This is a genomic window from Ectothiorhodospira lacustris, from assembly GCF_022227845.1.
Lineage (GTDB): Bacteria > Pseudomonadota > Gammaproteobacteria > Ectothiorhodospirales > Ectothiorhodospiraceae > Ectothiorhodospira > Ectothiorhodospira lacustris.
Genome location: NZ_JAJNQN010000017.1, coordinates 1 through 93,750, shown reverse-complemented (window position 1 = coordinate 93,750; position 93,750 = coordinate 1). Strand labels below are relative to the sequence as shown.

General features: G+C 63.1%; 86 protein-coding genes, 3 tRNA genes, 1 other RNA gene, 4 pseudogenes and 1 riboswitch. Of the genes and pseudogenes, 24 read left to right on the top strand and 70 right to left on the bottom strand.

Features of this window, described 5'->3' with window-relative positions:
- Positions 1–864, top strand: an 864-nt coding sequence (locus tag LQ956_RS12510; protein ID WP_255722488.1) for an integron integrase, incomplete at its 5' end; no start/stop codon positions are given.
- Positions 865–1,111: 247 nt separating this feature from the next.
- Here the strand turns inward: LQ956_RS12510 and LQ956_RS12505 are convergent.
- Entirely contained in the window at positions 1,112–1,330 is a 219-nt protein-coding gene (locus LQ956_RS12505) for a helix-turn-helix domain-containing protein (RefSeq protein WP_238630099.1), read from the bottom strand.
- Between the two features lie 21 nt (positions 1,331–1,351).
- Here LQ956_RS12505 and tnpA point away from each other — a divergent pair.
- A pseudogene (gene tnpA, locus LQ956_RS12500) lies at positions 1,352–1,761 on the top strand (IS200/IS605 family transposase).
- A 68-nt stretch (positions 1,762–1,829) separates the two neighbouring features.
- On the opposite strand, the gene LQ956_RS12495 reads toward tnpA, so the two are convergent.
- The 8 genes and pseudogenes from LQ956_RS12495 to queA all read right to left on the bottom strand — a co-directional run bounded on the left by LQ956_RS12495 (position 1,830) and on the right by queA (position 8,364).
- Positions 1,830–2,075, bottom strand: a complete 246-nt coding sequence (locus LQ956_RS12495; RefSeq protein WP_238630098.1) for a DUF2442 domain-containing protein — start codon at positions 2,073–2,075, stop codon at positions 1,830–1,832.
- Positions 2,056–2,292, bottom strand: coding sequence for a DUF4160 domain-containing protein (locus LQ956_RS12490; RefSeq protein ID WP_238630097.1), 237 nt, complete (start codon positions 2,290–2,292; stop codon positions 2,056–2,058). Before LQ956_RS12490 ends, LQ956_RS12495 begins: the two co-directional genes overlap by 20 nt.
- Positions 2,293–2,693: 401 nt before the next feature.
- Positions 2,694–2,894: pseudogene (locus tag LQ956_RS12485) on the bottom strand (Txe/YoeB family addiction module toxin); the annotation flags it as partial.
- 64 nt (positions 2,895–2,958) lie between these two features.
- Complete coding sequence (gene secF / locus LQ956_RS12480; protein ID WP_238621209.1) at positions 2,959–3,897, bottom strand: protein translocase subunit SecF; 939 nt, start codon at positions 3,895–3,897, stop codon at positions 2,959–2,961.
- A gap of 13 nt (positions 3,898–3,910) precedes the next feature.
- Positions 3,911–5,773 (bottom strand): protein translocase subunit SecD, encoded by a 1,863-nt coding sequence (secD, locus tag LQ956_RS12475; protein WP_238630096.1) that lies wholly within the window; start codon positions 5,771–5,773, stop codon positions 3,911–3,913.
- Positions 5,774–5,810: 37 nt separating this feature from the next.
- A complete protein-coding gene (yajC, locus tag LQ956_RS12470) occupies positions 5,811–6,140 on the bottom strand; it encodes a preprotein translocase subunit YajC (protein WP_238621211.1) in 330 nt (109 codons plus the stop codon).
- Positions 6,141–6,201: 61 nt separating this feature from the next.
- A complete protein-coding gene (gene tgt, locus LQ956_RS12465) occupies positions 6,202–7,317 on the bottom strand; it encodes a tRNA guanosine(34) transglycosylase Tgt (RefSeq protein ID WP_238621212.1) in 1,116 nt (371 codons plus the stop codon).
- Positions 7,318–7,320: 3 nt separating this feature from the next.
- Positions 7,321–8,364: a tRNA preQ1(34) S-adenosylmethionine ribosyltransferase-isomerase QueA gene (gene queA / locus LQ956_RS12460; protein ID WP_238621213.1), complete on the bottom strand. Its 1,044-nt coding sequence runs from the start codon at positions 8,362–8,364 to the stop codon at positions 7,321–7,323.
- A gap of 124 nt (positions 8,365–8,488) precedes the next feature.
- Between queA and LQ956_RS12455 the strand changes: the two genes are divergently transcribed.
- The 3 genes from LQ956_RS12455 (at position 8,489) to LQ956_RS12445 (ending at position 10,940) form a co-directional block, all read left to right on the top strand.
- Positions 8,489–8,575, top strand: a tRNA-Leu gene (locus LQ956_RS12455).
- A gap of 150 nt (positions 8,576–8,725) precedes the next feature.
- Positions 8,726–10,564 carry a DEAD/DEAH box helicase gene (locus LQ956_RS12450; RefSeq protein WP_238621214.1) on the top strand — a complete coding sequence of 613 codons (1,839 nt, stop codon included), beginning with the start codon at positions 8,726–8,728 and terminating at the stop codon, positions 10,562–10,564.
- A 184-nt stretch (positions 10,565–10,748) separates the two neighbouring features.
- The gene (locus tag LQ956_RS12445) at positions 10,749–10,940 is read left to right on the top strand and encodes a PA3496 family putative envelope integrity protein (RefSeq protein ID WP_238621215.1); all 192 of its coding nucleotides are present in this window, start codon (positions 10,749–10,751) and stop codon (positions 10,938–10,940) included.
- 25 nt (positions 10,941–10,965) lie between these two features.
- On the opposite strand, the gene LQ956_RS12440 is transcribed toward LQ956_RS12445, so the two are convergent.
- From LQ956_RS12440 to smc, 5 genes are read right to left on the bottom strand one after another with little or no spacing between them, the layout of a single operon-like run.
- Positions 10,966–11,817 carry an OmpA/MotB family protein gene (locus LQ956_RS12440; protein ID WP_238630095.1) on the bottom strand — a complete coding sequence of 284 codons (852 nt, stop codon included), beginning with the start codon at positions 11,815–11,817 and terminating at the stop codon, positions 10,966–10,968.
- Positions 11,774–12,598: a motility protein A gene (locus LQ956_RS12435; protein WP_238621217.1), complete on the bottom strand. Its 825-nt coding sequence runs from the start codon at positions 12,596–12,598 to the stop codon at positions 11,774–11,776. The genes LQ956_RS12440 and LQ956_RS12435 overlap by 44 nt, the downstream gene beginning before the upstream one ends.
- Before the next feature lie 43 nt (positions 12,599–12,641).
- Positions 12,642–14,678, bottom strand: coding sequence for an NAD-dependent DNA ligase LigA (gene ligA / locus LQ956_RS12430; RefSeq protein ID WP_238621218.1), 2,037 nt, complete (start codon positions 14,676–14,678; stop codon positions 12,642–12,644).
- A gap of 17 nt (positions 14,679–14,695) precedes the next feature.
- Positions 14,696–15,658: a cell division protein ZipA gene (gene zipA / locus LQ956_RS12425; RefSeq protein WP_238630094.1), complete on the bottom strand. Its 963-nt coding sequence runs from the start codon at positions 15,656–15,658 to the stop codon at positions 14,696–14,698.
- A 25-nt stretch (positions 15,659–15,683) separates the two neighbouring features.
- Positions 15,684–19,193: a chromosome segregation protein SMC gene (gene smc, locus LQ956_RS12420; protein WP_238630093.1), complete on the bottom strand. Its 3,510-nt coding sequence runs from the start codon at positions 19,191–19,193 to the stop codon at positions 15,684–15,686.
- 104 nt (positions 19,194–19,297) lie between these two features.
- Between smc and queF the strand changes: the two genes are divergently transcribed.
- On the top strand, positions 19,298–19,687 hold the full coding sequence (queF, locus tag LQ956_RS12415) for a preQ(1) synthase (protein ID WP_238621221.1): 390 nt from the start codon (positions 19,298–19,300) through the stop codon (positions 19,685–19,687).
- A 294-nt stretch (positions 19,688–19,981) separates the two neighbouring features.
- On the opposite strand, the gene LQ956_RS12410 is transcribed toward queF, so the two are convergent.
- A complete protein-coding gene (locus LQ956_RS12410; protein WP_238621222.1) occupies positions 19,982–20,269 on the bottom strand; it encodes a sll1863 family stress response protein in 288 nt (95 codons plus the stop codon).
- An 89-nt stretch (positions 20,270–20,358) separates the two neighbouring features.
- The gene (locus LQ956_RS12405; RefSeq protein WP_238621223.1) at positions 20,359–22,146 is read right to left on the bottom strand and encodes an ABCB family ABC transporter ATP-binding protein/permease; all 1,788 of its coding nucleotides are present in this window, start codon (positions 22,144–22,146) and stop codon (positions 20,359–20,361) included.
- A gap of 153 nt (positions 22,147–22,299) precedes the next feature.
- Between LQ956_RS12405 and pckA the strand changes: the two genes are divergently transcribed.
- Positions 22,300–23,883 carry a phosphoenolpyruvate carboxykinase (ATP) gene (pckA, locus tag LQ956_RS12400; protein WP_238630092.1) on the top strand — a complete coding sequence of 528 codons (1,584 nt, stop codon included), beginning with the start codon at positions 22,300–22,302 and terminating at the stop codon, positions 23,881–23,883.
- Positions 23,884–24,069: 186 nt separating this feature from the next.
- On the opposite strand, the gene LQ956_RS12395 is transcribed toward pckA, so the two are convergent.
- The 17 genes and pseudogenes from LQ956_RS12395 to LQ956_RS12315 all read right to left on the bottom strand — a co-directional run bounded on the left by LQ956_RS12395 (position 24,070) and on the right by LQ956_RS12315 (position 40,619).
- Positions 24,070–25,239 carry a pyridoxal phosphate-dependent aminotransferase gene (locus LQ956_RS12395; RefSeq protein ID WP_238630091.1) on the bottom strand — a complete coding sequence of 390 codons (1,170 nt, stop codon included), beginning with the start codon at positions 25,237–25,239 and terminating at the stop codon, positions 24,070–24,072.
- 7 nt (positions 25,240–25,246) lie between these two features.
- Positions 25,247–26,743: a lysine--tRNA ligase gene (gene lysS / locus LQ956_RS12390; RefSeq protein ID WP_238621226.1), complete on the bottom strand. Its 1,497-nt coding sequence runs from the start codon at positions 26,741–26,743 to the stop codon at positions 25,247–25,249.
- A 47-nt stretch (positions 26,744–26,790) separates the two neighbouring features.
- Positions 26,791–27,889 (bottom strand): peptide chain release factor 2 gene (gene prfB / locus LQ956_RS12385; RefSeq protein WP_238621227.1). Its coding sequence is split into 2 segments (ribosomal slippage): positions 26,791–27,813 and positions 27,815–27,889, totalling 1,098 coding nucleotides; the frame shifts between segments, so codons are not numbered across the junction.
- A gap of 154 nt (positions 27,890–28,043) precedes the next feature.
- Positions 28,044–28,958 carry a flagellar hook-associated protein FlgL gene (gene flgL / locus LQ956_RS12380; protein ID WP_238630090.1) on the bottom strand — a complete coding sequence of 305 codons (915 nt, stop codon included), beginning with the start codon at positions 28,956–28,958 and terminating at the stop codon, positions 28,044–28,046.
- Positions 28,959–28,960: 2 nt separating this feature from the next.
- Positions 28,961–30,598 (bottom strand): flagellar hook-associated protein FlgK, encoded by a 1,638-nt coding sequence (flgK, locus tag LQ956_RS12375; protein ID WP_238630089.1) that lies wholly within the window; start codon positions 30,596–30,598, stop codon positions 28,961–28,963.
- A 67-nt stretch (positions 30,599–30,665) separates the two neighbouring features.
- A complete protein-coding gene (gene flgJ, locus LQ956_RS12370) occupies positions 30,666–31,679 on the bottom strand; it encodes a flagellar assembly peptidoglycan hydrolase FlgJ (protein ID WP_238630088.1) in 1,014 nt (337 codons plus the stop codon).
- 24 nt (positions 31,680–31,703) lie between these two features.
- A complete protein-coding gene (locus tag LQ956_RS12365) occupies positions 31,704–32,831 on the bottom strand; it encodes a flagellar basal body P-ring protein FlgI (protein WP_238621231.1) in 1,128 nt (375 codons plus the stop codon).
- Positions 32,832–32,844: 13 nt separating this feature from the next.
- Complete coding sequence (flgH, locus tag LQ956_RS12360; RefSeq protein ID WP_255722487.1) at positions 32,845–33,567, bottom strand: flagellar basal body L-ring protein FlgH; 723 nt, start codon at positions 33,565–33,567, stop codon at positions 32,845–32,847.
- A gap of 34 nt (positions 33,568–33,601) precedes the next feature.
- On the bottom strand, positions 33,602–34,390 hold the full coding sequence (gene flgG / locus LQ956_RS12355) for a flagellar basal-body rod protein FlgG (RefSeq protein WP_238621232.1): 789 nt from the start codon (positions 34,388–34,390) through the stop codon (positions 33,602–33,604).
- A 33-nt stretch (positions 34,391–34,423) separates the two neighbouring features.
- Entirely contained in the window at positions 34,424–35,164 is a 741-nt protein-coding gene (locus LQ956_RS12350; RefSeq protein ID WP_238630087.1) for a flagellar basal body rod protein FlgF, read from the bottom strand.
- Between the two features lie 15 nt (positions 35,165–35,179).
- Positions 35,180–36,466: a flagellar hook protein FlgE gene (locus tag LQ956_RS15120; protein ID WP_430733420.1), complete on the bottom strand. Its 1,287-nt coding sequence runs from the start codon at positions 36,464–36,466 to the stop codon at positions 35,180–35,182.
- Positions 36,446–36,931 (bottom strand): annotated as a pseudogene (locus LQ956_RS12340) (flagellar hook-basal body complex protein); the annotation flags it as partial. The gene LQ956_RS15120 and the pseudogene LQ956_RS12340, both read right to left, overlap by 21 nt.
- Before the next feature lie 42 nt (positions 36,932–36,973).
- Positions 36,974–37,651 (bottom strand): flagellar hook assembly protein FlgD, encoded by a 678-nt coding sequence (locus LQ956_RS12335; protein ID WP_238630086.1) that lies wholly within the window; start codon positions 37,649–37,651, stop codon positions 36,974–36,976.
- Between the two features lie 12 nt (positions 37,652–37,663).
- Positions 37,664–38,083 (bottom strand): flagellar basal body rod protein FlgC, encoded by a 420-nt coding sequence (flgC, locus tag LQ956_RS12330; protein WP_238621236.1) that lies wholly within the window; start codon positions 38,081–38,083, stop codon positions 37,664–37,666.
- Positions 38,084–38,099: 16 nt separating this feature from the next.
- Complete coding sequence (gene flgB, locus LQ956_RS12325) at positions 38,100–38,498, bottom strand: flagellar basal body rod protein FlgB (RefSeq protein WP_238621237.1); 399 nt, start codon at positions 38,496–38,498, stop codon at positions 38,100–38,102.
- Between the two features lie 185 nt (positions 38,499–38,683).
- On the bottom strand, positions 38,684–39,514 hold the full coding sequence (locus LQ956_RS12320) for a CheR family methyltransferase (protein WP_238621238.1): 831 nt from the start codon (positions 39,512–39,514) through the stop codon (positions 38,684–38,686).
- A 172-nt stretch (positions 39,515–39,686) separates the two neighbouring features.
- Entirely contained in the window at positions 39,687–40,619 is a 933-nt protein-coding gene (locus LQ956_RS12315) for a chemotaxis protein (protein WP_238621239.1), read from the bottom strand.
- A 313-nt stretch (positions 40,620–40,932) separates the two neighbouring features.
- On the opposite strand from LQ956_RS12315, the gene flgA reads away from it, so the two are divergent.
- The 4 genes from flgA (at position 40,933) to LQ956_RS12295 (ending at position 43,375) form a co-directional block, all read left to right on the top strand.
- A complete protein-coding gene (flgA, locus tag LQ956_RS12310; protein ID WP_255722486.1) occupies positions 40,933–41,550 on the top strand; it encodes a flagellar basal body P-ring formation chaperone FlgA in 618 nt (205 codons plus the stop codon).
- 101 nt (positions 41,551–41,651) lie between these two features.
- The gene (gene flgM / locus LQ956_RS12305) at positions 41,652–41,963 is read left to right on the top strand and encodes a flagellar biosynthesis anti-sigma factor FlgM (protein ID WP_238630084.1); all 312 of its coding nucleotides are present in this window, start codon (positions 41,652–41,654) and stop codon (positions 41,961–41,963) included.
- 2 nt (positions 41,964–41,965) lie between these two features.
- On the top strand, positions 41,966–42,451 hold the full coding sequence (locus LQ956_RS12300) for a flagella synthesis protein FlgN (protein ID WP_238622579.1): 486 nt from the start codon (positions 41,966–41,968) through the stop codon (positions 42,449–42,451).
- 141 nt (positions 42,452–42,592) lie between these two features.
- Positions 42,593–43,375, top strand: coding sequence for a flagellar brake protein (locus LQ956_RS12295; RefSeq protein WP_238622580.1), 783 nt, complete (start codon positions 42,593–42,595; stop codon positions 43,373–43,375).
- A 281-nt stretch (positions 43,376–43,656) separates the two neighbouring features.
- Here LQ956_RS12295 and pufB (LQ956_RS12290) read toward each other — a convergent pair whose 3' ends face one another.
- The 7 genes from pufB (LQ956_RS12290) to LQ956_RS12260 all read right to left on the bottom strand — a co-directional run bounded on the left by pufB (LQ956_RS12290) (position 43,657) and on the right by LQ956_RS12260 (position 48,417).
- The gene (gene pufB, locus LQ956_RS12290; RefSeq protein ID WP_238622581.1) at positions 43,657–43,797 is read right to left on the bottom strand and encodes a light-harvesting antenna LH1, beta subunit; all 141 of its coding nucleotides are present in this window, start codon (positions 43,795–43,797) and stop codon (positions 43,657–43,659) included.
- Positions 43,798–43,812: 15 nt separating this feature from the next.
- Positions 43,813–44,013: a light-harvesting antenna LH1, alpha subunit gene (gene pufA / locus LQ956_RS12285; RefSeq protein ID WP_238622582.1), complete on the bottom strand. Its 201-nt coding sequence runs from the start codon at positions 44,011–44,013 to the stop codon at positions 43,813–43,815.
- A 742-nt stretch (positions 44,014–44,755) separates the two neighbouring features.
- Positions 44,756–44,962, bottom strand: coding sequence for a light-harvesting antenna LH1, alpha subunit (pufA, locus tag LQ956_RS12280; RefSeq protein ID WP_238622583.1), 207 nt, complete (start codon positions 44,960–44,962; stop codon positions 44,756–44,758).
- Between the two features lie 77 nt (positions 44,963–45,039).
- Positions 45,040–45,189 carry a light-harvesting antenna LH1, beta subunit gene (pufB, locus tag LQ956_RS12275; protein ID WP_008931732.1) on the bottom strand — a complete coding sequence of 50 codons (150 nt, stop codon included), beginning with the start codon at positions 45,187–45,189 and terminating at the stop codon, positions 45,040–45,042.
- Positions 45,190–45,440: 251 nt separating this feature from the next.
- Entirely contained in the window at positions 45,441–46,883 is a 1,443-nt protein-coding gene (locus LQ956_RS12270; protein WP_238622584.1) for a BCD family MFS transporter, read from the bottom strand.
- Positions 46,884–46,929: 46 nt separating this feature from the next.
- A complete protein-coding gene (gene bchL / locus LQ956_RS12265; RefSeq protein ID WP_238622599.1) occupies positions 46,930–47,796 on the bottom strand; it encodes a ferredoxin:protochlorophyllide reductase (ATP-dependent) iron-sulfur ATP-binding protein in 867 nt (288 codons plus the stop codon).
- Positions 47,797–47,973: 177 nt separating this feature from the next.
- Positions 47,974–48,417, bottom strand: coding sequence for a zinc-ribbon domain-containing protein (locus LQ956_RS12260; protein WP_238622585.1), 444 nt, complete (start codon positions 48,415–48,417; stop codon positions 47,974–47,976).
- Positions 48,418–48,617: 200 nt separating this feature from the next.
- Here LQ956_RS12260 and LQ956_RS12255 point away from each other — a divergent pair, with 200 nt between their 5' ends.
- Complete coding sequence (locus LQ956_RS12255; protein WP_238622586.1) at positions 48,618–51,224, top strand: PEP/pyruvate-binding domain-containing protein; 2,607 nt, start codon at positions 48,618–48,620, stop codon at positions 51,222–51,224.
- A gap of 82 nt (positions 51,225–51,306) precedes the next feature.
- On the opposite strand, the gene gdhA is transcribed toward LQ956_RS12255, so the two are convergent.
- From gdhA to LQ956_RS12175, 16 genes are all read right to left on the bottom strand, one after another.
- Positions 51,307–52,656: an NADP-specific glutamate dehydrogenase gene (gene gdhA, locus LQ956_RS12250; protein ID WP_238622587.1), complete on the bottom strand. Its 1,350-nt coding sequence runs from the start codon at positions 52,654–52,656 to the stop codon at positions 51,307–51,309.
- Between the two features lie 123 nt (positions 52,657–52,779).
- A complete protein-coding gene (gene rnk, locus LQ956_RS12245) occupies positions 52,780–53,193 on the bottom strand; it encodes a nucleoside diphosphate kinase regulator (protein ID WP_238622588.1) in 414 nt (137 codons plus the stop codon).
- 78 nt (positions 53,194–53,271) lie between these two features.
- Complete coding sequence (locus LQ956_RS12240) at positions 53,272–56,208, bottom strand: diguanylate cyclase (protein ID WP_238622589.1); 2,937 nt, start codon at positions 56,206–56,208, stop codon at positions 53,272–53,274.
- A 416-nt stretch (positions 56,209–56,624) separates the two neighbouring features.
- Positions 56,625–56,700: transfer RNA gene (locus LQ956_RS12235), tRNA-Glu, on the bottom strand.
- An 83-nt stretch (positions 56,701–56,783) separates the two neighbouring features.
- Positions 56,784–56,981, bottom strand: a complete 198-nt coding sequence (locus tag LQ956_RS12230) for a hypothetical protein (protein WP_238622590.1) — start codon at positions 56,979–56,981, stop codon at positions 56,784–56,786.
- Between the two features lie 32 nt (positions 56,982–57,013).
- Positions 57,014–57,089, bottom strand: a tRNA-Ala gene (locus tag LQ956_RS12225).
- A gap of 95 nt (positions 57,090–57,184) precedes the next feature.
- Positions 57,185–58,591 carry a glutamate--tRNA ligase gene (gene gltX / locus LQ956_RS12220; protein ID WP_238630083.1) on the bottom strand — a complete coding sequence of 469 codons (1,407 nt, stop codon included), beginning with the start codon at positions 58,589–58,591 and terminating at the stop codon, positions 57,185–57,187.
- A gap of 90 nt (positions 58,592–58,681) precedes the next feature.
- Positions 58,682–59,413 carry an adenosylcobinamide-GDP ribazoletransferase gene (locus LQ956_RS12215; RefSeq protein ID WP_238622592.1) on the bottom strand — a complete coding sequence of 244 codons (732 nt, stop codon included), beginning with the start codon at positions 59,411–59,413 and terminating at the stop codon, positions 58,682–58,684.
- Positions 59,410–60,015, bottom strand: coding sequence for a histidine phosphatase family protein (locus LQ956_RS12210; protein WP_238622600.1), 606 nt, complete (start codon positions 60,013–60,015; stop codon positions 59,410–59,412). The genes LQ956_RS12215 and LQ956_RS12210 overlap by 4 nt, the downstream gene beginning before the upstream one ends.
- Before the next feature lie 32 nt (positions 60,016–60,047).
- Positions 60,048–61,109 carry a nicotinate-nucleotide--dimethylbenzimidazole phosphoribosyltransferase gene (gene cobT, locus LQ956_RS12205; protein ID WP_238622593.1) on the bottom strand — a complete coding sequence of 354 codons (1,062 nt, stop codon included), beginning with the start codon at positions 61,107–61,109 and terminating at the stop codon, positions 60,048–60,050.
- On the bottom strand, positions 61,106–61,630 hold the full coding sequence (gene cobU, locus LQ956_RS12200; protein WP_238630082.1) for a bifunctional adenosylcobinamide kinase/adenosylcobinamide-phosphate guanylyltransferase: 525 nt from the start codon (positions 61,628–61,630) through the stop codon (positions 61,106–61,108). The genes cobT and cobU overlap by 4 nt, the downstream gene beginning before the upstream one ends.
- A 58-nt stretch (positions 61,631–61,688) precedes the next feature.
- Entirely contained in the window at positions 61,689–63,128 is a 1,440-nt protein-coding gene (locus tag LQ956_RS12195; RefSeq protein WP_255722495.1) for a cobyric acid synthase, read from the bottom strand.
- Between the two features lie 14 nt (positions 63,129–63,142).
- The gene (gene cobD, locus LQ956_RS12190; RefSeq protein WP_238622601.1) at positions 63,143–64,159 is read right to left on the bottom strand and encodes a threonine-phosphate decarboxylase CobD; all 1,017 of its coding nucleotides are present in this window, start codon (positions 64,157–64,159) and stop codon (positions 63,143–63,145) included.
- Positions 64,160–64,164: 5 nt separating this feature from the next.
- Positions 64,165–65,085 (bottom strand): adenosylcobinamide-phosphate synthase CbiB, encoded by a 921-nt coding sequence (gene cbiB, locus LQ956_RS12185; RefSeq protein WP_238622596.1) that lies wholly within the window; start codon positions 65,083–65,085, stop codon positions 64,165–64,167.
- Positions 65,079–66,380 (bottom strand): cobyrinic acid a,c-diamide synthase CobB, encoded by a 1,302-nt coding sequence (locus LQ956_RS12180; RefSeq protein WP_238630081.1) that lies wholly within the window; start codon positions 66,378–66,380, stop codon positions 65,079–65,081. Before LQ956_RS12180 ends, cbiB begins: the two co-directional genes overlap by 7 nt.
- 24 nt (positions 66,381–66,404) lie before the next feature.
- On the bottom strand, positions 66,405–68,225 hold the full coding sequence (locus LQ956_RS12175) for a TonB-dependent receptor domain-containing protein (protein WP_238630080.1): 1,821 nt from the start codon (positions 68,223–68,225) through the stop codon (positions 66,405–66,407).
- Positions 68,226–68,391: 166 nt separating this feature from the next.
- Positions 68,392–68,652, bottom strand: a riboswitch (cobalamin riboswitch).
- 130 nt (positions 68,653–68,782) lie between these two features.
- Here LQ956_RS12175 and LQ956_RS12170 point away from each other — a divergent pair.
- The 5 genes from LQ956_RS12170 to LQ956_RS12150 all read left to right on the top strand — a co-directional run bounded on the left by LQ956_RS12170 (position 68,783) and on the right by LQ956_RS12150 (position 75,913).
- Positions 68,783–69,712 carry a cobalamin-binding protein gene (locus tag LQ956_RS12170; RefSeq protein WP_238630079.1) on the top strand — a complete coding sequence of 310 codons (930 nt, stop codon included), beginning with the start codon at positions 68,783–68,785 and terminating at the stop codon, positions 69,710–69,712.
- A complete protein-coding gene (locus LQ956_RS12165) occupies positions 69,709–70,677 on the top strand; it encodes a FecCD family ABC transporter permease (RefSeq protein ID WP_238621845.1) in 969 nt (322 codons plus the stop codon). Before LQ956_RS12170 ends, LQ956_RS12165 begins: the two co-directional genes overlap by 4 nt.
- 1 nt (position 70,678) lies before the next feature.
- The gene (locus LQ956_RS12160) at positions 70,679–71,482 is read left to right on the top strand and encodes an ABC transporter ATP-binding protein (protein WP_238630078.1); all 804 of its coding nucleotides are present in this window, start codon (positions 70,679–70,681) and stop codon (positions 71,480–71,482) included.
- A 90-nt stretch (positions 71,483–71,572) separates the two neighbouring features.
- Positions 71,573–72,820: an efflux RND transporter periplasmic adaptor subunit gene (locus LQ956_RS12155; RefSeq protein ID WP_238630077.1), complete on the top strand. Its 1,248-nt coding sequence runs from the start codon at positions 71,573–71,575 to the stop codon at positions 72,818–72,820.
- Between the two features lie 3 nt (positions 72,821–72,823).
- The gene (locus tag LQ956_RS12150) at positions 72,824–75,913 is read left to right on the top strand and encodes an efflux RND transporter permease subunit (protein ID WP_238621849.1); all 3,090 of its coding nucleotides are present in this window, start codon (positions 72,824–72,826) and stop codon (positions 75,911–75,913) included.
- 138 nt (positions 75,914–76,051) lie between these two features.
- On the opposite strand, the gene LQ956_RS12145 is transcribed toward LQ956_RS12150, so the two are convergent.
- Genes LQ956_RS12145 through glyA form a run of 11 tightly spaced genes read right to left on the bottom strand, consistent with a single transcriptional unit; the run spans position 76,052 to position 84,267 of the window.
- A complete protein-coding gene (locus tag LQ956_RS12145) occupies positions 76,052–76,663 on the bottom strand; it encodes a retropepsin-like aspartic protease family protein (RefSeq protein ID WP_238621850.1) in 612 nt (203 codons plus the stop codon).
- A 35-nt stretch (positions 76,664–76,698) separates the two neighbouring features.
- Positions 76,699–77,199 (bottom strand): phosphatidylglycerophosphatase A family protein, encoded by a 501-nt coding sequence (locus tag LQ956_RS12140; protein WP_238621851.1) that lies wholly within the window; start codon positions 77,197–77,199, stop codon positions 76,699–76,701.
- On the bottom strand, positions 77,196–78,167 hold the full coding sequence (gene thiL, locus LQ956_RS12135) for a thiamine-phosphate kinase (RefSeq protein WP_238630076.1): 972 nt from the start codon (positions 78,165–78,167) through the stop codon (positions 77,196–77,198). Before thiL ends, LQ956_RS12140 begins: the two co-directional genes overlap by 4 nt.
- Positions 78,168–78,176: 9 nt before the next feature.
- A complete protein-coding gene (gene nusB, locus LQ956_RS12130; RefSeq protein ID WP_238621853.1) occupies positions 78,177–78,620 on the bottom strand; it encodes a transcription antitermination factor NusB in 444 nt (147 codons plus the stop codon).
- Positions 78,617–79,099: a 6,7-dimethyl-8-ribityllumazine synthase gene (gene ribH / locus LQ956_RS12125; RefSeq protein ID WP_238621854.1), complete on the bottom strand. Its 483-nt coding sequence runs from the start codon at positions 79,097–79,099 to the stop codon at positions 78,617–78,619. Before ribH ends, nusB begins: the two co-directional genes overlap by 4 nt.
- Before the next feature lie 18 nt (positions 79,100–79,117).
- A complete protein-coding gene (gene ribBA, locus LQ956_RS12120; RefSeq protein WP_238621855.1) occupies positions 79,118–80,233 on the bottom strand; it encodes a bifunctional 3,4-dihydroxy-2-butanone-4-phosphate synthase/GTP cyclohydrolase II in 1,116 nt (371 codons plus the stop codon).
- A 44-nt stretch (positions 80,234–80,277) separates the two neighbouring features.
- On the bottom strand, positions 80,278–80,613 hold the full coding sequence (locus LQ956_RS12115; protein ID WP_238621856.1) for a DUF3392 domain-containing protein: 336 nt from the start codon (positions 80,611–80,613) through the stop codon (positions 80,278–80,280).
- A 47-nt stretch (positions 80,614–80,660) separates the two neighbouring features.
- Positions 80,661–81,317 carry a riboflavin synthase gene (locus LQ956_RS12110; protein WP_238621857.1) on the bottom strand — a complete coding sequence of 219 codons (657 nt, stop codon included), beginning with the start codon at positions 81,315–81,317 and terminating at the stop codon, positions 80,661–80,663.
- Between the two features lie 21 nt (positions 81,318–81,338).
- The gene (gene ribD / locus LQ956_RS12105; protein ID WP_238621858.1) at positions 81,339–82,487 is read right to left on the bottom strand and encodes a bifunctional diaminohydroxyphosphoribosylaminopyrimidine deaminase/5-amino-6-(5-phosphoribosylamino)uracil reductase RibD; all 1,149 of its coding nucleotides are present in this window, start codon (positions 82,485–82,487) and stop codon (positions 81,339–81,341) included.
- Between the two features lie 10 nt (positions 82,488–82,497).
- The gene (nrdR, locus tag LQ956_RS12100; RefSeq protein ID WP_238621859.1) at positions 82,498–82,980 is read right to left on the bottom strand and encodes a transcriptional regulator NrdR; all 483 of its coding nucleotides are present in this window, start codon (positions 82,978–82,980) and stop codon (positions 82,498–82,500) included.
- Between the two features lie 33 nt (positions 82,981–83,013).
- A complete protein-coding gene (gene glyA, locus LQ956_RS12095; RefSeq protein WP_238630075.1) occupies positions 83,014–84,267 on the bottom strand; it encodes a serine hydroxymethyltransferase in 1,254 nt (417 codons plus the stop codon).
- 135 nt (positions 84,268–84,402) lie between these two features.
- Here glyA and LQ956_RS12090 point away from each other — a divergent pair, with 135 nt between their 5' ends.
- The 3 genes from LQ956_RS12090 to LQ956_RS12080 all read left to right on the top strand — a co-directional run bounded on the left by LQ956_RS12090 (position 84,403) and on the right by LQ956_RS12080 (position 88,956).
- The gene (locus LQ956_RS12090) at positions 84,403–85,374 is read left to right on the top strand and encodes a TAXI family TRAP transporter solute-binding subunit (protein ID WP_238621861.1); all 972 of its coding nucleotides are present in this window, start codon (positions 84,403–84,405) and stop codon (positions 85,372–85,374) included.
- Positions 85,375–85,529: 155 nt separating this feature from the next.
- Positions 85,530–88,301 carry a TRAP transporter permease gene (locus LQ956_RS12085; RefSeq protein ID WP_238621862.1) on the top strand — a complete coding sequence of 924 codons (2,772 nt, stop codon included), beginning with the start codon at positions 85,530–85,532 and terminating at the stop codon, positions 88,299–88,301.
- Positions 88,302–88,305: 4 nt separating this feature from the next.
- On the top strand, positions 88,306–88,956 hold the full coding sequence (locus LQ956_RS12080; protein WP_238630074.1) for a hypothetical protein: 651 nt from the start codon (positions 88,306–88,308) through the stop codon (positions 88,954–88,956).
- Here the strand turns inward: LQ956_RS12080 and LQ956_RS12075 are convergent.
- A complete protein-coding gene (locus LQ956_RS12075; RefSeq protein ID WP_238630073.1) occupies positions 88,840–89,394 on the bottom strand; it encodes a 3'-5' exonuclease family protein in 555 nt (184 codons plus the stop codon). The two genes, LQ956_RS12080 and LQ956_RS12075, sit on opposite strands and share 117 nt — an antisense overlap.
- A 195-nt stretch (positions 89,395–89,589) precedes the next feature.
- Between LQ956_RS12075 and LQ956_RS12070 the strand changes: the two genes are divergently transcribed.
- From LQ956_RS12070 to ssrA, 4 genes are all read left to right on the top strand, one after another.
- The gene (locus LQ956_RS12070; protein WP_238621865.1) at positions 89,590–90,354 is read left to right on the top strand and encodes a metallophosphoesterase; all 765 of its coding nucleotides are present in this window, start codon (positions 89,590–89,592) and stop codon (positions 90,352–90,354) included.
- Complete coding sequence (gene glcE, locus LQ956_RS12065; protein WP_238621866.1) at positions 90,329–91,399, top strand: glycolate oxidase subunit GlcE; 1,071 nt, start codon at positions 90,329–90,331, stop codon at positions 91,397–91,399. The genes LQ956_RS12070 and glcE overlap by 26 nt, the downstream gene beginning before the upstream one ends.
- A gap of 2 nt (positions 91,400–91,401) precedes the next feature.
- Entirely contained in the window at positions 91,402–92,625 is a 1,224-nt protein-coding gene (glcF, locus tag LQ956_RS12060; protein WP_238621867.1) for a glycolate oxidase subunit GlcF, read from the top strand.
- Positions 92,626–92,678: 53 nt separating this feature from the next.
- Positions 92,679–93,032: a transfer-messenger RNA gene (gene ssrA / locus LQ956_RS12055) on the top strand.
- Between the two features lie 123 nt (positions 93,033–93,155).
- Here the strand turns inward: ssrA and LQ956_RS12050 are convergent.
- Together LQ956_RS12050 and LQ956_RS12045 are read right to left on the bottom strand one after the other, a co-directional pair.
- A complete protein-coding gene (locus LQ956_RS12050; RefSeq protein WP_238630377.1) occupies positions 93,156–93,422 on the bottom strand; it encodes a transposase in 267 nt (88 codons plus the stop codon).
- 226 nt (positions 93,423–93,648) lie between these two features.
- A pseudogene (locus LQ956_RS12045) lies at positions 93,649–93,750 on the bottom strand (protease); the annotation flags it as partial.

The window sequence follows — 93,750 nt, the reverse complement described above, 5'->3', positions numbered from 1 at the left end:
AGATTCATCCACCATTGCGATGGTCAGGCACCTTCCAGTCTGGGGGCTGCGCAGGTGGCTGATTTCCTCCAGTATCTTGCGGTCACACGCAATGTCTCCATTAGTACTCAGAACCAAGCCTTGAACGCGCTGGTCTTCCTGTTCAGTAAGGTGCTTGAACAACCCCTTGGAGATATCGGCCCATTTTCCAGGGCGAAACGCCCCAGGCGATTGCCCACGGTGCTCTCCCGGGCAGAAGTGCGGCGCATGCTTGGCGAACTGGCGGGGGTTCCCTGGCTCGTCGCCTCTCTGCTCTACGGGACCGGTATGAGACTGATGGAATGCCTGCGGATTCGCGTACAGGACGTGGAATTTGACCGGGGATTGATCATGGTGAGATGCGGCAAAGGGAACAAGGACCGGATCGTGCCCTTGCCGGAATCGCTGGTTGGCCCGTTGACGGAGCACCTGGAAACCGTGCGTGCCCTGCATGCCAGGGATGTTGGGCAGGGACTGGGGGAAACCCTTTTGCCTGACGCACTGGCACGGAAGTATCCCAATGCCCCTCGTGAATGGCGTTGGCAGTTTGTCTTTCCCAGCGGTCGCCTTTCGGTAGATCCGCGTTCGGGGAAACCCCGCCGCCACCATCTGCACGAAACCGCTGTACAAAAGTCCGTCAAGGAGGCGGCTAGAAAGGCGGGCATTCACAAGAAGGCCAGTTGCCACACATTGAGGCACAGTTTCGCAACCCACCTGCTGGAGCAGGGGTACGACATCAGAACGGTGCAGGAACTGCTGGGGCACAGTGATGTGTCCACCACGCAGATTTACACCCATGTACTCAATCGCGGCGGTCTCGCCGTCAGAAGCCCCCTGGATGCCTGAAACACCCTTCGCCCCCCGCTGCCCGTCCAGCGGGAGCTTCCTTGGATAACCGCCCTCTCCTGCCCTACCCCATTCGGGCCGCACGGGTTCCCTGTACTCCATGTCCCTTTCCGCTGCATGGTCCTGGAGTCGAGGTTAGCCCATTTTGTGATCCATTGCCTGTTTCAGGTCAGGTTTGCCACGCCCCCCGAGCATTCCATTCAGGGTAGGCACGGACGGAGCAGGTTGCCGAGGATGAGGGTTTGCCTCACGGCCGTTCGTCCAGTTCCGCCCCTTCCTTCTTCACCGGCAGCATGACGCTGCGATCCACGCCCATTACCAAGGCCACGGCCGCCTCGTAACGTTCCTTCTGCAACGCCAACGCCTTGTTAAACACGAACCGGCACGAGCCAGCAAAACGGCGCATTTGCCGTTCCTGCTGGCCGTCGGGGCGTAGCTCAAACTTGAAGGCCTGGAGTTGTTGCATGCAGATAGCATAGTTTGGTCTATGAGCAAAGAAAACGATATTCGGCACGGTCGGCATTGCGTTTTCAAGATGCGCGTTCATTTGATCTTTGCGGCGAAATATCGCCGCAAAGTATTCGATGCCGACGCCATCAACCGGCTATGCACGATCTTCGCCAAGGTCTGCGCCGACTTCGAGGCACAACGGATCGAGATGGACGGCGAGGACGATCATGTGCATCTGCTGGTGGAATATCCGCCCAAGGTGGCCGTCTCGAACCTCGTGAACAGTCTCAAGGGCCTCTCCAGCCGTCTGCTTCGCAAGGCCCGGACATCGAGAAACGCTACTGAAAGGGCGTGCTATGGTCGCCGTCCTACTTCGCATCCTCCTGCGGCGGCGCGCCGATCTCCATCGTGCGCCAGTACATCGAGCAGCAGCAGACACCTCACTGAAACCCAAGGACGGCTACGCCGTCCCTATCCTTCCCCGCCCTGAACGGCGGGGCTTGTCGCGCACTGGGTCAATGCGCTCCAGCCAATAAACCTGTAACACTCAGGTCTTCATCAATATCTGGCCAATGGATTCCTTCTCCATCTCCTAGAAGCTCCCAGTTTTTCAACTGTTCTTCCGAAGCACTGGATAAGCGAGGAAACCAAACCAGTGGCACAGTGATTGTGCGGCCATCCACAAGCTCGACGACAAGTGCCACATCGGTGCATCTAACATTATGAGCTTGAGGGTGAAGCTCAACTGCCAAAGTACCCATTCCAGACCTCCAAAATAGTATCTCTGTTTTCAATAACCAATTGCTCGAGTTTCCTCAATTCCTTGGGTGAAAATCGGGTTGAGCCTGCAAGGGCAACTGGCTGTAACCAGAATTTTGCCAGCATTCGCTCCTGCTGAATATGTATATGAGCTGGCTCACCGCTCTCATTACTGTAGAAGAAGAAACGGTAAGGGCCAATTCGCAATACTGTTGGCATACTCTATGTTCACTCGTCAAAAGACTCTGTGTCTCGTTACAGCTAACACATAAGCGTTTATCCGCTGTGCGCAGCATGGCGGATAAAGGTCTGTTGGACGAAGCCACGTACTGCACATCTTTATAATGGGGATTGTATTTTTGGCGGCGGGCCAGGCAGGCCATGAGCGGCGCTTTGGCAGGTGTGGATTACCTGTGCGGGTTCCTTCAGCCACTGTGGAGCCATGCAGGGGGGTTCCTTGGCAAGTGTCTTCTGAATGAACATAGCCTGATTGTTGGCCCTGTTTCAATGTTTTGCCCGCACTCAGGCCCGGCCCTTCCGGGGGCCGTTGTCAGCGTGGTCCGTCACCCGCTATTTTTCAATCACTCAACATCGTCGTGCCTTGAGCGACTGGTTATGCATTATTCGTAGTGGCTCCAGAGGCGGAGGACCTTTACCACTTTCTCGTCTTCGAGCACTTGGTACGCCAGGCGATGCTGGATATTGAGGAGGCGTGAATAGGCACCAGCAAGGTCACCAATGAGCTTCTCAAACGGAGGCGGCTTGCGGAAGGGATCTTCTGCCATCAGTTCCAACAACTCCCGGGCCTTTGGCTTCACGCCAATGGTTTCGTGGGGATATGCCGGCCTTCCGAGGCATCCCCCACGGCAAACCCCGGCTATCGGCTCACGGCCGGTCGTCCAGTTCCGCCCCTTCCTTCTTCACCGGCAACATGACGCTGCGATCCACGCCCATCACCAGGGCCACGGCCGCCGCCACGTAGATGGATGAGTAGGTGCCCACCACGATGCCGATGATCAGGGCCAGGGCAAAGTTCTGGATCACGGCGCCGCCCAGCAGGTACAGCGCCAGCAGCACCAGCAGGGTGGTCACGCCGGTGATGATGGTACGGGCCAGGGTCTCGTTCACAGAGAGGTTCATCACCTGCTCCGCCCCCTGCTTGCGCAGCTTGCGGAAGTTCTCGCGGATGCGGTCATAGACCACGATGGTGTCGTTGAGTGAATAACCGATCACCGCCAGCACCGCCGCCAGCACGGAAAGATCGAACTCCAGCCAGAACAGGGAGAAGATCCCCAGGGTGATGATGACGTCGTGGACCAGGGCGGTCACCGCCCCCACCGAAAAACGCCATTCAAAGCGCAGGGCCACGTAGATCAGGATCCCGATGAGGGCGTAGATCATCGCCAGACCGCCCTGCTCCCGCAGCTCCTCGCCCACCTGGGGACCGACGAACTCCACCCGGCGCAGCTCCACGCCGGCCGGACCGCCGCCTCGCAACACGTCCAGGACCTCCTCGGACAGTTCGGCGGTATTTTCACCGTCACGGGGAGCGAGCCGAATCAACACGTCCCGGGAGGTGCCGAAATACTGCACGGTGGCCCGGCCGAAGCCGCCCGTCTCCAGCTGACTGCGGACTTGCTCCAACTCCACCACCTCTGGATACCCCACCTCGATAAGGGTACCGCCGGTGAAGTCGATGCCGAAGTTCAGGCCGCGAAATCCCAGCAGCAGCAGGGAACCGATGATGAGCACCAGTGAGACCACCAGGGCGATACGGCGCTGGCCCAGAAAATCGATATTGGCCTTGGCAAAGTTGAGCTTCATGGTCGTCCCCGGGTCAGATGGCCAGCGTCTTGAGGCGACGCTGACGTCCATAGGTCAGGTTGATGATGGCGCGCGTCACCACGATGGCCGTGAACATGGACACCAGGATGCCGATGGACAGGGTGATGGCGAAACCCTTGATGGGGCCGGTACCGAACATGAACAGCACCAGGGCCGCAATCAGGGTGGTGATGTTGGCATCGGCAATGGTGGAGAAGGCCCGGTCATAGCCGGCCTTGATTGCCGCCTGAGGCGAATTGCCGTTGCGCAACTCCTCCCGGATGCGCTCGAAGATGAGCACGTTGGCATCCACTGCCATCCCCACCGTGAGCACGATCCCGGCAATCCCCGGCAGGGTGAGCGTGGCCTGGAGCAGGGACAGGATGGCCACGATCAGGACCAGGTTCAGGGTCAGGGCCACGTTGGCCACCAGACCGAACACCCGGTAGTACAGGGCCATGAAGATCAGCACCAGGAAAAAACCGATGGCCACCGAGTTGAAGCCCCGCTCGATGTTGTCGCGCCCCAGACTCGGGCCGACGGTGCGTTCCTCGACGATGCTCATGGGCGCGGCCAGGGCACCGGCCCGCAGCAACAGGGCGAGGTTGCGGGCCTCCCGGGTGCTGTCCAGCCCGGTGATCTGGAAACGGCGACCCAGCTGCTCCTGGATGCGGGCGACGTTGATGACTTCTTCCGTGCGTGTGGTGCGCCGAACCAGCTCACCATCCTCCTCCACCGTCTCGGTGCTGGTCTCAATGAAGACCACACCCATCAAACGGCCCACATTCTCACCGGTAACCCGACTGAAGATGCGGGCGCCCTGGGCATCCAGGTTGATGAACACCGCCGGACTGCCGCTGTCCTGGGCGATGCCGGAAGAGGCGTCATTGATGAAGTCGCCGGTGAGCATCACCTGGCGCTGCAACAACACCGGGGTGCCGTCACGTTCGAAGTAGAGCCGGGAATTGGCCGGAGAACGCCCGGTTTCAGCCGCGGTGAAGGGGTCGCTGCTCTCGTCCACCAGGCGGAATTCCAGGGTGGCGGTGGCGCCCAGGATCTCCTTGGCCCGGGCGGTATCCTGCACGCCGGGTAGCTGGACCACGATGCGGTCCTCACCCTGCTGCTGGATCACCGGTTCGGCCACCCCCAGCTCGTCCACCCGGTTGCGCAGGGTGGTGATATTCTGCTGCAGGGCCAGGCGCCGCTGGGCCGCCAGATAGTCGGAGGTCACGGTGCCGCTGAGGCGGAACACCTCGCCGGACTGGGTGGTACGGAAATCCAGATCCCCCCGGTATTCCCGCCGCAATACCCGCAGGGCCTCGTCACGGCTGTCGGCATCGGCAAAACGCGCGTGCACGCCGTCGGCATCCCGCTCCACGCTCAGATAGCGGATGCGGGCATCCCGCAACTGGGTGCGGAATTCACCGGTGTAACGCTCATAGATGTTGTCGGCCACCGCATCCATATCCACTTCCATCAGGAAATGGACGCCGCCCCGCAGATCCAGCCCCAGGGACATGGGCCGGGCGTTGATGGCACGCAGCCAGCCGGGGGTGGCAGGGGCCAGGTTCAGCCCCACCACATGGTTCCCCGGCAGGGCCGTACGCAGGATATCCGCGGCCAGCAACTGGTCATCGGCGCTGCTGAAGCGCAGCATGAACTGAGCCCCGTCGAACTCCGTGGACTTGATTTCCACGCCCCGCCCTTCCAGCACGGCCTGGATCTGCAGCCGGGTGTCTGCATCCACCACGTCCGTGGTGGAGTTGGCCACCTGTACCACCGGATCCTCCGGATACAGGTTGGGGAGCGAATAAATCACGCCCACCAGCATGACGACCACGATCAGGACATACTTCCAGTAGGGGTATTGGTTCATGACGGGACCAGATGTGGACTAAAAGTGAAAGGCTGGATCAGATGTCCTTGATCGAACCCTTGGGCATTACGGTGGCCACGGCCTGACGCTGGACGTTGACCACGACACCTTCGGAGACTTCCACCTTGATGAAGTTTTCGGTCACCTGGGTGATCTTGCCCACCAGGCCGCCGTTGGTGACGATCTCGTCACCCTTGTTCAGGCCGTCCACCATGGACTTGTGTTCCTTGGCGCGCTTGCTCTGGGGACGGATGATGAGGAAATACATGATCGCAAAGAAGATCACGATCATGATCAGGAATTCGATGAAACCACCGCCGGCGGGCTGCCCGGTCTGGGCGTAGGCGTCGGAAATGAAGAAGCTCATGGGCGGGACTCCTTGAATTGAATGGATAATTGACACGGTTCAGGACGTTTTAAGGCCGACATTATGTCACAGACTGTGGGGTTTGCGCGCGCCGCTCATGGAAGGCGCAGGCCCAGTCCTCCAGGGTGCCGGCGGCAATGGCCTGACGCATCTCCCGCATCAGTGTCTGGTAGTAGTGCAGGTTATGGAGGGTGGCCAGACGGCTGGCCAGGATCTCGTTGCACTTGTCCAGGTGTTTCAGATAGGCCCGGGAATAGTGACGACAGGTATAGCAGTCACATTCCGGATCGATGGGCAGGGTGTCGTCCCGGAAACGGGCATTGCGAATCCGCATCACGCCCTGATGGGTATAGAGAAAGCCGTTGCGGGCATTGCGGGTGGGGATGACACAGTCGAACATGTCCACACCCCGACGCACCGCCTCGACGATATCCTCCGGCTTGCCCACCCCCATCAGATAGCGGGGCCGATCCACCGGCATCAGCGGGGTGAGCCCGTCCAGTACCCGGTTACGTTCCGCCTCCGGCTCACCCACCGATAGCCCGCCGATGGCATAGCCGTCAAAACCGATCTCCACCAGCCCTTCCAGGGAACGGCGCCGCAGTTGCGCGTACATGCCGCCCTGGACGATGCCGAACAGGGCCGACGGATTGTCGCCGTGGGCGATCCGGGAACGGGCCGCCCAGCGCAGGGACAATTCCATAGAATGGCGGGCCTGGTCCTCGGTGGCAGGATAGGGCGTGCACTCATCGAAGATCATGACGATGTCCGAACCCAGCGCCCGCTGGACTTCCATGGAGCGCTCGGGGGTGAGCAGGATCTTCGAGCCGTCCACCGGCGAGGCAAAACGCACCCCTTCTTCCGTGATCTTGCGCAGCTTGGCCAGGGAAAACACCTGGAACCCGCCGGAATCCGTCAGGATCGGCCGCTCCCAGTGCATGAAGTCGTGCAGGTCCCCGTGGGCCCGGATCACCTCGGTACCGGGCCGGAGCATGAGATGGAAGGTGTTGCCCAGGATGATCTGGGCACCCAGGCCCTCCAGCTCCTCCGGGGTCATGGCCTTAACCGTGCCGTAGGTGCCCACGGGCATGAAGGCCGGTGTATCCACCACGCCACGGTCGAAGATCAGGCGCCCGCGGCGCGCGGCCCCGTCCCGGGCCATCAATTCAAACTGCATGTATCAAAGTTCCGTTGGTTCGAGGGGCCGGCGGGTCATGAACATGGCGTCGCCGTAACTGAAAAACCGGTAACGCTCGCGCACCGCGTGCCGGTAGGCCGCGAGCACCTGATCCCGGCCGGCAAAGGCGCTCACCAGCATCAGCAGGGTGGATTCGGGCAGATGGAAATTGGTCACCAGGGCGTCCACCACCCGAAAATCGTAACCGGGCACGATAAACAAACGGGTATCTCCCTCGAACGGGGCCAGAGCGCCCCCCCTGGCGGCGCTCTCCAGACTGCGCACGCTGGTGGTGCCCACCGCCACCACTCGACCGCCTCGGGCCTTGCAGGCCGCCACCTGGTCACAGGTCCGCGCCGATACCTGCACCCATTCGGCGTGCATGACGTGCTCACGGATATCCTGCACCCGTACCGGCTGGAAAGTACCCGCCCCCACATGCAGGGTCACGGAAGCCGTTTCGACCCCTCGGGCGCGGATCCGTTCCAGCAGGGTTTCATCGAAATGCAGACCGGCCGTGGGTGCGGCCACGGCGCCGGGGCTGCGGGCAAACACGGTCTGGTAGCGCCGGCGATCGTCGCTGGTGTCGGGACGGTCGATATAAGGCGGCAACGGCATGTGGCCATGTCGCTCCAGCACCTCCAGCACGGGATCGGTGAAGCGCAGCCGGAACAGGTCACCTTCCCGGCCCAGCACCTGGGCTTCCGCCGCCTCTTCCAGCCACAGCCAGACCCCGGCTCCGGGAGATTTGCTGGCGCGCAGATGGGCCAGCACCTGATGCCGATCCTCCAGGCGCTCTACCAACACCTCCACCCGCCCGCCGGAGTCGCGTTTGCAGCCGTGCAGGCGCGCGGGGATGACGCGGGTGTCATTGAACACCAGCAGGTCGCCCGGCCGCAGCAGGTCCGGCAAATCCCGGACGCAGCGGTCCGCCAGGGTGCCGGAGGGACCATCCAGGCGCAGCAGCCGGGAAGCGCTCCGCTCCGGCAACGGCGCCTGGGCAATCAGCTCGGGAGGAAGATCGAAGGTGAAATCACTGACTTGCATGGCGCGCGATGGTATCAGGAACCGTGGAGAGGGGCCATCGACATGACGGGGACCCGATCGGTCAGCACCAAAATATTATTGGCGCTGACCATGCCTGGTCGTTATAATGCTCAATCCCCACCTTGCCGGGATGGCGGAACTGGTAGACGCGCCGGACTCAAAATCCGGTTCTGGAAACAGAGTGCGAGTTCGATTCTCGCTCCCGGCACCATGAAAAACCCAAAGGTCTGCGTGGCAGCACGGTGTCTGACAACAGGACGCCCATGTCACCTCCGGCCTTTCAAGCGGCCACCGCCACGAGGAGCGCGGATGTCCGCTTCATCACGACATCCATCCCTATCCGCGTTTCGCAGGTATCCCCTTGAATCAAGTACAGACCAATCCGGCCGATTTCCGTGCCCTGGGCCTCATTGAACCCGTTCTGACCGCCCTGAACGAGGCCGGTTACGAAGTCCCCACCCCCATCCAGGCCCAGAGCATCCCGCCGCTGATCGCCGGGCAGGACCTGTTGGGCCAGGCCCAGACCGGCACCGGCAAGACCGCGGCCTTCGCCCTGCCCCTGCTCTCCCGCCTGGACCTGAGCCGCAAGGACACCCAGATCCTGGTGCTGGCCCCCACCCGCGAGTTGGCCATCCAGGTGGCCGAGGCTTTCCAGACCTACGCCCGACATCTGCCTGACTTTCATGTCATGCCCATCTACGGCGGCCAGGCCTACAGCGTTCAGCTGCGCCAGCTGCGCCGGGGCGCCCAAGTGGTGGTAGGAACGCCGGGCCGGGTCATGGACCACATGCGCCGGGGCACCCTGAACGTGGAAGGACTGACCGCTCTGGTCCTGGACGAGGCCGACGAGATGTTGCGCATGGGCTTCATCGACGACGTAGAGTGGGTGCTGGAACAGACCCCGGAGAGCTGCCAGCTGGCCCTGTTCTCCGCCACCATGCCCGACGTGATCCGCCGCGTGGCGCGCAAGCATCTGAAGTCGCCCCAGGAAGTGCGTATCGCCGCCGCCACCACCACCGCCAACACCATTCGCCAGCGTTACTGGCGGGTCAGCGGTCTGCACAAGCTGGATGCCCTCACCCGCCTGCTGGAGCATGAGGACTTCGAGGCCATGCTGGTATTCGTGCGCACCAAGACCGAGACGGTGGAAATCGCCGAAAAGCTCACCGCCCGCGGCTATGCCGCCGAGGCCCTGAACGGGGACATCCCCCAGAAACTGCGGGAACGCACCGTGGACCGCCTCAAGCGGGCCCAGGTGGACATCGTGGTGGCCACGGACGTGGCTGCCCGGGGGCTTGACGTGGACCGTATCAGCCACGTGGTCAATTACGACATTCCCCATGATACCGAGTCCTACGTTCACCGTATCGGCCGTACCGGCCGTGCCGGTCGCAAGGGTGAAGCCATCCTGTTCGTGGCACCCCGGGAACAGCGCATGCTGCAGGCCATCGAACGGGCCACCCGTCAGCCCATCGAACCCATGCACATGCCCTCTGCCCGGGATGTGAACGAGCGTCGCATCGACCGTTTCAAGCAGACCATCACCGACACCCTGGTGGGTGAGGACCTGTCCTTCTTCCAGAACCTGGTGACCGAATACGTCCAGGAACACGATGCCGACCCCCAGGAAATCGCTGCCGCCCTGGCCCATATGGCCCAGGGTGATTCTCCCTTACTGCTGGATGAGCGATCAGCCCCCGCCGCGCCCCGTGCCATCGAACGCGAACGTGAGCAGGGCGGCCACAGAGATCGGGATGCCGCACCGCGTCGCGCCCCCAGGGGCGCCCGCGGCGGGGAAGACACCGGCATGCAGAGCTATCGGGTCAATGTGGGCCAAGTCCACGGCCTCAAGCCCGGCAACCTGGTAGGCGCCATCGCCAACGAGGCGGGACTGGACAACCAGCACATCGGCCGCATCAACATCGGGCCGGAGTGCTCCACCGTGGATCTGCCGGCCGACCTGCCCCGGGAACTGCTTCAGCACCTGAAACAGGTCTGGGTATGTGGACAGCGCCTGAACCTGGCACCGGCCGATGGCCGTGAAGAACTCGGCGGTTCCGGCGGCGGTTTCCGTGACCGTCGCGGCCCCGGCGGCCCCGGCGGCAAGCCGCCCCGCAGCGCCGGCCCGAGAAAGCCTGCCGGGCGCGCTGGCAAACCCGGCATGGACCGCCCCGGCAAGCCACGGCGCCGCGGCATGTAAACACCGCGTCCGGCCCTCGCCGAACTGACCAAAGCCCGGTTCCGCCTGATCAGCGGACCGGGCTTTTTTATTGTCCGCGCTCATCAATGAGGTTTGCGTTGCCGATAGAAAAAAACTTGTTGCAGTTTTCCACACAAGGTTTATAAGGCGACGTAAATCACAGCAACCGTGGAGACACGACAGCATGGCAAGGGCCCCCGAATCCCTTCTGGCGGATGATGAGGATGACAGCGTTGACTGGAAGGAATCCGACAGTTCCACGCGCCTTTCGGCGCGTCGCTCCCTGGAACTACTCCTGGAGCGCAGGGCCCTGAAGCGTCAGTTGGAGGATGCCTTCGACGAGAACGGCTCGGGTCTGAATGACCTGGACTGGTAGGCAGGATGTGCTGGAGGACGGTGTCTCATTCCTGCCCTGGGAATCCCTCCGGCGCCATCTGCAATACCAGGGAGACCCGGCGGTTCTGTGCCCGGCCCTGGAGGGTGTCGTTGTCCGAAACCGGCTTTGTGTCGGCAAATCCTGATGCCTGAAGGCGCTCAGGCGCCACACCTTCACTGATCAGATGACGTACCACCACCGTGGCCCGGGCCACGGACAGCTCCCAGTTGGAGGGGAAGCGCTCCGTGGCGATGGGCACGTTATCCGTATGTCCTTCCACGGTCACCCGTGCCACTTCAGGGCCGAAGATGGGGGCCAGACGGCTGAGCAGTGCCACGCCCTCCCCCAGCAACTCCGCCCGGCCACTGGCAAACAGGATGCCTTCGCGCATCCTAAGCTCCACCTGACCCGGCGTGGTCAGCACGTCCACATCCTCCAGGCCGCCGCTCTCGGCCAGGGACTCGGTCAGATCCCGGGCCAGCCGCTCGGCCTTGCCGGGGGATGGGGCCGGAGGGATGGCTTCCACAATCGGGGGGACGATGGTTTCCTGGCGGGGATAACCCAGTTCCACCGCCAGGGAGTCCACCAGTTTGAGCTGGCTGTCCGCATCCACGGTGGTATAGGCCAGCAGGATCACGAACAGCACCAGCACCAGGGTCAGCAGATCCACATAGATGAGCAGCCAAGCCTGGTCATCATCCCGATCCATCGCCGGTTCCCCATGGGAGCCCCGCGACCAGGGCGGTGGAAAATGCGGGGCGGCCTCCAGTTCATCCTGCAACAGCTGCTTGCGCAGATCCTGATCCTCGCTACCGCCGCATTCTCCGGCCGGATCAGCGGGAGCGGGGGGCACCGGCCTTTGGGGAGGCAGGGTCACGGTGTTCCTCCTTCATCCTCAAGTCGTCCTGATGATGCGCCATGAAGGACTTGAGGGTTTCCCGGATATAGGCCGGTGAACGTCCCTTGCGCATCAGCGTGACCCCTTCCAGCACCATGTTCATCAGGATGATGCGCTCTTCCGTGCGTCGCTCCAGCTTGATGGCAATGGGTTTGAAAACCAGATTGGCCAGAATCAGTCCGTAGAAAGTAGTGATGAGGGCAACCCCCAGATTCACCGCAATCACGGCAAAATCGTTGGTATCGGTGGCCAGCAGCATGTTGATCAGGCCGATCAAGGTGCCCAGCATACCGAAGGCGGGGGCATACATGGCCATGGTGCGGAAGATCTGGGCCTCGGCATGTTCCCGCCGGCGCAGCTGGCTCATGCGCCATTGCAACAGATCGTTGATGTCCTCCATGGGCGTGCCGTCAATGACGAGTTGCACCCCTGTGCGCAAAAACGGGTTACGAATCCCGTCGAGCCGGTTATCCACCGCCGCCAGCTTGCCGCTGAACCAGAGCCTGGACACCTCGACGATCTCTTCCATGTCCTCACGGAAGAAATAGCGCTCATTGCGCAGTACCAGCAGAAAGACGCGGAACACCCGCACCACTTCGTGAAGGGGATAGCTCAGCAGGGTGGCGGCAATGGTGCCGCCCACCACGATGCCCAGACCAGGCAGGTTGAGAAATACCCCCAGATCCTGAGAGGTAAACGCAATCACACTGGCCAGCAGCACCACACTGCCGACCATGCCCAGCAAGGTGGAAGGGTTCATGGCGGTCAGTGTAATGCGTGGGGCCGGTGAAAGGCCAGAAGGATCATGGAGCGGCCTCCAGGAGGGCCTTGAGCCCGGCCTCATCCAGGATCGGGACCCCGAGTTTGCGCGCCTTGTCCAGCTTGGACCCGGCGGCCTCCCCCGTAATCACGGCGGTGGTCTTGCGGGAGACACTGCCGGACACCTTGGCCCCCAGCGCCCGCAGACGATCGGCCGCCTCCTCCCGGGTAAAGGCCGTCAAACTGCCGGTCAGTACGTAGGTGTGGCCGACCAGGGGCTGGTCATCGGCATTGCGGGGCGCGTGTTCCTCCCAGTGCACCCCGGCCTCCCGCAATTGCCGGATCACTTCCCGGTTATGGGGCTGTCGGAAGAAGGTGGCCACATGGGCCGCCACCTTGGGTCCCACGTCCGGGACCTCCATCAGCGCCGCCTCGTCCGCCTGCATCAGGGCGTCGAGACCGCCGAAGTGGGCCGCCAGGGCCCGTGCCGTGGCTTCGCCGACCTCGCGGATACCCAGGGCGAAGATGAAGCGATCCAGGCTGGTGTGCCGGCTGCGTTCCAGGGCACGGACGAGATTGGCCGCGGATTTCTCTCCCATGCGTTCCAGGACCGCCAGGGCGGGTGCCTGCAGGCGGTAGAGATCGTCCACGTGCTCCACCAACCCTCGCTCCACCAACTGCTCGATAAGCCTGTCACCCAGCCCTTCGATGTCCATGGCCCGGCGCGAGGCAAAATGCCGGATGGCCTCCCGCCGCTGGGCGGCGCAGTACAGCCCCCCGGAGCAGCGGGATACGGCCTCCCCCTCGGGGCGCTCGATGGCCGAACCGCAGACCGGACACTGGTCGGGCATGAGTATGGGGTAGGCGGCCGCCGGTCGGTCCTGCAACACCACGGCCACCACCTCGGGGATCACGTCACCGGCCCGGCGGACAATGACCCGGTCACCGATGCGCACATCCTTGCGCTGGATTTCATCCATGTTGTGCAGGGTGGCATTACTGACGGTGACGCCGCCCACGAACACCGGTTCCAGGCGGGCCACCGGCGTGATCGCACCGGTACGCCCCACCTGGAATTCCACCTCCCGCAGCCAGGTCATCTGCTCCTGGGCGGGATACTTGTGGGCGATGGCCCAGCGGGGGGCACGGGAGACAAAGCCCAGGGCCCGCTGCAGGTAAAACCGGTTCACTTTGTACACCACGCCGTCGATCTCGTAGGGCAGCGTGTCCCGCAGCTCACCGATGCGACGGTAATAGGCCAGACAGCCCTCCCCGCCCGTGACCACGTCCCGTTCGGGACAGACCCGCAGACCCCAGTCTGCCAGACGATCCAGGGTATCCCCGTGATTGTCGGGCATCTCCCCGTCGTCCACATGACCGACACCATAGGCAAAGAAGCTCAGGGGACGCCGAGCAGTGATCTCCGGGTCCAGCTGGCGCAGACTGCCGGCGGCGGCATTACGGGGGTTGACGAAGACCTTTTCCCCCCGTTCCCGGGCATGGGCATTGAGGGCCTCGAAGCGGGCCTTCTCCATGTAGACCTCCCCGCGGACTTCCAGGCGCCGGGGATGATTACTGCCCTGCAGACGCAGGGGAATGGCGCGGAGGGTCCGGATGTTGGCGGTGACATCCTCGCCGGTGGTGCCGTCCCCTCGGGTCGCGCCGCGCACCAGCAGACCATCTTGATAAAGCAGGCTGACCGCCAGACCGTCCAGCTTGGGTTCAACGGCGTATTCCACCAGGCTGTCGTCTTCCAGTTCCAAGCGTTCCCGCACCCGGCGGTCGAACGCCAGCACATCAACCGCCTCGAAGGCATTGTCCAGGGACAGCATGGGGAGTAGATGGATCGCTTCGGGAAAGGCCTCCAGGCGGGTTCCACCCACCCGCTGGGTGGGTGAATCCGGAGTGACGAGCGCCGGATACTCCGCCTCCAGGGCGGACAGTTCCTGCATCAGTGCATCATAGGCCGCATCCGGTATTTCCGGATCATCAAGGACGTGATAGCGGTGATCGTGGCGAGCGATCAGGGCGCGCAGACTCTGCGCCCTGTCGCGGACGGTGTCGGGAATGGACGCGGACATGAGCAAGGATGGTCCCGTTATCTTCCCGTCGATCCCAGACCGGTGCGTAGCTGCCAGCGACGGATATCCTCGCGGATATGCTCACTGCCCTGGCGGGTCAGGGCACTGCGGGAGGCATCCAGCACCTGCCCCTTGAGGCGCTCCGCCAGTCCCTCGGCGCAGTGGTACATGGCATCGAAGCTCTCCACGGCGTCGCAAGGGCCGGGCAACTGCAGGAACAGGGTGACGCCCAGCGTGGTGAATTCATCCATGAACTCCGGGTCGAAAGTACCCGGGTTGAGCATGTTGGCCAGACTGAAGACCGGTATCTGGCGCCGGCCATCCGTCACCAGGTAGTGATAGATGTTCATCTCGCCGAACTCCATCCCCTCTGCGGTCAGGGCGGCCGCCAGGTCCACCCCTAGGAAACGATCCTCAACGCCCGCCACCACATGCAGGACCACCAGCTTTTCCCTTGGCTCCGCCGATGTCCCGGGGCGCTCGGCCGGTTCCGGCGCAGCGGGAACCGCAGGCTCCATGGCCTCCATGGGTTCCACAGGTTCGATCGCGGACCTTGCCGAGACCGCCGGCCCTGCCTTTGAGGTCTCCCGGGTCGGCCGGTTCGGGCCCGAAGCCCCGCCCAATCCGGGGATCTTCGGCAACCGCCCCAGCAGGCCGGTGCCGGGCTTCCCGGCAGCCCGCGTTGTTTTCGCCGGTCGGGATTGTGCGGAGGGCGCGGCCTTCCTCACGGTCATGGCCACGGGGCGGTCACGGACCTCGTCCGCCACCAGATCACTCAGACCGTCCAGATCATCCCCCATTCGCGGCGGGTCCTCGAGGCCGTCATCAGCCCGGATGTGCACATGCTCCAGCTCATCCGGCTCCAGGTTTTCCCTGGGCAGATCACGGCGACGCCTGGGCGCCCGCATGCGGCCGGCCAAGTAGATGCCGACAAGAATCATGATTCCCAGTATCAAAAGAATCCAGCGCAACGTATCCATCTCCCGGGTCCTTCTTGGTTGTGTCTCAGGTAGTGGCCATCTGGGCGGCTTCTTCCACGTCCACGGTCACCAGACGGGAGACCCCCGGTTCCCGCATGGTCACGCCCACCAGTTGATCGGCCAGTTCCATGGTTGTCTTGTTGTGGGTGATGAAGATGAACTGTACCCGTTCCGACATCTCCCGCACCAATGCGCAGAAACGCCCCACGTTGGCCTCGTCCAGGGGGGCGTCCACCTCGTCCAGCATACAGAACGGCGCCGGGTTCAGCTCGAAGATGGCGAACACCAGGGCCACGGCCGTGAGCGCCTTCTCGCCACCAGACATGAGGTGAATGGTGGACAGACGCTTGCCCGGTGGCCGGGCCATCACCGCAATGCCGGTAGAGAGCAGGTCATCGCCGGTCATCTCCAGGTGGGCCTGCCCGCCGCCGAACAAACGGGGAAACATCTCCTGCAGGCGCCCGTTCACCCGCTCAAAGGTATCGCGAAAACGGCTCCGGGTCTCCCGATCGATACGCTGGATGGCGCTTTCCAGGGTCTCCAGGGCCTGCGTCAAATCATTATACTGGGCGTCCAGATAGGTCTGTCGCTCGCTCTGGGCCTTGTATTCATCAATGGCCGCCAGGTTGATGGGGCCCAGGCGCGCAATGCGTTGCCCCAGGGCATCCGCCTGCGCCTGCCGGTCTGCCACCGTGGCCGCCGGGTCCATCGCCGCCAACAATGAGGCGAGGGTAAAACCGGCCTCCTCCAACTGTTCCAGTACCGTCTGCCTGCGAACCTTAATCTCCTGCCAAGCCATGCGCAATTGATCCAGACGGTCGCGCAGGGTGTCCGCTTCCCGCTCGGCCCCCAGGCGATGCTGATCCTTGTCGCGCATCTCCGCCTCCAGGGCCTGGACCCGGGCGCGGGCCGCGGCCAGGGCCTGCTCCACGTCCATGCGATCATCCACCAGGGTAACCAGGGTGTCTTCCAGCTCGCCGATGGGTGCCTCAGCATCATCCAGGGCAATCTGCAGGTATTCCAGACGGGCCTGTAACTGAGCGGACTGCCCCTGCAGGCGATCCAGGGCCTGCCGAGCGGCGTCCCGTGCGGCCCGCAGGGTCTGCAGCTTCAGGGCCATCTGGTGCACTGCCTCGCGGCGGGACCGGGCCTCGCCCCGGATCATGTCCAGGTCACGGCGCAGACCATCCCTGCCCCGCTCCAGGGAGTCCCGTTCCCGGGCCAGGGCCTCCATTCGCGTGACGGCCTCGTTGCGGCGGTGGGTGGCCTGCTGCAGGGCCTCATGCTCCTGCAGGCGCTGAGCCTGCACCTCGGTGATCTCGCCCTCCACCCGCTGCATGCGGGTCTCCACCTGCTCCAGGCGGGTGCGGCGGTTGCTGAGCTGTGCATCCAGTTCACTGGCAGCCCGGTGAGCCTGGTTCAATTCCACCTGGACCTGGTCCCGTCCGGCCTCCAGCTCGCGCAGGCCTTCACGGCCGTCCTCCAGGCCCTGCTGTCGGATCTCCAGTTCCTCCTGCAGGTCGTGCATCTCATCACGGAGCTGACGCAACTCCCGGTCTCGACCGATGAGGCCCGCATGTTCATCCCGATCCCGGGCCACCCGCAGCCAGCAACGGCCCAGCCAGATCCCATCCGGGGTGATCACGGATTCATGGGGTGCCAGGCGGGCACGCAGGACCAGGGCCGTTTCCAGATCAGGGGCGGCATGGACCGGGGTCAGCAGATCATTCAACGGTATCGGGCCACGCACCTTGGTCGATAGGCGCTCGGAGTCCGGCATGGCGTCCGTCAGATCACCACCGACGGTTTCCCAAGCCAACAGGTCCCCCTCTTCCAGGCTGTCGCAGACCTGGGCCAGCGGGTCCAGATCAGGTACACAGATGGCCTCCAGGTACTGCCCCAGCACCGTCTCCACCGCCTTTTCCCAACCCGCGGCCACATCCAGCCCCTCCCCCAGACGAGGGGCATCCGCCAGTCCTTGGGCCTTGAGCCAGCCCGTCACCGATGCGGTCTGCTTGCCCAGAGCCGCCTGCTGCAGGGCTTCCAGGGAAGCGAGACGGCCATTGAGGGACTGGATGCGGCGGCGCAGCTCGTCCACCTGGGCGTTATGGAGGCGGGCCTGTTCACGATTGTCATGGATCCGGTCACGAACTGCCTGCAGTGCCTCGTCCAGGGTTTCCACCCCGGCATGGGCCAGGACAGACTGTTCCGCCAGAACCTGGATCTCGGCGCGCAAGGCGTCCGTGGACAGGTCCTCCTGTTCCTGAGTCAGGCGCCCCAGACGGTCATCCAGGGCGCGGATCTGGCGTTCCAGCTGTTCCATCCGGGTGCGTTCCACCTGAGCCACCTGGCTGGGCTCGGCCGCCCGTCGGTTAAAGTCCTCCCAGTGACCCTGCCAGGACATCATCGCCTGCTCTGCCTGCATCAGCCGGTCACTGATCTCCTCCAATGCCTCGCTGCCCACCGCATGCTCCGGTTCCAGGGCTTCCAGATCGGTCAGCGCCGCCACCAGTCGTGCTTCGTCATCCTGGATATGGCCCCGGGCCTGGGCCAGGCTGTCGCGTACCTGGGCCAGTTCCCTGGACTGGCGTTCCCGCAGTTCCCGATGATGCTGGATGGACTGCTCGGTGCGGGAGATCTCGCTGCCCAGACGGTAGTAACGTCCCTGCACTTCGTTGAAGGCCTCGTTGGCGTCCACCAGGGCCGCCCGGTCCTGCTCCAACCCCGCCTCCTGCTGTCGCTGGCGTGCCACCGTGGCCTCCAGACGGGTTTCCTGCACCCGTAACTCCTGCCCCCGGCGTTCGGCCTCGGCCTCCAGGTCACGCAGACGCAGGGCCATCAGCTCGGCCTTCAGGCGACGCTCATCCTCCCGCCAGGCCTTGTAGCGCTCGGCCACGTCCGCCTGACGCTGCAGATGCCGCAACTGCTTGTCCACCTCGTCGCGCAGGTCCTGCAGGCGTTCGAGATTCTCGCGGGTATGGCGGATGCGGGTCTCGGTTTCCCGGCGCCGTTCCTTGTACCTGGAGATGCCCGCGGCTTCTTCCAGATAAACCCGCAGCTCTTCCGGCCTGGCCTCAATGATGCGGGAGATCATCCCCTGCTCGATGATGGCGTAGCTGCGGGGACCCAGGCCGGTACCCAGGAAGATGTCGGTGATGTCCCGGCGCCGACAACGGGTGCCGTTGAGAAAATACTGGGACTGTCCATCCCTGGAAACGCGGCGCCTGATGGAGATTTCGGCGTACTGGGCATACTGACCACCCAACACCCCTTGGCTGTTGTCGAACACCAGCTCAATGGCGGCCTGTCCCACGGGCTTGCGGGTGGAGGAACCATTGAAGATGACGTCCTCCATGGAGTCGCCGCGCAGATAGCGGGCGGAGGACTCTCCCATCACCCATCGCACGGCATCGATGGTATTGGACTTGCCGCAACCGTTGGGACCCACGATGCCCACCCGATTGCTGGGCAGCAGGATGGTGGTGGGATCGACGAAGGATTTGAAGCCGGCCAGTTTGATCTTGCTCAGTCGCATCGAGAGGCGATTATTCCCAGTAGGGTAGACGGGTTCCGGCACATGGGTGCAAGGGCGTAGAATATCAGGCTGTACCAACCACTGATGACCGGATATCGAACAGCATGTCAAGCCAGCCCAGCAAGAACCTGGAAACCTTTGAAAACCCTCAGAAGGATCGGGATTATACCATTCGCATCCGGGTGCCGGAGTTTACCTGCCTCTGCCCCAAGACCGGCCAGCCGGACTTTGCCGAACTGCGACTGGAGTACGTACCCAATGAGCGCTGCGTGGAACTCAAGTCCCTGAAGATGTACGTGTGGTCATTCCGGGATGAGGGCGCCTTTCATGAGGCGGTGACCAACCGCATCCTCGGCGACCTGGTGGCGGCCACGGCGCCCCGTTTCATGCGTCTGACGGCGGAGTTCAATGTGCGCGGCGGTGTGTACACCAACGTGACGGCCGAGCACCGTGACCCTGCCTGGCAACCGCCGGTGGACGTGAAGCTGCCCTGAGCCGGTCTAAAAAAGCCATTTCCGTCTGTCAAGCCATCCCGGTTTGTTGGTCATTCCGGTTTGTTGGTCATTCCCGCGCACGCGGGAATCCAGATCCATCAGCTCAGCTACACCGTGAATACCGCCGTCATTCCCGCGAAAGCGGGAATCCAGAGGCCGACCGAAAACCCATGGACTCCCGCTTTCGCGGGAGTGACGACAGGGGGGAGTGACGACAGGAGAGGTGAGTGACGACAGGGGAGCGGGAGTGACGACAGGGGACTTTTTCCGAATTTTCCTGTCGTCGGAATGTCCCTAGCGGAAGCGATTCTTGGCGTCCTTGAAGGCCTTCGACATGCGCTCCCAGGCCGACTCCATGCCTTCGCGCATGTGCTCCCAGGCATCCTCGCTGGATTCCTGCAGCTCGTGCATCCTTTCCCGGGCCTTGTCCCGCTGCTCCCGCATGGCCGAGAGCTGTTCCTCGTACTTGATCTTCATGTCCGCCTGGGCGGCCTTGGCCTTGGCCTCCAGCTTGTGGATCTCGGCATTCCACTCATCCAGTCTCGCCTTGAGCTTTTCGATATACGCTTCGCGTTGACTCATGGTGACCTCCTTGATTCGTTGATCGACGGCACAAGCATGGCTTCACCGTCCCACGAGTCTAGACCATCGACAGGGCGGCCGATCCGGGCCTATTTCACAGACTGCTGCAGCTGGCTCTGCCAGAGTCCGGCATAGCGCCCCTGCCGGGCCAGGAGGGCATCATGGGTGCCCTGCTCCACCACCTGCCCTTGATCCAGCACAATGATGTGATCCGCATCCTGGATGGTGGAGAGCCGATGGGCAATGGCCAAGGTGGTGCGCGCCCGGGCAATCTCCTTCAAGGCGCCCATGATGGCCTGCTCCGAATGGGAATCCAGGGATGAGGTGGCCTCGTCCAGGATCAGGATGGGCGGGTCCTTGAGGATCACCCGAGCAATGGCAATGCGCTGTTTCTCGCCGCCGGAGAGCTTGAGTCCCCGCTCACCCACCACGGTGTCATAGCCTTGGGGCAGACGGGCAATGAAGTCCTCCAGATGGGCCAGACGTGCGGCGCGCCGCACGGCGGCTTCCGTGGCGCCGGGGCACCCGTAGGCGATGTTGTAGCGGATGCTGTCGTTGAACAACACCGTATCCTGGGGCACCACGCCGATGGCCGCCCGCAGGCTGTCCTGGGTCACGTCGCGGATATCCTGCCCATGGATGCAGATGCGGCCCTGATCCACGTCGTAGAACCGGAACAGCAGACGGGCCAGGGTGGACTTACCGGCGCCGCTGGCACCGACGATGGCCACCTTGTGGCCCGCAGGGATCTGGAAGCTGACCCGGTCCAGGATCCGGCGATCCGGACCGTAACCGAAACAGACATCCGCAAACCGGATCTCTCCGCCATCGGCCACCAGCGTGCCCGCCCCGGGGCGATCCACCACCTTGGGCGGCTTGTCCATGAGACCGAACAGACGCTCGATGTTGATCAGGGATTCGCGGATCTCACGGTACACAAAGCCCAGAAAATTCAGCGGGATGAACAGCTGGATCATATAGGCGTTGACCATCACCAGATCCCCCACCGTCATCTCACCGGCGGCCACCCGGGAGGCTGCCATGACCATCATCACCGTGATCCCGCCGGCGATGATCAAGGCCTGTCCGGAGTTGAGCGCCGCCAGGGACAGGCGGTTCTTCATGCGGGCCGACTCCCAGGCCTCCAGGTCCGCATCGTAGCGCCGGGCCTCGAAGGTCTCGTTACCGAAGTATTTCACCGTTTCATAGTTGAGCAGGCTGTCCACGGCCCGAGTGTTGGAGCGGTTGTCCATCTGGTTGGCCTCGCGCACGAAACGGTTGCGCCACTCGGTCACGAAGATGGAAAAGATCACGTAGATGACCACCGCTGCCACCATGGCCACGGCAAAGCCCGGGCTCAGGACCAGCATCAGGATCACCGCCACCATGGCGATTTCCAGCAGGGTGGGAATGATGTTGAAGACGGTGAAGCGCAGCAAAAAGCTGATCCCGGCAGTGCCGCGCTCGATGTCACGGGTCAGCCCGCCGGTCCGCCGGGACAGGTGAAACCCCAGATCCATCCGATGCAGGTGCTGGAACACCCGCAGCGAAAGCCGGCGCATGGCCCGCTCCGCCACCCGGGCAAAGACGGCATCCCGCAACTCGCCGAAAAACACGGAACCAAAGCGCAACAATCCATAGGCCAGCAACAGGCCCAGGGGGATGGTCACCAAGGCGGTCTCCACCGAGGGATCGAAGTGATCCACGATGTACTTAAGGACCACGGGCACCACCACATTGGCCAGCTTGGCCAGGGTGAGCAGAATCACGGCCAGGGCCACCCGGCCACGAAATTCCATCAGGTAGGGCAGCAGACTGAGCAGGATGCGCCAGTTGATGGGCTGATCGGAATAGGCGTAGTCTGAGCGGTGTCTCACATCATTTCCGGCATCGGGCGGAAACCTCCGTTATACCCAATGAGATCGATCAAGGAAATATTCCAAAATACCCGATTTGCTGTTGTTTTGCGTACTGCAACTGAATAATCTTTTGTGGATCAGCTCTCTCCTCCCCACAGGAATACCCGCAACATGACTTTCAGCCTCCAGCAACATGGCATCAGCGTGGCAAAGGTGCTGCGCAACCCCTCCCCGGCAGTCCTTTACGAAGAGGCCCTGGCCCACGAGCACGGCTCCGCCATCTCCTCCACCGGCGCGCTCATTGCCAAGTCCGGCGCAAAGACCGGCCGTAGTCCCAAAGACAAGCGTGTGGTCCAGCATGACCACATCAACGACGACGTCTGGTGGGGCTCCGTCAACGTCGGCCTGGAACCCGGCAGTTTCGACAGCCTGCGCACCCAGGCGGTGGATCACCTCAATACCTGTGCCCGCCTCTACGTCATCGACGGATTCGCCGGTTGGGACCCCCGCTATCGCATCCGCATCCGGGTGATCTGCGAGCGGGCCTACCATGCCCTGTTCATGCAGAACATGCTGATCCGCCCCACCGCGGAAGAACTGGAGAGCTACGGTGAACCGGACTACGTGATCTACAACGCCGGCCGTACCGCCGCCGACACCGGCATCCCCGGCGTGAAAAACAGCACCAGCGTGAGCCTGTGCTTTGAGCGCCGCGAGTTCGTGATCCTGGGCACCGAATACGCCGGCGAGATGAAGAAGGGCGTGTTCACCATCATGAACTACATCATGCCCAAACAGAACGTGCTCTCCATGCACTGCTCCGCCAATGAGGGCCAGGACGGCGAGGTCTCCATCTTCTTCGGTCTGTCCGGCACCGGCAAGACCACCCTCTCGGCCGACCCGGATCGGGCCCTGATCGGTGACGATGAACACTGCTGGAGCGATGAAGGGGTCTTCAACATCGAAGGGGGCTGCTACGCCAAGGCCATCAACCTGGACCCGAAGGCGGAACCGGAGATCTTCAATGCCATCCGTTTCGGTGCCGTGCTGGAAAACGTGGCCTACGACCGGGATACCCGCGCGGTGAACTATGAGGATGGTTCCATCACCGAGAACACCCGTTGTTCCTACCCGGTGGAATTCATCCCCAACGCCAAGATCCCCTGCACCGGCGGGCACCCGAGCAACGTGATCTTTCTCACCTGCGACGCCTTCAGCGTGTTGCCGCCGGTCAGCCGACTGACCCCGGCCCAGGCCATGTATCACTTCATCAGCGGCTACACCGCCAAGGTGGCGGGCACCGAAATGGGCGTGACCGAGCCGGAAGCCACCTTCTCGGCCTGTTTCGGCGCCCCCTTCCTGGTCTGGCACCCCACCCGCTACGCGGAGCTTCTGGCGGAACGCATCCGCAAGCATGACGCACGCGTGTGGATGGTGAACACCGGCTGGAGCGGCGGCCCCTACGGCGTGGGCAAGCGCATGAGCATCGCCCACACCCGGGCCATCATTGATGCCATCCATGACGGCTCGCTGGACAAGGTGGAAACGGTGCAGGATCCCATCTTCGGGGTGCACATTCCGGTCTCCTGTCCCAACGTGCCGGACGAGGTCTTGGTGCCTTCCAATACCTGGCAGGACCAGCAGGCCTATCAGGAAACGGCCCGCAAACTGGCCCGCCTGTTCCACGAGAACTTCAAGACCTATGCGGACCAAGCCGGCCCGGAACTGCTGGCGGCGGCACCGCGGGTGGAGTGAGTTTTTCTTCCCCTCACCCCAGCCCCTCTCCCCCAAGGGGAGAGGGGCTATTTTCAGCCTTCATCCCGCTGAGATCCCAGCCCCCATCTCACTGAGGGAGAACAGTGCTTTTCTCCCATTGAGGGAAGACGGTGGTTTTACTCCCTGCCCCCCCGGGAGAGAAGGGCCGGGGATGAGGGGGAGAGACTACGACCGCAGGAAAGCCCGCAACCGCTCCACCGCCTGCTCCAGGACCGGCAGATCCCGGGTATAGGCAAACCGCACATGGGAGCGGGCCAGGTGGGTACCGAAATCCAGTCCCGGCGTAATGGCCACCCCCGTCTCTTCCAGGCAACGCTCCGCCAGGACAAAACTGTCTTCACCGAAGGCCGTACTGTCTCCATAAATATAGAAGGCCCCCCGAGGGGTCACCGGCACCTTCAGGCCCAGCTCCCGCAGGGCCGGCAGCAGGAAATCCCGCCGTGCCCGAAAGGCCTCCCTTCTGGCCTCCAGAATTTCCATACAGGCCGGGGTGAAGGCGGCCAGGGCCGCATGCTGGGCCGGCGTGGAAGCCGCCAGGAACAGGTTCTGAGCCAGCTTGTCCAGCTCCCGCACGCAGTCGCGGGGTGCCACCACCCAGCCCAGGCGCCAGCCGGTCATGCCGAAGAATTTGGAGAAGCTGTTGATGACGAACAGGTCCTCGGACAAGGCCGCCGCCGTGCCCGTCTCCCCCTCGTAGACCAGACCCTGGTAGATCTCATCCACGATCAGGGTGCCCCCCCGGCCACGGGTGAAATCCAAGAGCTCGGACAGCAGGGCGCTGTCCGCCAGGGTGCCGGTGGGATTGGACGGGGTGGCCACCATGGCCGCCACGGTTCGCTCCGACCAGTGCCGGGCCAGGTGGGCCGCCGTGAGCTGGTAATCCGTCTCCGGCCCCACCGGCACCGATACCGCCTCGCCTTCGAAGGTGCGGACAAAATGACGATTGCAGGGGTAACCCGGATCGGTCATCACCACCTGGTCATCGGGATTGAGCAGGATCCCCATCACCAGCAGCAGGGCACCCGACGCCCCCGGGGTGATCACGATGCGCTCGGGGGCCACGTTCGCGCCCAGGACATCCTGGTAGTAACGGGCAATGGCCTCCCGCAGGGCAGGCAGACCGGTGGCCGGGGTGTAATGGGTGTAACCCGCCTGGAGGGCGCGGATACCGGCCTCCACGATGGGGGCCGGGGTCTGAAAATCCGGTTCGCCGATCTCCAGATGGACGATATCCCGCCCCTGGGCTTCCAGACGCCGGGCGCGGGCCAGCAGGTCCATGACATGAAAGGGCTGGATGTGGGCCATCCGCCGAGCAATGGGTCGTGCGGGCGACATGGCGACCTCAGGACACCTCGGGCCGCATGTGGGGGAACAGCAACACATCACGGATGGAGGGCGAATCGGTGAACAGCATCACCAACCGATCGATGCCGATCCCCTCCCCCGCCGTCGGCGGCAGGCCGTGTTCCAGGGCGCGCAGGTAATCGGCGTCAAAGTGCATGGCCTCGTCGTCACCGGCCTCCTTATCCGCCACCTGACGGCGGAAGCGCTCCGCCTGATCCTCGTAGTCGTTGAGCTCGGAGAAGCCGTTGGCAATCTCCCGGCCGCCGACGAAGAATTCGAAGCGGTCGGTGACGAAGGGATCGTCGTCGTTGCGCCGTGCCAGGGGTGACACTTCGGTGGGATAGGCAGTGATGAAGGTGGGGTCCTTGAGCCGGGATTCCACCGTCTTCTCGAAGATCTCGATCCACACCTTGCCCAGACCGTAGCCGTCCTTGAGGGGGATACCCAACTGCCGGGCCACCTCCCGGGCACGGGTCTCGTCTTCCAGGTCCGTGGCCGAGAGCGCCGGATTGAAATGCAGGATGGCGTTCTTGACGGTCATGCGGGCAAAGGGCCGGCCGAAGTCGTAGGCGTCGCCCTGGTAGCTCACCACCGTAGTGCCCAGCACATCCCGGGCCAGGCTGCGCAGCAGGTCTTCCGTCAGGTCCATGAGCTCATGGTAGGTGACGTAGGCCTCGTAGAACTCCAGCATGGTGAATTCGGGGTTGTGCCGGGTGGACAGACCCTCGTTGCGGAAGTTGCGGTTGATCTCGTAGACCTTTTCGAAACCGCCCACCACCAGGCGCTTGAGATACAGCTCCGGGGCAATGCGCAGAAACAGCTGCATGTCCAGGGCATTGTGGTGGGTGGCAAAGGGCCGGGCGGTGGCGCCGCCGGGGATGGCCTGCATCATGGGGGTTTCCACTTCCAGGAAACCCCGCCGGTTCAAGTAATCACGGATCGCCTGGATGATACGGGTGCGGACCCGGAAGGTCTCCCGTACCGGTTCGTTCATGATCAGGTCCACGTAACGCTGACGGTAGCGGGTTTCCATGTCCGACAGGCCGTGGAACTTCTCCGGCAGGGGCCGCAGGGACTTGGTCAGCAGACGCAGGCTGTCCACCTGCACCGACAGCTCGCCGGTCTTGGTCTTGAAGAGGGTTCCTTCCGCACCCAGGATGTCGCCCAGGTCCCAGGACTTGAAGCCCTGATACACCCCCTCGGGCAGGGCGTCCCGCTGCACGAAGAGCTGAATCCGCCCGGACATGTCCTGCACCTGGGCAAAGCTGGCCTTGCCCATGACGCGTTTGGCCATCATGCGGCCGGCCACGGACACCCGCACCGGGGTCGCCTCGAAGAAGGCATCGTCCCGCGCGTCGTATTCGGCGTGGAGCTCACCGGCCATGACGTTGCGACGGAAGTCGTTGGGGAAGGCGATGCCGCCTTCACGCAACCTGCCCAGTTTTTCCCGGCGCTGGGCGATCAGCTTGTTTTCGTCCTGGGTCTGGTCGTTCATTGGCTTGATCGGGGTCCTGACATGAATGCAGTGCGTGAAATGGCGGCTCAAAGCCCGCTCTTGAGGCTGGCTTCGATGAAGGGGTCCAGATCCCCGTCCAGCACGGCCTGGGTATTACCCACTTCCACGCCGGTACGCAGGTCCTTGATACGGGACTGGTCCAGCACATAGGAACGGATCTGGCTGCCCCAGCCGATGTCGGCCTTGTTGTCTTCCAGGGCCTGTTTCTCGGCGTTGCGTTTCTGCAGCTCCAGCTCATAGAGCTTGGCCTTGAGCTGCTTCATGGCCGTGTCCTTGTTCTTGTGCTGGGAACGGTCATTCTGGCAGGCCGCCACCACACCGGTGGGCACATGGGTGACACGCACGGCGGATTCGGTCCGGTTCACGTGCTGACCACCGGCGCCGCTGGCCCGGTAGACGTCGATGCGCAGATCCGCCGGGTTGATGTCGATATCGATGTCGTCATCCACTTCCGGGGAGACGAACACCGAGGTGAAGGAGGTATGACGGCGGTTACCGGAGTCAAAGGGGGACTTTCGCACCAGACGATGGACGCCGGTCTCGGTGCGCAGCCAGCCGAAGGCGTAGGGTCCATCGAAGCGCACCGTGGCACTCTTGATGCCCGCCACATCCCCTTCGGAGACTTCCATCAGTTCGGTCTTGAAACCGCGACGTTCACCCCAGCGCAGATACATGCGCAGCAGCATCTCCGCCCAATCCTGGGCCTCGGTCCCGCCGGAACCGGCCTGGATATCGAGGAAGGCGGGGCAGCCGTCCATCTCGCCGGCGAACATGCGCTGGAATTCCAGCTCGCCCACCTGCTGTTCGAACCGCTCCAGATCGGCCTCAACGGCCTGTGCGGTGTCCTCGTCGTTTTCTTCCTGGGCCAGTTCCAGCAGCTCGCGGGTCTCGCTCAGGCTGTCGGTGAGGGTGGCCAGGTTGCCGACCACATGGTCCAGCTGGGCGCGCTCACGCCCCAGGGACTGGGCCTTTTCGGGGTCATTCCAGATATTGGGGTCTTCCAGTTCCCGACTGACTTCTTCCAGGCGCTCGCGCTTGGCATCGAAGTCAAAGATACCCCCTCAGGGCTTCCACACGCCCTTGCAGATCCTTGATTTGGGTAAACAGCGGGTTGAGTTCCAGCATCGCTCGGCCTTTCAACGCGGATGTGAATGGGGAAAAGCCGATTATTGTAGCAGAGGCCGCCGGGGGACGGGTGGAGACGCACACCCCTCATCCCCGCCCCTTCTCCCCCAAGGGGAGAAGGGAGTATCCGTGGCTGAACCTGGCTGCCCTCACGTCAACGCAGGTAGTCGAACAGGGACAGGCGCTGGACCTGCACATAGGTCTGCTGGGCTGCCTGCAGACTCACCTGTTGCAGGCTGAATCGGCTGATGGCCTCGGCATAGTCCAGGTCGCGGATCTGGGACAAGGTGGTCTCCAGTTGCAGGATCTGCTCACTGTTGAGGTTCTCCTGGGTCTCCACGCCGTTGAGCCTGGCGCCCAGGGTGGCCTGGATGTCCAGGATCCGGCCCAGGCTCTGATCCAGTTCGGTCAGCTTGTCACCTACGCCTCCGGCGGCCTGAAATGCGGCGGGGTCTTCCAGGGTCTGGATCAGTTCACCGATCTTCTCGAACATGGCAGTATCGGTCGTACCGTCACCAAACACCTCGCTGCCGGGGTTGCCCAGATTAACCCGACGCACGGGACTGATGTCCACCTCCCGGCTCGTGTCCGCGCCGGAATAGGTGTAATTATCGGCATCGATATCGATATCAAACGGCTTGGCATCCGAGGCATATCCCGAAAAAATATATTCCCCATTGGCATCCCGGGCATTGGCCAAATCCACCAAACCCGCCAGCACCTGACGCATTTCGGTGGCGATGTAACGCCGGGTTTCGTCGGTCTCGGTGCCGTTGTTGGCCCGCACGGTCAGTTCACGAATACGCTGCAGGCCGTCGGTGACACCCCCCAGGGTGCTTTCCGTCAGTCGCAGACGCTGCTCGGCCAGGGTGGCATTGCGCTGGTACTGCTCGGTGCGCTCGATGCTGCTCTCGAACTTGAGGGTCTGCACACTGCCGCTGGGATCATCCGACGGCCGCAGGATCCGCCGACCGGTACTGAGCTGGTTCTGGGTCTTGGCCAGTTCCTGCTGCCGCCGTTGAATGACATCAATGCCATTCTGAAACATCTGACTGGTGGATATACGCATGGCTAGCGCCTCACTACCCCGATGAGGGTGTCGAACAGGGTGTTGCTGATGGCAATGATCTGGGCCGAGGCCTGGTAGGCCTGCTGATAGCGCAGCAGGTTGGCGGCCTCTTCATCCAGGTTTACCCCGGACACGCTTTCGCGCTGGGCCTTGGCATCCGCCAACAGACGCCCCTGGGCCAGGGAAGCCACCTCGGCCTCACGGGTCTTGGTGCCGATCCTGCCCACCAGACCGTCATAGGCCCCTTCCAGGGAGGCGGTACCGCCATTGAGGAAGTTGGTGGTTTGGACCTTCGCCAATTCCAGGGCATTGCGGTTGTCGCCGATGCCGTCTGTTGGATTGCCGGCGGCCGCAATCTTCTCGGGATCCTTGATTGCCACGGCAATGTCTGCCGAGGCATTGCGGGTGGGCCGGATAAGAAACTGGTTTCCATCCGCCCCCGGGGGGGGCGTGTCAATAATGAGGCCATCCTGCAGGATCTGGGAAGAAGCCCCGAAGGTACCAAGCACCTGCCCATCGGAGAGACGCGTGAGTTTCCAGTCTGCGCCTTCGGCCACCAACAGATAATCCGATGCCTTGAGGTCTGATAGTGCCGCCGGATCAAACGCAACCACGGGATTGGGCGCGGGTGTATTCTTGCCCGGCAGCACTTCCGGTTCCGGCACCGTGAAAAAGGCCGTACCCGGGGTTCCCTGTAGGTCAAAACCCTGCTCATGCTGGCTGTTGAAGGCCAACGCCATGCCCACCGCCACCCGTCCCAGCTCGTTGTGGGCCACATCCAGCACGTTGTTGCGGATTTCCAGCAGCCCCCCCAGCTGTCCACCCGTCATCTGGCGGGTGATATCGACGGTCTTGTCTCCCGTGCCCAAGCGAATCTCCAGGGGCATGCCCGGCGTGGAGGATACCGCGTTCAGCGGCGTCGCCCGGTCGCCCAGAACCACGCCCTGCCCGCGGCCGATGAAGACGTTCATCGCCCCGTCATCCTGTTCGACCGTGGCCACTTCCACGTAGCCGGACAGTTCCAGGATCAGCTGATCCCGCTTGTCCAGAAGATCATTGGGCGGTTGGCCCCGGCCCTGGGCACTGACGATCTGGGCATTCAGACGGGCAAGAGCATCGGTGATGCTGTTGATTTCCTGCACCGAATCACCGATCTGGCCATCCACAATGGACTGCTGGTCCTGGAATCGCTGGTGCAGAAAATTAAACCGATCCACCAGTGATTCCGCCTCGGACAGCAGCACCGTGCGATTGGCGCTGGAGGTGGGATCGTTCGCCACGCCCTGCACCGCGGAAAAGAAGCCCTGCAGGGCGGGGGCCAGGCCCGCGGAGGGGTCGGCCACCAGGTTATCCACCCGGCTCAGGGACTCATGGAGCGTGTCGTAATAGCGACTGGTGGAGGTGGTGTTGCGCAGCTGGGTCTGGATGAATTCGTCATACATACGGCGGATGGTGGTCCCTTGTACGCCCGTGCCGATGTATCCGGCTCCAGAGAACTGTGCCGGCCGGGTGGCCACCTCCGCACGCTGACGGCTGTAACCTTCCGTGTTGATGTTGGCAATATTATGCCCCGTGGTGTCCAGCGCCCGTTGGGCAGTATTGAGCCCTGAAACCGCAATGTTGAACAGTCCGCCGCTCATGACAACCTCCCGGCGAACCGTTCCGCCTGATACTCGATGAAATACTTGGACATGGTGCTTCCCTCCGTCAGGTTGTCGGCGGCAAGATGCCGGACTTGAGTGCCGCCAGGGTGTCACTCAAGGTGCCGCGTTCCAGGATATTGAGAATCTTGTCGGCATAGGCCGGGTCCGTGGCGTAACCGGCCGACTGCAGGCCCCGTACATAGGCCTCGGCATCCCCCGCCACTTCCAGTGCCTGGCGATAGCGGGGATTGGTCTGCAGGAAATTCACATAGTCGGCAAAGCTTTCGGCCAGGCCGCCATAGGAGCGGAAGGCCGCCCGCTGCAGCTCAGGCACCTCATTCACGTACTCCAGGGTCTGCACGTGAGCCCGGGCTCCCTCCCAGCGCCGGTCGGCCTTGATGCCGAACAGGTTGTGACTGCTGCGACCGTCACCATGCTTGATGACGTGACGTCCCCAGCCGGTCTCCAAGGCGGACTGGGCCACCAGCACCTCGGGGGCCACCCCCAGGGCCTTGGCGGCGCGCTGGGCGTGGGGCCAGAGATCCCGGATGAATTCTTGCGGAGAACCCGGCGACCAGGGACCGTCGGCCACCATGCCGTCATCCGCCCGAGTGGCCCTCGTCACCTGGGCGGCCCTCGCGGAGTCCTTCATTGCCGCTGTCTCGGGCGCCTTCGAGGCCCCCGTCATCGCAGCCGCTTCAATTGCCGACCGCACCACCGGGATGCGGTGGGTGGGCATGTTCAGTTCCCCCGGCGACGCAGACACTGCATCGGCGGCGATACCCGTCAGTTCACGCATCACCTGCTCCCGCAGACCGATGCCGTTACCCCGGGCCATATCCAGGGCGATCTGCTGATCGAACATGCCCTGGAAGAAGCGGGTGTGCTCGCCGGTGAGTCCCCCATCCGTGGGCATGGCGGCCCGCATGCTCTTGAGCATCTGCTGGATGAACAGGGCCTCGAACTGACGCGCCACCTCGTCCGACGCCTCCACGGACCCGGACTGGGTACGGGCACGCAGTTCCGCCAGACCGTGCATGTCGGTGTAGTGGTAACTGTCGGCGATGTGGCTGGTCATGTCCTTTCTCTTCTCACTCGCGCATCAGATGACGATCAGCTCGGCCCGCAAGGCACCGGCTTCACGCAGGGCTTCCAGGATGGACACCAGATCACCGGGGGCGGCGCCTACCTGGTTCACGGCACGGACGATCTCGTCCAGGGTCACGCCGGGGTTGAACAGGAACATGCGGCTGTCTTCTTCCGTCACCTCAATGTCCGTCTGCGGCGTCACCACCGTCTCACCCTGCCCGAAGGGCGCGGGCTGGGTGACCTGGGCACGTTCGGTGATGGTCACCGTCATGCTGCCGTGGGACACTGCCGCCGGCATCACCCGTACATTGCTGCCGATCACCACCGTACCGGTGCGGGAATTGACGATCACTTTGGCCGGCGGCTCGCCGGGCTGGACCCGCAGGTTTTCCAGCACCGAGATGAAGGACACCCGCTGACCCGGGTCCCGGGGGGCACTGACCCGCACCGAGGAACCATCCAGCGGACGGGCAGTGCCCGGCCCCATGACATCGTTGATGGCATCACTCAGGCGATTGGCGGTGGTGAAGTCATGGCGGTGCAGATTCAGGGTGACGTGATCCCCCTGGGCGAAGGCCGAGGGCACTTCACGTTCCACCGTGGCCCCGTTGGGGATGCGGCCCACGCTGGGCACGTTCACGCTGACCCGGGAACCATCGGCGCCCGCCACACCGAAGCCGCCCACGATCAGGTTGCCCTGAGCAATGGCGTAGGTCTGGCCGTCCGCCCCCTTGAGGGGGGTCATGAGCAGGGTGCCGCCCCGCAGACTGCCGGCGTTGCCGATGGAAGATACGGTGATATCAATGGTCTGGCCCTGCTTGGCAAAGGGCGGCAGATCGGCATGGATCATCACCGCCGCCACGTTGCGCAGCTGAGGGTTGACGTTGGGCGGCACGGTGACGCCCAACTGGCCCAGCATGTTCTTGAGGCTTTGCACCGTGAACGGTGCCTGGGTGGTCTGATCACCGGTGCCGTCCAGACCTACGACAAGGCCATAGCCCACCAGCTGATTGCTTCTGACACCGGCCACCGAGGCCATGTCCTTGACACGTTCCGCCGCGCCGGCGCCGTGGGGGATGAGCAGGGACAGCACCAGGAGCGTCACGGCCCAGACGATCAGAACTGTGCGTATGTTGTGCATGGCGCGCTAACTCCTAGAAAGGCCACACGGGGCTGTTGAAGAATCGGGTCAACCAGCCCTGACTGTTGCTGTCGGCCAGGGCACCCCGTCCTCCGTAAGCCACCTGGGCAGAGGCCACCTGGGTGGACAGGATGGTGTTGTCGGCACGGATGTCCACGGGACGGACAATGCCCCGTAGCCGGATGTATTCCTCGCCCTGGTTGATCTTCAGCCACTTTTCCCCCTGCACCACCAGATTGCCGTTGGGCAGTACCTCGGCCACCATCACGGTGATGGAGCCATCCAGCCGGTTACTCTGAGAGGCATTGCCCTGACCGTCGAAATCCCGGCTGCCGCTGATCTCGGTATTGAGCAGAGGACGCCCGTTATGCGTGACCGGCCGCCCCAGGATGGTGGGGTTGGCCATGTTCACATTGGATTCCTTGCTGGTGGAGGTGGTGGCCGACTTGGTGGCCTGGGTTCGCTCCGCCAACAACACCGTCAGCACATCCCCCACTTGGCGCGCTTTGTAGTCGGCAAACAGGCCTTGCACCGCCGTGGGCTGGTAGATGGCGCCGTTATTGTGTTCCGGCGGCACGGGCATGGGGGGCATGACGGCGACGAAGTTCGGGTTGTCGCCCCGCTCTACCGGCTTCACCGTGGCGCAGCCGCTCATGATCACCAACAGACATGCTAGGGGCAGGCCCGCGAGGGCAAGCGGCGTCCGTGTTGCCGTGTTCGGATTTCGGGTGTTCATGATGGGCTACCTTCGGTCATGAATCGGGCCGGGATTACAGGTTGTTGTTGATGTACTGCATCATCTGGTCGGAGGTGGAAATGGCCTTGGAATTGATCTCGTAGGCCCGCTGAGTCTCGATCATGTTCACCAGTTCCTCGGCGATGTTCACGTTGGAACTCTCCAGGGAACCCTGCATCAGGCGGCCCAGGCCGTCCTGACCGGGATTGCCCTGCTGGGGCGCGCCGCTGGCGGCGGTCTCGATAAACAGGTTCTGGCCGATGGGCTGCAAACCGGCGGGATTGATGAAGTCGGCCAGTTGGATATTGCCCACTTCCACCGGGGCATTTTCCTGGCCTGCCAAGGTGACGCTGACGATGCCGTCCTGACTGACGCTGACGCTGGTGGCCCCTTCCGGAATGAAGATCCCCGGCTGCAGCTCAAAGCCGTTGGACATGACCATCTGACCATCGGCGCTGAGCTGGAAGCTGCCGTCCCGGGTGTAGGCGATGTTGCCCTCGGGGGTCAGGATCTCGAAGAACCCCCGCCCCTGAACGGAGATGTCCAGGGCATTGTCGGTCTGGATGTGGTTCCCCTGGGTGAAGATCTTGTCCGTGGCCACGGTGCGCACCCCCACCCCGGTCATCAGTCCGGTGGGCAGCTGATTGTTCTGTGCCGACTGGGCACCTGGTTGACGCACGGTCTGATAGATCAGATCCTCGAACGAGGCGCGCCCTTTCTTGAAGCCCGTGGTGTTCACGTTGGCCAGGTTGTTGGAGACCACCGACATGCGGGTCTGCTGGGCATCCAGCCCGGTCTTGGCGATCCAGAGTGCTTGATTCATGATCTTGTCCTCCTGCTAGGCATGGCCGGCCGATCAGGACATGCGCAACAGCTGTGCGCTGCTGCGATCCAGGTCTTCGGCGGTCTTCATAAGCTTTACGTGGGTCTCGTAGTTCCGTGCCAGTTCGATCATGTTGACCATGGCGTGCACGGTGTTGACGTTGCTGCCTTCCAGCACCCCGGAGGTCAGGGAAACGGCGGCGTCAGCCTCTTCCACCTGGCCATCGCCGCGGCGGAACAGGCCATCCTCGCCCCGTGCCAGATCCTGCAGAGCCGGATTCACCAGTTTCACCCGTCCCACCTCGGCCAGGACATTGGCCTCCTGGCCAATGGGGCGGATGCTGATGGTGCCGTCACCACCCACGAGAATGGTCTCGAAGGGCGGGATGGCGATAGGGCCGTCTTCGCCCAGTACCGGCAGGTCATCACCGGTGGTGAGCAGGCCCACGTTGTTCACCTTGAAATTGCCCGCCCGGGTGTAGGCCTCGGTACCGTCCATGGCCTGGACCGCAATCCAGCCGTCCCCCTGCACCGCCACGTCCAGATCCCGGCCGGTGGCAATCTGCGGACCATGGGTGAAATCCGCTTCCACGGCCTGAAGCTGGGCATAGTCCCGGCTGTCGAACACCGGCCCCCGCAAGGGGTGGTTGGTGAACACCTCCAGGCTCTTGCGAAACCCGGTGGTGTTGGCATTGGCCAGGTTATGGGTGTTGACCTGCTGGGAGTGCGCGGCCTCCCGGGCGCCGGTCATGGCGATGTAAAGCATGCGGTCCATCAGTCGCTACCTCCGTTAACGGATATTGATGATGGTCTGCGTCAGGGTGTCGGCGGTGCTGATCACCTGGGCATTGGCCTGGAAGTTACGCTGGGCGGTGATGAGCTTCACCAACTGATCGGCGATGTTGACGTTGGCCGCCTCATAGGCGCCGCCCTGGATCAGGCCGAAGTTGGACTCACCACCGCGCCCCAGCAGGGGCTCGCCGGAGCTGGACGACACCACCCAGTTGGTCCCGCCCACGGGCTGCAGACCCTGGGGGTTGTCGAAGTTGGCCAGCCCTACCTGCCCCAGGGAGCGGTTCGCGCCGTTGGAATAGCGCGCAAACACGGTACCGTCCGTGTCCACGTCCACGCTCACCAGCTGGCCGGCGGCATAACCGTCCTGCCTCAATGCGGTGGTGCTGAATTTGTTGCCGTACTGGGTGGTCTGGCCGAAGTCGACGGCGATTTCCAGATCCGCTGCACCGTTGGGCAGGCCGGTTGCACTGAGAACCAATGGCTGGGTGGCGGCCCTATCCAGTGAACCGTCATTATCAAAAGCCAGCTTGCTCTCTCCTACCTTGACCTGCTCACCACCGATATCCATGTAAGCGGCCACATCCCAGGTCTTTTCCTCGGGTGGAGGCTGGCGCTGCACGAACAGGGAAACCGTCCGGGCAGACCCCAATGAGTCATAGACCGTCAATGAAGTTGAATAATTGAATGTTTCAGGGTCCTGCGGGTCGATAGGCTGAATCTCGCCTGTCGATGTCAATGTAATGAATTGCCCAGGCTCCATATCATCAATTTCAGCAGCGGCGATGGTATCCACAGCATTAGAACCAAGATTGAATTCACCACCGGGGAAACTGATCGTCACGGGATTGCTGGTATTGTTGGTGATTTCAATTGAACCGTCTGCCCCAGCCACTGCGGTGACGCCTGGAATAAGACTGCTGATTTTCGATTCAAGATAATTGGCCGTTACTGTTGCTGGTAGCTCCGCAGTACGGCCAGTGCCGAGATCACCATCAAAAGTCCACGTCAAACGCTGCCCCGGCTGAAAAACCGAAGCGTCCAACGTGGCCGTGGCACCATCGGCTATCACGACATTGCCGGGTGAACCAAACCTCAGTTCCTGACCTGAGGTATTTTCTATCTCAACCGCACCAGCGGCATTCAAAATAATATTGACACCAGCAACATCATTAAGCCCGTCAGGCACAGTCAGAACATTCAATAACTCCTGGGGTGTGACTTCACCTTTCAGGTTCAGATGCTGAACCCCGCCAATGGGCACTGCTTCAGAGCTCAAATTCATCAACGCATCAATCGTCGTGGTGGGATTTGGCGCCGAGTCCCCTGTGGTGAGACGAATCGGTTGCAGCAGGTTCCCACCATCGGGCGGATACCCCATCAGGCGCTGCCCGGCGGCATTGACCATGAAGCCTTCCCGATCCACCTGGAACTGCCCGGCGCGGGTGTACTCGGTAATGCCGCCGCGATCCAGAATGAAGAACCCCTGCCCGTTGATGGCCAGGTCCAGGTTGTTGTCGGTGAAGTTCAGGTCCCCCTGAGTGAACTGCTGGGTCACGGACGCCAGGTTGACGCCACTCCCGGTGGCCGTCTTGGAGACCCCGGTGTAGGACAGTGCGAACACGTCCGCGAACTCGGCACGGGAGCGCTTGAAGCCCGCCGTGGAGGAGTTGGCAATGTTATGACCCGTCACCTGCAGATCCGATGAAGCCGCGTTCAGACCGGTCAGACCGATGTTGAATGATGGCATGGTGTAATCCTCAGTTTATTAGCTTGTTTCTAAAGACGCGTCTCAACCGATCTGCCGGACCGTGGCCAGGTCGATCTCACCGAAGCCTTCAACGATCAGCGTGATTCCCCCGCCGGCCTGCCCGGTACGGACGCTGTCCACCCGAGCATTGAGCAGGGTCTGGGGCTGGCTGGTCTGGCCATCCAGCTGAGCCTCGGCGCGAAACTCATACACCCCCGGTGGTGCCCGCTCGCCCTCCGTGGTAGTGCCGTCCCAGACGAAGGACTTCACGCCGCTCCCCTGCCCGCCCATGGGAATGCGACTTACCAGCACACCCGCCTCGTTGTAGACATTTACCGTCAAGTCATTGGCGGAGGATTTCAGGTCCACTCCACCGCGGATGCCTCCCTCGTCACCCAGCACCGCCAGATCCACGGGGATCAGGACCTCGCGATCCACCAGAGCGGCGGCCTGTAGGGTCTGGTTGGCCTGCATGGCCTGGGCAATGCCTTCAAAGGATTTCTGCAGCTCGCCGATCCCGTTGACCGTGCCGAACTGGGCGATCTGACCCAGGAAATCGCCGCTTTCCATGGGCTCGAAGGGATCCTGATTCTGCAACTGGGTGATCATCAGCTTGAAGAAATCCGCCTGTCCCAGCTCATCCCGGCTGGATTCCTTGCCCTGCCCGGCGGCCGAGGTCAGCCCCAAACTGGCCAGGGTATTGGCGTCAATGACACTCATGTCTCATCCCTCCTATGACTGACCCAGCTGTAGGGTCCGCAGCAACAGTTGCTTGGTGGTGTTCATCACCTCCACGTTGTTCTCGTAACTGCGGGAGGCGGAGATCATGTTGGCCATCTCGTCCACCAGGTTCACGTTGGGCATGTAGACATACCCTTGCTCATTGGCCAGCGGGTGATGGGGCTCATATTTCACGAAGGGCTCGGCCTGGCTCTCGACGATGCCGGCCACCCGCACCGGGGTGGTGGACGCACTCCTGCCGAACTGGTCCATCACCGTCTGGAATACCGGCTGTTTGGAACGGTAGGCCTGCTCGGGGGTAGTGCTGGCTACCTGGGCATTGGCCATGTTGCTGGCGATGGTGTTCAGACGCACCGACTGGGCGCTTAGCGCCGAACCGGAGACGTCAAAGATCTTGAACATGTTGCTCATGGGTTAATCTCCCGGCCTATTCGCCTTTCAGGGCCGTACGCAGGCCGCTGAATTTCTTGCTGAGAAAATCCAGGCTGGCCTGGTACTGCACGGTGTTTTCGGCAAAGGCCGCCTGCTCCAGCTGGGGGTCCACCGTATTGCCGTCCAGGGATGGCTGGGTGGGCACCCGGTAGAGCGGCTCGCCCATGCCCTGCCCCGAGGCATCAGTGGCAATATGGGCGGCGTGGGTGAGGCGCAGACCCAGTGCATCAGGTTGATGTGCACGGCTGAGCACCTGACGAAAATCCAGGTCCCGCGCCTTGTAGTTGGGGGTATCGGAATTGGCGATATTGGAGGCGAGCAACTCCAGGCGCTTTGAGCGCACCTGCAGCGCATCGCCGTGGATACCAATGGCCCTGTCTATGGAAAGTGGCATGGACTCGACCTCAAGAAATGTTCCTGAAGGTCGAAATGCAATCCGCGTGCCATAAAAAAAAAGGCAGGTTTCTTAAAGGCTTGGGTAAAAGGCGTCCTGAATCGGACTGACTGCCACGGCAAGATACCGCCGGTTGGAGGGTCCCGCCCCCTGAGGGCGGGTCGGGTTATTGACACCCTGCCCGCTCAGCGCAGGCGGTAAACCACCCCGGGATTGCAACGCACCATCTCAAAGGCATCCGAGTAATTGGCCATCGACTCGGATGCCCCCAGGAAGAGATACCCACCCGGATTGAGAATTTGGGAAATACGCTTCAGGATCAGCTTCTTGGAGTCGATCGAAAAATAGATCAGCACGTTGCGGCAGAAAACCACGTCGAAACGCCCCAACAGGGTATAGCTGTCCATGAGATTGAACTCACGAAAACTTGCTCGAGCCTTGATATCCGGGCGAAGAACCCAGCGATCACCATTCTGAACGAAAAACCGGTTGCGGCGATCAAGGGAGAGGCCACGTGCGACCGCCAAGGAATCGTAGCTGGCCTCACGGGACTCCTTCAACACGGCGCCCGAGATATCCGTTCCCAGGATCTGGACATCCCGCAAGCTGCCGGGCCGGGACTGCTGGTATTCACTGAACCCCATGCTGATGGAATAAGGCTCCTGCCCGGAAGAACAGGCGGCACACCAGATACGCGGGGCATAACCCGAACCCTTCTGCTTGGCCAACTCCGGGTAGATTTGATTCTTGAGGATCTCGAAGGGAAAGACATCCCGAAACCAGTAGGTTTCGTTGGTGGTCATGGCCTCGATGACCCGTTCCCGCAGACCGGGATTGCGCCCCAGTTTCAGCTGCCTGAGCAGATCGCTGACGGAAGAGACCGAGAATTCACCCATGAGCCGCGACAGGCGGCTGTTCACCAGATAGTGCTTGTTTTCCCCAAGGACCAGTCCACAGGACTTCTCCAGAAACAGCCTGAAATCCTCGTAATCCTGAGATTCGATAGGGCCTGACAAGGTGGATTCCTGTGATCGATCAATCTTTCGTTGTAGAACGCAAGCCGTCGTACTGCTCAATAGGCAGCGCCACCAGTATACCTTCGAGACACCTCAAAAGGGGCATGCCGCGCTGCCGCCCAAGGGGCACACAATAACCGCCGGGCGGCATGAAGATGCCGGCCATGGGTCCTTATTTCGCGTCATCACCCATCTGCAGGTGTCCCAGTACGGCCTCTGCCAGCTCATCGGGGCTGAACTTGGGCAAAAAACGGTCAGCCCCCGCCCTGCGGACCAGGGTCTCATTGAAGGTCCCGCTCAGGGAAGAATGGAGCACAACGTACAGCCCGGACAGGGCCGGCTCCTTCCTGATGGCGGCGGAGAGCGTGTAACCATCCATCTCCGGCATCTCGATATCGGATATCACCATCCCGATCTGCTGCTCGATGGGGCCTTGGGCAGCCATTTCCAGCAACTTGTCCAGTGCCTGTCTGCCATCATTTACCACCACCGATTCCACGCCGATCTGGGTCAGGGCGCGCACGATCTGCTTGCGCGCCACCGTAGAGTCGTCGGCGACCAGGGCGCATCGCACTCTCCCCCCTCCACGGCTGCTGGATACCAGCGCATCGCTGACATCCCGTGCCGGACCGGTGACCATCTCCAGCACTTTTTCCACATCAATGATCTCCACCAGACGATCGTCGACCTGGGTCACAGCCGTCAAAAAACTGTCTTTATGTGTGCCACGGGGAGGCGGTCGAATCTGATCCCAGTTGAGGTTGATGATGCGATCCACCGATGCCACCAGAAGTCCCTGAACGGAACGATTGAATTCAGTAAGAATGACGAATGATCCGCGCTCTCCGGAGCCGACGGGCGACATGCTCAGGGCCTGTGCAAGATCGACCACGGATACCGTCTTGCCGCGCAGGGTAGCCACTCCACGGATGATCGGATGGGCGCTGGGAAGCCGACTCAATGCGGGACAGGTAATGACCTCCCGCACCTTGAATACATTGATGGCAAATAACTGACGGGTACCCAAGGTGAAAAGGAGCAGTTCCAGACGATTCTGCCCCACCATCTGAGTCCGGCGATCGACGTCATCCAGCAAGCTGCTCATCGGGCTCTCCTGCGGGTATTTTCAAATCATACCCTCTCATGCACAAGTATGATCGGCACCGGCGAAGATTTCTTGAAATTTTTTTGGCCTTCATTTTGCAGCATACCCCCCAAAGGACATCATGCGCCACTTATCCGGCGCTTCATGACATACCCCAAGGGTGTGGTGATGAGCCATCAAGCGAGGTAGCGGTACGATGTTTTTCAGCTTCCGGAAGCGCCGATTCGGGATCGGCCTGACTTTGTTCGCAGGCCTGCTGGCCTGCACCCCCATCAATCTTATGGCAGTGGAAACACAGTCTCACGACAGTATTTTGACATCTGCCGGTGCGTTTCTCGGTCATCAGGCCCGCGCTCATCACGGTGATCACGTGGATGTGCGTATCAGCCGGGGCTCACTGGACCCGCGCCTTAGACTGAGGGCCTGCGACACCACCCTGGAAACCTTCTTGCCGGCCGGGGCCAGAATGACGGGGCACACCACCGTAGGGGTTCGCTGCACCGCCCCCTCGCCCTGGAGCCTGTTCGTGCCCATGCAGGTGGTGGTCCGCGGAGAAGTCGTTGTCCTGGAGCGTGCCCTCCCCCGGGGCACCCTGCTCTCCCAAAATGACATCAGGCTCGAATTACGCGACTTGGGCAACATGCACAGCGGATATCTCACGGATCCGGCGGAGGTCACCAACATGGTCCTCAGGCGGGCCCTGCCCGCCGGCACGGCCCTGTCTCCACAGATGGTCGAGCCCCAGCGGCTGGTGCAACGAGGACAAAAGGTCACGCTGGTGGCGCAAAACACCGACCTATCCGTGCGCATGGAGGGCCAGGCACTCGCGGATGGGGCGCATGGAGACCGAGTTCAGGTTCGCAACCTGTCATCCCGGCGCATTGTGGAAGGCCGGGTACTCTCAGCCGGAGTGGTGGGTGTTAATATGTGAGTCAGGTCGCACTGAATCCCCCTAATAGCCCTAAAGAAACCTGAAAACCGGCCGATACTCTTCCTAAGAAGTGGTCGTTCAGTGCACGCGAGGAACGCAACATGTCCATCGACATCAAGAATTTAACTCAGACTCAGCCGCGAAGTGCCGGAGAAAGCCGTGGTGCCTCCGACATTGCCAGAGGCTCGCGGTCAGGCGGTGGTGCTGCGGGGCTTTCCGGCCCGGCGGGCGATAAGGTTACTCTGACGGAGACTGCCCGCCGCCTGAGTACGCTGGAACAGGATGCCAAGGCACAGCCCGCCGTCGACCAGGAAAAGGTAGCCGCCATCCGCCTGGCCATCCAGGAAGGACGCTATGAGGTCAACGCCGAATCCGTGGCCAATAATATCCTCAAGACCGAAGACCTGTTCTAGCCATGAACATGCGCTCGTTTCCGGAGCAACTGGAACAGATTCTGACCCACTCGGTGCGGGAGGCCTCGTCGCTGGAGCATGCCCTGCAACTGGAAGGGCAGGCCCTGAGCGCAAGGGACCTCGATACCCTCAATCTGGCCATCGCCGAAAAGCAGCGGCAGGTTGAGCGGCTGGAGCAGCTCACCCGGGAGCAGGGCGCCCTGCTCAAACGGGAAGGCTATGAGAACAACGCCCAGGGCATGGCATGCTGTCTACGTGACTGGGATACTGAACGCATTCTGAGCCCGGTCTGGGATCGCTTGGTGGACATCATAGCGAGATGCCGTCAGCTCAATCTCACCAATGGCGGCGTGGTGGAAACCAAGCGCCGGCACGTAGAGCAAGCGCTACACATCCTGCGAGGCGAAGACGCCCGTACTGAACTGTACGGCCCTCGCGGGCGGACCACCTCTTCCGGGGCAAATTCCCGCACCATCACCAAAGCCTGACCCCTCCCCCCCCGGCCGACGCCGATAAATCCTGCATGCACCCGCACTAAAGACTGTTTCTTTCTCAGACTGTGCTAGCCTCAGTATAGGCTCCAGAGAAAGTCATCCGTCTGGAGGTCAAAGAGCGCGGAGAACCCGGCCATGAACCAGCCCACCAATCAGACGCAGACGACCGTGCGTACCCCTCCGCCGGGACACCCGGGTGACCGTATCTTGAGGCAGGAACGCATCAATGCCCTGCTCAGAGATCTGGAGGCCCGCCGCGCCTCCATCAGCATCCGTTTCGGCCAGGATCAGGAATTCTTCCACAGCACCCTGAATCGCATGGACCCATCCCGCGGATGGCTGTTCCTGAGCGAGTTGAGTCCTTATCAGGGTAATTTACGCATGGCGGCCGGGCAGCAGGTCCATGTGTACGCGGTACTCAACGCATCCTGCCTGCACTTCCGTGCGGAAGTCCTTCACTCCGGAGAGCACGATGGCGAAGCCTTCTACGTCGTCTCCATGCCGGCCGAACTGGACAGCGAGCAGAAACGCGCGCATTTCCGTGCCCCGGTGGATGATGCCCTCGGTACGCCTGTGACCCTGGTAGACAGGGACGGGCGTCACTTCAACGGCAACCTCGCGGACATATCGCTGGGGGGACTTCGCGCCGCTTTCCCGATCAAAACCCCTATCCATGCCAGAGACCTGCTGACACTCAGCAAACTCGTCCTCTCCGGCAACGAGCCTATTGAATGCGGCATTCAGATACGCTTTGCGTCCGACGATAGGGAAACCGGTGAAAGACTGATCGGCGGGCGTTTTTATGACCTTTCACAGACGGATGAACAGACGCTGCTGAGGGCCTTGCTGCTCATGGAGCGCGAGAGGGTTCACCAGAATGGTGCCGGCCACAAAGGGCTCTATCCTCCCGGGCAATAGCAGCCGAATAACGGGGGCCTCATGGACTCGGAGGCCGAATCCGGGGGAGGATGAAGCTGAAGGATAGTGGCTCAAGAAAAGGGCGGCTAATGGGCTGGAGACCGAATCAATCCGCAACCTGCCCTGGGATCAATTCAATTTAGAACGCCTTAAAAAAGGAAGGTAGAGGAGCCTGAAAACTCGTGTGGCGTCGGCCTCTGCAAAGTCACGATGCGCACACTTTCAGAGTCTTTCAAGCTACCTCTACCTGCACTGCTAATACAGCGACTGCCAAGACCTTCTTAGTAGAAGGGTCTCCACAGGAACACCAGGAAGTGCGCAGCAGCAGCGATCACCATGAACACGGTGAAGGTGGTCTTGAACTGCTCGTGGAATTCCTTGGCTTGTTCTTCGCTCAGGCCCGAGATGCTATTGTCATTCATGGTCTATTCTCTCCGTTACTCAGAAGCTTCAACGGCGCTGGCGTCGAAGGTCAGCGGGTTGTAGTTGTCGTTGGCATACACAAAGGCGTGCACGGCCAGAGCCACGACGAGAACAGCCATCAGAATGGGCATCAGCCAGGTGCCGGGGTTAACCACCAGCCACAGCTTCCAATCGTCTCTGGGGTTGCTCGGCTTGCTCGGTCTGTATTCACTCATTGATATTGCCCTCTTGGTTTATAACCTTGACCATCACGGATGGCCAGGATGTTTGCAACCACCGCCAACATAAAACGGTTAAGGTTGTCTCAAAGTGCTCTTAAATCATTCGGTCTTCATGCCCTGTTCTTTACTTTATAAAGCACTTGGACCGAAAGCTCCCTGATCGGGTTTTATATTCTGCAACCCCAGCCGAAGGACAATCAAAGGCGTCGGATACCGTTGCAGCATGGTTGTAAGTCTACGTTGACAGGCCTAAATGTCAAGGCAACCTACCAACCCCGAAAACCCCGTCCACAAGCCCGAAAAACTCATTATTACCATTTAAAAACATGAAGTTACATAATCGGAAATCTAACTTCCAGAGGGCTGCCGATAACACGGGGCGGGTCTTTTACTGACGCAGATCAGTTTCTCGAAGAAGGGCTGTTCGACGACATCAACGCACCTCCGCCACGCAGTTTTCAGCACGACATGCAAAGCCCCCGGGGATGGTTCTGCAAGCTTCTGGAAGCCTCTCTCAGGCTCCATCAGAAGCATGGCCAGGGGGAACATTGACAGCGCAGAACCGGGGCTTGCACGGCGCACGCATTAAAGCCGGGAAAAACTCACCATTCCTTCGCCTGAAAGCTCAAGCAATCATGCTCATCCATACAAAACTTGGCGACAAAAAAAACGGCCGGCGATAACTCGCCGGCCGTTTTTATAATTACACTGAAGCGCTGATTAAGGAATCAGCGACTCAGGCAGCTTCCTCAGCCTGCACAGCGGTCACATCGCCGCGCAGCGGGTTGTAGCTGTCGTTGGCATACACGAAAGCGTGCACAGCCAAGGCCACCACCAGAACAGCCATCAGGATCGGCATCAGCCAAGTGCCGGGGTTGACCACCAGCCACAGCTTCCAGTCGTCGGAAGGATTGCTCGGCCGCTTTGCTCTGTATTCGCTCATTGGAATCACCCTGTCAATTATTTTCGAACTGAAGCTCAGTCAAAGTCGCACGGGATGACCGTGCAGTGGTGCCGTTCTTAGTAGAACGGTCTCCACACGTAGACGAGGAAGTGAGCAGCAGCGGCAAGCGCCATGAACACGGTGAAGGTGGTCTTGAACTGCTCGTGGAATTCCTTGGCCTGCTCTTCGGTAAGACCGGAAATGCTCTGCACGTATTCGTCGGACATTCAAAGACCCTCCATAGGGTTTGCTGTGACTACTCGAATTCATCGACTCCAGCAGCGGTATTCGCTTCGTTGCCCTGAATTCGGGCTTCAATCCCCTGCCTTGAGTCTGGCTGTAAGTCTACGCTGACACGTTTCCGTGTCAACGGGGGAGAACATGCTTTCGAGGCGAATGCGGCACTGCTGTTGACCGGGGTCAAGTTTTTCATCCCGCCCCCCTTCTTCCCCGGCCAAACACCGGGGAAGAAGGGCTTTCAGACGGTCGGGAAGTCAGTCATGCCGAACTTGCCCTGCGGGCCGGCAGCAGGTGGTTCTTCCCTGGCACGCAGCAATGGGATCATCACCACCAGTACAGCCAGCAGCAGGACAATCTCCAGGTAGTACACCGCCAGATATCCGGTGGCCGGCGCGGTCAAGGCCTCTCCCAGCCAGCCACTGCCGGTTATCCAGCCCACAATGTCGCGAATGGCACCGCCCAGGAAGATGGCACCCCCGGCGGCGGTCGCCTGCACCGCGCCCCAGGCACCCACAGCCATGCCGCTCTGCTCATTTTGGGCAAAGCCCATCATTGCCAGCAGGGTGGACACCGCAAACAGGCCGCCACCAAAACCGATCAGGAAAGCGCCGCAACGAAAGACGATGGTGGAATCCATCGGCACCGCGATCACGACCACGATGAAGGCCAGGACCCCAACACCAGCCCCCGTGGCGGCAATCCGGTAGCAGTTGGCGCCACGGGTCAGCAGTCTTGCCGCCAGGGCAAAGGCAATCAACATACCCGTGGCCCAGGTGGCGGTCAGTGTGGTGGTGGCTGCCACCGACATGCCCAGAATTTCACCACCATAGGGTTCCAGCAGGATGTCCTGCATATTGAATCCGGCGGTTCCCAGGGCGATCACCACCAGCAAGCGACGAATATGGCCGATGCCGCTGAAGGATCGCCAGGCTTCCATGAAGGGGACACTTGGTTCGTGCCGGGCCTTGGCACGCTGCTGATTGATCGCCTCCTGCTTCCACAGGGCCGCCAGGTTCAGCAGGATGGTCAGTACGGCCACCCCCTGCAGCACCTCGATCAGTCGTCCCGGCGTGTAGTCGGTCAGCACGAAACCAAAGATGGAGGACGCAAGCACCATGCCCAGCAACAGCACCACGTACAGCAGGGCCACGACACGAGGACGCTGTTCGGGAGCGGCCAGATCCGTGGCCAGGGCCAGGCCCGCGGTCTGGGTCATGTGCATGCCCGCCCCCACCAGCAGGAAGGCAATGGCAGCCGCCAGCGGACCGAGAAAGGCCGGCCCGCTACCGTCCGACAGCACCAACAGAGCAAAGGGCATGATGGCCAGACCACTGAACTGCAGCAGCGTCCCCATCCATAGGTAGGGTACCCGCCGCCAGCCGAAGGCGGACCGGTGATTGTCCGATCGATGCCCCATCAGTGCCCGCAAGGGGGCAAACAGCAGGGGCAGCGACACCATCAGGGCCACGATCCAGGCCGAGACCCCCTGCTCCACCACCATGACCCGGTTCAGGGTCCCGGTAAGCAGGACCATGGACATGGCCACGGCCACCTGAAACAGCGCCAGGCGCAACAATCGCGGCAGCGGCAAATCCTTGGTGGCCGCATCGGCAAACGGCAGGATCTTGGTACCGAACCGGCCGAGCAGTCCCATGAAAGCACCGGATACACCCTTGCTCATCGCCAGGACTCCCCGCGGCCGGAATGAACGGATACGTTAGCACTCATCAGTCAAATCCCAGGAAATCGAAGATTTCGCGATCTTTCATCGGCTTGGCCCGCTGGGATTCCACTCCGTCCAGCAGGGATTGCGCCAGGCGCATGTATTCGTCCTGGGCGATCTTGAGCTCATCCTCAGGCGGCATCTCGAACACGGTGGATTTCTTCAGGCGACTGCGGCGGATCACATCCAGCAGGGGGAAATGGGCCAGACGCTGGAGGCCCACGGCCTCGTTGAAGCGGTCGATCTCATCGGTGTTCACACTGCGGTTGGCAATGACACCGCCGATGCGTACCTGATAGTTCTTGGCCTTGGCCTCAATGGCGGCGGCGATGCGGTTCAGGGCAAAAATGGAGTCAAAGTCATTGGCCGTCACGACGAGAGCCTGATGGGCATGCTGCAGTGGCGCGGCAAACCCGCCACAGACCACGTCGCCCAGCACATCGAACACCACCACGTCAGTGTCTTCCAGCAGATGATGCTGTTTGAGTAGCTTCACTGTCTGACCCACCACGTATCCACCGCAGCCGGTACCCGCCGGCGGACCGCCCGCCTCCACGCACAGGACACCGTTGTAGCCTTCAAAGACGAAGTCCTCAGGGCGCAGCTCTTCCTCATGGAAGTTCACTGACTCCAGCACATCGATGACTGTAGGCACCATGCGCTTGGTGAGCGTGAAGGTGGAGTCGTGCTTGGGGTCACACCCAATCTGCAACACCCGTTTGCCAAGCCGGGAAAAGGCGGCCGACAGGTTGGAAGACGTTGTGCTCTTGCCGATGCCGCCCTTGCCGTAGATGGCAAACACGCGCGCCGAACCGATGTCCAGATTAGGGTCCATGGCAACCTGGACACTGCCCTCGCCATCAGGCGGCATGGGGCAGTCGTTATTGCAAGTGGAATTCACGCATTAGCCTCCTCGGAAATGCCTTCGACGCGATCATCTAATAAATTCCGCCGAAGTAACGCGACGTGGAAAACGGGAAAAAAGGGCCTGCCGGCCATCCCGGGCCGGGACCACTACGGCAAAAACCTGCCCCGGGACGGTTTTTTTTCAACCGCCCAGCTTGCGGTGGTACCAGAGGTTTCTGGCCTCGTTGTAGAACAGCCAGATAATCCCTGCATAGACCATGATATCAGCGATATAGAATACCAGGGCGCGACCTTCATCACCGCCGGTCCCCATGAAGCTCTTCATGCCCATGCCCAGGCTCAGACCAGCGAAGAACAGTACCACCGACATGATGCGATGGCGCTGAACCCGATCGGTAAAAGCCAGGTATTCCTGCTCACCACGCAGCCATTCCTCGTCCACTTCCGGCTCCTGCTGCTCCACCGGGGTCCGGGTCTGAGCCTCTGCCGGCTCTTCGGAGGCGGTCTGCTGCCAGGCCTGGGACTCGGTGGACTCCAGGGCGGCGATGGGTGCACCGCAGCCCGGACAGGTAGGTGCCTTGTCCGAGACCTGACGTCCGCATTCAGGACAGTCTATCAATGCCATTTCTGATCCCCTGTAGAATTGATTGCCATGTACTCAGGCCGCCGGGCAAACCGGCTGCGCGTTCAGACCCGAGCCAGATGGCGTAGCCAGCCATAATACTAGGCGATCTGCAACGGGTGAATAGGTACAGGGCCGCAAGTGGCTTTACCGGTGTGACACAGGTCATTGGCAGGGCAATCAGCAGGAGGGGAGCAGGAACCATGAATCAGGACAACAGGGTATCCACCGGACTGAACGGCCTTGATGCCGTTATCGACAGTCTTCGTATCGGCGACAACGTGGTCTGGCGCGTGGACCACATGGATGACTACCGGCGCTTCATCGGCCCCTTTCTGGCTGCAGCCCGAGAACGGCAACGCGCCATCATCTACCTGCGCTTTGGCCGCCATGCCCCCCTCGTGGAACCGGGGCCGGATGTCCACATCGTCCATCTGGATGCCCTATGCGGCTTTGAGGCCTTTACCTGTCATGTCTACCAGTTGATCACCGACCATGGACGCGGCGCCTTTTATGTCTTCGACTGCCTGTCCGACCTGCTCTCGGCCTGGGCCACGGACCTGATGGTGGGCAATTTTTTCCAGGTGGTCTGCCCCTATCTATATGAACTGGACACGGTGGCCTACTTCGGCCTTCTGCGACATCGCCACTCCCATCACACCGTGGCCCGCATCCGGCAGACCACCCAGGTCCTGATCGACGTGCGGCGCACCCCTGAGGAATGCCACATCCAGCCGGTCAAGGTCTGGAAACGCCATTCACCCACCATGTTCCTGCCCCATCGCCAGAAGGGCGATCAGTTTCCCCCGGTGATCGACAGCAGTGACGCCACCCGGGTACAGACTGCCCTGGAACAGGACCACAGCCAGGGGCCGCAACGCCAGTTGGATTACTGGAACGCCCTGTTCCTGGAGGCGGCAGAACAGCTGCGTCGCCCCGATGACGAGGCGGGCCGGACCGCCCAGGTGGAACGCCTGTGCCGGGTCATGCTGGGCCGGGATGAACGCATCCTGGCGATGTCCCGCCGTTATTTCAGTCTGGAGGACCTCATGTCCATCCGTGCCCGCATGATCGGTAGCGGCCATATCGGCGGCAAGGCGGCGGGGATGCTCCTGGCCCGGCAGATCCTGCGTCGGGAAGATCCCAAGACCTGGGAACGGCACCTGGAACCCCATGACTCCTTCTTTCTGGGGACCGACGTCTACTACTCCTTTCTGGTACACAACGGCTGGTGGCCCAGAATCATGCGCCAGCGCACGCCGGACGGTTATTACAGCGAGGGGCAGGCCCTGCACGAGCGGATGCTTCATGGCCGCCTGCCCGATGAGATCCGCGAGGAGTTGGCCAGGATGCTGGACTACTTTGGTCAGTATCCCATCCTCGTGCGCTCCAGCAGTCTACTGGAAGACGGCTTCGGCAACGCCTTTGCAGGCAAGTACGAAAGCGTCTTCTGTGTCAATCAGGGGACTCCTGAGGAACGGCTGGAGCAACTGGAACAGGCCATCTGCCAGGTCTTTGCCAGCGCCATGAGCGAGGATGCCCTCGTCTACCGCAGCCAGCGGGGACTGGCGGACCTGGAAGAACCCATGGCCCTGCTGCTGCAGCGGGTGAATGGCCGCTATCATGGCCGCCACTACCTGCCGGATGCCGCCGGCGTGGGGGTCTCCCGCAATATCTTCGTCTGGGATCGGGACATGGACCCGGCCGCGGGCATGGTACGCCTGGTCATGGGACTGGGCACGCGGGCTGTGGACCGCAACGACGGCGATCACGCCTGCATCATCGCCCTGGATCACCCTCTCAAACGCCCCTTTGCCCATGCGGACGACGGCCGTTTTTTCCAGCACAAGGTGGACACCCTGGATGTACTGGACAACGAACTGGTCAGCCACCCCCTGCGGGATCTGGTCAACGCGGACATGGATCATGTACTGCAGTGGTGCGCAGAGCCGGATCGGGAGGCCAGCGAGCGTTCCAGGGTCCTGGGTGGGCCGCCGGTGTGGCGACTGACCTTTGCGCCACTCCTGCACAGGACGCCTTTCGTACCCATGATGCAGGGGCTGTTGCAGACACTGGAGTCCATATACGCCCATCCGGTGGACGTGGAGTTCACCGTCCACCTGGGCGAGGACGGCACCCCGTCGTTCAATCTGGTTCAGTGCCGCCCCCTGCAGACCCAGGGAGGGAACCGGCAAATCCGGCTCCCCTCTGCCCCCGATGACGCTTCGATCCTGTTCCGCAACCAGGGGCATTTCATGGGCGGCAGCCTGGATCAGCCCATAGCGCGCATCATCCGCGTGGACGGAGGGCGCTACAGTGCCCTGGACACCCGCCGGAAATATACCGTGGCCCGCCTGGTGGGACAGATCAACCGGCGCATGTCGGACCGGGATGATCAGCCTACCCTGCTGATCGGCCCCGGCCGCTGGGGCACCAGCACCCCGGAACTGGGTGTGCCGATCCGTTTTGCCGACATCAGTCGCATGGCGGTGCTGGTGGAAGTCGCCGAACTGGGTGGAGGAGTGATACCGGATCTTTCCTATGGCTCCCACTTCTTTCAGGATCTGGTGGAATCACGGATTGCCTATGTGGCGCTGATGCCCCGGGAAAAGGATACAGACTATAGACCGGAGTGGCTCGATAGCCTTTCACAGGAAACCATCGCTCCCAATCTGGTGGAAGGATTGGACGATTCGGTGCTGGCAGCCGTCACGATTCATGATGTGCGGGGGCTGGATCTCAGACTGATGGCGGATGTGGTCAGCCAGCAGGTTCTTTGCTGTGTCCTCAGACGCAACGGCATCCCCTGAGCTTCTTGAAAGTAAAAAAAAACCGACCCGCGCTGTTCATGGCGCGGGTCGGTCTTGTGCAACAACGGACAGGGTCGGGAAATCAGATCACGCCCATGGCCACCATGGCACCGGCCACCTTCACGAAGCCGGCGATGTTGGCACCCACCACGTAATTGCCGGGCGCGCCGAATTCTTCGGACGTCTGATGGCAGTTACGGTGGATATCCACCATGATTTCACGCAGACGCTCTTCGGTATGCTCGAAGGTCCAGGAGTCACGGCTGGCGTTCTGCTGCATTTCCAGGGCGCTGGTGGCCACACCCCCTGCATTGGCGGCCTTGCCGGGACCGAAGGCAATGCCGGCTTCGGTGAAGAAGCGGATGGCCTCTGGCGTGGAAGGCATGTTGGCACCTTCCGCCACGGCGATGACACCGTTCTTGATCAGGGTCTTGGCATCGGTGCCGTTGAGCTCGTTCTGGGTGGCGCAGGGCAGTGCCACCTGACAGGGCACAGTCCAGATATTGCCGTCTTCCAGGTACTTGGCACTCTTCTTCTCTTCCGCGTAGGCACTGATGCGGCGACGCTCCACTTCCTTGATCTGCTTGACCAGATCCAGATCGATGCCGTCCTTGTCCACGATCACGCCGTTGGAGTCGGAACAGGCGATGACCTTGGCCCCCAGAGACATGGCCTTCTCCATGGCGTAGATGGCCACGTTGCCGGAACCGGAGACCACGCAGGTCTTGCCGTCAAAGGAATCGGAACGCACCTTGAGCATCTCTTCGGTAAAGAAGACGGTGCCGTAGCCGGTGGCTTCCTTGCGGGCGCGACTACCGCCCCAGTTCAGGCCCTTGCCGGTGAACACGCCGGACTCATAGCGGTTGGTGATGCGCTTGTACTGACCGAACAGATACCCGATCTCGCGCTGCCCCACACCGATGTCACCAGCCGGTACATCGGTGTATTCGCCCAAATGACGGTACAGTTCGGTCATCATGCTCTGGCAGAAGCGCATGATCTCACCGTCGGAACGACCCTTGGGATCGAAGTCGCTGCCGCCCTTGCCGCCGCCGATGGGCATACCGGTGAGGGCGTTCTTGAAGATCTGCTCAAAGCCCAGGAACTTGATGATGCCCAGGTAGACGGAAGGGTGGAAACGAATGCCACCCTTGTAGGGACCCAGGGCGCTGTTGAACTGAACGCGGAAACCGCGGTTGATCTGGGTGACACCCTTGTCATCCTGCCACGGCACCCGGAAGATGATCTGCCGCTCCGGCTCACAGATCAGCTGGATGATCTTGCGATCGGCAAATTCCGGATACTTGACCAGGACCGGCCCCAGGGATTCCAGCACTTCGCGAACTGCCTGATGGAACTCCGTTTCCCCCGGGTTTCTACGCAAGACTTCCTGATAAATGGGTTCCAGCTTTTCGTCGAGACCTGCCGCCATATTTCATTTCTCCAGCACAGCGAACCCGACCAGGGGACAGAGCACGGTGTGCAATTGGTGTTTGAAAAGGACCGCTCCCGGTCGCCAGGAGCGACCGGGGCACGGGACTAGAAAATCAGCGCTTCAGCGATGAAAATCCCCTGCACTTTCAGGCTGATAAAGGATTTCATCGATACGGACCTTGATGACCCCGCCACCGGGCCTGGGCCACTCGATCTGGTCTCCCACGGACAAACCCAGCAATGCACTGCCCACGGGGGCAAGGATGGACACCCTGTCCGGCTGCCCGGTGCTGTCCTTGGGGTAGACCAACGTCATGCAGAAGGTCTCGCCGGTACCGTCCATGACAAAGCGCACGGTGGAGTTCATGGTCACCACCGTCGGCGGGATCTGTCCCGGATCGACCACCTCGGCACGGTCCAGCTCGGCCTGCAAGGCGGCCTTACCGGGGAAGGCGTTTTCTGAAATCGACGCCAGCAGGCTGTCCAGCCTGTCGAAATCCTGTGAAGACAGGACGATATTGGGTTTGCTATTCACGCTGATGAACTCTGAACATCCCTAGATTAGAGGACGGGGCATTCTAGCCCGAAATCTCGTATTTTTCGCCCCCTCGCCTCAGGGAGTGCCTGAAGCGGGGGCAACCTTCGCTACGTCAATCCGATTACGGCCGCTGGTCTTGGCCCGATACAGGGCCTCATCCGCCCGTTGCAGGGCATGATCCGGCAGGATATCCCGCGATGACAGGCAGGTAATGCCGATACTCACCGTGATGGAAATTTCCAGATCCTCAGTGCGAACAGGGATCCGGGCAATGCGTTTCCTGAGTCGCTCCGCCAGAGCGATGGCGTCCTGGAGATCGGTATCCGGCAGCAGCACGGCAAACTCTTCTCCCCCCATACGACCCGCAAAGTCACTTTTACGCAGACAATATCGAACCAGTGACGCGAAATGCCGGAGAACCGTATCGCCGGTAGAATGGCCATGGGTATCGTTCACATGCTTGAAATGATCCAGGTCCAGCATCATCACCGCGGCCTGGTGATCAGGATTACGGTCCATACGCAGGATTTCATCCTGCATACGATCGAGAAAATGACGCCGATTGGAAAGCCCGGTGAGATGATCAGTGGTCGCCATCTCCCTGAGTTCCTGCTCCATTCGCTTGCGATCCGTAATATCGGAAATGGTCCCGACCATGCGCAGAGGGCTACCCTTCGAATCACGTCGCACCACCAGGCCACGGGCCAGAATCCACCGCCAGCCACCGTCCTTGCCGCGCACACGGTGCTCGGTCTCGTAATGAGGTGAGTTGCCTTCCAGATGTCGATCCAGAAGTTCCCGCGCATGGTGCAGATCATCCGGATGCACACGCCGGAACCAGTCCTTTGCCCGGGAACAGGCAAATTCATGGTCTGCATACCCCAGCATCTCACCACAGCGACGGGACTGAATCAGGGTATCGGCCTGCACGTTCCAGTCAAAAACAGCATCGCCGGCCGCCTCCAGAGCAAAATGCCAGCGCTCCGCACTCTCCTCCAAAGTTTGCAGATTTTGGGTACGCTCAATGGCAATAGCGGCAAGGTTTGCAAATTCGCGCATTGAGCGGATTTCACTTTCAGAGGGGGTATGGATTCGGCGGTGAAACAGATTGAAGCTGCCCAGCACATCCCCTTGCGATGACAGGACAGGGACCGACCAGCAGGAAGCCAACCCCCGCGCCAAGGCCAGGTCCCTGTAATCGGCCCAACGGGGGTCGGACTGGATGTCGGCCGATATGATGACCTGCCGCTTGTTTATCAAGAGAGCCCCCGGCCCCAAAATATCCTTCCCGGATTGTTCTGAAACCGCCTGCTGGAAATCCGCGTCAAGGCTTGGTGCCGCGCCCGGCACCAGCCTGTGCCGCCCTTCATCCACCAGGGTGATGTCGCACAGGACCTCGGGATCCTCAAGTTCCACGCTCCTCGCCAGGGAATCCAGTATCACCGATAGCTCGGCGCCGCCTGCCAGCAGGGAGAGCACCCGGTTCCTGCCCGCCTCGCGCTGCTCGTGTCGTTTGCGGTCCGTAATATCCGTCAGCGCGCCCTCGAAGCGCACCATATTGCCGCGAGGATCATATTCGATACTGCTGTGATCCTCGATCCAGAGGGTCTTGCCGGTGCCGGTGACAATTCGATACTGTTGGCGAAACTGTTTGTGTTTGCGGCGTATATGTCGCCCCATCTCGGCGATCAGGCGCTCACGATCATCAGGGTGGACCAGTTGGATGAACAGTTTCTCACCCGACATCATCTCGGCCGCTGAATAACCCCAGCGCGACACATTGGCAGAGATGTAGTCCACCGGCCACCCGGGCTCCGCCAGCCAGCGGCAGAGTATCACCGCGCTGGACTCCACCACCCTGTTGGCAGCCTTGAGTACCGCCATGGCCTGCAAACGCTCCATCGCTACGGAGAGGTCGTGAACCATCTCCCGCAGTAAGAAAACCGTCTTGGCGGTGAAGGCATGGCTCTCCGTACTGAAAAGATTCAACGTCCCGGTGACCGTGTCTCCGGAAGTAATGGCAAACCCGGCCAGTGAGCGCATCCCCGCCGCAAATGCCTCTGCCGCGCCATGAGCCTCCCCTTCCTCCGGTGAAAGCTCATTAACCACCATGTACGGCACATTGTCCCGTCCACTGTCCTCACCCTTGCGCAGCCATTCAGCCGAACATTTGTGAGGCTCGATATCCCCCACGTCATCACCGCAGAGGGCAAACAGACGTAATTTCCTGTTATCCCCGCCCTCCCAAACCCCTATCCAGGCGGCACTGAACATGCCCTGCTGCACCAGGATGCTGCAGAAGGTGTTAACGAGTGTCTTGCAGTCATGACTACGAACAATGGCCTGATTCACCCGAATCGTCATGTCCTGCAGATGCTGCAGCCGCTTCTGCGCGTACAGATCAGCGCCATCCTGACCGATATCCCGGAGAACGACGAAATAGGCCCAAGGCCTGCCATCATCACGACGCACGGCACGCACGCTCACGGATGCCCGGACGACCTCGCCATCGGCACGAATGAACGCCTTGTCACAGGAAAATCGCTCGCAATCCCCTGTCGCCAAAAGGGAAAAATGCTGCTGATCATTATCATGATCCTTGTTCGGGGAGACCGCTTGCCAGGTCATCCCCAATAGCTGCTCCCGAGAATATCCCAGTATTTCAAGCAGCCGATCATTCACACCGGTCCATTGGCATTCATCCGGGGACAGCGTGGCGAGGGCAAGAAAGTGAAGGCTGTAAAAGCAATCCAGTAACGGACTACCGACCAACTCGGGCACCCGGGCCTCAGGGCGTTCCGCCAGAGTGACGGTGAAGCCTGCCGACGCCTCAGTGGTTTTGCGGGGATCACGGGCTACATGCACATCCGCGTGGAACAAACGGCCCTGCCGGCTCCTGAACAGCAGATCCTCCCCAAGCACACTGCCATCGCGTTCAGCCCGCTCCATGAGCGCTTCCAGCGGGGCGCCCCCTTCGGGAGGAGACAACTGGAAATCCTTCAGTTGGGGCAAGGGCATCCGGCAAGCAGACCCATTCTCTCCCCATAACAGGGTCAGGGCTGACGCGTTACCCCGGAGAATACCCCCACGGCCATCCACCTGCAGTTCGGCAATGGAGGATTCGAGCCACCCCCCCTCGCCCGCGACCGCAGATACGGCTGATTCTCCTGCCTTCCGGGGCGTAAGCCTATCTGTGGGCGGGGACATGCCATGTTCCTCAAGCTTCGCGACCGTGCGGGAAAACGTATTGCCTATCCCACAATAATGTAGCAGAAACCGGGCTGATCACAGTTCGGCCATGAAAGAATCCCGAGGCCGGAAAGATTTTACGAGGTGCAGACGCGAAAAAGGCCCCTTAAAGGGGCCTTTTTGCTTTTTACCTTTTACAACATCCCGGCGCTTTAAAGCATCAGGATAGTGCCAGAATTTGGCGTCCCCACGGGGATTCGAACCCCGGTCGCCGCCGTGAAAGGGCGGTGTCCTAGGCCTCTAGACGATGGGGACTAGGAAAAAAAATTATAGCAGAACAGATGAAAATAAGAAACTTTTATTTCACACTGACTGCCTTACATCTAAACTCTTTACTGCTACCCTTCCTGTTTCTGCTCAGTCAGCACCACCGTGACCAAACCGGTGAAAACCGTCAATACGCCCAAGGGCACCAGAGACAGAAAGTACTTTGCAAGCTCGTCGGCCCCGCTAAACATCGAACCGAAACCGACGATCATGCCCACCAGCGTTAGCAGCGCACCGACAACCACCGAGTATCTACCTATTCGATGCATGCCGTATCACTACCCCGCCGGCGGCGGAGACTTGGTGGAGCCAGGCGGGATCGAACCGCCGACCTCTTGCATGCCATGCAAGCGCTCTCCCAGCTGAGCTATGGCCCCGAAAGCTTTATGACCGTTTCGATGCTGCCGTTTCGGTCATGCCCTTCAGAAGCTGCGTACTATACGGATCCTTCAGGATGCCGTCAACAGTTTTTTTAAACTTTTTTCGACGCTATCCATTCCGCAGCTTGCTGAATCCTCGACAGGGTCCGCTCACGCCCGATCAGCGTTAAGGTCTGATCAATGGACGGCGATACGGACCCGCCGGTGACAGCCACGCGAAGCGGCTGGGCAACCTTGCCCAATTTTACCTGTAGCCTTTCTGAAACACCAGTTACGGATTCGTGGACCTGTTCGGGGGTCCACTCTCCCAGGGCGCCCAGCGCGGCGTGCAGGGCCTGAAGTACCGGCAGGGCATCGGGGGTCAGGTTCTTCTGCGCTGCTTTTTCATCGTATACATCGAAGTCTTTGAAGAAGTACACGCTCTGATCGGCCATCTCCACCAGAGTCTTGGCGCGATCACGCAGGACTTCCACCACGTCACGCAGGGGCGGCGGCGTTGAAGGGTCCACGTCACGCTGCCCCATGTGCCAGGACAGCTGCCGGGCCACGTAGTCGGGGGTCTGGGTCTTGATGTAGTGCTGATTCAGCCAGAGGAGTTTTTCCGGATTGATGGCCGAGGCAGAGTGATTCACGTCGGCAATGTCGAACAGCTCGATCAGCTCGTCCAGACTGAAAATTTCCTGATCACCATGGGACCACCCCAGTCGCACCAGGTAGTTGAGCAGCGCCTGGGGCAGATAGCCGTCATCCCGGTACTGCATCACGCTCACCGCACCATGGCGCTTAGACAGCTTGGTGCCGTCAGGGCCGAGAATCATGGGCAGATGGGCATAGCGGGGCGGTTCCACGCCCAGGGCCTTGAGGATGTTGATCTGCCGCGGGGTGTTGTTCAGGTGATCGTCACCGCGGATCACGTGGGTAATCTGCATGTCCCAGTCGTCCACCACCACGGTGAGGTTGTAGGTGGGGGTGCCGTCGGAACGGGCGATGATCAGATCGTCCAGCTCGGTGTTCTGGAAGGTGACGCGACCACGCACCATGTCGTCCACCACGGTGATGCCCTCGGTGGGGTTGCGGAAGCGGATGACCGGACTGACACCCTCCCGGGGTTCGGTGCGCAGGCGACAGCGACCGTCATACCGCGGCTTGGCCTTGATGGCCATCTGCTGATCGCGCATCACATCCAGTTCTTCCTTGGTGCAGTAGCAGTAATAGGCATGGCCGGTATCCAGCAGCTGCTGGATCACTTCCTTGTAGCGGTCAAAACGCTGGGTCTGGTAGAACGGGCCTTCGTCATATTCCAGGCCCAGCCAGTTCATCCCCTCCAGAATCGCATTCACCGATTCGGCGTTGGAGCGCGCCAGATCCGTATCCTCGATGCGCAGGACGAAGTCGCCGCCGTGCTTGCGGGCATACAGCCAGGAGAACAGCGCCGTGCGGGCACCGCCGATATGGAGGTAACCGGTCGGACTGGGAGCGAATCGGGTGCGAACTTTCATGGAGTCACTCAGGCTTACGTGGATTGGAAGCGGCATAGAGTAGCAGAGGACTTGCAGGGGTTCACCCGCCGACGGCTGCCGGGGCATGGATCAGTGCAAGGCCAACACCACGGCAAGCAGCACCCCGACTTCGACCAGCTCGATCAGACCGCCGGCCGTATCACCGGTGGTGCCGCCAAGACGGTGTACCATCCAGACCCGCCCGAGCAGGAAGACCAGGGCCGCGCCCGCCAGGGCCCAGAGTCCGGCCATGCCACCCAGGATGACGACGGCCAGCGCCACCAACGCCGTGACCAGCCATGCCCCCCGTCGCGGCAGATGCCGGGCCAACAGGGTGGCCATGCCGGCGGAACGGACATACTCGGTCATCAGGAACAGGGGCAAAATCGCGGCGCGTCCCAGCAGGGGCGCCAGGATCAGGGCCATCCAGCCACCCGGCAGTGCCAACAACTCGAACACGGCGGCGAATTTCACCAGCACCAACAGGACCAGGGCCGTGACGCCGGCGGGGCCGCAACGGGGGTCCTTCATGATCTCCAGGGTCCGTTCCCGGTCCCCCAGGCCACCGATCCAGGCATCCGCGGTATCCGCCAGACCGTCCATGTGCAAAAGCCCGGTCAGCAGGACCCAGGCCGTGACGATCAGCGCCGCCGCCAGAACGCCCTCCCCCAGCACCCAGGCCAGCGCGGCTAGGGCCAACCCCATGAGCAGGCCCACCGTGGGATAGTGCAGCATGGAACGCCCCACTTCTTCGTCGGTGGGCGAGTTCCAGCTTACGGGAAAGCGGGTCAGAAAACGCAGCGCTACCAGGAAAGGTTTCATGCCCTCGCCTCTTGGGCCGTTGATGATCCGTGGTTGTTACCCAGGGCACTGACCCGGCTGAACCGCCCCGCCCCGCCGGCTGGCGTGATGCGATAGAGACAGGCGTGGGGCACCTCCAGGCGCAGCAGATCCGACAGGGGGCGCTGCTGCACATGAAGCAGGATCAGACGGATCACCCCACCATGGGTCACCAGCAACACCCGCTCTCCCATCGGATTTGTACACACCCGGTGCCAGGCCGCCAGCACCCGATCCCGGAAATCGACCAACGGTTCGGCCCCCGGGGGGATATGGTTGAGCGGATCCGCCCAGAAACGGCCCAGGGCATCCGGGTCCGTCTCCATCAGTTCCGCCGCCGTGCGCCCTTCCCAGGCGCCGAAATGCATCTCCCGCAACTCCGGGTCCAGGCTTAGGGGGACAGAACCGCCCTCGGCCCAATCCCGGGCCGGGATCGCACAGCGCCGCAGGGGCGAGGCGATGATATGGTCCCAGGGACCATGGCGGTCAAACCCCGCCTGCATGTGGGCGCGCCCCTCTGGAGTAAGGTCATCATCCAGACTGCCACGGAAGGCAAAGCCCCCCGTGGTCTGGCCGTGGCGCATGAGATCGATATGCACGGATGGCAATGACACCTTCAGTGCGCCTCCGTCACTTGCGCCTCGGCGAAGGTGGCCATGTGGCAGTGGATATCACAGGCCAGACGCAGCAGAGGCACCGCGGTGGCCGCACCACTGGCCTCGCCCAGGCGCATGCCCAGATCCAGGATCGGATCCGCAGCCAGCGCCTCCAGGATCAGGCGGTGGCCTGGCTCGGCGGAGGTATGGGCAAACAGCATCCAGTCCCTGGCCCCGGGGCAGATGCGTACCGTGGCAAGGGCCGCGGCGGAGCTGATGAACCCATCCACCAGGATGGGCATGCCCATCTGCGCGCAGGCCAGGTAAGCACCGCTCATGGCGGCGATCTCGAAGCCCCCGACCCGGCGCAGGCATTCCACCGGATCCGACAGATTCTCCCCGCCGTGCAGATTCAGGGCACGACGCAACACCTCGATCTTGTGCCGGACACCGTCCTGGTTGAGCCCGGTCCCAGGCCCCGCCAACACATCCGGGTCACGGCCCAGCAGGCCACAGGCCACGGCTGCGGCCGCCGTGGTGTTGCCGATGCCCATTTCCCCGGCCAGGTAGAGCTGAGCACCGGCCAGGCGCGCCCGTTCGGCGCTGTGGCGACCGGCATTCATCGCCTTCGCCAGTTGGTGGGCATCCATGGCAGGCCCCTCGACGAAATTGGCGGTACCCGGCCCAAGACGCACGTCCAGCACATCGGACATGGGCTCCAGTTCCACCACCGTGCCCAGGTTGATTACTTCCAGTTTCGCACCGATGGAGCGTGCCAGGACGCTAATCCCGGCCCCACCGCGGGCAAAGTTCCTGACCATTTCGGCGGTGACGGACTGAGGAAAACGGGAGATGCCTTCCGCTGCCACACCATGATCACCGGCAAAAATCCCCACATGGACCTGGTCCACCCGCGGCTTGTCGGTACTCTGCATGCCCGCCAGCCGGGTAGCCAGGGTTTCCAGGCGCCCCAGGGAACCCAGGGGCTTGGTGAGCTGGGTCTGTCGGTGTTCAGCCTCGCGGCGAGCGGTTTCGTTGATCTCCGCGGCGGGGACCTGCAACCAGGGGGTTTCGTGGTTCAAAGGGATTCTCCTTTCAATAGATGTGGCAAGCCGGCCACGGTGAGAATGACGCGATCCGCACGGGCGGCGACTGCCTGATGCAGGCGCCCGGCATCATCGCAGAAACGACGGGTCAGTTCTCCCAGGGGCACGATGCCCATGCTGGTTTCATTGCTGACCATGATGACGCGGCCGGGAAGACGAGGCAGGACCGCCACAAAGTCCTCCTGTTCCCGGGCACAGGTCTGTTCGTCCTCATCCCATAAGAGATGAGTCAGCCAAAGGGTAAGACAGTCCACCAGCAGGCAATGCCCGGGACGGGCGTGGCGGGCCAGAATCGCCGCCAGGTCGGGCCCGGCCTCCACCAGTGCCCAGTCCGGCGGACGTCGCTCCCGATGGTGTCGGATACGCTGCTGCATTTCCTCGTCTTCACCGGGACGGGCGGTGGCCACATAGGTCACCGGCAGACTGCTTGCCAAAGCCAAACGCTCGGCCAGGGCGCTCTTGCCGGACCGGACACCGCCCAGGATCAGTTCTTTCATGGGTCAAACCTCTGCCATTCGTACCTTTCATCCTCCCCCTGGGGAGAGGGGATTATCATCATCGCAGTCCGAGCAGTGCCTCGATCCGCCCCATGTCCAGGTGGGTTTCCACCGCATCTGCCAGGGCCTCGAAACCCGCCTCCCGAGCCAACGCCAGGTCCTGTCCCACAGGGGTATCCAGACCGGCCCATTGCAGCAGCCCGGCCGCGGCGCTGCCCAGATCAAACAGACCATGCACATAAGTGCCCAGGATCCGACCATCTGCGGACAACGCCCCCTCCGGCCCCGACATCAGGCGCAGTGCGGGACGGTCCAGACAGGTGCCGGTAGTCACGCCGGCGTGGATTTCATACCCGGCCACCGCCGCGCCATCGAACACGGTACCCCGTACCCGGCGAAGCTGTTTCTTCGAGGCCAGGGTCGTTTCCAGGTCCAACAGATCCAGCCCGACACTGCTGCCGGCCGGACCTTCCAGACCCGACGGGTCATGAATCGCCCGCCCCAGCATCTGGAAACCGCCACAGATCCCGATCAGTTTGCCCCCATAGCGCAGATGGCGCCGGATACCCGCCTCCCAGCCCTGCTCCCGCAACCAGGCCAGATCCGCGCGCACCGCCTTGGAACCAGGCAGGATGACCAGGTCGGCACCGGGCCAGGGCTGGCCCGGCCGCACCCATTGCAGGTTGACCCGGGGATGCAGTCGCAACGGGTCCAGATCCGTGTGATTGCTGATCCGCGGCAGGACCGGCACCACCACCCGCAACGGGCCTTCCACGTCGGCATGGGAAGGCGGATCGGGCAGGGCATCCTCCGCCTCCAGATACAGTCCCTGCAGATAGGGCAACACCCCCAGCACCGGCTTGCCGGTTTCTCTTTCCAGCCATTCCAGCCCCGGCACCAGCAGAGACAGATCGCCCCGGAAACGATTGATCACAAAACCCATGACCCGCGACCGCTCGCTGTCGGACAATAGCGCCAGGGTCCCCACCAAGTGGGCGAATACCCCGCCTCGGTCGATATCCGCCACCAGGATCACCGGGCAGTCCACCGCTTCGGCAAACCCCATGTTGGCGATATCCCCGGCCCGCAGATTGATCTCGGCGGGCGAACCGGCCCCCTCCACCAGCACCACCGGATACTGTCGGGCCAGACGCTCATGAGCTGCCAGCACCGATGCCATCAATGTCCCCTTGAGGGACTGATAGGCCCCGGCATCGATCAGGGACAGGGCCTTGCCGTTGAGGATGACCTGGGCCCCCTGGTCCGAACAGGGCTTGAGCAATACCGGATTCATGTCCGTATGCGGCGCCAGACCGCAGGCGGCCGCCTGCACGGCCTGGGCACGGCCGATCTCACCCCCCTCCGGCGTCACCGCACTGTTCAGGGCCATGTTCTGGGGCTTGAAGGGTGCCACGGAAATACCGCGCCGGGCCAGAGAGCGGCCCAAGGCCGTCACCAGAGTGCTCTTACCGGCATCCGAGGTGGTGCCCTGGATCATCAGGGTGCCCCGGATCACGTGTCATTGTCTCCCCGCAGTCGGGCCAGTGCATCCTCCAGGCGCTGCCATTGGGCCTCATCGGCCGGCAGGCCAAAGCGCAGGCTCATGGGATCGGTAAACAACCGTGTGAGGATGGCTTCCCGGCGCAACCCTTGATGGATCTGCCGGGCGTGGGGGGTACGCACCCACTGGAACAGTCCGGTCCCGCCGTCAGGCACCAGCCCGTGCTTGCTCAGACAGGCCTGCAGACGCAGTTCGGAGACGAACAGCAAGGTCCGGGTCCGACGCTGCCAGTCCCGGTCTTCCAACGCCCGGGTAGCCACCCAGCGCGAGGGACCGCTCAGACACCAAGGGCCCAGGCGAGCGGACAGGCGGGCCAGCAGCGGCGCTTCCGCCAGGACGAACCCCACCCGTGCCCCGGCCAGACCGAAGAACTTGCCCAGGGAACGCAGGACCACCAGGCCGGGCCGGGGGCAGAGCGGGGCCAGACTCAGGTCCGGGGCGGCGTCCATGAAGGCTTCGTCCACCACCAGCCAGCCGCCCCGGACCGCCAGGGAGGCCAGCCAGGACTGCAACCGGGACGGCTCAAAGGTATCGCCGGTAGGATTGTTGGGATGGACCAGCAGCAGCACATCCAGGCCGTCCAGACGAGATTCGATCTCGTCCACGGCCAGCGGGATCACCTGGTGTCCCGTCAGACGCCAGGCATGGGCATGCTCGGCATAGCTGGGATGCAGCATCCCTACCCGTCGCCCCGGCGGCAGCAGCCCCGGCAGGGCCTGGATTGCCGCCTGGGAGCCGGCCACCGGCAACAGGGCATCCGTGCCGTAATAGGCGGCGGCGGCCTGCTCCAGCCCATCTTCGTCCTCCGGTAGACGAGACCAGACCGACGCCGGAATCGGATCAGGCACCGGCCAGCTCGCCGGATTGATGCCGGTGGACAGATCCAGCCAGCGGCTCAGCGGGATACCCTCTTCCCGCGCCGCCTGACGCAGGCGGCCGCCGTGGGGCAGTGTCACCGGAGTGGTCATATTCATTACGAAAAGCCCGTGATGGGGAGAAGATGGCCGGTCAGTATCAGTAACATGAGGCACGCCAGCCAGATCCACATCCCCCGCCGGATGAGATCCAGTGCCCGCCGAATGTCCTCGGGCCGGGCCGCCTGCCCCGCACCCAGTTCCGGACGCGGTTCCAGCCGGCCGTGGTAGACCGCCGCCCCGCCCAACCGTATACCCAGCGCCCCGGCACCGGTGGCCATCACCGGACCGGCATTGGGGCTTTTCCAGACCCGTCCCTGCCGTCGCCAGCAGTCAAGGCCGGCCCGGGTGCGCCCCGCCAGGGCGTAGGCCAGGGCGGTCAGGCGTGCCGGGACCCAGTTCATCACATCGTCCAGCCGGGCCGCCGCCCAGCCAAAGCGGCCATAGCGGTCATTGCGATACCCCCACATGGCATCCAGGGTGTTCACCAGCCGGTAGGCCACCACCCCGGGTGCCCCGGCCACCAAAAACCAGAACACCGGGGCAAAGAGGGCGTCGTTGCCGTTTTCCAGTACGGATTCCAGTGTGGCCTTGCTGATGTCCTGCGCGTCCAGGGTTCGGGTATCCCGGCTGACCAGAAAGGCGACCCGCTCGCGGGCCTGTTCCAGACGCCCCTGGGTCAGGGCATCCGCGATCCCCCGTCCGTGTTCGCCGAGGCTGCGCCAGCCGATGGCCAGATAGAGCAGGACCAGTTCGGCCACCCAGCCCCAGGGCGGCAGGGACACCAGCAGGGCCAGCAGCACGAACGGGGTCACCAGCACCGCCACCAGCCAGACGCCCCGGCGCCGGTCATCCCGATGAAAACGGCGCTCGGCGACATCCACCAGGGCACCGAAACCCACCAGGGGGTGCCAGCGGGAGGGCTCGCCCAGGAGCCGGTCCAGCAGCAGCGCGGACAGCAGCACTGTCAGGGTCAACATGGCCGGTGTCCGCCCAGCAGGTGACCGATCGCCACCGGGTTGGAGGGAAAATACAGATGGACATAGCTGGCCGTGATGGGACCGAGGCGATACACCGGCTCCGCCGTGGCGCGCCCGTTGGGACTGCGGGCGTGGGTCAGGGGCTCGATCCCCGCCGTCATGGCGGAATGGTGGAAGGTATGTCCCCGCAACGTGCCTTCCGGCAACACCACTTCCTGAGGCCCAAGCCCGGCCAGCCGGCCCTGCATCCGCGCCTCCCCCGGCAGCAGACCGGCCATGTCCGCCCCCTGCCCCGCCACATCCGACAATCGCTCCAGCAGATACAACATGCCCCCGCACTCGGCCAGGATCGGCCGCCCGGCGCTGGCATGGGAAAGCAGATCCTGTTTCAACCGCTCATTGGCCGCCAGCGCGGACAGATGCAGTTCCGGATAGCCCCCGGGCAGATAGACCCCGTCGGCCTCGGGCAACCTTTCCCCCGCCACCGGCGAGAAAAAGCACAGCTCTGCGCCCAGCTGGGCAAGCACCTCCAGATTGGCCGGATAGATAAAGGCAAAGGCCGCATCTCGGGCCACCGCGATGCGCCGTCCCGCCAGCAGCCTGGGGGGCGGGTTCCGGTCCACCGGCGCGAAGGACACCGGGGGCGGCAATCCGCCCGCCGTCCACACCAGACGGCCAGCGGCAGCCTCCAGGCGCTGATCCAGATCCTGGATTTCCTCGGCCTGGACCAGCCCTAGATGTCGGCTGGGCAGGGCCGCGTCCGGCGCCTTGGGCAGATAGCCCAGGGACACCAGCCCCGGCGGCAGGTCTTCCAGCAGCATCCGATAGTGGCCCTCGCCGCTCACCCGATTGGCAAAGACCCCGGCAAACGGCACGTCGGGCCGGAAGGTGGACAACCCGTGGGCGATGGCCCCGAAGGTCTGGGCCATGGCGGCACCGCTGATGGAGGCCAGCACGGGAATCCCCAGGGTCCGGGCGATATCCGCCGTGGAAGGACGACCGTCAAACAGACCCATCACCCCTTCCACCAGGATCAGGTCCGCCTCCCCCGCCGCCTCAAAAAGACGCTGGCGGGCGTCGGCCTCGCCGGTCATCCACATGTCGATGGAGTGGACCGGATGACCGGACGCCTGCCGGTGAATCATCGGATCGAGGAAATCCGGCCCGCCCTTGAACACCCGCACCCGGCGCCCCTGGTTGCGGTGGTACCGGGCCAGGGCGGCGGTGACCGTGGTCTTGCCCTGTCCGGACGACGGGGCCGTGATCAGGAGGGCTGGGCAGTGGCGAGTGTTCATGGTCGTTGCGAGAGGACAGGCCTGTTATTGCTGGTAGTTCAGGGTGAGATAAAAGGCACGACCGGGCTGTTCGTAATCGATCACCCCCTGACGGGCGGTGACATAATCACGGTCAAACACGTTGTTCAGGGTCGCCCGGACCGTCCACGCCGGACTCACCCGGTAGGCGGCACGCAGGTGCATCAGCTCATGGCCGGCAATGCGCTGGCTGTTGGAGTCATCATTGTAGCGCCGACCCTCGGCAATCAGGGTGGTCCCAAGGGACCAATCCTGCCACTGCCGGTCCAGATCCAGACGCGCGATCTGGTTGGGGCGCCGCCGCAACTCGTTGCCGGTTCGACGATTCTCATGATCCAGCCAGGTCATGGACAAGCTGGCTGACCAGCCATCATGATCTATCCCCGTCTCCAGCTCCACACCCCGAATACGTGCCTTCTCCACGTTCTGCGGTTGCCACAGGAAACTCCCGGGTACCGGCGCCCATTCGATCAGATCGTCGATATCTGACTGGAACACGGCCAGATCGGCATGAAAACCACCCGCGGCATGGCGCAGACCCAGCTCAAAGGTTTCGGAAGATTCGGGGGCCAGATCAGGATTGCCGCCGCCGGGCCAGTATAGATCATTGAATGTGGGGGCCTTGAAGGCCGTGCCGCCACTGGCACGCACCTGCCAGGCCTCCATGATCCGGTAACCCCAGGCCAGCTGCCCGGTGGTTTCCCTGCCAAAGGACTCGTTGTCATCCTGCCGCAGGCTGCCGGTCAGTGCATGACGCCCCAGATCCAGCTGCAGTTGGGCATACACGCCCCAGTTATCCCGGCGGGTCTCATCATAGTCCGTTGCGCTCTTGACCTGGTCATCCTGGTAGTCCAGACCCGCCGTCAACAGATGATTGCCCAGCAGGATGTCGTTCTGCCAGGCCACCAGGTATCGCACCGTATCGATCTGTGAGGAGGGCACGGCGTTCTGGAAGGTTTCATTCTCGTCCCGGCTGTGGCCGATGCTCAGCTCACTGAACCAGCGCTCATGCAGCTGACCACGCACGCCCAGTCGGGAGGCGTGATGCACGAAGTCGATCCAGTCCCGAGCCGGGCCGCCGAAATCATAATCGGTCTCGCCGCGGGCATGATGCAGGGAACCGAACAGCTCTAGTGCCTCGGAGACCTGATGGGACAGACGGCCGGAAAGGCTGCTGTTGTGAAAACCGTCGCGGCCCGAGTCTCCCACACCCTTCTGGACATCGATGCCATCGGTGCTGAAGTGACTGCCGGACAGGCTGTAGCGGGTCCGATCGTGGCTGCCGGAGACCCCGAGTCCGTATTCGCGGGTGTTGAAGGAACCGCCCCCCATGTGCGCCCGTACCCGGGCGGGACCATCGCCGTCGCGGGTAAAGATCTGCACCACCCCACCGATGGCATCGGAACCATAGAGGCTGGTCCTGGGGCCGCGGACGATCTCCACCCGCTCGATCTCGGCAGGCGGCAGGAACTGCCAGGAGGCACTGCCCAGGGTGGCGGAACCCATGCGCACACCATCAATAAGCAACAGCGTATGGCTGGAGTTAGTTCCGCGCATGAATAAACTGGTGGTCTTGCCGAACGGTCCATTCTGGCTCAGGCCAATCCCGGCCCGCGCCCGCAGCAAGTCCGCAAACTCCTTCGGCTGCAACCGCTCGATCTCTTCACGCTCGATCACGGTCACGGACGCCAGGGTCTGATCCACGGTCTGGGCCGTGCGGGTGGGGGTCACCAGGATGGGATCGAGCCGTGCGATCATTTCCTGGGCAGACAGGGCATGGGGAAGGGCCAGCAGGATCGCGGCCGACAGCAGGGACTTCTTGTGCATGAGGGGTCTCTCCGGCGCACCGCCCGTGCGCCATGCGGTCTTGAATCAGGACGGCATGCAGGAGAGCTGAGGCTGCAGGAGGCCCGCCCCGGCGCGCAACCACGGACGGCACTTCTCCCCAGCCGGGGAACCCGAAAAGATCGAGCCGCGCAAAGCCCTCCGCAATGCCGCGTAAGCGCATCAGGCCGGTCTCCGGGCTCGCGGGCGGGTCATGTACTGTACGACCTGGTCAGGGCACCTTCCCACGCTTGCGCGCAGTGGTGTATCGCCTTGCCGGGGATCCTGGAAACACCATGGATCCCCCACCTCGCCTACCGTTGCGGGGGCAGCGCCGGCATTGTCCATGGCCTGCTGACCATGATCGCACCGGCTTCCCGTTTCACCGGACGATTGTCACCCGTCCGGCACCTGAAGCGAGGCAGGATGATACGCAACAGGATGACCATTGGCTACCGCCGGCAGGGTTTTTTCCGGCAGGATTCATTCCCGGCAACTGCTATGATGCGTCCCTTCGAGACGCGATCACCCACCATCAGCAACCCGCAAGAAAGGCGACGATGCGCTCAAAAAAGCACCATGTATTCATAATATCCTGCATTTTATGGCTCAACGCCTGGCTGACCACGGGCACGGCCGGCCCGGTTGCCCCCACGTCGGTCCAGGTCATCGACGACCGGCAGCAGGTGGTCTCGCTCGCAGCACCGGCCGAGCGCATCATCAGCCTGGCACCCCACATCACCGAACTGCTGTTTGCCGTGGGCGCCGGTGACCGGATCGTCGGCACGGTGAGTTTCAGCGACTATCCCGAAGCCGCCGCCGACATCCCCAGGATCGGCAGCTACAAGCAGCTGGACATGGAATCCATCCTGGCCCTGCAACCGGACCTGGTGGTGGCCTGGAGCAGCGGCAATGTCCAGACCCAGGTGGAACGCCTGGCCCAACTGGGTCTCCCCCTCTATTACAATGACCCCCAGGATTTCGAGCAACTGGCCCTGGCCCTGGAACGTCTGGGCACCCTGGCCGGACGGGCACGACAGGGACAGGAGACGGCGGCGGATTTTCGCCAGGCCCTGCAGATGCTTCAGGACCGATATGGCAGCCGACCCAAGGTCACGGTGTTCTACCAAATCTGGGACCGCCCCCTCATGACCCTCAACGATCAGCACCTGATCTCCCGCGCCATCGAGATCTGCGGCGGCCACAATCTGTTCGGTGACCTGGAGGCCATGGTCCCCCGGCTGGACCGGGAAGTGGTGCTGGCCGCCGACCCGGAAGCGATCCTGGCAGGCGGCATGGGCGAGGACAGCCCGCACTGGATCGACGAGTGGCGCCGCTGGCCGGCCCTGACCGCCACCGCCCGGGATAACCTATTCTTCATCCCCCCGTCCCTGCTGCAGCGGGCCACACCGCGCATCCTGGAAGGCACCCGACTGGTCTGCGAGGCCCTGGAGACTGCCCGTTCCCGACGTCCGGAGGCGTCTGAGTGAACCGATTGGCCCTCGTGCTGCTGAGCCTGCTGGGGGCCGCCTGCCTGTCCCTGGGCATCGCCGTGGCCCTGGGCAGCGTCCCCCTGACGCCGGCCGAGACCCTGGCCGTGCTCACCGGTGGCGGCGAATCTCTGCATCGAACCCTGATCCTGGAACTGCGCCTGCCCCGCGCCCTGGCGGCCTTTGCCACCGGCGGTCTGCTGGCGGTGGCCGGGGCGCTGATGCAGGTACTGCTGCGCAACCCTCTGGCTGACCCCTATGTGCTGGGGCTGTCCGGCGGCGCGGCGGTGGGGGCGTTGCTGTCCATGCTGGCGGGTCTGGGCATGATCATGGTATCGGGGGCGGCCTTTGCCGGCGCCCTGCTGTCCACCCTCATCGTCTTTGGCCTGGCCCACGGCACCGGAAGCTGGACCCCCACCCGCCTGCTGCTGACGGGGGTGGTGGTGGCAGCAGGCTGGGGCGCCGTCATCAGTTTTCTGCTGGCGGTCAGCCCCACCACCGAGCTGCCGGGGATGCTCTACTGGCTGATGGGGGATCTGTCCCATGCCCACAGCCCCTGGCCGGCCTGGATCGTGCTGGTGATCGTCGTGCTGGCGGCCCTGCCCCTGGGGCGCAGTCTCAACGTGCTGGCCCGGGGACCACTGCAGGCGGCGGCCCTGGGTGTTGCCGTGCGCCCCCTGGAATGGACCCTCTACGGGGTGGCGGCCCTGGTTACGGCGACGGCGGTCACCATGGCGGGCAGCGTGGGTTTCGTGGGCCTGATCGTGCCGCACATGTTGCGCCTGGTGCTGGGCAATGACCAGCGCCTGATCCTGCCGGCCTCGGCCCTGGCCGGCGGCATCCTGCTCACCCTGGCGGACACCCTGGCCCGCACCCTGATCGCACCGCAGCAGTTGCCGGTGGGCGTGATCACCGCCATGCTGGGCGTCCCGGTGTTCCTGTACCTGCTCTACCGCAGCCGTTGAGATGAGCGACTCCCGACTTCTTCAGCCAGCCCCCGCGCCCCTGCTGACCCTCATGGACCTGGTGGTGGATATCCCCGGTCGCACCGACGGCGCCCCCTTGAACCTGCAGATCCGGTCCGGTCAGTGCTGGGGCATCCTCGGCCCCAACGGGGCCGGCAAGAGCACCCTGCTGCATACCCTGGCCGGTCTGCGACCGCCCCGACATGGCGGCATCGACCTGGAGGGGCGATCCCTTCAACGCCTCCCCCGCCGTCGCATCGCCCGGCTGCTGGGCATCGTGTTCCAGGACCATCAGGACGGCTTTCCGGCGACGGTGCTGGAAACGGCCCTGATCGGCAGACACCCTTACCTGCGCCCCTGGGAGATGGAGTCGGCCCAGGACCATCAGGCCGCCCTCAAGGCCCTGCGACAGGTGGATCTGGCCGGGATGGAAACCCGTCTCATCGCCACCCTCTCCGGCGGCGAGCGCCAGCGCCTGGCCATTGCCACCGCCCTCACCCAGGACCCGCGCATCTTCCTGCTGGACGAGCCCACCAACCATCTGGACCTGCACCATCAGGTGGCGGTACTGGACATCGTCCGCCGTGCCGTGGCCCAAGGACGCAGCGCCGTCCTCACCCTGCATGACGTCAACCTGGCCGCCCGCTACTGCGATCACCTGCTGCTCATGTACCCCGGCGGCGAGGCCTGCTGGGGAACCACCCGGGAGATGCTGGTACCCAACGCCCTGGAACGCCTCTACGGACAGGCCCTGGTCACCGGCGAGGTGGAAGGGGTGCCGGTGTTCTTTCCCCGTATCCGGTGACGTCTGACCTGAAAACCAAAAAATAAGCAAACACTGAATTACCCCCTCAACCCGGCTACAATGCCTGTTCACCTCAGCCTTCGCCCGCCCATGACCCTGCCTCCCCGCATCAAGCGCTTCCTGCCCCTGATTTTGCTGGCCATCGGCATCGGCGGATTCGTCCTGCTGCTGATCACCCGTCCCACCGAGCCGCCCCGACAGGTGGCGGAGCGGGTGTGGCGGGTCACGGCTGAAGAGGTGACGCCCCGGTCCCTGTCACCCCAGGTCGATCTCTATGGTCATGTGGGTTCCCCACGGGTCGCCGGCCTGCGCGCCGCGGTGGAGGCGGATGTGGCCCAGGTGTCGGCGGAAGAAGGTCGCCGGGTCGTAGCCGGTGACACCCTGGTGATCCTGGATGACCGGGAACTGGTGCTGCTGGTACAGCAAAGGCAGGCGGATCTGGATGATCTGCGGGCACAACTGCAGGTCCTGGAACGCAGCCATGCCCGTGATCGGGAGGCCTTGACCCGGGAGCGCACCCTGCTGGAGTTGGCGGAACGCGGCGTGAACCGGGCCCAGGACCTGCTCAATCGCAACCTGGGTTCCCCCGCCACCCTGGAAGAGGCCCAGCGCAATCGGGAGCAACAAGCCCTGGCCGTGGCCAATCGGCAGCTGGCCCTGGATGATTACGAAGCCCGCCGGGAACAGCAGCGGGCACGCATCCGCCGCGCCGAGGCCCAGCTGGCCCAGGCCGGGCTGGACCTGGAACGCGGTCACATCCGCGCCCCCTTTGATGGTCGCGTCGCCCGGGTTGATGTCGCCCCTGGTGACCGGGTACGGGTGGGCGATGCCCTGGTAACCCTGTTCGATACCCAGGCCCTGGAGGTGCGCGTCCCCATCCCCGCCGCCCATCTGCCGGCGGTGCGCCAGGCCCTCGAAATGGAATTACCACCCACTGCCCAAGCCCGGGTGGATGGCCTGACCCTGGCGCTTGAACTGAGCCGACTGGCGGGTGAGACCGGGGCCGGCAGTGCCGGCGTGGAAGGGTTGTTCCGGATCATCTCGGATACCCGGGACGTCCCCCTGGGACGCTTTGTCAGCCTGCGCCTCTCCCTGCCACCCCGGGAGCAGGTGGTGGCCCTGCCCTTCGAGGCCCTGTATGGCCTGGATCGAGTCTATCGGCTGGAAGACGGACGCATGCAGGGCCTTGCGGTGAGACGGCTGGGCGAATGGGTGGACGAGGACGGCCGCGAACGCATCCTGGTATCCGGCGAGGCCTTGCGGGCGGGCGACCGGATCATCACCACCCGACTGCCCAATGCCATTGACGGCCTACGGGTCAGCGGGGAGGCAGACTGATCCATGGCCCGTTCCCGTGGTGTGATCCCCTTCTTCCTGCGGCATCCGGTGGCGGCCAACCTGCTGGTGGCACTGATGCTGCTGTCCGGTTCGTGGGCACTGATCAAGCTCAATACCCAATTCTTCCCCAGTTTTGCCCTGGATTTCGTCACCGTACAAGTGGTCTGGACCGGCGCCGGCGCGGAGGACGTAGAGACCGGCATCACCATCCCTCTGGAACAGGAACTGCGCACCGTGGACGGCCTGCGCACCCTTACCTCTACCTCGGCCCTGGGGGTGTCCTCCATCACCCTGGAATTCCAGGCCGGCACCGACATGACCCTGGCCACGGACCAGGTCAAGGATGTGGTGGCCCAGCAGCGCAATCTGCCGGAAACCGCCGAGACCCCCATCGTCAATCGCATCATCCGCTACGAGCCCATCGCCCGGGTACTCATCAGCGGCCCCAGCGACCTGCGTGAACTGCGCCCCCTGGTACGGGAATTCGAACGTCAGCTGCTGGATCGGGGCATCGCCCGCATCGACTTCTCCGGCCTCCCGGAAGAAGAAATGGCCATCCAGATCCCCACCGCCCGGTTGCTCGATCTGGGCATGACCCTGGGCCAGGTGGGAGGACGGATCGCCGAACTCTCCCGCGACCTGCCCGCCGGCATGGTGGGCCGGGACGACAGCGCCCGGCAACTACGCAGCCTGGAACAGGGTCGGGACGAAATGACCTTTGCCCGCCTCCCCCTGCGCAGCGATGGGGAAGGCGGCCTGATCCTGCTGGGGGACGTGGCGCATATCGAGCGCCGCCCCCGCGACAACCAGGTGCTGGTGCGCTACCAGGGGGAACCGGCGGTGGAGATGTCCCTGCAACGGGCGGAACGGGATGATGCCCTGGATGCCTCCCGCATCCTGCTGGACTGGCTGGACGAGGTGCAGGGGGAGCTATCGCCGGGGGTACAGATCCATGTCTATGACCAGTTCTACGAACCCCTCGTGGAGCGCATCGGCCTGCTGCTGAAAAACGGGGCCGGCGGGCTGATCCTGGTACTGGCGATCCTGTTCCTGTTCCTCAACGGCCGCCTGGCCCTGCGGGTGGCCCTGAGCATCCCCGTCTCCTTCACCGCCGCCTTCCTGGCCCTCTGGGCCCTGGGCGGCAGCATCAACATGATGTCCCTGTTCGGCTTCATCATGTCTCTGGGCATCATTGTCGACAATGCCATCGTAGTGAGTGAACATGCCTACACCCAGTATCAACGGGGCATGAGTGCGGCCCAGGCGGCACAGCGGGGCGCCCAGCGCATGATCGCCCCGGTGATCTCTGCCTCCCTCACCACCGTGGCTGCCTTCCTGCCGCTGATGCTCATCGGCGGTATCATCGGCAACATCCTCTTCGATATCCCCCTGGTGGTGATCTGCGTCATCCTGGCCACCCTGGTGATCAGCTTTCTGGTGCTGCCCTTCCATCTCAAGAATAGCCTGGAAAAGGTCAAGCCACCCCGCCCCGGCTCCTTCCGCGACCGCTTCGACCGGCGCTTCGATGCCTTCCGGGAAGGGCCCTTCCGGCGGCTGGTCACCCGGTCAGTGGGTCATGCCGGGATTACCCTGACCGGTGCGGTGGCGGTCCTGATCCTGGCCATGGGGCTGCTGGTGGGCGGCCGTATCGGCTTCACTTTCTTCCCCGCCCCCGAGGGTACCGTGGTTACGGCCGCCGCCCACTTCGTGGCCGGCACCCCACCGCAGCGGGTGGAACGCTTTCTGACCCACATGGAATCCACCCTCTACGAGACTGAATCCGAGCTTGGCGGCGACCTGATCCGCAACGTGGTGGTCTCCCTGGGCAAGGGGGTCGATGGGGGCGGCCCGGTACAGGCTCCCCGGGGGGACCAGTTCGGCGCCATCCTGGTGGAGCTGGTCTCCCCGGACCAGCGGGACGTGCGCAATGCCCGGTTCATCCGCGAGTGGCAGTCACGCATCCAGCAACCCGCAGGGATCGAACTGTTCAGCATCACGGAGCGCCAGGCCGGCCCGCCGGGGCGGGACGTGGACATCCGTCTGACCGGGGCGGACCCGGAACGACTCAAGGCGGCCGGGCTGGAACTGGCGGAGACACTCAATGATTTTCCCGGTGTCTTCGCGGTGGAAGACAACATGCCCTATGGCCGGGAACAGCTCATCTACCGGCTTCGGCCCGAAGGACTGGCCCTGGGCCTGACCACGGAATCCCTCGGCGGCCAGTTGCGTCATGGCTTCGACGGGGCGCTGGCGCAGATCTTTCAGGAGGGACTGGAAGAGGTGGAAGTGCGCGTGATCCTGCCGGATGACGAGCGTCACCGCAGCGTCACCCTGGAGCGTTTCGCGGTGATCCTGCCCGGCGGCGGCATCGCCCCTCTGGACACGGTGGCCGAGTTCCAGCCGCGCCAGGGGTTCGAGACCCTGCGCCGGGCCGATGGCCGATTGGCCATTTCCGTGTCCGCCGAAGTGGACCGGGCGTTGAACAATGCCGGTCGGGTCCGTGAACAGCTCGCGGCCGACGTGCTGCCCGCACTGGCCGAGCGCCATGGGGTGGCGTGGTCTTTCGAAGGCCGGGCCGCGGACCAGGCGGAGACCCTGGCAGACATGCGCATGGGCCTGATCTTCGCCCTGGCCCTGATCTATCTCACCCTGGCCTGGGTGTTCGGGTCCTACGGCTGGCCGTTGGTGGTCATGGCCATCATCCCCTTCGGCCTGCTGGGGGCCCTGGCCGGGCACTGGCTCCTGGGTATGGAAATGACCATCCTGTCCCTGTTCGGGCTGTTCGGGCTGACTGGGATCGTGGTGAATAACTCCATCATCCTGGTGAGTTTCTATCAGTCCCTGCGGGCGGAAGGCCTGGCCCAGGACGTGGCCATCGTGGAGGCCTCCTGCCAGCGCCTGCGGGCGGTGCTATTGACCTCGTTCACCACCATCGCGGGACTGGTGCCGCTATTGTTCGAGCGTTCGGTGCAGGCCCAGTTCCTGATCCCCATGGCGGTGTCCATCGTCTTTGGCCTGGCGGTGGCTACGGTGCTGGTCCTGGTGGTGATCCCCGCCCTGCTGGCGGTGCATGAGCGATGGGTGAACCGCTGAACAAGTCCCGTCACCCCCATGTCCCCTTCCGTCACTCCCGCGAAAGCGGGAGTCCAGGGGAGAGGCACAGTCCGCAACTGGATTCCCGCTTTCGCGGGGATGACGGTACTTCACGGACTGCTTCGTCTTTTCCGTTATTCAGAACCGCTGTTCCAGCAACAGCGCGCCCCCTTCGTTACGCATGTCCACATGGTCCAGAAAACTCATGCCCAGCAGGGCCATGCCGGGCTGATCCCCCGGCAGCACGAAGGCCGGAACGTTGCGCTGCTCTATCCCGCCCACCCGTACCCGGTCCAGGTGAATGCGGTGCGCCCATTCAGTACCCGAGGCCGTCTGCACCCGAACCTGAGCGCCGCGGGCGTAGTCGAGCCCCAGGCGACGGGCTTCCACGGCACTCAGGGCAATGGCTGAGGCACCGGTGTCCACCAGGAAGGTGACGGCATGGCCGTTGACGGCCCCAGGCGTGGTGAAGCCCCCCGAACTACCGCGATAGATCCGCGCCTGACTGATGGCCCGGGGCTGGAATTCCCCTCCGGCACGGCCGCCGATGCCGATCTGGCGCTGACGCCCCTCCAGCTCAATGAGTACGGTCCCGCCGCGACTGTCGGTGCTGATCAGGCGCACACCCTCCTCGGACGTCTCACCCAACCGCAGCACCTGCCGTTGTCCGTCCAGGGCCATCACGGCGCGATCGGAAAAGACCCCCATCAGATGGATGTCCAAGGCGGCAGCGGGGGCAGCCAGGGGCACCAAAAGCAAGATCAGCCGGGGAAGATGGTGCGTTTTCATGGAGTAGCGAAGGTGAAGGCCAGTAGTTGCAGCACCACCAGAGCATAGACCCCCGCCAGCAGGTCATCCACCATGATGCCGGTGCCGCCTTCCACCCGCCGGTCCAGCCAGCCGATGGGCCAAGGCTTGAGCACATCGAAGATCCGGAACAGTACGAAACCCACCAACACCCAGATCCAGCCCGCCGGCGCGGCGATCATGGTGACCAAAAAGCCGGCGAACTCGTCCCAGACAATACCGGGATGATCATGCACCCCCAGACGCCGGGAACTCTCGCCGCAGAGCCAGACACCGACGCCGATCACGACCAGGGTGGCCAGCAGATAGCCCCACAAGGGCAGGCCCGATAACAGCAGGTACAGGGGGATGGCGGCCGCCGTGCCCGCCGTTCCAGGGGCCTTGGGTGACAGACCGCTGCCAAAGCCAAAGGCCAGAAAATGCACCGGATCGGTGAGAATCCGGCGCGCGGGGATGGGGGCTGGTTTTGATTGGCTCATGAGGACTCCGCGGTCTGAAAATGATCATAGCCGCCCCGATCCAACGCCAGCCGGTCACCCACCGAGTCCAGCACGCGCAGCCCCAGCTCGGCCTCAATCACGCCGATCTCCGCCACCGGACAGCCCGTTCCCGCCAGACGCTCGTGTACCAGCGCCACCTGCGGCTGGGGAACCGTGAACAGGAGCTCGTAGTCATCCCCCCCTGCCAGAGGCAATGACCAGTCAACCCGCTCCGCGGGCATGTGGGCCAGAAAGGCAGCGGACAGGGGCAAATCGGATGTGCGCAGGGTTGCCCCCACCCCGGAGGCCGCCAGGACATGGCCCAGGTCCTGGCAGAGTCCATCGGAGATGTCGATGCAGGCCGTGGCCAGACCGCGCAGGGCCAACCCGGCCGCCATTCGGGGTGTGGGCCGATCCAGGCGCCGGCGCAGCGGGTCATCGGGATCGAGGGGTTGACCGGCCAGGAGCCGTTGCAGCGCCAGCGCCGCATCCCCCGGTGTGCCCGTGACCATGATGCGATCTCCCGGGCGGGCACCCCGACGGCGCAGGGCGGCGCCTGCCGGTACCACGCCCATGATCTGGACCGTGATGGACAAAGGTCCCCGGGTGGTATCCCCGCCCACCAGTTCCACCCCATGCTGCCCGGCCAGGTTCAACAGGCCCCGGGCAAAGCCCTCGAGCCAGTCCGGCTCCTGCTCCGGCAGGGTCAGGGCCAGGGTGATCCAGCGGGGTGTGGCGCCCATGGCGGCCAAATCGCTCAGGTTCACCGCCAGGGCCTTGTGACCCACGGCGGCCGGGGGCGTCTGCGGGGGAAAATGGACCCCACGGATCAGGGTGTCCACCGATACCGCCAACTCATGCCCCGGCGGCACCCGCAGCAGGGCCGCATCATCCCCCACCCCCAGTACCACATCCGTGTGCCTGGGGGCCTGGGTGAAATAGCGGCGGATCAGGTCGAATTCCTTCACAGGCGAAAACTAGCGGATCGCCACCTGGGCCGCCACCTTGTCGATGACCCCGTTGATGAAACGATGGCCCTGTTCCGCACCGAACTTCTTGGCCAGGGCCACCGCCTCGCTGATGGCCACCTTGTAGGGCACATCGGGGCAATGTTGCAGTTCATAGGTGGACAATCTCAGGATGGCCCGCTCCACCGGATCCACCTGTTCCATCGGGCGGTCCAGATGGGGCTCCACCAGGGCGTCGATGGCCTTCACCTGCTCGGTCACCCCCAGCAGGATCATGCGGAAATATTCCCAGTCCGCCTTTTCCATCTCCGGGTCTTCCTTGAACTGGGCCAGGATGTCCTTGGGGTGGTAGCCGGTCAGCTGCCACTGGTACAGGGCCTGCATGACCAGACGTCGGGCATGGCGCCGGGCGTGGGTCAGGCGGCGGTGATCCATGGAACGGGGCTGGCTCATGCTCTGAGTGACCTGATCAGGCTGACCATCTCAAGGGCGCCCAGGGCGGCATCGGCGCCCTTGTTGCCGGCCTTGGTGCCGGCCCGCTCGATGGCCTGTTCGATGGTGTCCGTGGTCAGTACGCCGAAGGAAATGGGCAGACTGTACTCCAACTGGATCTGGGCCAGGCCCTTGGTGGCCTCGCCCGCCACATAGTCGAAATGGGGGGTGGAACCGCGGATCACGCAGCCCAGGGCGATGATGGCGTCGTACTTGCCGGAAGCGGCCATCACCTTGACCGCCAGGGGCAGTTCATAGGCACCGGGCACCCGCGCCACAGTCAGGTTCTGGGCCTGCACGCCGTGACGCAGCAGGGCATCCTCGGCCCCTTCCAGCAGGCGCTCGACAATGAAGGAGTTGAAGCGGGACAGTACCAGGCCGACGCGCACGTCGGACAGGTGGGTGAAGGTCCCTTCATGGGTCTGGATAGCTGAATTCATGACGGCAGCACTCTTGAATCAATCGTTGACGTATTCGACCACTTCGAGCCCGAAACCACCGAGCCCATGGAAGCGTTTGGGGGAGGACAGCAGACGCATCTTACGGATACCCAGGTCCTTGAGGATCTGCGCGCCGATCCCATGGGTACGCAGTTCGGCCGGCTCCTGGTCGTCTTGTGCCGGCTGGCTGGGCTGGCGGCTGCGCAGGGCCATCTCCCGCAGGCGACGGACCATTTCCCGGGGGCTTTCCGGCTTGTGGATAACCACCGCCACACCGGACCCTTCCGCCTCGATGCGGGCCAGTGCCGCCCGCAGGGGCCAGCCGCAGTTGGGTCCCCGGTAGGCCAGGGTATCGCACAAACCACCGCCCAAGTGGACACGCACCAGGGTGGGTGTATCGCCGTCCACCTCACCTTTGACCAGGGCGAAGTGCAGGGCCTTGTCCACCGTATCCTCATAGGCGATGAGACGAAACTCACCGAACTCGGTGGGAAACGGACTTTCCGCCACCCGCTCCACGCTGCGCTCGTTCTCGATGCGGTAGCGGATCAGGTCCTCGATGGTGCCCATCTTCAGACCATGCTCGGCGGCAAAGCGCTCCAGGTCCGGGCGTCGGGCCATGGAACCGTCCTCGTTAAGAATCTCGACGATCACCGCCGCCGGCTCGAACCCCGCCAGGCGGGCATAGTCGCAACCGGCCTCGGTATGCCCGGCCCGCACCAGCACCCCACCCGACTGGGCCATGAGGGGGAAGATATGGCCCGGCTGGACCAGATCCTCGGGACGGGCGTTGGGCGCCACCGCGGTACGCACCGTGTGGGCGCGGTCATAGGCGGAGATCCCGGTGGTCACCCCTTCCGCCGCCTCGATGGAGACGGTGAAGTTGGTGGCATGCTTATCGTTGGTATCCCCCACCATCAGGGGCAGCTTGAGCTGACGACACCGTTCCCTGGTCAGGGTCAGACAGATGAGACCGCGCCCGAAGCGAGCCATGAAATTGATGTCTTCGGGCCGGGTCAGGGAGGCGATCATGAGCAGATCCCCTTCGTTCTCCCGGTCCTCGTCATCGACGATGATCACCATTCGACCCTGACGCAGGTCTTCGATGATTTCTTCTGTGGTATTGAATGACATAGGCAACCGCCGGCAGGGATTTGGAACAAAATCCGGGGATCGGATCACATCTGATGCTTGCGCTCGGCCAGAAAGCCCAGCAGCAGGAAGGCGCCCACCACCACGGGGGCCATCCATCGGGTATCCACCATGAGCATGGCATCGGCCAGCATGGGGGTGAGAAAGACGGTTACGGCACCATAGCCGAAGGCACACATGAGCACGAAACCCACCAGGCGGATCAGACGGTGATAAGACCGCAGGATCATCTTCACCATGCGGTTGATGTCATTGCCGTAGATCACCAGCACAGTGGCCACGAAGGCCAGTGCAATCTGGCCCACATAGCCGCGTACCCAACTACCCGCCTGCAGCAGGGTATCATCCAGCCACTCCATCATGGGTCATCCCCCCTGGTTCGAGATCACATCATGCACAAGCGTCACGCCTATTTCAGAAAGCCGTGCTCGGCCAGAAAGGCCTCGCTGAGGCCGTTGCCGGGCTGGGCGGCCTTGTCACCCAGCAACAGACGCTCCAGATAACGGGCGATCACATCCACCTCGATATTCACCCGGCTACCCACCCGATAGGTCCGGATGATGGTCTCCTGCTGGGTATGAGGGACGATATTGACGGTGAACAACGCACCGTCCACCGCATTCACGGTCAGGCTGGTGCCATCAATGCACACGGACCCCTTGGGTGCGATGTACCGGGCCAGTTCGTCGGGCACCTGCACATGATAGCGCCAGGAGCGACCATCGGGGTCGATGGCGGTGATCCGCCCCAGGCCATCCACATGGCCACTGACCAGGTGCCCGCCCAAGGGCGTGGACAGGGTCAGCGCCTTTTCCAGGTTCACCGGGTCACCGGGCGATAAATTGCCCAGAGAGGTTCTGGCCAGGGTCTCACGGGAGACATCGGCGACAAAACCGTCTCCGGGCAGGGCCACGGCGGTCAGGCAGACGCCGTTGACGGCGATGCTGTCGCCCAGCCTCACATCGGACAGGGCCAGCTTGCCGGTGCGCAAGGTCAGGCGGCTATCGCCGCCCCGGGCCTCGACACAAGACAGGGTGCCGACGGCTTGTATGATACCTGTGAACATGTCGAGGTCTCGGGTTGATGATTACTGATTATGCCGGGGCGCATCGGTCAGCGACCGGGCGGCGCGGGCCGTGATACGCCAATCCCTGCCCACGGCCCGCACGTCGCTGATTTCCAGCGCCAGGCGATCCGCCATCCGGCCCAAGGGCAGGTCGAACAGACCCCGTGCCATGGAACCCATCAGATGGGGCGCCAGATAGATCACCATCTCATCCACCAGGCCCGCCTCAAGCAGGGCACCGCACAGCACCGGACCGGCCTCCACGTGCAGTTCATTGACCTGATGCCGGGCCAGCACGCCCATCACGGCCGGCAGATCCAGATGCCCCCGGGAGACGGTCACGGCCTCGACCCGGGCGGTGGCGGCGGCCAGGTCCCGGGTCTGCCGGGTCAGCACCTCGGGGGCGGTCAGTACCAGCACCGGGCCACCGGTCTGAAACAGGCGGGCGGTGGCGGTCAGCCGACCCTCCCGGTCCAGCACCACCCGCAAGGGCTGGCGCACCGGCCCGTCCACGTCCAGCATCTCGGCCGACAGCCGGACATCCAGACGGGGATCATCGGCTTGCACCGTACCCATCCCCGTCAGGATGGCCGAGGCACGGGCCCGTAGATACTGTACATCCTGCCGCGCCGCCTCACCGGTGATCCACCGGCTCTCGCCGGAGGCCATGGCGGTACGACCATCCAGACTGGCCGCCAGCTTGACCCGGACCCAGGGCCGCCCCCGCTCCATACGGCTAATAAAACCGGGGTTGAGGGCGCGTGCCTGCGCCTCCATCAGGCCCACGGCCACATCCACACCTGCTTCCCGCAACCGCTCCAGTCCCCGGCCGGCCACCAAGGGATTGGGGTCGGTCATGGCCGACACGACCCGCCCCACCCCGGCCTTGATCAGGGTATCCGCACACGGCGGGGTGCGGCCATGATGACTACAGGGCTCCAGGGTCACATAGGCGGTGGCACCCCGGGCTGCCTCACCGGCATGGGCCAGGGCCAGGACCTCCGCATGGGGTTCACCGGTCCGCACATGAAACCCTTCCCCCAGTACATGGCCATCCCGGGCCACCACGCAACCCACCCGGGGGTTGGGATCGGTGGTGTAAAGCCCGCGGCGAGCCAGTTGCAGGGCCCGCCCCATGAGTCGATGATCCCGGCCGCTGAACGGATCCATGACCATACGCCTAAGAGGACTGGGAACCGCCTTCGGGCGGCGGTTCCTTTTCCAGACGCTCCACCACCTCGCGAAAGGCCTGGACATCGGCAAAGCTCAGGTACACCGAGGCAAAGCGGATGTAAGCTACCTGATCCAGTTCCTTCAGGGCATCCATCACCCATTCACCGATGCGCTTGGCCGGAATCTCGCGCTCGCCCTGACTCAGGGCCTGATGCTTGATCCGCGCCACCGCGGCCTCAATCTGATCCGTCGGCACGGGGCGTTTTTCCAACGCATGCATCATGCCGGCCCGCAACTTGGCCTCGGCAAAGGGCTCACGACCACCGTCTCGCTTGATTACCCGCGGCAGGTTCAGCTCCGCCCCCTCGAAGGTGGTGAAGCGCTCGCCGCAGGAGACGCATTCCCGGCGCCGGCGGACCTGATCCCCCTCGCCCGCGAGGCGGGAATCCACCACGCGGGTATCGGGGGTGCCGCAGAAAGGGCATTTCATGGTGATCTCACCCCGGGCTGCCCCGATGCATCCCTAGCAGCCATACACCGGGAAACGGGCACAGACATCCAGCACCCGGGCCTTGACCTGATCGATCACGGCCTGGTTCTCGAGATCGTCCAGCACATCGCAGATCCACTGGGCCAATGCCTTGCACTCGGCTTCCTTGAAGCCGCGGGTGGTGATCGCCGGGGTGCCGATGCGCAGGCCGCTGGTGACGAAAGGCGACTGGGGATCGTTGGGCACCGAGTTCTTGTTCACGGTAATGTTGGCCCGACCCAGGGCCGCATCCGCATCCTTGCCGGTGATGCCCTTGTCGATCAGGTCCACCAGGAACAGGTGATTGTCGGTGCCGCCGGAGACCACCTTGTAGCCCCGGACCATGAGCTCGGCCGCCATCACGCGGGCATTGGCCACCACCTGCTGCTGATAGGCCTTGAACTCCGGCTCCAGGGCTTCCTTGAAGGCCACGGCCTTGCCGGCAATGGCGTGCATCAGCGGGCCACCCTGAGTACCGGGGAAGACCAGGGAATTGAATTTCTTTTCCAACTCCGGATTGCTCCGGGCCAGGATGATGCCGCCCCGGGGACCGCGCAGTGTCTTGTGGGTGGTGGAGGTGGTCACGTCGGCGATCTGCACCGGATTGGGATAGACCCCACCGGCCACCAGACCGGCCACATGGGCCATGTCCACCATCAGATAGGCGCCCACCTTGTCGGCGATGTCACGGAAGCGCTGCCAGTCCACCACTCGGGAATAGGCGGAAAAACCGGCCACGATCATTTTCGGCTTGTGCTCCACCGCCAGGGCTTCCACTTGGTCGTAATCGATATAGCCCTGATCGTCGATGCCGTAGAGCACCGAGTGGTAGATCTTGCCCGAGAAGTTGACCTTGGCACCGTGGGTGAGGTGGCCGCCATGGGCCAGACTCATGCCCAGCACCGTGTCGCCGGGGTTAAGGAGGGCCATGTAGACGGCAGCGTTGGCCTGGGAACCGGAATGAGGCTGAACATTGGCGTAGTCGGCGCCGAACAGGGTCTTGGCGCGATCGATGGCCAGTTGCTCGGCCTTGTCCACGTATTCGCAGCCACCGTAATAGCGCTTGCCGGGGTATCCTTCGGCATACTTGTTGGTGAGTACCGAGCCCTGGGCTTCCATCACCCGGGGGCTGGCATAGTTCTCCGAGGCGATCAGCTCGATATGCTCTTCCTGACGACGGGACTCGGATTCGATGGCCTGCCAAAGCTCATCATCGTAGCCGGCGATACTCATGTTGCTGGAAAACATTTCGGGTTACTCCCCGCAAAGCGATTGATCAGGCGTTCGAAAAAGGCTTGAATGTTACTGGATTTTGCCTTTCCACGCACGCAAAAAACCCATGAACAGGAGTCAGGTTCACAGCTGCCTTCAGGAGAAAAACCCATGCGCAAGCACATGACAGGAATGGCCTTGACCGCAGTACTGGCCGGCCTGGCGGCCCTGCCCGCCGCGGCCGACCAGCGTTTCATCACCATCGGCACCGGCGGTGTCACCGGTGTCTACTATCCCACCGGCCAGCACATCTGCCGGCTGGTCAACCGGGACCAGGACAGCCATGGCCTGCGCTGCCGAGCCCAGAGTACCGGTGGTTCGGTGTTCAACCTCAACTCCATCCGCGCCGGCGAGATGGACCTTGGGGTGGTGCAGTCGGACTGGCAGTACCATGCCTATCATGGTTCCGAGCGCTTTGAGGACGCAGGCCCGGATGAGAGCCTGCGGGCCGTCATGTCCCTGCACCCGGAGCCGTTCACGGTGCTGGTGCGGGCGGACAGCGACATCCGGCATTTCGAGGACATCAAGGGCAAGCGGGTCAACGTCGGCAATCCGGGTTCCGGGCAACGGGGCACGGTGGAAATGCTGATGCAGCACTACGGCTGGACGATGCAGGATTTCGCCCTGGCCTCGGAACTGCCGTCCCGGGAGCAGGGACAGGCCCTGTGTGACAACCGGATCGACGTGGTGCTGTTCACGGTGGGTCACCCTTCGGCGGCCATCCAGGAACCCATCGTCACCTGCAATGCCCGTCTGGTACCGGTCAGTGGTGAGGTGATCGATCGCCTGGTGGAGGGCACCCCCTACTACTTCAGCGCCACCCTCCCGGCTGGGATGTATCCGGGGCAGGACGAGGACGTGCAGACCTTCGGCGTGGGTGCCACCCTCGTCTCTTCCACCCGCAGTTCGGACGCCGCCATCTACAGCGTGACCCGGGCGGTGTTTGAGAACTTCGACACCTTCAAGGGGATGCACCCGGCCTTCGGCGTGCTGGAGAAAGAGGCCATGGTGAGTCAGGGCCTGTCGGCGCCGCTGCATGAGGGGGCCAGGCGGTATTACCGGGAAGCAGGGCTGATGGACTGAGACCTTCTCTATGCCCCCTTCTCCCCTCGCGGGAGAAGGGCCGGGGATGAGGGGGGAGCCTGACTGAACCACTGTGCCAACGGCCTCCCCTCTCCCCAACCCCTTTCCCACCAGGGGAGAGGGGCTTCTTCACGATCTGAACGGACAAAACACCTGTGAACAACCAGGACACTTCCAGCATCGACCTGGCCGGTCAGGTGGAAACCGGCGGTCGCAAACCCGGGCCACCGGTCCGGGCGCTGCTCTATGTCACCGCCCTGGCCTGGTCCCTGTTCCAGATCTGGATCGCCTCTCCCCTGCCTTTCTGGCTCGACGTGTTCGTCGTCTCCGAGACCCAGGCCCGTTCCATCCACCTGGCCTTTGCCGTCTTCCTCGCCTTCCTCGCCTTCCCCGCCATCAGCCCCATGGCCAGGCATCGCCCCCTGGCGGGGATCTTCTTCCTGCTGCTGGCCGCCGGCCTGTTCGGCCTGGCCCTGTACCAGTTCATCCTCGATATCCCCAGGGCCTGGGTCTTCGCCGCCACCGGCGGCGCCGTCCTCTTGGCCGCCTGGCCGGCCCTGCGCCCTGCCCCGGCCAACCAAGTGCCGATGGCCGACTGGCTGCTGGGGGCCATTGCCGCCTTTTGCGCCGCCTACCTGTTCCTGTTCCACCAGGAACTGGCCCAGCGGCCCGGCGCACCCACCCCCCTGGACTTGGCGATCGCCGGTTGCGGCATGGCGCTGCTGCTGGAAGCCACCCGCCGGGTGTTGGGACCCGCCCTGATGATCATCGCCCTGGTGTTCCTCCTCTACACCTTCGCCGGCCCCTGGATGCCCGACATGATCGCCCACCGGGGCGCCTCCTTTGCCCGCGCCATGTCCCAGCAGTGGCTCTCCAATGAAGGGGTCTTCGGTATCGCCCTGGGGGTCTCCACCAGCTTCGTCTTCCTGTTCGTGCTGTTCGGTGCCCTGCTGGAAAAAGCCGGTGCCGGCGGCTATTTCATCCGCGTGGCCTTCGCCCTGCTGGGGCACCTGCGGGGCGGCCCGGCCAAGGCCGCCGTGGTGGCCTCGGGCATGACCGGCATGGTCTCCGGCTCCTCCATCGCCAATGTGGTCACCACCGGCACCTTCACCGTGCCCCTGATGAAGCGGGTGGGCTTCCCCGCCCACAAGGCCGGGGCGGTGGAAGTGAGCAGTTCGGTCAACGGTCAGCTCATGCCGCCGGTCATGGGGGCCGCCGCCTTCCTCATGGTGGAGTACGTGGGCATCCCCTACGTGGAGGTGGTCAAGCACGCCTTCCTGCCGGCGGTCATCTCCTACATCGCCCTGTTCTACATCGTCCACCTGGAGGCCATGAAGGCCGGCATGGAAGGACTGCCCAGACGCCATGAAAGCACCTGGCAGAGTCGTCTGATCGGTTTCGGCCTCACTGTCTCGGGACTGTTCATCCTGGCCGGCGCCACCTACTACGGCCTGGGTTGGGTCAAGACCGTCACCGGCGACGCCTCCACGTGGCTGATCGGAGGGCTGGTGATGGCCGCCTATCTGGGCCTGCTCTGGATCGCCTGCCGGGTGCCGGAGCCCCACATGGTGGACGAGGGGCACCTGGAACTGCCGGACCCAAGGCCCACCCTGCAGGCAGGACTGCACTACCTGCTGCCGGTGGTGGTGCTGGTGTGGTGTCTGGTGGTGGAACGGCTCTCGCCCGGGTTGTCGGCCTTTTGGGCGGTGGTGTTCATGATCTTCATCATGGTGACTCAGCGACCGCTGATGGTGCTGTTCGGGCGGCCATGGGAAGACACGCCGGACGACATGTCGATACCCGTCACGACCCGGTATCCCGGCGCAGTCCTGCAGGGTCTGAAAGACCTGGCTGACGGCATGGTCCAGGGCGCCCGCAACATGGTGGGCATCGGCGTCGCCACCGCCGCGGCCGGGATCATCGTCGGCACCGTGGCCATGACCGGCATCGGCCTGGCCATGACCGATCTGGTGGAATTCCTCTCCGGCGGCAACCTGATGCTCATGTTGCTGCTCACCGCCGTCATCTGCCTGGTGCTGGGTCTGGGCCTGCCCACCACCGCCAACTACATCATCGTCGCCACCCTGATGGCCCCGGTGATCGTGGAACTGGGCTCCATGCACGGCTTGCTGATCCCGCTGATCGCGGCCCATCTGTTCGTGTTCTATTTCGGCATCATGGCGGACGTCACCCCGCCGGTGGGCCTGGCCTCCTTTGCCGCCGCCGCGGTCTCACGGGCGGACCCGATCCGTACCGGGGTGCAGGCCTTCATCTACAGTCTGCGCACCGTGACCCTGCCCTTCCTGTTCGTGTTCAACACCCAGTTGCTGCTCATCGGCGTGGACAGCCCCTGGCAGCTGATGCTCACCTTCATGGGTGCCCTCACCGGTATCCTGATGTTCGCCGCCGCCACTCAAGGCTGGTTCCTGACCCGTAGCCGCCTGCATGAATCCGCCCTCCTACTGGCGGCGGCCCTGGTGATGTTCGTCCCCAACCTACTCATGGACCGCATCCACCCCCGCTATGATCTCCTGCCCGCCACCGAGATCCAGACCGTAATCGAGGCCGCCCCCGGCGGGGGGCATCTGCGACTCCTGGTGGAAGGCATGGATCTGGACGGCCGGGAAGTGGCTCGGGCCGTGATGCTCCCCCTGGGGGAGCCGGCCCCGCCAACCCAGCGCCTGCGTCAGGCCGGACTGGGCATCATGACCTTCGGCGATCAGGTCAGCGTCAGCTTCATCTCCTTCGGCAGCCCGGCGGAGCGTCTGGGACTGGAACCCGGCTGGCAGATCACCGAGGTGATGGTGCCCGCCCGCCGACCGGCCCCCGAATGGTTCTACCTGCCCGCCCTGGCCCTGCTGGGCCTGATCGCCTGGCGGCAACACCGTCGCCGTGATCCTGCCGTCCCCCTGTCCACCCCGAGGTGATCCGATGCGTCCGATCCTGTTCATCGCCCTGCTTGCCCTGCCCCTGAGTCTGCCGGCACAAACCGGTGGACCGGAACTGGAGCTCTATCTGCAACGGCAGATCAGCGACTGGCGGGTGGACGGCGACACGGTGGAAACCCGCGTGAACCGGCTGGGTCTGCGCCTGCACGAACAGTTTCTGGAAGGGCTCTGGATCGGGCTCCACGGAGGCTATCTGAGCCTGACCCAGAGTGGCAATCCCAGCACCCGAGGACTGGACCTCACCGGGTGGTATCTGGGCACGTCGGGGCGCTTTCGAATGCTGCAGGCCGGTCCGGCCACCCTCAGCGCCCTGGGTCGGTTCACCTACCATGAGGCGGACGCAAGCGATGCCGGGCAAAACACCCGCCTGGTCTGGAACGAATGGGGGATGGGCCTGGAGTCGGCCTTCCGGTTCGATCCGCTGCAGCTGCGACTGGGCGTGGACTATGCCCGGGTGGATGGGGATGAAACCGCTCGGGGCGACATCAGACGCAGTGCCACCCTGCGCGAGGATGAATCAGTAACCGCCACCGCTGCCATGGACGTGTTCGTGGACACCACCGGGCGGGTAACCCTCCAGGTGGAGTCCGGCGGCCGTCGCAGCGCCGGCATCTGGTTTTCGCGACAATTTTGACCCGTGGCGCACCAGCCGCCACAGGTTAAGCATGTATTTGACGTCGCTGTCCGCCTGATGGGCAAAGCCCGGAGTCAGCTTCCAAGCCTTGTCCATCAGGCCCCGCAGAAAGTCCGGCGGCCGATATTCCGGCGGTGGCAGCCGGGGCTCCAGCAGCTTGAACAGATCCCCCAGACGAAAGCGCGGCATGGCATTTCCGCTCACGAACAGGCGCCGCAACCAGAAACGATCCAGATGGACCCCATCGGTGAAGACCACCTTCCCGGCCAGAGCCTGGTTCATGCGTCGGCACACCCAGGTGATATCCCGCCCTGCGTCCTCAATGGATTCCCGGGTAATCCCGTGCATCTCCTCCGCCATATCGCACCAGTCGCTCCACTCCTCGGCGGGACGGATCAACCAGGATTCCACCTGCCCCTCGCCATCGGACCAGGCCACCTGAATCGGGTAGCTCTGCTCACTGAGCGATGACGCTTCAAAGTCCAGAAAACAGGGAAGCGTGCTATGAGATGCAGGATCTGGCATAAAGAAGCTTGGCGAAAGCCAGGACAGGGTTGATCATCATAACCTGCGTACCCGGAGGCACCAACCCTGCAGTGGATCTATCTCACCACTGGAGCGGGGGTTAAGGACATGAGCAACGCCTTTTTGCGACTGGAAAGAAACGCTCGCGGCCGGGATTTCGTGGTGGGCGACCTGCACGGCATGTTCTCCGCCCTGGAACAGGCCCTGGAAAATCTCGAGTTCAACCCGAACCGAGACCGCATAATCTCGGTGGGCGACCTGATCGATCGGGGCCCGGAGTCCCATCGTGCACTGGAGTTTCTCGCCGCCCCCTGGTTCCATGCAGTCCAGGGCAATCATGAACAGCTGCTGCTGGACGCCGCGAAGGACAAGGATCTGGCCTGTAGCTGGCTGACCCTCAATGGCGGCGAATGGTGGGTCTCCATCTCCCGGCAACAGCAGGAACAATTCCAGCAGACCCTCAGCCAACTCCCCTTCGCCATCGAGGTCGACACCGAACAGGGGCGGGTAGGCATCGTGCATGCCGACATCCCGCCGGACATGAACTGGCAGATCTTCAGCCGGCGTCTGAAAGACGAGCAGAAGCTGCGGGACTATGCCCTGTGGTCTCGAAAGCGCATCAATCGTCTCCTCAAGGGTGAAACGATTCCGGCGGTGGCCGGCATCGACCTGGTGATTTTCGGTCACACGCCCATCCCGGAGGCATGTCATAGCGGCAACATCTATTATCTGGATACGGGAGCTACCTACGGCCATCAATCACAGGACGCCAAACTCAGCATCCTGCAGATCCACCCGCAGCGCACCCTGACCACCCTGAACACCGCCTGCAAAAAGGACAACGGGGATGACGACCGACCAGGATCAGACTGAAGCACTGCAGGCGCGACTGCGCCAGGCTCATGCCGACAGCAGTCCGGTGGCTATCCACGGCGGAGGTAGCAAGGCCTTCTACGGCCGCCCGATCAATGCCGACCCTCTGGAGATCAGCGGGCATCGCGGCATCATTGATCATGAGCCGGGAGAACTGGTCCTCACTGCCCGCGCCGGCACCCCCCTCGGCGAAATCCGGCAGCGCCTGGCCGATCACGACCAGATGCTCCCCTTCGAGCCGCCGGCCTTCGGCCCTCAGGCCACCTTCGGCGGCACCATCGCCACTGCCCTCGCTGGCCCCCGCCGCCCTTATGCCGGTGCCGTGCGCGATGCCGTCCTTGGAGTGCGCATGCTCAATGGCCGGGGCGAGGTGCTGCGTTTCGGCGGCCAGGTGATGAAGAACGTCGCCGGCTACGACCTCTCCCGGCTGATGGCCGGCGCCCAAGGCACCCTGGGCGTCCTGCTGGACATCTCCGTCAAGGTGCTGCCCCAACCGGCCTTCACACTCACCGTGATCCAAGCCGCCAGCGCCTCCCGCGCCCTGGAGTCCCTGCAGGAATGGGGGCTGCGCCCGCTGCCTCTCTCCGCCGCCTGTCATGTGGACGATACCCTCCATATTCGCCTGTGCGGTGCGCGCCAGGGCGTGGAGCAGGCCGCCGAACTGGTCGGTGGAGAAGTGATGGAGGGCGCCGACGATTTTTGGCATGGCATACGGGAACAGACCCACCCCTTCTACCATGTAGATGCCCCTCTGTGGCGTGTCAGTGTTCCTCCCGGCACACCCATGACCGGGTTCCCCGACGCCTGCCTGGTGGACTGGGGGGGGGGGCTGCGCTGGTTCTACAGTGACGCGCCGGCCTCGGACATCCGTGCCCTGGCCGAAGCCCGCAGCGGGCATGCCACCCTGTTTCGGGGCCATGCCGGAGGCCATATGGAGTCGTTTCATCCCCTCCCTGCGCCCATGCTCACGTTGCATCGCCGCCTCAAGGAAGCCTTCGACCCCCGGGGTATTCTCAACCCCGGGCGCCTGTATCCGGAGCTCTGACCATGCAGACCCGTCTGGTGGACGCCATCGCCCAGACCGCCCGCGGTGCGGAGGCGGATCGCATCCTTCGCAGCTGCGTCCATTGCGGATTCTGTAACGCCACCTGCCCCACCTACCAGCTACGCGGCGACGAACTGGACGGTCCCCGTGGCAGGATTTATCTGATCAAGCAGGTCCTGGAAGGTGAGCCCCCCAGCCACCGCACCCGGCAGCACCTGGACCGCTGCCTCACCTGCCTCAACTGCATGACCACCTGCCCCTCGGGAGTGGACTACCGGCATCTGGTGGAGATCGGCCGGGAACAGGTGGAACGGCAAGTGGCGCGCCCCTGGGCTGAACGCCTGCAACGACGCCTGCTGCGACTGGTCTTGCCCAATCGCACGTTATTCGGACTCCTGCTGCGTATCGGCCAGGCCCTGCGGCCGCTCCTGCCCGCGATCCTGCGACGGCGCATTCCGGAACGTCACCATCAGGGTAGCTGGCCGGCCCCGATTCATGGGCGGCGCATGCTGGTCCTCAGGGGCTGCGTCCAGCCGGCCCTGCAACCGGACATCGACGCGGCCCTGGCCCGGCTGCTCAACAAGTTGGACATCGGCCTGATCCCTGCCGACGGCGGCTGCTGCGGCGCCATCGACATGCATCTGAGCGCCGAAGACGCTGCCCGCGACCGGGCCCGGCGCAATATCGACGCCTGGTGGCCCCAAGTAACCATGGACATCCAGGCGATCCTGGTCACCGCCAGCGGCTGCGGCGCCCATGTCCGCGACTACGGCCATCTGCTGCGTGAAGATCCCGACTACAGGGACAAGGCCCGGCGGATCAGCGAACTGACCCGGGACCCCTGCGAAATCCTGAACCCCGAGGATATCCGACGCCTGGCCGTGGATGGGCGCAACCGGACGGTAGCCTTTCATCCCCCCTGTTCCCTGCAACACGGACTGAAACTGGGCGGCCGGGTGGAAACCCTGCTACGCAGTGCCGGATTCCAGTTACTGCCGGTGGCGGAAAGTCACCTGTGCTGCGGCTCGGCGGGGACCTATTCCCTGCTGCAACCCGACCTGGCCGAACCTCTGCGGCAACGCAAGCTGGAGCACCTGGAGCGGGAAGGTCCCCAGATCATCGCCACCGCCAACATCGGCTGCCAGACCCACCTACAGGCCGGCACCGATACCCCCGTGGTCCACTGGATCAAGCTGCTGGACAACCCGGGCCTGCTGAGGCACTGAAAAACACCGGATGACAAGGAACCTCCGTTGGGGTAACCTGTCTCTTACTTTAAGGGGGCGACCTGGCTTCGACGTGGGTCGTGAAACCTGAGGTGCATGCCGAGGATACAGCTAACCTCGTCAAAAATGCTGTAACGCTATAGTTGCCAACGACGACAACTACGCTCTAGCCGCCTAAAAACCGGTTAGCCTCTGAAGGGATTTGCTTGTAGGTTCTACTCAGAGGTCATCGCATACAAGCTCGTGGAGCGGACCTGCCCGGGTCTTAACCGCTAAAACCGATCGGGCTCGCGCTGCGGTATCCTGTTCGTCGGAGACCAAGGCGTTAACCTAAATGACGAACTAAGCATGTAGTACCAATGGCGTAGGGCTTGCGGACGCGGGTTCGATTCCCGCCGCCTCCACCAGCAGAAGGTTTCGGGGCATTCCAGAATGCACCAGCAACCGCACGAACAGGGGCCTCCGGGCCCCTTTCTTGTTTGAGGTTGGCATCCTCCCCGGGGCCTGAAGGCCGGAGATTCCTACGGCGCTCAGGCACGGAATTGAGCCGCCCCTGAGTCGCTTCGGTGGGTTCCTGCTGCTGGCAACCTGACTGCATCGCTCACTTCACAGGCGAACCGGGCGTGTCCCGCCCTTAAAACGTTGATCGCGCCGACCACGTCGGCGTTTTCCTCGAAGCCGCACTGGATGCAGGCGAACCGCTCCTGCGTCTGCCGGTTGTCCGCCGACACCTGGCCGCAGCACGGACAGGTGCGGCCAGGTGTTCTGTGGCAGCACTGCAACCAGCCAGCCGCCATGCCATGCCATGCCATGCCATGCCAGCTTGTAGCCCAGTTGGCGGCGGAACTCGAACCAGCCTTGATCGAGGATGGACTTGTTCAGGCCGGACTTGGCCCGAACGTTTCTACCCGGCTGCTCGGTGCTGCCTGCCGCCGACCTGGACATGATCCGTACCTGCAAATCCTCGGGTACGGGCGCCCATGATATACATGCAGGGCACCCACCGCTGCCACACCTATGCGGTCACGGCTCGATACGCGTCCCCAGGACCTCCAGGAAGCGGGCCAGCCAAGCGGGATGCGCGGGCCAGGCGGGTGCCGTGACCAAGTTGCCGTCCACATGTGC

Bases quoted from the DNA above. Each gene is read 5' to 3' on its own strand.
- flgB (WP_238621237.1), bottom strand. From the start codon at position 38,498: ATGCCACTTTCCATAGACAGGGCCATTGGTATCCACGGCGATGCGCTG.
- LQ956_RS12270 (WP_238622584.1), bottom strand. From the start codon at position 46,883: ATGAGCAAGGGTGTATCCGGTGCTTTCATGGGACTGCTCGGCCGGTTC.
- LQ956_RS12260 (WP_238622585.1), bottom strand. From the start codon at position 48,417: ATGGCATTGATAGACTGTCCTGAATGCGGACGTCAGGTCTCGGACAAG.
- cobD (WP_238622601.1), bottom strand. From the start codon at position 64,159: ATGACCACTCCGGTGACACTGCCCCACGGCGGCCGCCTGCGTCAGGCG.
- LQ956_RS12300 (WP_238622579.1), top strand. From the start codon at position 41,966: ATGAACATGCGCTCGTTTCCGGAGCAACTGGAACAGATTCTGACCCAC.
- smc (WP_238630093.1), bottom strand. From the start codon at position 19,193: ATGCGACTGAGCAAGATCAAACTGGCCGGCTTCAAATCCTTCGTCGAT.
- LQ956_RS12255 (WP_238622586.1), top strand. From the start codon at position 48,618: ATGAATCAGGACAACAGGGTATCCACCGGACTGAACGGCCTTGATGCC.
- LQ956_RS12335 (WP_238630086.1), bottom strand. From the start codon at position 37,651: ATGAGTGTCATTGACGCCAATACCCTGGCCAGTTTGGGGCTGACCTCG.
- gdhA (WP_238622587.1), bottom strand. From the start codon at position 52,656: ATGGCGGCAGGTCTCGACGAAAAGCTGGAACCCATTTATCAGGAAGTC.
- LQ956_RS12170 (WP_238630079.1), top strand. From the start codon at position 68,783: ATGCGCTCAAAAAAGCACCATGTATTCATAATATCCTGCATTTTATGG.
- glcE (WP_238621866.1), top strand. From the start codon at position 90,329: ATGACGACCGACCAGGATCAGACTGAAGCACTGCAGGCGCGACTGCGC.
- LQ956_RS12155 (WP_238630077.1), top strand. From the start codon at position 71,573: ATGACCCTGCCTCCCCGCATCAAGCGCTTCCTGCCCCTGATTTTGCTG.
- bchL (WP_238622599.1), bottom strand. From the start codon at position 47,796: ATGCCGCCTGATGGCGAGGGCAGTGTCCAGGTTGCCATGGACCCTAAT.
- ribD (WP_238621858.1), bottom strand. From the start codon at position 82,487: ATGGATCCGTTCAGCGGCCGGGATCATCGACTCATGGGGCGGGCCCTG.
- glyA (WP_238630075.1), bottom strand. From the start codon at position 84,267: ATGTTTTCCAGCAACATGAGTATCGCCGGCTACGATGATGAGCTTTGG.
- LQ956_RS12080 (WP_238630074.1), top strand. From the start codon at position 88,306: ATGCGTCCGATCCTGTTCATCGCCCTGCTTGCCCTGCCCCTGAGTCTG.
- pufB (WP_008931732.1), bottom strand. From the start codon at position 45,189: ATGTCCGACGAATACGTGCAGAGCATTTCCGGTCTTACCGAAGAGCAG.
- LQ956_RS12215 (WP_238622592.1), bottom strand. From the start codon at position 59,413: ATGAAACCTTTCCTGGTAGCGCTGCGTTTTCTGACCCGCTTTCCCGTA.
- nusB (WP_238621853.1), bottom strand. From the start codon at position 78,620: ATGAGCCAGCCCCGTTCCATGGATCACCGCCGCCTGACCCACGCCCGG.
- LQ956_RS12490 (WP_238630097.1), bottom strand. From the start codon at position 2,292: ATGCCAACAGTATTGCGAATTGGCCCTTACCGTTTCTTCTTCTACAGT.
- LQ956_RS15120 (WP_430733420.1), bottom strand. From the start codon at position 36,466: ATGAATTTGAGCTCTGAAGCAGTGCCCATTGGCGGGGTTCAGCATCTG.
- flgG (WP_238621232.1), bottom strand. From the start codon at position 34,390: ATGAATCAAGCACTCTGGATCGCCAAGACCGGGCTGGATGCCCAGCAG.
- secF (WP_238621209.1), bottom strand. From the start codon at position 3,897: ATGAAGCTCAACTTTGCCAAGGCCAATATCGATTTTCTGGGCCAGCGC.
- LQ956_RS12110 (WP_238621857.1), bottom strand. From the start codon at position 81,317: ATGTTCACAGGTATCATACAAGCCGTCGGCACCCTGTCTTGTGTCGAG.
- secD (WP_238630096.1), bottom strand. From the start codon at position 5,773: ATGAACCAATACCCCTACTGGAAGTATGTCCTGATCGTGGTCGTCATG.
- LQ956_RS12435 (WP_238621217.1), bottom strand. From the start codon at position 12,598: ATGAACCCTTCCACCTTGCTGGGCATGGTCGGCAGTGTGGTGCTGCTG.
- cbiB (WP_238622596.1), bottom strand. From the start codon at position 65,085: ATGTTGACCCTGACAGTGCTGCTGTCCGCGCTGCTGCTGGACCGGCTC.
- pufA (WP_238622582.1), bottom strand. From the start codon at position 44,013: ATGAGTGAATACAGACCGAGCAAGCCGAGCAACCCCAGAGACGATTGG.
- yajC (WP_238621211.1), bottom strand. From the start codon at position 6,140: ATGAGCTTCTTCATTTCCGACGCCTACGCCCAGACCGGGCAGCCCGCC.
- LQ956_RS12175 (WP_238630080.1), bottom strand. From the start codon at position 68,225: ATGCACAAGAAGTCCCTGCTGTCGGCCGCGATCCTGCTGGCCCTTCCC.
- lysS (WP_238621226.1), bottom strand. From the start codon at position 26,743: ATGAACGACCAGACCCAGGACGAAAACAAGCTGATCGCCCAGCGCCGG.
- flgM (WP_238630084.1), top strand. From the start codon at position 41,652: ATGTCCATCGACATCAAGAATTTAACTCAGACTCAGCCGCGAAGTGCC.
- LQ956_RS12230 (WP_238622590.1), bottom strand. From the start codon at position 56,981: ATGCATCGAATAGGTAGATACTCGGTGGTTGTCGGTGCGCTGCTAACG.
- flgC (WP_238621236.1), bottom strand. From the start codon at position 38,083: ATGAGCAACATGTTCAAGATCTTTGACGTCTCCGGTTCGGCGCTAAGC.
- LQ956_RS12505 (WP_238630099.1), bottom strand. From the start codon at position 1,330: ATGCAACAACTCCAGGCCTTCAAGTTTGAGCTACGCCCCGACGGCCAG.
- zipA (WP_238630094.1), bottom strand. From the start codon at position 15,658: ATGGATACGTTGCGCTGGATTCTTTTGATACTGGGAATCATGATTCTT.
- queA (WP_238621213.1), bottom strand. From the start codon at position 8,364: ATGCAAGTCAGTGATTTCACCTTCGATCTTCCTCCCGAGCTGATTGCC.
- LQ956_RS12410 (WP_238621222.1), bottom strand. From the start codon at position 20,269: ATGAGTCAACGCGAAGCGTATATCGAAAAGCTCAAGGCGAGACTGGAT.
- LQ956_RS12115 (WP_238621856.1), bottom strand. From the start codon at position 80,613: ATGATGGAGTGGCTGGATGATACCCTGCTGCAGGCGGGTAGTTGGGTA.
- flgH (WP_255722487.1), bottom strand. From the start codon at position 33,567: ATGAACACCCGAAATCCGAACACGGCAACACGGACGCCGCTTGCCCTC.
- LQ956_RS12150 (WP_238621849.1), top strand. From the start codon at position 72,824: ATGGCCCGTTCCCGTGGTGTGATCCCCTTCTTCCTGCGGCATCCGGTG.
- gltX (WP_238630083.1), bottom strand. From the start codon at position 58,591: ATGAAAGTTCGCACCCGATTCGCTCCCAGTCCGACCGGTTACCTCCAT.
- LQ956_RS12050 (WP_238630377.1), bottom strand. From the start codon at position 93,422: ATGGCGGCTGGCTGGTTGCAGTGCTGCCACAGAACACCTGGCCGCACC.
- LQ956_RS12140 (WP_238621851.1), bottom strand. From the start codon at position 77,199: ATGAGCCAATCAAAACCAGCCCCCATCCCCGCGCGCCGGATTCTCACC.
- LQ956_RS12160 (WP_238630078.1), top strand. From the start codon at position 70,679: ATGAGCGACTCCCGACTTCTTCAGCCAGCCCCCGCGCCCCTGCTGACC.
- LQ956_RS12090 (WP_238621861.1), top strand. From the start codon at position 84,403: ATGCGCAAGCACATGACAGGAATGGCCTTGACCGCAGTACTGGCCGGC.
- glcF (WP_238621867.1), top strand. From the start codon at position 91,402: ATGCAGACCCGTCTGGTGGACGCCATCGCCCAGACCGCCCGCGGTGCG.
- pufB (WP_238622581.1), bottom strand. From the start codon at position 43,797: ATGAATGACAATAGCATCTCGGGCCTGAGCGAAGAACAAGCCAAGGAA.
- queF (WP_238621221.1), top strand. From the start codon at position 19,298: ATGTCAAGCCAGCCCAGCAAGAACCTGGAAACCTTTGAAAACCCTCAG.
- pufA (WP_238622583.1), bottom strand. From the start codon at position 44,962: ATGAGCGAATACAGAGCAAAGCGGCCGAGCAATCCTTCCGACGACTGG.
- LQ956_RS12395 (WP_238630091.1), bottom strand. From the start codon at position 25,239: ATGTCGCCCGCACGACCCATTGCTCGGCGGATGGCCCACATCCAGCCC.
- cobU (WP_238630082.1), bottom strand. From the start codon at position 61,630: ATGAAAGAACTGATCCTGGGCGGTGTCCGGTCCGGCAAGAGCGCCCTG.
- nrdR (WP_238621859.1), bottom strand. From the start codon at position 82,980: ATGAAATGCCCTTTCTGCGGCACCCCCGATACCCGCGTGGTGGATTCC.
- flgK (WP_238630089.1), bottom strand. From the start codon at position 30,598: ATGAGCGGCGGACTGTTCAACATTGCGGTTTCAGGGCTCAATACTGCC.
- LQ956_RS12495 (WP_238630098.1), bottom strand. From the start codon at position 2,075: ATGGGTACTTTGGCAGTTGAGCTTCACCCTCAAGCTCATAATGTTAGA.
- LQ956_RS12315 (WP_238621239.1), bottom strand. From the start codon at position 40,619: ATGAGCAGCTTGCTGGATGACGTCGATCGCCGGACTCAGATGGTGGGG.
- LQ956_RS12180 (WP_238630081.1), bottom strand. From the start codon at position 66,380: ATGAACACTCGCCACTGCCCAGCCCTCCTGATCACGGCCCCGTCGTCC.
- LQ956_RS12210 (WP_238622600.1), bottom strand. From the start codon at position 60,015: ATGCGCCACGGCCAGACCACGGGGGGCTTTGCCTTCCGTGGCAGTCTG.
- LQ956_RS12445 (WP_238621215.1), top strand. From the start codon at position 10,749: ATGGCAAGGGCCCCCGAATCCCTTCTGGCGGATGATGAGGATGACAGC.
- flgJ (WP_238630088.1), bottom strand. From the start codon at position 31,679: ATGACCAGCCACATCGCCGACAGTTACCACTACACCGACATGCACGGT.
- LQ956_RS12350 (WP_238630087.1), bottom strand. From the start codon at position 35,164: ATGGACCGCATGCTTTACATCGCCATGACCGGCGCCCGGGAGGCCGCG.
- LQ956_RS12295 (WP_238622580.1), top strand. From the start codon at position 42,593: ATGAACCAGCCCACCAATCAGACGCAGACGACCGTGCGTACCCCTCCG.
- ribBA (WP_238621855.1), bottom strand. From the start codon at position 80,233: ATGTCATTCAATACCACAGAAGAAATCATCGAAGACCTGCGTCAGGGT.
- LQ956_RS12070 (WP_238621865.1), top strand. From the start codon at position 89,590: ATGAGCAACGCCTTTTTGCGACTGGAAAGAAACGCTCGCGGCCGGGAT.
- pckA (WP_238630092.1), top strand. From the start codon at position 22,300: ATGACTTTCAGCCTCCAGCAACATGGCATCAGCGTGGCAAAGGTGCTG.
- flgL (WP_238630090.1), bottom strand. From the start codon at position 28,958: ATGCGTATATCCACCAGTCAGATGTTTCAGAATGGCATTGATGTCATT.
- ligA (WP_238621218.1), bottom strand. From the start codon at position 14,678: ATGTCCGCGTCCATTCCCGACACCGTCCGCGACAGGGCGCAGAGTCTG.
- tgt (WP_238621212.1), bottom strand. From the start codon at position 7,317: ATGCAGTTTGAATTGATGGCCCGGGACGGGGCCGCGCGCCGCGGGCGC.
- LQ956_RS12195 (WP_255722495.1), bottom strand. From the start codon at position 63,128: ATGATCCAGGGCACCACCTCGGATGCCGGTAAGAGCACTCTGGTGACG.
- ribH (WP_238621854.1), bottom strand. From the start codon at position 79,099: ATGAATTCAGCTATCCAGACCCATGAAGGGACCTTCACCCACCTGTCC.
- LQ956_RS12365 (WP_238621231.1), bottom strand. From the start codon at position 32,831: ATGCACAACATACGCACAGTTCTGATCGTCTGGGCCGTGACGCTCCTG.